The sequence below is a fragment of the Kordiimonas sediminis genome (assembly GCF_014656395.1).
In the GTDB taxonomy this organism is placed as follows: domain Bacteria; phylum Pseudomonadota; class Alphaproteobacteria; order Sphingomonadales; family Kordiimonadaceae; genus Kordiimonas_A; species Kordiimonas_A sediminis.
The window spans coordinates 1,383,601-1,478,674 of sequence record NZ_BNCI01000002.1 but is presented as its reverse complement, the minus strand read 5'-3'; the positions used below and the strand labels follow the sequence as shown (position 1 = coordinate 1,478,674).

Below are 95,074 nucleotides of genomic sequence, written 5' to 3'. Positions count from 1 at the left end.
CCATCGTAGTATCCCCCAAGTCTCTGATTGCTACAGGCTTTTAGCTCTAGCAGTCTGGAGGTTTGATGCAAAGGAGTGTTGTTTATATTTGCTTCTTTTCGGTTTAGGGTGACGCAATGGGGAGTGGATAAAGCCGTAGGCACACAATAAAACGGGGGTTACATGCGATTATACAGATTTTTAGATGCAGATTATGGTTTAAAGTCTATCGAGGAACGAAGGCTTAAAATATCAAACATGTTAGACTTGAACGACCCCTTTGATTTGCTGGCCTTCGATATGAGCGACAAATATACTCGAACGAAGTTTAAAGAAACAATCGAGCAGGTTGCGCAAGAAAACGGTCTTATTTGCTTTAGTGAAGGATGGGATAATCCAGTAATTTGGAGTCATTACGCAGATAAGCATAAAGGAATTTGTTTGGGGTTTGATGTGCCCGATCACACATTGATGAAAGTAAATTACCAGGACCATAGAGTGGTTTTTCCATATGATCAAATTCTTAACTTAACGAACTTTGATGATTACCCAGAAGATCAACAAAACTTGCTTGTGAGAGAGTTCCGGAAATGTCTTTGCACTAAATATTCACATTGGTCTTATGAGAGAGAGTGGCGAGCATTTGTGAATTTAGATCAGCGTCTTCAAGGTGAAAAGCACTATTTTACGGATTTTGAAGATAATATGGTGCTAAAGGAAGTAATTGTCGGTTGTAAAAGCAAGGTGACAAGGAACCAGCTAGATGATGTTTTAGGTGACCTTAAATCAGGTGTAAAAACATTTAAAGTTCGGCCAGCATTCAAGCAATTCAAAATAGTTAAAAACCAAAACGGAAAGTGTTGGAAATAGATAGGCAGTCTTGTTCGTCTTGAGCAGTTAGTTTTTCATTTTTCGATTACCTATGGCCAGAAGACTTTATCTGATGCTTCTTTTCTGAAAATCAAAGATCTTACCACCTTGATCTCAATCCATTTAAGGCGAGGAAGACACCTGATTGGTGCAAATAGTTCTGTCTAGTACTATCTAATTATCTATGGTAGTATTATTGCTCTTAATGAGATATTGAGCTATTATGGGAGAGAAGCATGGCTGTAAAGCATACACCTACAAGAGAAGTGCATAAGGGTACAAAGGGAGGAATGACTGGTTGTGGTTTTGATACCAGAAAAAACCCTGACCATTGGGTAAATTCGCATGAGCGTATTACCTGTGATAAAAATGGATGCAAAAACTAATCGTTAACCCATCGCTTCCCCAATCAGCCCCGATACTCTATCCGCTGCTTGATGCGCAGGGTCATCTGCAAGGTGGGCATAGCGTTCAGTCGTTGCTGTGTTGCTGTGGCCAAGAAGTTTCCCTGTCATTTGTAGGCTTTCTTTGCTGTTTACAGCCACAGATGCATAGGTATGGCGCAAATCGTGAATGCGTACTTTGTCCAAGCCTGCCTTTTTCCGTATGCGCCGCCACGGCTTTTGAAAGTCCGTCAAATACTGGCCTTCTTTGGCGCCGCATATCACGTAAGGGTTGCCCTCTAGGCGCTCTATGCCCGCTAACACTTCTAAGGCGGGCTGGCCTACATAGACCTTTTTAGCGCCTGTTTTGCTGTCAGGCAGGAAGAAGGCATTGCCGCGTATATAGTCCCACTTCAGGGTCTGGATTTCACCAAGACGGCATCCTGTCAGGATAAGAAGCTTAATAGCTGCAATCATATAGGGGCTTTCGGTTCCCGTCTCTTCACATGACTTCAGCGCCTTCCCTAGTGCTTTCAGTTCTTCCGGTGATAGATACCGATCCCGCTTCTTCTCAGGGTAGGGTTTGACTTTCAATACCGGATTGCTGTTGTCGGGTCTAAGTTCCAGATCTTCGGCATAGTTAAACATTTTGGAAAGAACGCCGCGTGTGCGGTTAGCCTGGTAAGGAATACCCCCATGTTTTTCATGCAGTTTAAGGATATCAGCCTTTGTTATATCTTTCAGCTTGCGTTTGCCAAGCTCGGGCTTGATGAATTTATCAACACAGCGCTGATATTCTTTCAGCGTGCTGTCTTTGACCTTTTTCCTGGCATAGTCGTCCATAAAGGTGTCGCAAAATTCTTCAACCGTAGGCGCAAGGGCTTCTGCTCTTTTATCAAGGGCAGGGTTGCCACCTTTCAGTACGTCTACCAGCTTTTCCCGTGCCATGTTGCGGGCCTGATCGACGGTTAGGGTTCCAAATGGGCCAAGGGTATACTTCCTTGTTCTGCCGTCTTTGTCCCGATACTGAATCATGAATGTCTTTTTGCCAGTGGGGTACACAACACACCCAAACTTAGATACTTCATCATCCCAGGCGACATACTTCTTGTCTTTGATCTCCAGGGCGTCAATCACACGTTTTGTAAGCTTCATAAAACCTCGCAAGGGAACAATAGGGGAGCATAAGGGGGCGAATAGCAGCGACCTTGTGCGTAATGAGAGGTAAAGAGGTATTAATATAAAGTCAATTAAAACAGTAGTATAAGTATATTTATGGGAAGATAGCGTAACTAGACGTAAGGATATAAAACTACCTCATAACCTGAAGGTCGTAGGTTCAAATCCTACTCCCGCAACCAATAAGTAAAAAGCGTCCCTAACGGGGCGCTTTTTACTTATATGCGCTGTGTTAGAAGCTTTGAACCGTACAAGGTTCGGCCAACGGCAACGTGAGGAGCGCGAAGCGCCCGCAACGGTAAATCCTACTCCCGCAACCAATTTAAAGGGTCGGACCCCATACGGGGCCCGGCCCTTTAACTTTGTTACTGGAAGATAGGATTTTACACCTCGTAAAACAGGCCAAAGCCTTGTTTTACCAAAGGTTCTTTGCGAAGCTGACGAGACACGGAGTGGCGAGACTAATCCTACTCCCGCAACCAATAAGTAAAAAGCGTCCCTAACGGGGCGCTTTTTACTTATATGCGCTGTGTTAGAAGCTTTGAACCGTACAAGGTTCGGTCAACGGCAACGTGAGGAGCGCGAAGAGCCCGCAACGGTAAATCCTACTCCCGCAACCAACTTGATTTGCTTTGCCAAATCCTCAGACCCTTCCAGCGCATGCTGGAAGGGTTTTGTCGTTTGAGAGGCTAAGGAAGTTTTATGGCCTGCAGCACTTAGGGCAATAATAGATTGTGTCTTTACCACCACTGGGCGCGCTACAATCATGCCTCCTTGAGGGAGACGGTTTGACGGTGTCGCTGCGCTCTGCGCGTCTACACTGCGCTGCACTTCGTGATCTGGGAACTGACAGTTCAGAATGAAGCGGGCGAAACCGAGACGTTTGAGACAATCGATGAGCATCCTTGGTGGGTCGATGGTCAGGGTTGGAAACGTACCGACGAACTAGCTTTTGGAATGCGGGTTGAAGACGACGAGCAGCGCGTGCTGGTGGTCACTTCAGTTCGTAATACAGAACGGAAAGATGGCACTTACAATCTAACCGTTGCAGATTTCCATACCTACTTTGTTGGCGAGTTCAACGTCCTGGTTCACAACTGTGGTAAGAAGTCTACGAATGGCGGAAAAAACGGGCAAAAAAGGAACGATGATCGTGTCGCCGCAGCCCAAGCGAGATTAGATGATGCTACGAAAAGACGAGATCAGCTTAAAGCCAAACCAAATAAAACCAAGGAGGATAAGAAAGCCCTGAAAAAGGCTGAAGCCGAAGTGAAGCATGAGACTAATAAAGTTAACGAAATCAGTGAAAATCATAGCATGAAGGATAAGAAGTAGCGTGAAGGAAAACGTGGGAAAATGCTTTACAATAATTGCGGAAAAATCCCCTGAGTCTGCGTCTAGTATGGCATGCTTGAGTGTTTCCCAAATACGGTCTACTTCGTTATCGGCAGCAGTTAATGATTGGGTTCAGAAAGGAGATTGGACAAGTTTAGGTTTGGATGTATCAGATCGGCGACACTTTTATGGGGACGAAATGTTTGCTACAGCAATAGTCGCCTTGGAGGGTTTAAAAAATGCTTGGTGTTATTCAACAACAATTAATGATGAGTTGATCGTTGTAAGTATTTTTCTAAATCCTTCACCTGTGAAATCAGTAAATGAGGAGTATCAGCCGAATACATTGTTTACATCATATATAGATGTGGAGGGGGGTACTTTTATTTCTCAGTGTGAGGCAGTGTCGCTTGGATCGGCAATTTCAACCTTTTTGCATAACGGAGATGTTTGGTGGAATGAGCTTAGTGATGATCAGGTCGAACTTCTTAAGAAAAATATTGACATAGGTTCAATTAGCATTGTTCCTCAGGGTGGCGTAGGAGGTGTCTTTTCCGTAAAGTTCGAACACAATAAGCCGAATATCAGAATGTTCTGTGTTGCTACATCCTCAGAGACGATGATGTCAGAGTAAAAGGAATTCCGAGGACACATTACTTGATCACTCACTTACCGCAAGGCTCCTGGTATGGATCGGGAGCCTTTTTAGTGTCCGGTGTGAGGCCATTATCTGAGCCTCATTTTGCCATTAATCTTCATGACACACCTGAGCGCAGTGTTCTGCCTGCCCATCGCTTATTACGGTGCTATTTGGGGCGAGTTCGCTCGGGTTATGACGTGCTGTTTAGCATAGGGTAAGCAGCTCGCAGGTCAATCGTATCCAGTTCGACAGTGAGCTTTCTGTGGGCCCGCTGGGTATAGTGGAACCATAGGGTCCATGTGGGCGCAGTGTCGCTTTTGTGGGGGCTGCACTTTGGCATGACGTTGATCAGTAATTGTGGCTTTACTACTAGAGGGCGCGCTACTATCATGCCTCCCTTGGACGGTTCTTACAAACCGACCCGATCGGCTATGAGGACAATAAAACCCGCAACAATGTGAAGGAGGCGCGAGAGTAAAACGAACCGCCAAACCTCTATGGCTATACACGAAATGATCCCGTCAATAATACCGATCCTACGGGTAAAATCCTTCTCAATGCTATTGGGACAATAGTAAATGCGGGTATTGAAGTTGCTATAATCGCTACCGAAGGCGATGTCGGAGTGGGTGAGGCTATTGCCCGGGTTGGAATAGCTGCTGGTAGCGGGCCCCTGGGTGTTGGTGTCGGCGCACGTGTTGGAAACCTTGCGCTGAAAGGCGCACGTGCGTTGAGTTCGGCGCGTACAGTAAGTGTCGCCCAGAAAGTTGGTCAAGGTGCCACGGCAGGTGCGACAGCGTCGGCGGTTGCTGAAACTGGCTTGCAAACCAATCAGGCGATTACCGGAAATGGTTTTGACGTTGGCGAGGTTGTTGAAGCCGCAACTATCGGCGCGGTCACTGGCGGTGTTGGCGGGGCTGCTGAAGGAGCCATCGTGAAAGTGGTGCAGGCAACTATTCCAGAGGCTTCGGGGGTTGTTGTTACGGGTGTCCGTGGTCAAGCTCAGACGACCATTGCTCAGACTCAAGCAGTTGTTGCTGCTAATGCGGGAGCGATCTAGGATGCACAACAGAAAGCAGCTTGTTCTTTGGAGGAGAAATGTTAGGGGGAGCGATCAAAGCGTATTCGCGCCTTATTTATGCAATTGCGGTGCTGGTTATCGCGAGTTTGATCGGAGTTGCCTTGCTTCATTATCTTCTGAGGTTCAGTGTTCTCTGGGCATCTGTACCAATTCTGTCGATGGCAACTTATTCAGGCTATCTGATATATCGGTATAGACGCTTTCTCATTGATGAGGCAAAGCTTACAAAATAATAGAATTGGCCCCCGGTTTTTGCCAGGGGCCATTTTATTGCCGCCCTTGTTGGGTGCTCATGTGCGTAATGTATACGCGTAATTTTGGAACACACCCGGTGCACGGATGTACATGATTTTCATTCATTAGATTCAGGATGTTAGGGGTGTAAGCGCCCTGTGAGCAGGGGTGTCTACATTATTGGTCGTATGCATAAGATTCAGTTACTTATAGAGTATACACAGAGCTGAGACATGCTTCGCCTTCGCGATAAGCTTTTGCTCAGGCGTTATGGCAAGCCTCTATGTTCGTGGCCAGGAGTTTACGTGACTGAGTATTGAAGTGCGACCTGGTTGGTCGTATTTTACCAAAGAAAATAGTCCTCTATCAAAGGTATGGTCAGAACGATGAATATGATGGAAAAGCTTGAGCAAATAAGTTCGCAGCTATCTGGTGTCTGTCTGTCCCACCAAGATGAACGGTTATTACAATCACTTTTGCCTAATACTCTTTTACCCGCATGGTTGATAGCGGCGCTGAAGAGGCACAATGTAATTGGCGTAGAGTTTTCATTAGACGAAGACGCTGATGCCTCCGGTATGGGAGGAGAGATGCAGTGGATGACGGCGGAAGAAATATGTGAGGAAGCGCTTAAATGTTATCCGGGGCGCTCTGTGGTAGGTCTAGGTTATTTACCTCTGCTGAAATGTCTCGAAGGTTCAGGTGACCCCTATTTCTTGAAAGTATCAGATGATGAACAAGGAAGCGCAATTGTTCGTGTGCCGCATGATTCTGAGAATAAGGACGGTACCTATCGGGAAGCAGATATAGAGTTAGTTGCCGTCTCTCTGATTGAGTTTTTTGATTACTCTGAAGTCCTTGAATAATGGTTGATATTCCCGCTCATACTTCGCGAGGCTCCCAAGGTTGATTGGGAGCCTTGTTTTTTGCCCTCGCGTGGTGGGGTGATCTGAGCCCCGTCTTGCCATCAATCTTCCTACCCACCGAACCGCAGCGCTGCTGCTTTACTAACAAGTTGCTCATGGCCCCTTAGTGGCAATAGCTGAGCCAATCATAATGCTCGCCTGCTGTAAGGCCGTGTCCTGCAGGTGAGCATATCGCGCTGTTGTCTGAACCTGCGAATGCCCCAGGAGTTTTCCGATCATCGGTAGGCTTAGCCCCTGACTAACGGCCAGGGATGCAAAGCTGTGCCAGCTAGCTTCTTCAACTCTTATTCTGTTCCCAGATAACCAAGAGCTGCCTTCAGCGGCGAAAGCTGTTGTTCGAACGGCTTCCATTTATCCATGCCCTTGGTGTTAATTTTCTGGCGTACCTGTTCAGAGCTGGCGGTTTTGACCGCACGCTTGGTCTGGTGGAAGTCCACACAGGCCTGTTCAAACGGCAGGCCGCAGAAATCAAGGATACGGCGTACCTGGGTCTCCAGATCCATGATTACATCTTCGTGCTGGACACGTAGTATTTCGCCGGGCAGTATCTTGTCCCAGTGGTCCATCAGGTCGACATAGCCGCGATAGTAGCGGCCGATACTTTCCAGGCAGTAGGTGAATTCCTGCCCTTCGGCAAACAATTGTTTATACCCGCTAAAGCAGCAGTCCATTGGGTTACGCCGCGCATCAATGATCCTGGCATTCGGCAGGATCAGTTTGATCAGGCCAATATGGCGAAAGTTATTTGGCATTTTATCGGTGAAGAAAGGCGCGCCGTGGCGGTGCTGCTGTGTTTCTGCCAGATAGGTTTCACCGAACGCTTTTAGATCGTCAGATGAAAGAGATTTTAGTCTGGCTGGATAGCCGTCCGGGTGATCCAGTGGCAGTCTGCTGCGCAGGGAATGCGCAAGCGTGAGGATATTCGGTAATTCCATCGTGCCGTCAACCTGACTGTGGCTTGCAAGAATTTGTTCCAGCAGGGTGGAGCCTGCGCGGGGCAGACCAACTATGAAAATCGGGTCTGGTGCAGGACAGCCATTGTTCTTATGTGCAGCAAACAAGGCTTGGTCGCAGGAGGTTTTCTGCGCATCAAATTCTGCCTGCATCTGGTCGGGATCATAGCGGCTTTGTGCCCGTTTCAGCGAATTACCCCGATCATAATGCTTGAAGGCTGCGTCAAAACCTTTCGCATCTTCATAGGCTTTGCCAAGCGCGAAATGCAGTTGAATACGACTGGCAGCAGGCATCATGCCTGATGCGAGCGCTGTTTCCATCGCAGATATTTCGTCGGCTGTAAAACGGTACGTCTTCAGGTTCGCCAATCCGTACCAGGCATCACCGTGTGCGGGGCCGTATGTGATTGCACGGTGATATGCTTCCACCGCGTCTTCCTGTCGGCCCAGGGTTTTTAGCGCATGCCCGCGTGAAGTATGTGTGGCAACATCATTGGGCAGTATTTTCAGGATATGATCAAACAGAGCAAGAGCCTGTTCATAATCGCCGGTTTGCATGGTCTGAATAGCAAGATGAGACAGGAAAACCGGGTTGTCGGGGTGTTTTTCAGACAAATACTTTGCCTGATTGACAGCTTCGGAGAACTTTTGGCGTTTGCGAAGTATCTGGATATAGTCTAACCGGACTTGTGTATTACCGGGGTCAAAGTCGAGAGCAGAGGCAAGCAGAAAGTCAGCTTCATCCAGTATACCGTAGCGATTGGCAATTTCTGCGAGTAATCGCATTCCTTCGGTATCTTCAGGGTGCTTGCGAAGGTAAGCGCGGCAATATTTCTCAGCCTTATTGATTTTCCCTTCATACAGGTAATTAGTGGTGGCCAATAATTCCTTGGGCAGGGTGGTGATGCGGTCCATCTGCAATTTTGCCTGGGCTGCTTCTTCCGTGTTTTGAATGCCTTTCAGAAGGGTGATCAACTCTTTCCAGCTGGGGACGAGTGCCGGGTTGGTGAATGTTGCTTGCCTGTATGCGTTAATTGCGTCACTTTTCCGGCCCTGATCACGATATAAATGCCCTAATTCCTGATATGCACGGGCGAAATCCGGCGCAAGGGTAAGCAGATGTTTAAGAGTTTGCTCTGATGCGTTGAAGTCTTTTTGGAAGCGTTTTAAAACGGCGAGGATATAAAGTGCGTCCGGAGTGTCAGGGGCAGCCTTTAAGACATGCTTGATATATTCTTCAGATCTAACCAAGTCACCGGCCATCAGTGCTTTCTGGGCTGATACGATGCCTTCCTGCAAGGTGTCTTTATCTGGGGATGACGCCATCATATTGTCCTTGTTCACTAAAAAGGCGCCACTAACAGCAGCGCCTTTTGCTAAGCTTACTTGAAAGTCGTTAGAAGTCCACGCCGAACCGGACACCGATCGTCCTTGGACGATTGATTGCAATCCGTTCCCTATCGAAGACTAGGTTATTATTCAGCTGAGCGCGTTCGTCGGTCAAATTCTCTCCAAAAATCTCAAAGCTATATTTGGAGTTTGTAACACCAACGGCAAGCCCCATCATGACGTAGCTGTCCTGTTTGGCGCGGTTGATCAGGACAATATCACTGTAACTGGATGCAGAGTATGCCAGAGAAGGCTGAACGTGTGCGATCCAGTCTGATTTCCAGTCCCATTCATACCGTGCGCGGAGGTTACCCTGGAAGCTTGGGGCGTATGATAGATCTTCGCCCGGGCCGGCAATGGCAACAGACGCGCCGACAAGCTCTTTGATCTCTGTGTCGAGAATGGAAAACGCACCAGATACGGTCAACCCTGGTACAGACGCTGGTGCCCAGGTGATATCGCCCTCTATACCTTTGATTTCTGCGTTCGCAGCATTATCCGAGAAGAAGAGGTTGGTGACTGTCGGGTCAAAAATCGTGGTTTGCAGATCTTTTACGTCGATAAGGAATGCTGAGCCGTTGAACCGGACACTGTTATCAAACAGATCAAGTTTCCAGCCGAATTCATAATTTGTGACTTCATCCGTGCGTACAACAGCCGGTACAGCCCCGCCACCAGCACCAGCTGGACGGTTAGGCAATCCTGGGCGGAAACCTTCTGAATAGGTGAAATAAACAAGAGTATCGTCATTAGGTTGATAGGAGACATTTCCCTTGAAAACCCAGCCTTTTGCTTCAGCCCCTTTAGGGACCTCGACGCCGTTGATTACCTGTGTACCGTCAAACTGTTCATCAAGGTTAGTTCCGAAGAAATCGGCATCATATCCGTAGAAAAGGTTGAAGAAGGAAGAGTTGGCACTCCCTTTCAGGCGCACATCAACATCGTGCCACCGTGCACCAAACGTTAAAGATAATGCCTCTGTCACATCGTATGTCAATTCGCCGAACAAGCCCTTTTGTTTGTCCGTCCGGGTAATGTCATTGAAGAAAATAACACCCGGCGGTCTGACAGAAGGGTCACTGACTGAGGAACCAGGCAAGGCACCATTCTGTGGGAAGCCGATCTGATCAGGCGTATATCCGATCACGTTTGTGGAACCGGGATATGTAAAGTCATTACGTTCCACCAAAGTCTGATCGCTATAGAACCCGCCGAAAGTTGCCCGCAAGGGGTGCTCTTCGGGGGTGGTGAACCGGAGCTCATGCGTCCATACCTCGGTTTCTGTTTCGCTGGCGACATATAGGTTTGGCGCCTGACATGTGCCGGATGGCGCAGCGTCGCCCGGGTATGTCACAGCCGCATCACAGATATAATAAGGCAGATACTGACCCACAAACATATAATCTGTATAGTCAACAATCTGGTCGGTATCGCGGTTCAGATATGCACCGGCATATACCATTTCGAGGGCACCAATTTTCCCTGTCAAAGTCAGAGCTGTATTATCAAACTCATCCTCTGTTTCGTCGGGGGAAAACCGCTGTACGGACAGGTCATCACTGTCATCAAGCTCAGGATCAATGAAGAAGACGCCGTCTGTGTCGATGCGTTGGCGCATATGCATGACATCCACCGTCCAGTCTTCATTAACGTCATAAAGGGCGCTGACGCGGAAGCCTGTATAAGACGCATCATTGAAATCTTTCTCAACAAGAGCTTCGTTGCGTGCCTCAAGGAAGTTTACACCAGACAGATCAGAGCCAGCCTGAAAGCCCGGAGACGTCATGGTCCCATTAGGGCGCATTACGCTGCCCGCGAAGCGCGCACTTTCAGAAGCAGATCTGGTGCCTGCTACATTGTCGATATAGCCGCCTTGGTTATCAACAAACATTACCCCGCGAACGGCAAATTTATCTTCAATGATCGGATAGTTGATCATTGCTTCGATTTTTTCGCTCATTTCACCACCTTCAGTGAAAGAGATGCCGCCACTAACCCGGCCTGAAAATTCGTTCAGGTTCGGCTTGTTGGTTATCAGGCGAATTGTTCCCGCCTGCGAACTGGCACCGAATAAAGTCCCCTGAGACCCAGGCAGAACTTCAATCCGGTTAAGGTCAGCTGCATAAACATCAAGGTTTCGGCCAACCTGGGTCACGGGCTGTTCATCCAGATACAGGGCAACATTAGGTGCAAGGCCAGCAACGCCTGCAGTAGTCAGGTTTGGTGTCGTCGACGCCATGCCGCGAATGTAGATTGTTCCTTGTCCCGGGCCTGCGCCACCGGATGATACACCGGGTAGTTGCATCAAATAGTCTGTGAAGACATCCACATTCATTTGGTCGATTGTTGTTTCAGACATGGCTGTTACTGCAACAGGTACATCCTGCATGCTTGCTGAACGCTTTGTTGCCGTAACGACAATTTCTTCAAGCCCACCCTCTGCCGGGGCAGCCATGCTAGGTGCGGTAATGGCTGTGATTGCAAATGTCGTGGTTGCAACAGACGATAAAAGATTAAAGCGCGTTTCCGATAGCTTTCTTTTCAGTGGCATCTTTTTTCCCTGATTTTTTCTTTTGAGTACATTTAAAATTTCTATTCTGCACTCTATTCATAGATGAGGGATGCTTTGAATTCAAACTATTCCTTCTCCAGGTGACTTGGATGGGCTCTGGAAAGGTTCAGATAGTGCATATGTCGGTTATAATGATTTAGCACTTCGTGAATAACCTGCTCGTGGCTGTAGCCGTATATGTCATAGTTCTGCCCACCATCGCTCAGGAACACCTCGGCTCGGTAGTATTGCTCGTCAGCTCCACTATCGTTACCCGTCGCAGTCGCCATGGCGAAAACCGGTGCTTTGTGAGGAACCGGCTTAATGGCGAGCCGGAAGGACGGCTCACCCTGATGGGTGATTATTAGATCGGCACTGTCGTCTGCGAGGAAGGCTTCGGCAGAAGTGTCCTGCGCCTCTATTTCCCGCATTACATCATGCAAGGCTGGACGTGCAATTCTGGTGATAAAGTCTTCGACTTTCGCTTTTGATGGGTGGGCGAGAATTGAGTGCAGCCGGAGTTTCCACGGCATATTCACGCCCCCGCCAACAATGTCAGCCGCGGCCTCTGCGCCCTGTGCTTTACGGTATTCCATCGACAGTCCGCGCAGCAAGCCGCCAATTGAAAAAAGAATGACCACAGTGAAGGGCAGGGCGGTTGCAACTGTTGCTGCTTGCAGCGCGCCAAGTCCGCCCGCGGCGAGTAAGGTTGCGCCAACAAGCCCCTCGGCTATGGCCCAGAATATCCGCTGCCATTTAGGGGCATGAATATTCCCGCCTGCAGTAATGATGTCGATAACGAGGGATCCACTATCAGAGGACGTGACAAAAAAGGTAATCACGAGCGTCATCGCAAAAAAGGATGTAATAAAGGATAGGGGTAACTGATCAAGGAAGACAAATAGCGCTACTGGCATATTGTCTTTAACCAGTGCAGGAAGTTCAGTGTAACCGCCCGCTATCATATCAAGCGCAGTGTTGCCAAAGCTGGTCATCCAGAAGAAGACAAGCAGGGTCGGCACAATCAGAACGCCCAGAATAAATTCGCGAATAGTACGCCCCCGAGAGATGCGGGCAATGAACATACCCACAAATGGCGACCAGCTAATCCACCATCCCCAGTAAAATATGGTCCAATTGTTGATCCATGTATCGTCCTCTGCATAGGCGCCAACCATTAAGCCGCGATCAATGATGACACTTGCATAGTTGCCCAAATTTTCTGCGAAGCTGGAAAAAATAACCAGTGTTGGGCCTAGTACGACAACGAACGCCAGCAGGCATACGGCCAGAATTAAGTTTAGTTCCGAAAGGCGTCTGATGCCTTTGTCCAGGCCTGAAACAACAGAGGCAGTAGCCATGGCTGTAATCGCTGCGATCAGCCCCATTTTCACCAGGTCTGATACCGGAACTCCGAAGAGAAAGTTCATGCCTGAGTTAATCTGACTGACACCAAAGCCAAGCGAGGTAGCCACACCAAAGAGTGTACCCAGCACGGCGAAAATATCCACTATATGGCCAATCGGGCCATAGATGCGGTCGCCAATAATGGGGTAAAGGGCAGATCTGATAGTCAGTGGCAGATTATGGCGGAAACCAAAATAGGCAAGGCAAAGTCCAATGATTGCATAGACTGCCCAGCCGTGCAGGCCCCAATGCAGGAAAGTTACATCCATTGCCTGTTGTGCCAGCTCGTAATGTGTATCTTGCGGTAGGGGCGGTTTGGAATAATGGGTTACAGGTTCACCAACTGAAAAGAATAACAGACCAATGCCCATGCCTGCTGAAAACAGCATGGCTACCCAGCTCAGGAAGCTGAATTGTGGTTTTTCGTGGTCAGCGCCCAGTCGAATATTACCAAACTGCGAAAGCGCAATGGTAAGGCAAACCACCATGAAGATAACTACACTCAGGGAATAAAACCAGCCGAACCGGGTAGTCACCCAGACGTTAAGCGCTGAGAAGAAACTATCTGAGGTTTCAGGGTTAAAAATTACGCCCGTGACGATCAGCATGACCAAAATAGCAGAAGGGAAAAAGACCGGCGGTAAGACACCCCACCGCAACTTGTCTTCCAGTGGGTTTTTTACTTGATTCACAAAACTCTCCCTCTGGGTGCTGAAAACTGGAGATGATTTCAGGTCAAATTTATTTCAGTTCTTAATATTCGTATTGAAATGAATATGCAGGTTTTCAGTGTGAATGCAATTGTCTTCACTGAAGCGTTATTCTGAGGCATCAGGCGCAGGGGCTGCGTCAAAGGTTTGAGATTTTTATTCGACACTCATTTTTCTATAAGTCCCGAACTGACTAAAAAGTATGGCAGCATATTCATTGTGTGCATTTATCCCACTGCATTACCTGGGTAAAACAAGAGTAATGCATGCTCCCGCAACCAACTTGATTTGCTTAGCAAATCCATCAGACCCTTCCAGTCTACACAGGAAGGGTTTTGTTGTTTGAGAGGCTAAGGAAGTTTTATTACCTGCAGCACTTAGAGCGATATTAGATTGTGTCTTTACTACCACTGGGCGCGCTACTATCATGCCTCTCTTGGAGGGTCCAAACAAGCCGACCCGATCGGCTATGAGGACAATAAAACCCGCATGAAGTGAAGGAGGCGCGAGAGTAAAACGAACCGCCAAACCTCTAAGGCTATACGGGCATGAGTGGTCAGCAAGCTGTTAATTTCCGTAATTTCCTGAAAGGAAGATTCAGTGGTTTGGGAAGACCCCATCCACGAAACTATTCCTATCAACAGATGTTAAACAAATACAATGGTTCAGAAGCGGCTGTTATTAATGCTGCGTCGAGAACTAATTCGAAGATAAACGCTGCAGGTGGTATTGCTGCGTCTGGGGCGGCGATTACTTCTTCTGGAAATGGTTGTTAATTCTTGGGAGCCATGGAAACTCATGATGAAAAATAGACAACGACCTTCTTTCAGTGGAGTGTTTTCAAGTGTCTTTGCAAGCGCCTTGCATGGAGCAATACTTACAATATTGATTTGGAGCACTGCTTCAAAATGGAACATGCTAGGATTTTGGATTTTCCCTAGTCCATTAGTTTTATATATACTGATCACGACACTGTATTTGACGCTGTTTTTACCACTCTTGCGGTGGTTAGTACAAGCATTCAATCCCGGTATTTTGATCTACTTATTATCAGGTATTCTTACTGGATCATTCATATCTACCGTGTTTCTCCTTGCAAAATATGTAGATATTCTTGGTGATGTTTCAGTTTGGGTCGAAATTGCATCAATTTATATGTACGCCTTATTAGCCTCATTTATTGCTTGGTTGATGCTGCGATTGACATAGCTTTGATAACTGAGGCTTGTTGATATCGCACGTTGCTCTGACTTTCAGCTATGACGCTTTGTCCCGCCGTACCTCGCTGGCGTTTCATGGGGCCTCGACCCCGCAGGTGAGGGCGACGTTCCATGTGGACAGTGCGCTCCAAAGTATGTTTTGATGATGAGCCGATTAAGCCGAATGAAGAAAAAAAGAAATGAAGAGAAACATGGTGATCCAGACTATGTAGAACCTGCTTCTGAGGATTACGCCAAATGGAAAGCCAAGCAAGTCGAGAAAGCTAAAGGTAAAGACGGGCGTCGAAAAGTACATTATGACAAGAAAGCGGGAGAGGGTGATCGCACCAAACAGCAGGTGCAGGATGCCAAGCAGAATGTTCTCACAATTACGGCAGTACGGAATACTAGCAGAACAGACGGTACCTATAACTTAACTGTAGCGGACTTCCATACTTACTTTGTCGGTGAACTGAATGTTCTTGTTCATAACTGTAAGAAGTTAAAGGCTAAGGAACGTCGTGCTCAAGAGAAGCAGCGGTCACAGGACGCTAAAGGTGGAGATATGCAAGCGAGAGGAACACGAGGAAATAACCGGCCAGAATAAGCCTTATAATGAAATTAAGGATATTGCAGAGGACAAAAATAAATGAGTTCGATAAAGGCTATATGCAATGTTCCCTTTCCTTTAGGCTTAGAAGTGATTGAGGCAAAAAGGGGAGTGGGGAGCTTTCTTTTAATAGATTTTGTAGTTTCCCGTTCTGAAAGGGGGGCTACAGCCCTCAGAGCAGCTTTTTTGCTTTGGGTTTATCTCAGTGATTGGGAGATTTATCAGGACGATAAGAGAGTTTTGGATTGTGATGAAACCGATGACCGTCTTTATGAAGATGTTTTAAATGGTTTGGTTGGTTCAAAGTTAATCGATATAGATGTGGATGTAGCAGATCAATCTTCACAATTTATGTTTGATAACAATATCTCAATTAGGCTCGAATCTGATTTGGATGCTTATGAAAATGACGATGACCTGTTTATGTTTTTTGATAGATCAAAGGACATGGTACATAGTTACTCTCCACAAAAAGGGGTGTATTCTGAATTGAGTAGGTCTTTGCCAGAGGATTAAGTTAATTATTGAAAACCACTGATCGGTCATATGGCTCTCTGCTTACCGCAGGGAGCCTTTTTTATCTCGCTCACTACGGCGCGCTGTCTGGTGCGTTCGCTCGGGTTATGGCGTGCCATTTAGCTCAGGGTAAGCGGCTCGCAGGTCAATCGTATCCAGTTCTGCGGTGAGCTTTTGGTGCGCCCACTGGGTATAGAGGAACCACAGGGTCTATGTGGGTGCGGTGTCACTCTTGCGGCTGCCCGTATTTTGGTGCGCACGGATGTGGCGACGGCTGTCTGCAACATACCACTTTCCCCTTTCCCCTTTCTTTACTAACAAGTTACTCACGGCCCCTCTGTGGCAATCGCTGATCCGGTCATACTGCTAGCCTGCTGTACTGCCATAATCAGGATGCACGCATTCGCGACCAGCAAAAAAAGTAAAGTTTCTTCAAGCATTTGTGAGAAATTGCTCGCGATATTTTACCTCTATGTGATTAGCAGTTTACCAAAGATTTCCATAGGTTTGGCGTGTTTTAAACAACCAAAAAATTTCCAAAGGAAACTCTTATAATGATCAGAAATATTTTCCAAAAAGCGGCAGTAACTCTCGCTATCTCCTCCTCTGTTGTGGCCCTTTCTCAGACGTCTGCGGCGGACGATGGCTTTTATGTGTCAGGCAGTATCACTGCAACCGAACTGGGACATTCCATTAACCGTAATACGGGTTCGGCAGACTCGCCAAGCATCAGCAGCAATGTAGACAAAACCGATGTTGGCCTGCGTCTTGGTGTTGGGTACAAAACGCACGTTACAAACGATGTTTTTGTTGCGCTTGAGGGTTTTTATTCCTTTGAAAACGCGACTACCGAAAGCCTGAACGGGATGCTTCGGAGCACTGTGGAGCTGGATGCCACCTATGGTGCCGACCTGCGTCTGGGCTATGACATTACTGAAAAATTCGCGCTTTATGCGCTTGCGGGTATCACGGCACTCGATTTTGATAATGACACAGGCTACACGTTCGCCCCACCAATGCAGGAACTATCTGAAACTGAAACTGCTTTCACTTACGGTTTTGGTGCGGAACTTCAGATGACGGACAAAATCTCCCTTATTGGGGAGTACCGCATTACAAGCGATGTCAAGTTCACGCCAAATCCAGATGTTGTTGGTGGTTTTGTCAATAAAAACTACCTGGACCACAATGCCCTGCGTCTTGGTATCAACTACTCCTTCTAATAGTTTTCAGTGCAGCGGTTATACATTTCCAGCCGATGCATACCATTATTACAGTGGCCGGCCATCCCCGATAATTTGTGGGATGGTCTGGTTGCCTGTGCTGTCCGAATGTACCCCATACTCAGGGCGTACCAGTCTAATTAAAGCCCCATATCCTTTAAGGTGCGTTCAATCAGTTCACGGGACTTGGTCTGTGCAAAAGGGAATGCCTGAAAGAAAGTGACGGCATTCAGGTCAGGATCGCTTTGCCTGGCTTTTGAAATCCACCGCTGTGCATCGTCTGAGCGGCCGACAAGGTGGGCGGTTAGAGCGGCAATGAGTTCAATATGCCTATGCGCCCCTGGCATGCGCGCCGCCTTTTCTGCGAAATGAGCCGCCTGCTCATACTCATTCAATTGCAGTTGCACCAGAGACCTGCTGGACACCATAGCATAGGCAAGTGGGTCAAGGGGGCTAAGTGACAGGGCCACAGCAAGGTCGGTATCTGCTTCCACGGGTTTGCCCGCCATAACGTTTACAAGCCCACGATTATAGCGCCCTTGTGCAAAACTGGGGCTGAGAGCGGTTGCACTGTCGAACCACTGCACCGCGTCCTGCAGTTCCCCATCTAGCCAGCAGCTGCGCCCCACACTGAAATGGGCAAATGGATCCAGTCTGTCACTGTCCAGTGCCTGATGGGCCAGGGTACGTGCTGCATCCAGTTCCGCCTGTGTATCTGGTGCAAGACGAAGGAAGGCTTTTTGAAAATGGGTGAAAGACAGCCCGGCGAGCGACCGGGTGAAATAGGGATCAAGTTTCAAGGAGTGTTGGAAAAGCTCCGCAGCGACCGCATTGTCTTCCCGCGTGAAACGGTACATATGATCAAAACCCAGATGAAAGCTGGCCCAGGCATCCAGTTCAGTAGCGGGTTTGCTTCTGGCAAGTTTGACCTCGTGCTGAGGAATGCGCTGTTCAAGGCTGGAGACAATGCTGGCTTCTATATCTGGCCGCATTTGCTGCAGCTCTGACAGGGCACCGGTATATTTATCTGACCAGACTGTTTCACTGGTATTTGTGTCAACCAGGCTGACTCCGATATGGACAGTCTGAGAGGACACTTCAATTGTACCCATCAGGCAGTATCTGACTTTCAGGGCAGTGCCGATTGTTTGGGGGTCGGTATCAGCGCCGCGAAAACGGAAACTTGATCCACGGGCAATCACGAACAGCCAGTGCAGCCGGGATAAATCCATAATAATATCGGCGGGCAGGGCGTCTGCAATAACCTGGTGGGGGTGTGGCTCGCCGGTGTAGACGAATGGTAAGACTGCGATGGATGGTCTGCCGCCTTCATCCCAGTTCTGGATAGGGGCTGGCATGAAGGACTGATCGGGTATCGGCATTGATACTGCGGTGGGGGAGGTAAGCGTTTGCGGTGGAGATGTGAGTTTTTCCGTAACCTCACCGATGAAGCGAAACCCTCTGCCGTGAATGGTTTTGATCAGCAATTGGTCCTTGCCATTATCGCCAATGGCTTTGCGTGCGGCCTTCAGTCTGCTTGCGACGGCCGTTTCTGAAACAATGCGGCCATCCCAGACTTCGTCAATCACCTCATCCTTGGTGACCATTTTATCGCGGTTTTCCAGCAGCAAAATAAGAAGGGACAGAACCTGAGGTTCTATATGGGCGCGTTCGCCGTCCTGTCGCAGTTCAAACCGGGTCAGGTCTACTTCAAAGCGGTCAAAACAGTATGTTTTACGGCGCACTTCGTTCAAACGTGCCCCCTATCCCCATAAAATACATAAAAAATCACACTTCTTCATGCCAATGTCAAGCATGGGGGCATTGTGGCTGATATCTTTTGATCATCGGAACTGGCAAATATTATTCATAAAGGAGATCTACAATGCCACTCGTTACAATAGACGTTATCAAAGGTGTTTTTTCGGATGAGCAGAAACACGAATTGATCAGCAATGTTACAGAAGCCATGATTGCCGTTGAAGGGGAAGCCATGCGGCCTGTAACATGGGTTCGGGTCATGGAAGTGGAGCAAGGTGACTGGGCCATCGGCGGGCAGCGACTAGGGGCGGCCGATGTGCATGCCATGGCAGGCGAAAAAGCCGCCTGAAGACCTAAGCAAAGAAGGCATTTGCGGAATAAGGCAGGTGCCTTTTGCACATGTTGAAAAGACAGAAACCGCCTGTGATGGCGGTTTCTTCGTCTATTGCTATTCAGCAAATGTCGTATCTATCTAATAGACTAGACACTTATAACGTAGCTAATAGCTGAATATTAGACTGCACGACAGCATTGATGACTATTCCCTGACTGAAGATATATTAAATCTGTCTTAGGCAGGTTTATTGCTGGCGGGCTGCAAGGCACGCAGGGTCGGAATTGAAATAATCAGCGACAGGAGCGCGCAAAGGGTTATAGCGGCAACCATGGGTACCGCGCCGCCGATACCCTGGAGTGCACGAAATGCCACGAGCCAATCAAGCGTCGGAGCCCATGCGCATCCGATAGAGGCGACACTAAAAATACCAACGCCAAAATATATGGGAATTTTCCGACCAACCTGATCAGCCCAAGGGCCATAGAAAAGTTGAGCAATTCCAAATAAGATAAAATAAACAGTCAGCGTTAATTGTACTGCGGCGGCGTCTACCCGCAGGTCTTCTGCAATCGCGGGCATTGCCGGAAGGTACATATCAATCGCAAATGGGCCTACGGCAGATAAAAGTCCAAGCACCAATGCTGCGCGAAACATCGTCATAATTGTATTCTTTCAAGTAAATATGGAGGTGTTCTATAATTGTTCTGCTGTCTGGTCAATATCGATTGGAAAAGACAGGAATTATCGGATGAATGTTGGCATTTTTGGGGAGCAGAAGCAGAAGATCTAATAATCCCAGAACCATTTTAAATACAGGCTGTTATCCTGCCGCGGGCCCATTTCGGTTTGCAGTAGCAGCCGTTTGGTAAGATTTATTTTTAGCCGGGTGGCAGTTTCACTGCTGGCTGGTGTTGTTTCGACTTCCAGATACACATTGTCGTGCAGATATTTACCGCCTGTAATCAGCGCATGACCATCCCCGGTTTGACTGTCTGAGATAGAGAAAGTGTCAAGCCCAATCAGCCGCCGCACTTTACCCAGCCCGTCAAAGCCGCCCCCACGCAAGCCGTTCAGTGCGGATGCCAGTTCTGCCAATTGCAGTGCTGATAATTCAGATACAGATCGCCCGAGTAACACTCTCGCAACGATTTCATCCTCTGGCAGGGAGGGTGATGAACTAAGCGTATACCGGGGTGCGGAGGCCTGTCCGGCGATGGACAGGTTCGCCATAATATTTCGGTCCTGATATTTGGCTGACAAGAGCAGGGACGGGTCGAACCCTTTTTGGCCAGCGAATGTGACACGCCCCTCGGTCAGGTCAAAGCTCTTGCTGCCAAAGGCGAATTGTCCTTGCTCCAACGATAATTGTCCCAAGAGCCGTGGATCGTTCGTCGTGCCGCCCAGGGACAAGGCGCCGCGCCATTCACTTTGCAACCCGCGACCATTAAGATACAGACGCCGCGGAATGGTAATGGCCAGATCAAGGGTGGTTTGTCGCTTTTTGTCAAAGGCGTTAAAAATATCAGTATCAGATGCACTTTTCGAAATTGGTAAGTTGATTTCCTCCACTTCCAGATCAACGACAGAGACAGGCAACTGTTTTGGCATCTGGAAGGTCGCGCGGTTGACTGTGATGCTGCCGTCAAGCGCGTTACCGGCGGCATTCCTGCTGTAGGTGATATCCGCATCAGCGAAACCGTCAATTGTTTCCAGCCGTGCTAGATGAAAATCTTGCAGCGTCAGACGCAGATGCCCTGGTAGGGCAATGCCCTTGTGCAGGCTGAATTCACCCTGGCCCGTCATTAGACCGCCTTCGCCGTCGGTGGCTTTAAGCTCGCGCAGGGCGATGGCATTTTCCGATCCGGTCAGTGTCAGGGCTTCAATCGCAACCACCAGATTAAGCGGGGTGTATTCATAGTGACCCTCTTCAAGGGAAAGTGAAGCGTCATACTTAAGTGCATTAAGCGGGCCGGACACCGTAAGCGCCCCTTGAAGTTGCCCAAAGACAGTATGGCCAGGCACGGCGACAAAGGACCACAAAGGCGCGATGGCGCCGTCCCATTTGAAATCAGTCCTCAGCGGTATGTCAGGACTGATCTTATATGCAGTCAGAGAGGGCGATAAAGAAAGTGGAATGTGCGCGTCCAGCGACCCGGCAGGCGTGTCGTCTGTCAGGATGTTCCCGGATATGGTAAGCCCGTCTGCATTTAGGTTTGCCTGAAGTTCCCCACTGACGCTGGGGCGTACAAACAGTGGATTAGTGACCGGAAATTCTATACCGCGTAGGCCCAGATTTAATGACCCGGTCAGCGTGTCCGTTTCGGTGTTCGCCAGCACAAGGGTTGCATCAAGCGTCCCTTTTTCAATGTGGGCCAGCCCCAAAAGATACGCGGTGGACATTGGAAGGTCTTTTACTTCCATGTGTGCTGTCCTTAGTTTTTCATTTGCCCATGACAGGTCTGCGGACACAGTGCCAGTTGAAAATGTGAAGTTTGGTGCGCTGATTTCTATGCCGCTTTGTAGCGCGATTGTGATCGGGTCTCGGATTTCAAATGGCTCCCCAGCAAAGCTGCCAAACCCTTTAAGGATGCCGCCCTGATCATCCGGTGCGAATTGTACTTCAACGGCAAAGTCATGTGCCCAAATACCTTTAGCTGATGCTTTGAAGGGGGCTGACTGGGCAGTATTCCCCTGAATGGTGACGTGGGAGAGGGATTTAGCGCCATAGGTCAGTGCATTCAGAGTTACATCGGTTGTCAGGTCCTGACCGTTCCAATGTGCCGTGCCGTTCAGGCTGTCCAGCTTGATTGGAAAACCCCCAGCCCGTGTCAATGTAATGTCATTGCCTATTACCTCTGCTTTCAAGGAAATCGACTTATCAGGTGTCTGATCTACTGATGCGGATAAAGACCCACTGCCTTTCACTTGCACGAAGTCATTCTCTAGGGGGGTGAGCGCAAGATCCAGTGTGCTTTGTATGCCGTCCGTATCTGTCCAGCTTGCACGCCCTGTGCCGGTCGCTATGGGGGTTGTAATCTTGACTGCGGGAACACCTATACGGCCATTAGCAAATCGGACAGGGCTTTCAAGCATAAAGTCGCCCCAGCGGGACGCCCCCCCAAGTGCGATTTCGCCGGCAGCGCGTGTGTCACCAGTGCCGGGCCTTAAACGAAGGGCGACAGCGGTGTTGGTTAGATCAATACCGTAGCCAGAGACAGAAATCGGCTGTGACTGGAAATACACCTCCGGGGCCCCGAAGGTGCCAGAAAGATCAGCGTCCAGAATAAGGGCACTACTTAGCTGCGCACCCTGCAGGCTCTGGAGGGCATCCGCGGCGAGCGATAGTTGGGCGGCACCTTTTATCTGGCTGTCAACGAGGAGGTTGCCTTTATCCAGGGATGTTTCGCCATGAAGGGTCAGGGTGGCTTTCTGTGCTTTTAGGATGCTGCTATTGATAACGAGACTGCAGCAGGCATTGAACCTGCCGGAAATATCAACTACAGGACTATGCCCGATGATCGCGGCAAGGCCTGCTTGATCAATTTGCAAGCCTTCCGCCTGTCCCTTGACAGTGAAGTCATATCCATCCGAGGGTGCATTTTTAGCGGCGTGAACCTGTATTGGGAGGGAGGTCGCTGATACTACAGGCTGACTATCACCGGCATAGCGTGAAAGAATACCTGCTACGTCAAGTGTGCCCTGTGCTGACTGTACTGTCGTGTCGCTGCCTGTCAGAGCAAGATTGCTGGCAGTCAGGATATCAGCATCCAGTTGGTCCACATATATGTGCCAATCGGATTTCTGAAGTGTGAAGCGTGTTTGCGCTTTGATGCGGTCAAAATTCTCAGCGCCTGCCTGAACGGAGCCTATAATGATGGCTGCACTGCCGTTCAGGGTGCTGTCACCGATGCTGGTCGTGCCCTCCGCGGTAAAGCCCGCTATAGAAAGGTCGGGTAGGGTGATTTCCTCAACCGCCAGGCTGTACTGCGCGCTCGACAAGATGTCATTTGGGTCAGGGTTAAGCGTGGTAAGAAGCTTCAGGGTGACCGGGCGTACAACACTTGTTTGAAGGAGGCCGGTGATCAGGCCGTCGGGACGTGCTGTGACATTGGTATCGACAACAAAGGCACCATTTTCGTCTGCAACAGTGACGGTGAGCGTGTCGCCCTGTTCTTGCGTAGCGACGGCAAGTGTGCCACCGACTTTGTCATTCCCAAGATACAGATTGTCGCCAACAATGGCGACCGATTGGTCCAGAATGGTTGCGTCAACATCAAGCCGGTCCAGTTGAACGGCAATATCGGATAGAAAGTGACCGGACTGGTCTGTGGTATTTGGCTCCACTGCGTCTAAATGGGGCAAGCGGGTCATAGTAAATTCGGACACGGTGATGGATGTAAGTGCGACCCTGCCAGATACCAATTTTATGGGACGCCAGGACACGTCCAGCCGTTTTGCGTCCAGCCATTGCCCCTCTTTGTCGCGGACTGTAAGGTTTTTAAGGGCGACTGTGTCAAATACGCTGCCAGAAATGCTCTCCACTGTGACGTCCAGACCGCGCTGGTCAGACTGAACGGAAATCTGATGCGCCAGCCATGCATGCCCTGCATTGCTATCAATCCATACAAACGCTGCAATCAGCAATGCGACCATGCTGATGATCATGCCGGCTGCAAATTTCAGCACACGGACAGTTATTTTGCTTTTGATATGTTCCGGGTTACTCAAAAGCTTTGTCCAATGCTGATATATAGTGCGATTTTATTTTCACCGTCGCGGCGGTTCAGCGGGGTAGCTATATCCAGGCGAATTGGGGCAAAGTCGGTAAAATAGCGAACACCGACACCAACGCCCCATCTGATATTGCTGAATTTAGGATATTGTTCCGCATAGACATTACCGGCGTCAACAAAACCGACCAGCCCAAAGCGCTCGCTTACCCGGGTTCGGGCTTCAAGGGCAACTTCTGCGACTGACCGACCACCAAGTGGAGTGCCACTGTCACTAATGTCCCCCAGGCGTTGGTAGGAAAAGCCGCGAACAGATCCTCCACCACCGGCAAAAAACCTCTCGCTGATGGGTAGTCTGTCCAGATTTGGGCCAACAATATTTCCCAGACGCGCCCGTGCAGCTACCGTCAGCCAGCTATCATCGGCCGGTTTCCAGTAGTGTGTTGCTTTCAGTTCATTGATCAGGAAAAAATATCTGTCATCAATGACAGACATGGTTGGTTGAACACGCAGGGTCAGGCGCGTTCCCATAGATGGATCAAAAAGATTGTCACTGCTGTCGTAGGCAAAACCGAGAGGCAGCCCCGCGAGGAAGAAAGTGTCTTCGAGCGTTTCCTGTTGGTTAACGGTGGTTTTGGTCGCGGCACCCAAGGAAGCTTTGATCCGTTTGTTGAATTTACGTTCCAGACCAATATAGGTTTCTGCAAACCGTGCTTCGTAAGCGGGCCTGACTTCCCGGCCTATCTTACCGTCCAGCAATAGCGTTTGATCGTACTTGCGAAAGTGCGGCAGAGTCCAATTACCTTCCAGCGACTGTTCGCTTTCTCCCACTTTTGCATAGGCGGACAGTATCTGTCCCCGTCCATTCAGGTTTTTGTTTTGCCAGCCAAATTCTGTTTCAAAACCTTCGCCGGTTGAATATCCTGCGCCAACCTCGATGCGGCGATGTGGTACTTCTTCGACGGTTACAATAATACTCGACGGTTGTCCTGCGCTTGGCTCGGGTCCTAAATCAACGGTCGTCAGGCTGAAAAGCCCCGTATCCTGCAAGCGGCGCTGGAAAGTGATCAGATGTGACCTGAACAGAATGTCGCCCTTTTGCCACGGCACCAGCCTTTGAAGGTATTGTTCCTGCGTTCTGACCAGTCCCTGGAAATTTACTTGTCCTGCCAGGACGATTGGACCGGTCCTGAGCTTAAAGTTAACCGAGGCAGAGCGTGATGCATGATCAATAATAACATCCCGTTCCAGTGCGTCGGCGTAAGGGTATCCATTTTCATGTAATAGTGTAATCAGTGCCTGTTCCGCGCCGATAATCTTTAAGGCTTGAACGGGGCTATTTCCCGAAAGGGTTGCAGATAGCAGTTGCTGCAATTTGGATTGCAGTGACGGCGCGATACTGCCGTCTGTAATCAAGTTGATGTCACCAATGGTGAATACGGGTCCTGCAGAAATAAGCAAGGTTACATCCACGCGTCTTGTCCCGCGCTGGATGCGGCTATCCATTAAGGCACTATAGTAACCTTCACTGCGCAGCACGCGTTCCAGGCGTTCCTTATCCTGGTCAATCAGGCTACTAAGGCGTGAGAGAGAGCGAAAACAATTTCCGTTCCGCTCCTGCAGGGAGGAGGTAGATTGTAGCAGCGATACTGTGTTTTCTGGCAAGTCACGTATGTCCAGGCTGTAGCCAAGACGCCAACCACTGGTACAGTCATTGGCCAGCACCGTGCCCGCAGCGCTCTCTATAAACGCTGTTACAATGAAGAATGTTAAATAGGCTATACGCTGCATCGGTCAAAGTCTTATGGTCGTCTAGTCTGCTTCCCGTTTTCTTCGGAAGTGGGGTTATCATACTGGATAGTACCCGGTACGTCAGCACCACCTGAAATGATAAAGGACATTGCCTCATCAATTTTCCAGTTTGTTGGAACCAGATTTTCGACGGGCACAATTTCCAGATAGCCTGATGTCGGGTTAGGTGTTGTGGGCACGTAGACCGCAGCAAGCTCTCTGCCCGTGTTGGTGTCTTTGAATGTTTTCGTCACCAGTCCAACGGTTTTCATGCTTTTGGACGGAAATTCAATCAGCACAACCCGTTCGAAGTCATCGCTATTGGACTGCATCGCCTCTGTCAGGCGTTTCAGGGTTTTGTAGATTGTATTTACGATTGGAACTCGTTTCACAATAGCGTCCAGAAGTCCCAGAAGCTTTTGCCCCAGCCACCGTGAGGCCAGTAAACCAACTGTATATAGCCCCAGCAGAAGGATGCAAAGGGAAACGGTGGTTCTGAAGGCCGGTGCATTGGCAATACGGTATAGGCTCTCGTCTGGCTCGATACCCGCTGTTAGCCAGTTAAGCACAGGCGCTGCCATATCGTTGATGAAATCAAGGATCGCGGCAGTTAGTAGTAGCGTTAGCCATATTGGGATCAGGGTAAAAAGACCCAGAAAGATATAGCGCCTTATGTGCGCGAAGCTGGTAGAGGGCGTGGTCTCTGACATCGTAGGCTCCCTGGGTAAATGAACTGGCAATACGCTAATCGCAGCTGCAGCATATCAAAAGCCATAAATAAAAGGTCGTATTAAGGCAATATGACCGCAGTCTCTTTTTTGAGAAGAAAAGAAAAGAGTGTGTAGTATGTAAGGTGCTTTTCATTATGGTTGCATAATATCAATGTGAACAGTAGCATTAAACCACAGTTTCTATTGGGGGGTTATATGTCTGTTGTTCGTTGTTTAGCCAGTTTTGGCACGCTCATTATTCTGATATTTACTCCTTTGTTTCTAAAGGCGAAATTGATGCTTTTCACGCAATAAAAGTACTATTGTCGTACTTTTTCTGGCGGGTATTTATTGGCCATATTTCCATTATAGGTAGGGGGTGGGAAGCACGAAAATGAAACTAGTAAGCATACTTCTTGCGGGCGTTATACTGTCATTTCAAACAGTTGCGATGCCAGCGTCCTATACTAATGAAAACTATGACTTTGATGCTGTTGTTGCCGGTATCGATATGAGTGAGCGCTTGCGGGCGGGGGACAATCCTGCGGAAGAAGACTGGGGCGTATTTTTCAGCCATGAAGCATATCAGCTTGTATTCTCTATTTCCGGTCTCTCGCAGGCGCAGTTGAAGCAGCGATATCTCCATGCTTTTCACCCGGAGTACATCCCTCTGGTTGATGGACTTGCGGCCTCTGAAAAGCATGAAGTGCTGCACCTAAGAGCGTCCGCCGCTGACTTGTCATGGCTTGCGGGATACCAGCAGGCATTACCGGGAAATAAAGTCGTGGAGGCAAGTATAAATCTGGCCCAGCAGTATTTGCCGGAAAGTCAAAATGGCTTGCCGCCGATTACCTTTGTTTATGGGTTGTTTGGCCAGAATGCTTTCGCATCCGGGCAAGGGGTCGTCCTTGATGCTTACCTTGCGTTTTTGTTTGATGCGGTGGCGCCAAACAGGCTGGCCGCGCATGAGCTGCATCACTATTTGTACGACAAGGGTCTGCAAGGCCGACCTTTAGACCAGCAAAATCCATTTGAGCGCGTTTTGTATCACATTCAGAAAGAAGGCGTGGCAAACCTGATTGATAAAGAGTTTCTGCTTCTGGATTCGTCTCCATTCAGTGAAGATTTGAAAGACTGGTTTAAGGCATCAATGCAAGATGCGGATGCTAATCTGAAGCTACTAGACCAGATGATTGGTGAGGCCGTCAGAACAGGCAGAGAGATTGAGTTTGCGGAGCTGCAAAAAGCACTGCCGCTTTGGGGGCATTCACTTGGTTGGTACATGACTCGCACGATTGACAGCGCGGGTATGCGGCCAGCTCTGATAGAAGCGACGATGAACCCGTTCACGCTTTTTAGCGCCTATAACCGTGCCGTAGAAATGCTTGGCACTGATCAGGCAACCTTCTCAGATGCCACGCTCGCCCTGTATGCCAGACTAGCACAGGAAAAACAGGTACAGTAATTGTACTGCCCAGTGATGCGTCGTGTTATTGGGGTGTTAGAACTACGACCGCGAAAAGACTGTCGGAATCGGTCAGAAAGTCACTGATTTGCCAGCCGGTATTCTCTGCTATCTGTGAGAAGCTCTCATAACTGTATTTGCGGCAGTTTTCGGTATGTATGCTTTCTCCGCGTGAAAAGTTGACACGGTATCCGCCTATGTTGGCGGTTTGTTCGACTGTGCTGACAAGGTGCATTTCTATTCTGCTTCTTTCCTTATTCCACCGGGCTTTGTGCTGGAAAGAGGATAGATCGAAATCGGCGCCTGTCTCTTTGTTCAGGCGTCTTAGAATATTCAGGTTAAACTGCGCCGTTACACCCTGCGCATCATCATATGCAGGCAACAGGATATCGGTACTTTTGATAAGATCAATGCCAATGAAGAATGATTGAATATTCCGCCATGAACGCACTCTCTGCAACAGACTTGCTGCTGCTGTATTGGACAGGTTGCCGATGGTTGAGCCCGGGAAGAAGGCCGTTTTAGGCGTATCTTCAATAATAGAAGGCAGGGGAAACGGTACAGTGAAATCTGCGACAATCGGGTGGATATCAACGCCGGGATAGTCACTGTGAAGCGACTGAGCTGTTTGTCTAAGAAAGTCTGCGGCAATATCTACGGGTAGATACTGCGTTACATTTTTAAGGGCATCGAGAAGGATGCGGGTCTTAACGCTCGCACCGCTTCCCAGCTCAATAAGGGCCGATTGTGGGGCTATATGGCGAGACAGTGCGCAGGTATGATTTTCCAGGATCGAACGTTCTGTGCGTGATTGATAATATTCGTCCAGCTCCGTTATTGCTTCGAAAAGCTCGCTTCCTTCCGTATCATAAAACCATTTGCTGTTCAGTGTTTTAACGGAGGCGGATAGGTCGTGGGCCGCAGAAATCAGTAACTCCGTATTGATGGTTACAAGTTCGTTCATTTTAGAGGTCCTTTGCCAGTCTTAAACCGGTCATTTGCCAGCGCTGATGGGGATGGAAAAAATTACGGTATGTGGGGCGCATTTGTGCACGAGGTGTCAGGCATGATCCGCCGCGAAGAACGAATTGATTGACCATAAATTTCCCGTTGTATTCCCCAATTGTCCCTTCAACGGGTTGATATCCGGGATAGGGGGTATAGGGGCTTTGGGTCCATTCCCAGACGTCCCCCCAGATGGCGGGGCCACGTGACGGAATATACAATTCTGAATCCGCAAAATTTCCGTCGATTGGATGGTTTCTAAAGGCGGTTTCGTGCTCTGCTTCGGTTGGAAGACGCGCGCCGGCCCAACGTGCATAGGCATCGGCTTCATAATAACTGATATGGCTGACGGGTGCGTTTGGATCGACTGGCCTTACCCCCGTGAGGGTGAAGCTGTTCCAGGACGCCCCGTCTTTCCACCAATATAAGGGCGCTGTCCATCCTTCTTTCTGTTTGTAAGCCCAACCGTCTGACAGCCACAAAGTTTCTTTCTCATAACCACCATCTTCTATGAACGCGATCCATTCTGCGTTGGTGACAGGACGTACGCCCAGGGCGAAGGGGGGTAAATATTCTTTGTGGCGTGGAGCTTCGCAATCAAAGTGAAAATCAGAGGCGTCATGTCCGGTCTCGGTTAATCCGCCACTGAATTCAGTAAAGTGTATGGGGGACGATTTTTTTGTACTAGCCTTTGGCAGCTTCTTTTCGTGGTAGCTCGGTAGTAATGGGCTATAGGAAAGGCCGTGTAATATGTCGGTAAGCATCAGTTCCTGATGCTGCATTTCGTGATGGCACCCCAATTCAACCAGCTTCAGAATATCGGCTCTGTTGCTACTGTTGCTATGAAGAAGTTTCAGGACATGAAAGGTTACGTGGCGTCGGTAGCCAAGGATCGCGGCACTGTCAGGCCTTGATAATAATCCTCTTTTGGACCGTATATGCCTAAATCCAGCCTGCACATAATATGAATTGAACAATAATCTGTATTGGTCGTTTAGTGAGCGATAGTCAGTACAGTAAGGGCGCAGAATAAACTCTTCGAAAAACCAACTTGTGTGACCCAAATGCCATTTTGTTGGGCTGGCGTCCTCCATTGACTGGATCATCATGTCCTCAGGAGACAAGGGTGCGGCAAGTGCTTCGCTGCGGGCGCGCGTCTGAACAAATAAATCCTGAATATAGGTCGCACTGGCTTGGGCTGACGGGCTTTCTGCTGTGCCCTGTAAAGGGATAGTCACATCATACATACGTTTACTCCCTTACGGGTGAAGTGATTGGAAACTTGAAGAGTACTGATCTGTACATATACTAATGAGAATTTTCAGTCAAATGTAATTTAGTGATCTATTTTTTCTTTTATTCAAATATATGTGAGATTTTCGTGAGGTTCTTTTTGTGTGTTGACATGGTGTACAGATCGGTACATATAGCATTTCACAAGTACCGATCAGTTAACTCTTGGTTGCTAGGTTTGTGTCGCAGCCAAAATCACTCAAGAAGGAAGAAACTATGAAAAAACAATTTTCACGCACTTTTGCCCGCACAGTAACGCTGGCGCTGTCGTCTGCGGCGGCACTCGCTGTATCCATTGGCACGTCCTCTGCGTTTGCGGATGACAGTGGCCTGCCAGATATGGGGTTTGACATCGTGCCAGGAAGAACAGCACTGGTTGTGACCGATCCGCAAAATGACTTTCTAAGTCCTGATGGTGTTACCTGGGGTGTGGTTGGTAAAAACGTGCAGGAAAACGGCACCGTTCAAAACATTGATGATCTGTTTTCAACAGCAAAAATGACGGACATGCCTGTATTTGTTTCACCGCATTATTACTACCCGCATGATCATGCATGGAAGTTTGAAGGCGCGCTTGAACACCTGATGCACAAGATCGGCATGTTTGACCGTAAGAGTCCTCTGTCAACTGAAGGATTTGAAGGCTCTGGTGCAGACTGGCTGCCGCAGTATAAAAAATACATCAACGACGATAAAACAGTCGTTACAAGTCCGCACAAGGTCTTTGGCCCTGAATCAAATGATCTGGTTCTGCAATTGCGCAAACAGGGTATTGATAAAGTAATCCTGTCTGGCATGTCTGCAAATCTATGCACGGAATCACACATGCGGGCTCTTGTTGAAGAAGGGTTTGAAGTGATGGTCGTCACTGATGCAACTGCCGCTGCGCAGGTTCCTGGATATGACGGCTATGAAGCTGCGAAAATCAATTTCCGTATGATCGCAAGCCATGTTGCTGAAACTGATGCGACAGTAGCAGCAATGAAAAAAGCTGCCCGTAAATAATCGAACCAAATTTGCACCATTGCCTCCCCCTAGATGGTGCAAATCCTCCGGTCGCCTGAAGTCCAGCCCCAGGTGACCGGAGTCTTCTAATGTTGTAATGAAATGGAGTACCACACTATGTCACGACCCCCTTTGCCCCCTTTTAGTTATGAAACAGCAGTTCAGAAAGTTCGAGCTGCGGAAGATGCATGGAATTCGCAGGACCCGGCCAAGGTCGCGATGGCATACAGTCTGGACAGCCGCTGGAGAAACAGGTCGGATTTTCTGCAAGGTCGCGAGGAAATTGAATCGTTCCTCACAAGGAAATGGGACCGCGAAAATGAATACAGGCTGATTAAAGAAATCTGGGCCTTTTCAGACAATAGAATTGCTGTTCGTTTTGCTTACGAGTGGCAGGACAGCGATGGTCAATGGTTCAGATCCTACGGAAATGAGAACTGGGAATTTGATACAGATGGCCTGATGCGGTGGCGTCTTGCCAGCATTAATGACCTGCCTATTCAGGAAGAGGATAGAAAATTCCGCTGGTCAGGCTCTCGCCGCCCTGATGATCACCCCGGTTTGACGGATCTAGGTCTTTAAGCTGTCAGGCAAAAGCTTCTCAGCGCGCTGACTATCACACTTAGCCAATTATTGCCCTGCGGGAAGATGCGATATTTCTAATGCCCGCAAGGCATATCCACGGAGATTAAAATGACTAAAAAATATGATGTAATTATCATTGGCGGTGGTAATGCCGGTTTCGGCGTTTCTGCAGTGGCCTCGGAAGCAGGCAAAACGATAGCCTTTATTGAACGGGAAGACTTTGGAGGTACATGTCCAAACCGCGGGTGCACGCCTAAAAAAGTGTTGGTCGCTGCAGCGCATACACTGCACGAAATTGATTTGGCGCACCATCATGCGATTGAAGTAAGTAAGCCTGTTCTGGATTGGAAAAAACTGATCCAGCGTGAAAAGGCCATGATTGATTTTATCCCAGATGCGATGGCAGGCGTCGCTGAAAAGCGTGGTGATGTTTACCGTGGCAGTGGCCGGTTTGTTGGGCGTAATCAAGTCGAAGTAAACGATGAAGTCCTTGAAGGCGAGCATATTGTCATCGCCACAGGATCGCGCCCAAGACCGCTTCCTATTCCAGGGGCTGACTTGATGTTGACGTCGGACGATTTACTTTCTGACGAGACGTTGCCGAAGGATATGGTTTTTGTAGGTGGTGGTGTTATTGCCATGGAATTCAGCCACATTTTCGCAAGAGCAGGGGTTAAAGTCACTATCCTTGAGGTCATGCCGCGTCTATTACCCCAGTTGGATGAAGGTGCGGTCGACGCACTGCTTGAAGAGAGCAAACGGCTTGGTATTACCGTGTACACGGGTGTTCAGATTAGCGAAATCACTGAAACCAAGGGCCGCCGCCAAGTGGTTTTCACTGTCGACGGGTATGAGAAGATGGTCGACTGCGACAGTGTCGTCAACGGAGCAGGGCGTATCGCAAATGTGGAAGGTCTTGATCTGGATGCGGCTGGTGTAGAATTTGACGGCGTTGCAATCAGTGTTGACAAAAGTATGCGTTCGACAACAAACCCTGCCATTTGGGTGTGTGGTGATGCGCTTGTCGGTACGCCCCAATTATCGCCAGTTGCTACCTATGAAGGCCGTCTGGTTGGTGAAAATATTGTGGCGGGTATTAGCCAGGAAGCCGATTACCGTGTTTTGCCATCTGCGGTTTATACCGTGCCTGCCTTGGCAAGTGTCGGGCTGACAGAAGCAGCAGCAACTGAAAAGGGCCTGAATGTTAGTGTGACCATCAATGATATGACGGGATGGTTCTCTGGCAAGTCCTATGCTGAAACAGTTGCCTACGCAAAAGTAATCAGGGACGTCAATACGGATCAGATACTAGGCGCGCATCTTGTAGGGCATCGGGCCGAGGAGCTTATTCATATGTTTGCCTTCGCCATGCGTTATGAAGTGCCAGCAAGCAGCTTGAAGAACGATTTCTATGCGTTTCCGACCTTTGCCTCGGACGTGAAAAACTTATTCTAGCTCCATTGTTGCGTATGAGCCCTTTCTTAAAGGTCGTCGTCATATTCTAAGCTGTCATATTCTAAAATGAATAAAGGGAAATGGCAGCTATTCATTCTTAAAACTGGTCACCATCAAAGATTGGCGGTACTAGTTATGCATTGGGTGTCACTGTGCTCTATAAGGGTGCGGTGACAAGCCAATTTGAAAGGAGCCATTATGTTTAGTCATGTTATGTTAGGGGCGAATGATATCGCCGAATCTAAAAAATTCTACGATGCCACATTGGGTGTGCTTGGCTATAAGCCAGGTGTTATCGATGAAAAAGGGCGTTGTTTTTATTATGAAAAGTCAGGAATTTTCTGCCTTAGTGTGCCGATTGATGGCGAGCCAGCATCCTGCGGGAACGGCAGTACAATCGGGTTCGGCGCAGAAACAACCGACCTGATTGATGCATGGCATAAAGCAGGCCTCGAGAATGGGGGAACTGCGATTGAAGATCCGCCAGGTGTGCGTTCTTCCCCAGTTAAAAGCCTGTATCTTGCCTACTTGCGCGACCCTGCAGGCAATAAGGTTTGTGCATTACATGTGATGCCGGACGACGCTTAAAAAATTAGGGCAACTATTCAATGCCGGCACTTCGGTGCCTGACAGAGTAGTTGCCTGTCTCTTGATGCAGGTGCGTGCCGCAGAGTGTCCTGATGTCTTGCTACTCCAATACGCTACTTCAATTTACTTAAGTATGAAGCTCCCAATAAAATTTTGTCTTCCCCTGATTCAGAGAGTGTCTTGATTGCGTAATTGATGCTTTGAAGTAGGCGATCGTTTTTATCGCTTTTCCAGCATACCAAACGTTCATCAATAGATGTGAGCGGTTCTTGGGCATTATAGTAAAGCCGGGATGCAATCAGTGGCGCTTCAAGCATGACATCCGGGAAGTAAACGGCCGCGTATTGTACCCGTTTTGCGCGCAGTAGGCGCAGGCTTTGAATTTCGCTCGAAACTTTTAGGAAAGTCAGGTTGGGCATTGTTGTTAGGGCGCCATAATCCAGCCCCGTGCGAATAGAAATTGTTGTTTCCTGCATGTCTTGCAGAGACAGGTTTCTTGACGATGGTTTAAAATTTGCCAGATAGGACCGTGCATAATTAAATGCATCTGTTTGTATCGTGTCGGATGAGATCGTTATCAGGTTCGACGGAAAAATACAGTCGCTTTTTCTAGAGGTGTAGTCCTTTGTAACCCGCATGCTGGGCAGAACTTTGATGGTTAGTTGAAATCCTTCCAGGGCTGCAATTCGCTGAAGGTAGGTATCATAGTACCCGCCGCCATCTTCGTTAAACAAGCCAGGAAAAGACAAGGTGACCAGGCTGAGTTGCTCATTCTTGTCTGTTTCTTTAATAGTCTGTGCATGACTGACCGTTAGGGATGTCACGGCCATTAATATGAAACAAACGATCTTTACAAAATTGCGCATAGCTTTTGAGTATGGCCCCGTTGGTGGTCAGTGTTCCCCAAACGATAAGATATCTCGAAATATTGGTACGGGTATTTTTAGGTAAAAGCGTAAAATAATGATTAATCAGATCAGGGTATAAGCAAAAGTGAAACTAAGTAGACCAGCTGCAAAGATAGTGCTGTGAGAGAATTTTTGCTTATTTTGACTTTTTACATCAGTGTCCTAATTTTATTATAGGTATGTTTTAAATGCATTTTCTCTGATTATCGCTTATGCTGTTTTCAAACATACTAACTTGTTTCGGTTAAACCCTTTTTGCACATTGGGGGATGTATGGCAGCGCGTTTGCCCATATCAAAGTTTACGTTATCAATTTTTTTTGCAGCTATCCTGGCGATTGCTGCAAGTGTTTGGGCACTGCAAACGCGCCTGGAGACAATGGCAAAGAATGATGTTTCCAAAACGCTGAATAGCGTTTTGTCAAACACAGAAGCAAGTTTGCAGGCATGGGAAAGACAGCAGGTAGCGGCCATTCAATTCTGGCCAGAAGACCCGCGTTTTCTGAATGCAGTCGAAAAACTTCTAACGCAGCAACCTTTACAGGATACCTTGCTGGCTGATCCCGGTCAGGAAGAATTAAGAGCACTGTTGCGCGGATTTCTGACGGACGGTGGGTATCAAGGGTATTTTGTTATCGCGCCCGACGGCACCAGTTTAGCATCCTTTCGCGATTTTAATGTCGGCACTCCCAATCTTGTGTTTCAGCAAGACAAGTCCGCTTTCGAGCGGGTTATGAACGGCACAGCGCTTGTAACGCACCCGCTTATCAGCGATTTAAAACTAAGTTATGATGGGCGCCGGGAGTGGAAAGAGCCCACGCTGTTCGCCATGACACCAGTTTACCGAAATAATGGTGATATTATCGCAGTTTTCACCGTCAGGCTAAACCCTGCCGGCAGCTATGCTGCGTTATTTCAAGGCGGACGGATTGGGCTGACGGGAGAAACATATGCGGTTGATTCTTCGGGGCGTATGGTCAGTGAAAGCCGTTTCAAGGATGATTTGGTGCGTGCAGGCTTGTTGGACCGGAATATCTCATCCAGTCTGAATATACTTGTCCAGCAACCCGCTGTGAAGGATGGCGATAATGTGCTCTCTCAGCCTGCGCTGACGCTGATGGCCAGTAATGTTCTGAATGGTAATGATGGCCAAAACCTTGAAGGGTACCGCAACTATAAAGGCACAGATGTTGTTGGGGTTTGGAAATGGAATGACAGGTACGGGGTTGGCTTAGCAACGGAGATGAATAAACAAGAAGCCTTTGCTTCCCTGCAGACGTCTTCCTTTTTCATGAATGTTTTTGCCGCGATCAGCATAATTGTTCTGATTGTCACGTTGATCATCAGCATACGGATGCGGGAGCGTATGTCCCGGGATGCGATGGAGTTGGTCCATCGGCGCGAACTGATGCAGCAAATTCTGGATAGTGCCGGGGAGGGGGTTTACGGTGTAGACGCGCAAGGGCTGACGACCTTTATCAATCCCATGGCTTGTAAGCTTCTCGGGTATGAACCGGAAGATATGATAGGAAAGCCCCTGCACTTGCTTATCCATCACAGCTATCCAGACGGCAATTATTACGCCAAGGATGACTGCTATATTCATCGGTCCTTTAAAGAAGGAAGAAGTTTCACTATACGAGAAGAAGTATTTTGGCATAAAGATGGGTATTCAATCCCTGTCTGGTACACATGCACACCGCTGACACAAGGTGATAAGATTATTGGCTCAGTAATCACCTTTCAGGACATTTCTGAGGAAAGGGAAGTCAGGCGCAGGTTGGAAATCGCCAAAGAAGAGGCAATTGCTTCTAACAAGGCCAAATCCACGTTCCTGGCATCCATGAGCCATGAACTTCGTACCCCGCTGAATGCTATTCTTGGATTTTCGCAAATTCTGCGAAATGAGCCAAAGGAAATGACAGCGGATCAAAGATCTTTTGTGTCAGAAATTTATAAAAGCGGCAGCCATCTTCTCGATTTGATTAATGAAGTGCTGGAACTGAGTAAGATTGATGCCGGTGAACTGTCGCTGTCGATTGAGAATGTGCGTCCCGCAGCTGTTATAGAAGACTGCATTTCCATGGTGTCTTCTCTTGCATCACGAAACGGTATTCAGATCAGGTATCAGGAAAGTGATGATGACCTTCCTATCATCGTCACAGACTATCTGCGGTTTAAGCAGATTCTGATTAACATATTGTCTAATGCTATCAAATATAATCGGGATGATGGCTCGGTGACCATTACCACGAAAATATTAGAAGAAGGATATCTGCGTATTTACGTCAAGGATACCGGGCGCGGTATTCCTCAGAGCCGTATGCACGACCTTTGGGAACCGTTTAACCGTATCGGGGCAGAGGCTAGTAATATTGAAGGTACAGGCATTGGCCTTAGTCTGTGTAAAAGACTAATTGACCTTATCGGTGGTAGAATTGGCGTGGAGAGTGAAATCGGTGTTGGCAGTACTTTCTGGTTTGATCAACCAACACTTCTGGAAAAACCGCATGTTAAACCATCGCAATTGACGAAATGGCAGTTGGATGCAGAAGATCATGCGATCTATGATTTCTCTGCCTTCAAGGGTATGAAAGTCCTGTATGTCGAGGACAATCCGTCAAACCGCGCTTTAATCCAAAGTGTGCTGCACAGGGAAACGGGGGTTGATCTGTTGATGGCGGTAACGGGAGCAGAGGGCATGAAAGTGGCGATTGATCAAAAGCCGGATATGATCCTTTTGGATATTAACCTGCCAGATTTTGATGGATTGGCATTTAAGAAACGACAAATTAGCGATAAAGAGATTTCGCAGATACCTGTTGTTGCGCTTACGGCTAATGTTAGCGCGACAACGCGTGAGAAAACGGAAAAACTGGGTTTTTATGAATTCCTGTCCAAGCCTTTGCATATTGCACAGTTATATAGCTGCATGAAGCGTATCCATATTGATATGAAAACCAAACGACTCTAGGTAACGCATATAGCTTTGTACCTTATTCCCCTGATGCTTGCCTCTTGGGTACGGGTCGCAGGGACACTGATTTGGCGATTTTCGTTTCATGCAGTCGTTAGTATGGTGCACTCTTTTCGCTCATTCTCATGGGGCTAAAAAGGCTTGTTAAGCTATGATACGGCTCTCTCTGACAGGATTCACGCTTGACATGCATTTAATATGTCTATAATTCTAGACATATGGATATTAATACAGCAACACGCTCATTCGGTGCATTATCGCAGGAAACCAGACTGCATGTTTTTCGCATGTTAATTCGTGCGGGACAGAACGGTATGCCTGCGGGGGAAATTGCGAACGCCTTGGGGACGCCACACAACACTATGTCCAGCCATTTGTCGATTCTGGCGTCAGCGGGGCTTGTGACTTCAAGGCGGGAAGGGCGTTCAATCATATACAGTGCGGATTATGGTGGCACACGGGCACTTCTGGGGTTTCTTGTTGAAGATTGCTGCCAGGGAACGCCGGAGGTGTGCGGCCCCCTGCTAGACAATGTACTGGCATCAGATTGCTGCGAAGCAGAATAACAGGAGACGTATGATGAAAAGACTACATGTGAATATTTCTGTTGAGAACCTGGAGGCGTCTATCGCCTTTTATAAAACACTGTTTGCGACAGTGCCAACCGTCGTGAAAGAGGATTATGCGAAATGGATGCTGGATGACCCGCGTGTAAATTTTGCTATTACCTCACGCGGCGCGAAGGCAGGGCTGGATCATCTTGGTATTCAGGTTGAAACGGATGATGAATTGACTGAGGTTTACAGCCGATTAAAGGCAGCAGACAGGCCGATGATTGAAGAGGGGGAGACCACTTGCTGTTACGCCCAGTCTCGTAAAAACTGGATCGTTGACCCTGATGGTTTGTCCTGGGAAACATTTTTGACGGTCGGTGAAAGCCCGGTTTACGGTAGTGATGATCGTTTGACAGTAGAGGGCGAATCTTCGGCTTGCTGCGTTACGCCGGACCCGCAAGGCGGGCAAGGTAAAAGTGCCTGCTGTTAAGGCCCCCACTGATTTTAGCCTGATAATATTTCACTGGATGAGTATGTGTTATGAACCAAAGTGTACCGGATAGTGTTGAAACAAAGTCGGACCAGAAGCCTGCCATGAATGTTTTTGAACGGTATCTGACCATATGGGTTGGTCTATGTATCATCGTCGGTATTGGACTGGGGCACTTATTTCCGGCAATATTTCAGGCACTTGGGTCCGTAGAGGTCGCGCAGGTTAATCTGCCTGTTGCCCTTTTGATCTGGCTGATGATCATTCCAATGCTGGTCAAGATTGATTTTGCGTCTCTTGACAAGGTTCGGCATCACTGGCGCGGTATTGGTATTACCTTGTTTATTAATTGGGCTGTGAAGCCTTTTTCCATGGCATTTCTGGGGTGGCTTTTCATCGGCTATTTGTTTGAACCGTATCTGCCTGCAGATCAAATCACCTCTTATATCGCAGGATTGATCCTGCTGGCGGCAGCACCCTGCACCGCTATGGTGTTTGTCTGGAGTAATCTATCAGACGGTGAACCGCATTTTACCCTTAGTCAGGTTGCACTTAACGATGTGATTATGGTGTTTGCGTTTGCACCGCTTGTCGGGCTTCTGTTGGGATTGTCGGCCATAACGGTTCCGTGGGAAACACTTCTGTTGTCAGTTGGACTTTATATCGTTGTGCCAGTTATTATTGCACAGATGGTCCGTCGGTATGTTCTTGCCAAAGCAGGGGAAGATGGCATATCCGCCCTACTGCAGAAGATACAGCCGGCATCGTTGGTCGCACTGTTGACAACACTGGTGCTCTTGTTCGGATTTCAGGGGGAACAGATTATTGCACAGCCAACAATCATCGCCTTTCTCGCAGTCCCGATCCTGATACAGGTCTATTTTAATTCTGGTCTTGCATATTTGCTGAACCGTGCCGCCGGGGAGGCGCACTGCGTTGCAGCACCCTCTGCACTGATTGGGGCCAGTAATTTTTTCGAACTCGCAGTCGCTGCGGCCATCAGCCTGTTTGGATTCTCTTCTGGGGCAGCACTTGCAACAGTAGTAGGTGTTTTGATAGAAGTACCGGTGATGCTGAGTGTTGTGAAAATCGTAAATTCAACAAAAAACTGGTACGAAAAACGGTAATGTAGCGTGTATGATCTTCGGTATAAGTGTTTTTTTATGCTTATACAACTTCTGAAATATTTTGGGTCGTCTTTAAGGTTTAGTATATACAAATATATCCATCAATTTACCAGGTGGTAATAAATAATCTTTACAAGAAGCCTCAGTTTTTGGGGCTTATTTGTAAGGATTAATTCATTGCCACATTCATCATACCGTATCATTGGACTGGCGTTGGCCGGGGCTATAACTCTAACATCAGGTTCTTTTGCACAGTCTGACGACTCGCTTAAACAGGAAGTGACCACTCTCAAAGGGCGGGTTGCGGAACTGGAAGCACTTGTTAATCGTCTTTTGACCGCAGGTAGCGAAGTTAAAGTCGTAGAAAAACGTGAAGGCTCGCCAAAGGCGGTTGAATTCGCGTCTTCTGATCCTGCGCCGACACTTGTCAGTGCAGATAAAAGCGGTCAGTTCAATATTCGTGGACGTTTGTTCATGGATTGGAGCATGGGCGATGACAAACAAGGTACTTTTGATTACAGCGGTACAAAAATGCGTGCGGCCTGGTTTGGCGTTGACGGCAATGTAACCAAGGATATCAAATATAAATTCGAAGCAGACTTTGGTAGCAATGCTACAAGTGTTAAAGATGCGTATCTGCAATTTAACAGAGGCGACTGGTCTTATACTGTTGGTCAAAGCAAAATACCTAACTCGCTGGAATGGAATACAGCAATCAGCCAAACAACAGTAATGGAACGCGCTTCCTTTAAGGATGCGTTTGGGTTTGGTCGCGGCATGGGTGTCAAAGCTGCTACGAATGGTGATAACTGGAGCTTTACGGCCGGCGCATTTCAGGGAACCAATAAATTCAGTTCCAACACGGATGAATCTCTGACACTTGCTGCCCGTGCAACATGGGGCCAAAAGCTTGATGCTGGTACGTATCTTCTTGGTATTTCTGGTCGTTTCCGGGATATGAATGACAGCGGCTCTCTCTCCTACAAGGCGAAAGCAACGTCTAACCAGTCTGGTACAATGGCCTCCTTCGCGGGACAGGAAAAAGACACCACGGTTGGAGCCGAGTTTGCCTATAGCGGAAATGGTTTCTTCGGTACGGCTGAATATGCCTGGCTGAAGGCAGATGACGCGGTTGCCGTTTCGCGCAGCGCAACGTTTGAGGGTGGCTACGTCGAGCTTGGTTACATCCTGACAGGCGAAGACCGTCCACTTGATTTGAAGAAAGGCATTTGGGGTCGTCCAAAAGTGTCTTCCCCAGTTGATAAAGGCGGGATGGGACTTTGGATGCTGTCTGGTCGGATGGAGCATCTGGACCTGACTGACAATGGTGCCTTCGGTGGTGAACAGGACAGCTATATCCTTAGCTTGAGCTGGTACATGAACCGTTATCTGCGCACGATTCTTCAGTATGGCCATACTTCGCTTGATGATGCGGGTGGCTTTACAAACAAAGCAGATATTGTTGGCGTTCGCTTCAATATCGACTGGTAAGAGTACGTAATGAAATGTCGTGGTGAGGGCGGCTTACCCCTTCAGTCCTTACCACGTTTTGATACTCCAAAAGGTGTAGTATGAATATTATGAATAAGGCCAGTAAAGGCATCTTCTCTCTTGCGCTTGGCGCTTGTTTGACGGTGCCGGCTTTCGGTCAGTCGACAGATCTAGTTGACGAGACTCTTATCAACACTATTCGTGGATATCTGCAGCATCCCGTCGTGCAGATTTCCGTGAAGGCGCAGAACCGTAAATATGGCCAGCTTGGCCAGTCAGAAATTAATGCACTGGACAATCAGTGGATCACAGAGCGTGGTCAGTCTGACCAGCCTTTGATTGCGGCAGCACTGAATAGCCCTGCATCGACCTACCTGACGCAAATTCAGGCAGAATCCCTTGGCTTGTTTACGGAAATTTTTATTACCGATCAGAACGGTCTGAATGTTGGTCAAAGTGCCATTACCTCTGATTTTTGGCAGGGTGATGAAGCAAAATTTCAAAAGTCTTTCGGTGCTGGGCCGGATGCTGTGTTCGTGGACGAGGCAGAAAAACACGATGACACCAATACAGTACGGGTACAGGTCAATCTGACGATCGTCGAAGAAACCAATACACCCATTGGCCATGCGACATTTGAAGTGAATCTGACCGAACTCCTTCGGCGGAAGGGGAGATAACCCATGATGAAATTTTTGAAAAATGCTCCTTTGTTCGTCAAGTTGGGCTTGTCGCTTGGGTTGATTGTCGCTGTTTTGATTATCATGAATGTCATGTCTGCGTTTGAGACAAGCCGTGTTAGTGATGCCAACAAAGAAGTGACAGAGGTCAATGAAATCAAAGACGCTCTGCATGAAGCCAGTGAAGGCCTGACAAGACAGCATAATGCAGTGCTCTATTTGCTCGTAACGGCAGACCGTACAGCCTTGCAGGAATACCAGGAAGGCGGCGACCAATACGACAGGGCGATCAAGACCCTGAAGTCTAAGTTGGAACCCGGTGAAGCCGTTTATCAGGACCTTGTATCGCTGGAAAGCAATATGCAAGCCTGGCGCTCTCAGTACGCTGATGTGCAGCTTCGTCTGGCAAGAAACTATGTGACACTGAACCAGAGTAAAGCGATGGAAGTGTCCGGTGAACCAAGTGATCTGTTTGCTGAAATAAATAAAGATGTGAAGAAGATCAATGATGCCATTGATCTACGTTTCTCAACGGCTGCAAGTGATGTTGATAATGCGCTGACCAGTATGACAGTCATGATGACAGTTGCCCTGATTGCCGGTATCGCGATCTCGGTAATTGCCGGGCTGGTGATGGTTAGATTTGTTGTTCGTCCTATTCGGAAAATGACAGATGCAATGACCAGTATTGCCGATGGTGACCTGACGCGGACTGTACCATCCACGGATGCCGGGGACGAAGTCGGCGACATGGCACGTGCGGTCGAGGTGTTCAAGGAAAATGGAATTGAACGTCAACGTCTTGCTGAAAGAGCGAAAGAGCAGGAAGAGCAGGAGCGTGCACGTCTTGAGGCGGAGCGTCAACGCGAAGCAGAAGAGCGCCGTATCGAAGCGGAACGTCAGGCCGAAGCCATGAAGCGCCGTGAAGAAAAAGAAAAGCTTATTGTAGAGTTGATTACCAACTTTGACGAAAGTTCTAAAGCGGACTTTGCAAAGGTTGCAGACATTGTTGATATGCTTAGCGATGCATCCCAGCAACTGACATCTGCGTCTGCTCTTACGACCCAGGAAGCAGGCAATGTTGTGCGCGCTGCGGACGAGTCAAACGGAAACGTGCAGTCTGTTGCCAGTGCCAGCGAGGAAATGGACAATAGTGTGCAGGAAATTGCACAGCAGATTGACCGGTCTTCCAAGCGGACAAACGAAGCATCTGAAATGGTATCTCGTACCCGTGCTGATATGTCTGCCCTAGAAGATGCAACAACCCAGATTGGCAATATCATGAATTTGATTAGTGATATCGCGGAACAGACGAACCTCTTGGCATTGAACGCCACGATTGAGGCAGCACGTGCTGGTGATGCGGGTCGCGGGTTTGCCGTCGTTGCGGGTGAGGTTAAAAGCCTTGCAAATCAGACTGCGAAGGCAACTGGTGAAATTCGGTCACAGATTGAAGCGGTTCAAAATCAGACAAGCTCTGTATCCAAGGCAATGTCTGAAATTGAAACTGTAACGATTGAGGTTACTGAAATGGCTGCAGCGATTGCATCTGCAGTAGAAGAGCAGCGTGCGGCAACACAGGAAATCTCCCGGAGTATCTCACATGCAGCAGCTAACACACAGGAAGTAAGCGCAAGTATCAGTTCTGTGGCAGAGGCAGCCCGTTCGAACGGAGAAGTCGCAGAGAATGTCTCACATTCTTCGCAGGATCTGAAGGTGTCTTCTGATCAAATCCGATCAACGACGCAGGACTTTATCGAGACGATCAAGTCTGCAGCCTTGCAGGAATAAAGAGTAAGATGGCCCGCACAGGGTTACTTCTGCAAACATGATAGATAAAAGGGCCGTCCCTTCAGGGGGCGGCCCATTTCTTTGGTCAAATGATTGTCTAAGCGGTCTGGGATTTTTTAGCTGGTGCCGACAATACCGCCGTCGCTCGCAATAACCTGCCCGACAATATAGGAACCAGCCCTTGACGACAGGAAGATTGCAAGCCCTGCAATATCTTCCGGGGCACCAACGCGGCCGCTGGGGCTGCTTTTGCCTATAGCGTCCCAGTCTACACCCTCTGTTTCCCCGCCGAACCCGACACCTGTGGACAGCATCCATGTAGGATAGGGGCCTGGGGCAATAGCGTTACAGTTGATTTTCTCTTTCGTCAGGCGGGCAGCCAGGAAACGTGTCAGATGGTGCACGGCTGCTTTTGATGCGCCGTAAGAAAAGACTTCAAACATAGAAGACTTCAGGCCGTCAATGGAGCCGATGTTGATCACGCGTGCCGGATCGTCTGCTGTGCCAGAAGCGCGAAGAAGGGGAAGGAGTTTTTGCGTCAGGAAAAAGATACCTTTGACGTTGGTATCCATAACTTTATCCCAGCCGACTTCCGGGAATTCATCAATTGGCGCGCCCCAGGATGCCCCTGCGTTATTAACCAGAATATCAAGTTTTTCTTCCCGGCTGAGCAGTTCGTCAGCGACTTTCTGTATGCCGGGCAGGGTGGAAAGGTCGGATGGTAGTGCAATACACTCTCCGCCGTATGCTTCTGATAACCGCTTTGCTGTGGCTTCGCATGCATCGGCTTTGCGGGAACTGATGTAAACTTTGGCACCTTTCGCCAGAAAGCCCGCTGCAATCATTTCGCCGATCCCGCGTGAACCGCCGGTTACAAGCGCAGTTTTGCCTTTTATGGAAAATAAATTGTCAAATGTAGGTGCCATGATACGTCCTTCGTTTGGTAGCTTATGTCAGTTTCGTATTTTGTTGATGTGGCGTGCGCCGACAGCCGGTGGTGTCTCTGGCGGGCCAGCAAAGCACTGGGCGATTTGCATCCATTCGGTAGCTATGTCGCCTACTGTTGATAAGGCTGTGTCCTCAATGTTGCGGGTCTGTGTCACAACCTGACAGAAATCGGTCGCAGGTCCGGAAATTTTATCCGACTGTGATGGGTCTCCCCATTCCCATAGTGTGCCTGACGGTGCGGTCAGGCAGACGTATGGGCGCTCAGAAGGGATTTGCTTGCCGTTGACCTTGTACGTCCAGCCAAATGTGTTGATACCCAGATGGGCAATGTTTCGAATATAGTCCTGGTCTTCGCGCTCAACGCCAAGAACATCATACACAGCCTGACCGTGGGCCCATGTTTCCATCAGTCTGGCGGTGATGGAAGACAGGGCGCTCATATCTGGGCCTGCCCACTTTAACCGTTTCTTTGGGTCAAGGGCCGCAAACAGATCTGCTAGTTGCATGAAACTGTCATGCCATGCTTCAAGGAGTGCAGTGCCTGATAGACCGCCGAGTGTTTTATCTTCAAAGGCACGCATGGACATGCCGCCCTGCAGTAACTCACCCATTACCTGCATAAAGGCTGCTTCATCTTCACTGGACAGGTACGCAGCATGGTTCCAAAAATGCAGATGCTGCAGGATGTCATTGATTGTCCAGCCTTTAAAAAGGGTAGGCGTGGAAAGGATTGTTTCTGGCTGGCCTTTCAAAAGGGTATATAGCCTCATGCTTTCTGCGCGGAAATCTTCTGCCTGTGATATCATAAAATATACTCCGGTTCGTCAGGATACTAATACAGGTTTCACCGCATACTCGGGGGTCAAAATCTGCATGACCATATCAAGTGCGGCGACAACTGCAACAAAATAATGTAAGACATTAATCTGGCGTGGTGATTTGCAGGATCAGCTCACCAGCTGCGATTTGTTTACCGGCAACGCCGGTGACAGCTTCGACGGTTCCGTCACTGCTCGCCTTGATCTCATGCTGCATTTTCATAGCCTCGACCACCGCCAGTGTGTCACCTGCTTTGACATGCTGTCCGCTTTCAACGCAGACCTCCAGTAATAGACCGTGCATAGCACTGCAGACCATTCCGTCACCACCTGCCGTGTCTTTGTTTTTGATAACCTGGGTCAGATCAGTCAACATGAACGAAGCGCCATGCATGCTTATGGCAATCTGTCCCGCTGGCAGTATTTGATACAGAAGTATGACATGTCTTTCGGCAATCTTGATCTTTGCCCACGGGGCAGACGTATCTTCAACAGTAAGACATATCTCAGTACCGTTTACATCTGCCTTGTAGGTGTTATCACCTGAAGGTGTCAGGGTAACATCCACTGGGCCTTCCTCGTTTTCATACTGGAAAGGAGTGGCTATCGGCGCAGCATTGGTCCAGTTCAAAAGATCGTCGGGCATTGCTGTGGCTGATGCTTGCGCTTTCTTTCGTGCTGCCTGAAATTGTAGAACGGCTGCTGCGGCATAATGTTCTGACAGCGGTGTGGGTTTGCTAATGGAATTGCCGTATTCCTGCGCGATAAATGCCGTGGTAGCACGACCACTGACGAAAGCCTCTTTCCCAAGGGCATCAATAAGAAAATCCCGGTTGTTTGGGACACCAAAAAGTGCAGTTTCGTTCAGTGCCTTTATAAGGCGCTGGCGCGCAATTTCACGTGTTTCTCCATGGGCCATAACCTTGGCAACCATCGGGTCGTAAAAGGGTGATACATCGTACCCGGTCGCAATCCCTGCGTCGACACGCACGCCAGGGCCAGAGGCTGGGTGCCATAAGCTGATGGTGCCGGTAGCTGGCAGAAAGTCATTTGCGGCCTCTTCTGCATAAAGCCGTACTTCGATCGCATGACCGTGCATTGGGATGTCGGATTGCTCAATATCCAGGGGTAAACCACTGGCGATACGTAGTTGCATGGCAACAAGATCTAAGCCAGTGATCAGTTCCGTAACCGGGTGTTCCACTTGCAGTCGGGTATTCATTTCAAGGAAATAGAAATTGCCGTCATCGTCCAGCAGAAACTCGACAGTACCCGCGCCAACATAATTCACGCTTTTGGCGGCGGCTACGGCTGCGCTGCCCATTTTTTGCCGCAGGTCATCGGTCATAACGGGGCAGGGCGCTTCTTCAATAATTTTCTGGTGGCGGCGCTGTACCGAACAATCGCGTTCAAAAAGATGTATGATGTTCCCCTGGGTGTCGCCGAAAACCTGTATTTCAACATGCCGGGGGTTGATGATGGCTTTTTCAAGGATCAGAGTACCACTGCCAAAGGCATTTTCAGCCTCTGACCTGGCCTGAGACAGGGCGCCCGGCAGGTCATCGGCATTCTCTACGAGACGCATACCTCGGCCACCGCCGCCAGCAGCAGCCTTCACCATGAGTGGGTAACCAATCTTTTTAGCAGCAGCGAGTAAGGTTGTGTCGCTTTGGTCTTCCTCTTCATACCCGGGGACGCAGGGAACACCAGACTTGATCATATGGCGTTTTGCCCGTGCTTTGTCCCCCATCAGGTCAATACTGTCGGCTGAGGGGCCAACGAATATCAAGCCAGCATCTTCGCATGCTTTTGCAAAGTCTGCATTCTCGGACAGGAAACCGTAGCCGGGGTGTACGGCTTCCGCGCCTGTCGCCTTCGCCGCCGCAATGATTTTATCAGGACATAGATAGCTTTCCCCGACTGGTGCGTCGCCGATTTGCACAGCATCATCTGCCAGTTTTACATGGGGTGCATTTGTGTCTGCTGAGGAATATACTGCAACTGTGCGAAAGCCGTTATCTTTTGCAGATTTGATTATACGCACCGCGATTTCGCCCCGGTTCGCAACCAATAGGCTGGAAAATGCTCTCGGTGTTTTGGTCATGCTTTTTCTCCGCCTGTTGCCCAGTTTGGGTTTCGTTTCTCAATAAAGGCCGATAAGCCTTCCTGTGCCTCGTCCGACAGCATGCAGTCTGCGAATTTTTCGGCTGCAAAACTGATCATTGATGTTGCCTTCAGGTGGGGTGCTGCAAGAACAATTTTCTTTGTAACTGCGGTGGCGCCGGGTGCGCAGGCCAGAACCTGTTGACGAATTGTCGTTTCATAGGCGTCAAGCCCGGCGGCGTTATCGGCGACATGATCTGCCAGCCCTAGGGTCAGGGCGTCTGATCCGCGGAACTGTGCACCTGTTAACATCAAACGTCTGGCCGTAGGCTGGCCGAACCGCTGCACAATATAGGGGGCGATTTGTGCTGGGGTGATGCCAAGCTTGGTTTCGGTTAAGGCAAAACGGGCGTCATGGGTAACGGCAATGACATCAGCACAGCACACAAGGCCCAGCCCGCCTGCCATCGCTGCACCTTCAACAAGAACGATAACTACCTGCGGCAATGTGTTTAAGCTTTTAAAAAGCTCTCCCCCCTGTTGGCTGAGGGCGACGGCGGCCATGCGGCGCTCGGTTGCGCTGGCATCTTGGTTGGCGGTGGATTTCATCCCTTTCAGATCGCCCCCTGCGCAGAATAGGCCGTTTCGTCCGCGCAGTGTGATACCGCGAATGCTTCGATCATTACGGACCGCATCAAAAACAGTAACTAGCTCTGCAGACATTTCTGCGGACAGGGCATTCCTGTTTTCTGGTGAATTCAGCCAAATTGTGAGCCAGCCACCGGCAAGGTCCAGATCGAGCTTTTTAGTTTTGGGTAGGTTTGTCACTTTGTATCCCTCCTTACATCCGGGCAATGCCGAAGCTGTTTTCACGCACGTCGCGTGACCAGCCTTCGCGGACTGTTGCAAGAAGAAGCCCAAGGGTGCGCCGCGTGTCGCGGGGGTCAATCATACCGTCATCCAGCATATGACCTGATGTGTAGAAGGCCCCCGCCTGACTGTCGAAGACATGCTTCAGATATGCTTCCTGATTTTTCAGAGCTTCTTCATCAACGGGAACACCGCGCGCTGCAGCCTGTCCCTTGGCAACAATTGACATAACAGTAGCCGCCTGATCGCCGCCCATCACACCGGTCATGGCATTGGGCCAGCTATAGACGAAGTCAGGGTCGTAGCCCCGGCCACACATGCCGTAATTACCGGCACCAAAACTTGCGCCAATCATGAAAGTAATGCGTGGTACACTGATGTTCGTCACGGCCTGTATCATCTTGGAGCCGTGTTTGATCATACCCGCTTGTTCATACTGTTTGCCGACCAGATATCCTGTGGTGTTTTGCAGAAACACAACCGGGGTGCCTGCCTGATCCATCAGTTGAAGGAACTGTGCCGTTTTGGTGGCACCGTCCGGGTCAATAGGGCCATTATTGGCAACAATGGCACACTTCTGGCCATATACAGATGCCTGCACGCAAACGGTGGATACGCCGTATCCGGGCTTGAAGTCAGTAAAGTCCGAACCGTCAACAATGCGCGCGATTACTTCCCGTGCTTCGTAGGGTTTACGGTAGTCAATTGGAACGACACCCGCAATTTCATCCGGGTCATAGAGCGGTTCTTCGTACGACTGTGAAGGAAGGGACGGTGCGCTTTCATTCCAGCCTAAACGGTCCACGACTTCCCGTGCGACAATCATGGCTTCTGCGTCATCATCAACAAGATATTCCGCAAGGCCGCTGATGGTCGCATGCATTTCAGCACCGCCCAATTCTTCATCCGTTGCGATTTCACCTGTCGCTGCCTTCAGGAGAGGCGGGCCAGCCAGAAAAGCTTTTCCGCGCCCTTTGACCGCGATCACATAGTCTGACAGGCCCGGCATATAAGCACCGCCTGCGGTGGATGATCCGTGCAGAACGCTAATAACCGGAATACCGGCTTTGCTGAGGCGAGCCAGATTGGCGAACAAGCTGCCACCAATCAAAAATCCTTCGACAGTATAATTCAGAAGATCACCGCCTGCGCTTTCCACCAGATGAATGAAAGGCATTTTTTGTTTAAGAGCGATTTCTTCAGCACGGCGCAAGCGGTAGCCACCAGCCTCCGTCATGGCACCTGCTTGAATGCCACTATCATCAACAACAATGACGCAGCGCACGCCGCTGATGAAACCAATACCGGAAAAGATTGTTGATCCAGCAATGGATTTTTCTTCTTTCTTGGTGTCGACCATGTACCCGGCAATATTGCCGATCTGCAGAAAAGGCATGCCCGGGTCCAGAAGGCGTGCAAGCCGGGCCCGCGGCGTTAACTGCCCCCGTTTGTCGAAGGTTGGTTTTCTGCTTTCTGACTTTTCAGGCGCACGCTTGTTAAGCTCGTTCAGCTTATCAATCAGCGCCAGCATATCCTGACGGTTTTCCTGAAAGCTGGGAGAGTCCGTGCGGATGGTTGACGAAAATACAGCCATTAGAGTGTCTCCAGAAGATCATGTGGAACAGGGATAGGGGTCGCCAGCAGGATTTGTGCATAGCCTTTGCCTTGGGGGTCGTTACGCAGGCTGGCAACGCCGCCGCCACCAAGAACATTATCCATTAGAAAGTTCATGGAGTTGCTGCCGGGCAACAGGAACTTCTCAACACTTTCAGGCGCTGAGTTTTCAAGGAAATGAGCAAAAACACTTGCAACCTTTTCTTTGGTCAGTGCTTGCCAGATATAGGGCAGATACTCAGGTCTACGCGCAATTATGCCGACATTCGCCTTGTTGCCTTTGTCGCCGGAACGTCCCCATGCAAGCTTAATCAGGGGAACTGTGACCATATTTTCGGTTTCCGCTGTGCTTGGGGGGGCAGGGCGACAGAGTTGATTTGGCGAAAAGCTGCTGCCTGGGACGTCTGCATGTGGTTTGGTGCCGGCGGCAGCTTTGATCTCTATGTGGACTGTATTTTTGGGGATCAGGAAGGAATAGAGTTTCATGACGGGCATTGGCTTGGGCCTGCTGCCGACAAAACCACAAAGACCGGGGGGTGTCGCCAGTCCCAGTCCGGACAGTTCTTTAATCAGGACGGATATACCCATGGGGTCAGGGTGCTTGGCAGCAACCTTCAGCACTACTTCTTTTGCTGCGGAGTTTGCAGGCGTGCTACCAAACTGACTATCTGCGCCAAGTATCTCTACGCTGGTTTCGGTATAATCTGCAGCATTCAGTCGGCGCAGCAAGGCGCGTGCGCGCTTAAAGGTGGCGGTTGCAAATGCTTCTGCTTTTTTAGCAGCATCAATGCCGTAAAAGGTCATCATTGTGCCGCCGCGGTACCCGTCAAGGGCTGTTAGGCAGACTTTATAGGTATCCGTTGGTGCGGTCCCCTTGGCGCCCTTTACTTCTACTTGGTCTGCCGCGAGTTGGCACACAGATACGCCAGAGAAATCACAAATCACATCCGGCAGGATATAAGCTTGTGGGTCACCAATTTCGTATAGCATCTGCTCTGAAACCGTGCCGACGGTGACGGTCCCGCCGGTATCTGCAGGTTTTGTAGTAATAAAGGAGCCGTCTGGAGCAATTTCAGCGATAGGGTAGCCAATGGTGTCCATGCTATCTGCCACGTCTTCCCAGTCAGTATAGTTGCCGCCAGTTGCCTGCGGCCCGCATTCAAGGATGTGTCCGGCAAGGCTGCCCCCTGCGAGTGCATCATAATCTTCGGCGGACCAGCCAAATTCATGGATGCAGGCACCAAGGGTAACGGCGCTATCCACGCAGCGTCCCGTGATAACAATATCGGCACCGCCTGCGAGTGCTTTGGCAATTGGGAAGGCACCAAGATATGCATTCATGCTGGCGATGGTTTCAGGTGCTGGCAGATCATCGTTTGTGAACATTTCAGTATAGCCCAGTGCCAGAATGTCAGACGCTTGCGGTGTTAAATCATCGCCGGTGACAACCGCTACTTTAAGATCAAGGTCGAGAGCAGTGCATAACGTACGTATAGCCGCGGCACAGGCTTCCGGATTCATGCCGCCAGCATTGGAAATTATTTTGACATTTTGACGAGCGATTTCCCGTAGATTGTGTTTCAGCACCAGATCAACAAAATCCTTGGCATAGCCTTCGTCAGGATTTTTGGCCTTAGCGCGGGCGATTATCGACATGGTGATTTCTGCCAGATAATCATAAACGATATAGTCCAGCGTGCCATCCTTCAGAAGTTGGGGGGTGGAAAGAGAAGAGTCTCCCCAGTAGCCGCTGGCACCACCAATGCGTATGCGTTTGGTGTCTGATTTCTGTCCCATAATATATGTTCCCTTCCCGTCAAAACTGCGCGGTTTCCGGATATGCGCAGCATAAAGCTCTCGACATCAGCTTGAATTTTGTCATAATGAGTAAAACTCATAATAAGTGAGTAATATTTTAAATCAAGGGGAAAGCATATGAGAAATCCGTTTGAAACCGAGGAGCGCAAAGCCTTCCGGGAGACAGTGCGCAGATTTGTGGAAACGGAGATCACGCCGTATGCAGACGACTGGGACGAAGCAGGGGAAGTGCCCTGGGAATTACATGCCAAATTAGGGGCGCTGGGTGCATTTGGTTTTGGTGTTGATGAAAAATATGGTGGTCTTGGTTTTGATGACTGCTTCATGCGGGCGGCTTTCAGCGAGGAATTCTATAAGTGCGGCGCTACCGGCATCCCTGCGGCTACCGGTGGTCGTAGCATTTCCATTGGCCCAATTGAAAAATTTGCCCCGGATGAGATCAAGGATAGAGTGCTCGAAGATATTGTGACCGGGCGCAAGGGATCCAGTTTGGGGATCACAGAACCTGGCGGCGGGTCAGACGTTGCCAATATGAAAACGGTTGCCCGTAAAGATGGGGACGACTGGGTCATTAACGGTTCCAAGACTTTCATTACTGGTGGGATGAAATCAGAGTATTTTGTTGTCGGCGCACGCACAGGAGGCGAGGGGCTTACTGGTATTTCCCTCTTCTTTGTTGAAGCTGATATGCCGGGTTTTTCCCGTACCCTGATTGACAGAAAAATGGGGTGGTGGGCATCAGACACAGCGACCCTGTATTTCGATGATGTACGCGTGCCTGCGCGCAACATGCTCGGTCAGGAAAATTTCGGTTTCATCGCTATTATGAATAACTTTAATTATGAACGCCTTGGCATGGTTGCGGGCAGTGTCGGTATGATGAAGGCGTGTCTGGAGGACTCTATCGCATGGGCGCAGGAACGGCATACTTTTGGAAAACCTTTGATCAAGCATCAGGTAATCAGGCACAAGATTGCGGATATGTCGGCAAAGATTGATGCTACGGAAGCCTATTTAAATCAGATATGCTGGTTGGCGAATGAGGGGGAAATGCCTGTCGCAGAAGTGTCCAAGGCAAAGTTCTTTGCGACAAAAGCACTTGAGTTCTGCGCCAGCGAGGCTATGCAGATCCTCGGCGGCGCTGGGTATCTGCGCGGCAATAGAGTCGAACGGATATACAGAGAAGTAAAGGTTATGGCCATCGGCGGCGGATCAGAAGAGATTATGCGCGATCTGGCTGTCCGGCAAATGGGATTATAAAGGGCATGAATGCAACGCGACCGCAAACCAGACGTGAACGACTGGATGCAAAGGAAACTGCTGTGATCAGTGCAGCCCGAGCCCTGTTTCTGGAAAAGGGGGAGGCAGGCACACGGGTTGCAGAGATTGCCAAGCGAGCCTGTGTTGCAGAGGGAACCCTGTATTTATATTTTAAAAACAAGCGTGCAATCCTGCAGGCGGTGGTAGCGGATCACTGGGAACAACTAACCGTTGGTGCGCGGGAGGCTGTCGAAGGGCAAACTGAAACATTTGACAAACTTGAAGCGCTGACAACCTTCCATCTTAGGGCAGTTATTGCGGATTGGTCTTTGCTGATGCTGGGGACCCGACTTTGGGCAACAGGCGCAGAAGCGGAAGAGCAAATGGAGCGCGATTACCGGCGTAACTACGTTGCTATCTTTGATGACCTATTTCGGCGTGGCCAGGACAGGGGCGATGTCGCAGCAGATGCCAGTCTGTGGCAAGTCCGCGATTTATTCTACGGGACACTGGAATATACTGCGCGAACCATGATGCTGCATCCCGAACGCACAGACTATGACGGTGTGACGGAATTTGTTGTGGCGCAGGTAAAATCGGCCTGTCTGTCCGGGGGGCAAATGCCGCTCTATAAAGAAGAAAGCGGTTCCAGAGACTTAAGGTCTATAACCGGGCGATTGGAAGCAGCGCTAAAAGACTTGAAGAGCCTGGATGTTTAACGCTGCCCAGACATAGGTTTATTCAGCGGCACTCTCTGCCATGGTTTCGCGGATACGCAATTGCTCTCTTATTTCTGCATGTCTTTTCCGGGTTAAAGGATACCGGCTGAATACCAGTGCGGCAGTTAGAGCAAATATAGCAAGGCCAGGGCCGTAAACAAGTGCAAGCCGTTCAGTCATAACCGGGGTCATCTGATCGATGGATGAAACATCCTTGATGTTTGCATATTCGATCGCCAGACCAGCCAGGAAGGTTCCCAGACCAAAGGTGATTTTCTGGACAAGCATCTGCGCCGAATTAAAGATGCCTTCAAGGCGTCTGCCCGTCTTTAAGTATCCTTCATCAATAACATCCGGCAACATCCCCTGGGTCAGATGTATCCTGCCAATGAATATGGTTTGGTGGAAAACAACGTAGCAGCAAACGAGAAAAAGCAGCGCCCCAGATCCTGATGCGGGTGTCAGACCATAATAATGGGAAAGGGGTAAAATCGGAAGAATACATGCTTCCAGAAGGATCAAGGTCAAGGTAGCACGTCGTTTGCCAAAACGGTGAGACGACCGGGATGCTAGTGCAGCAGAGGGCAGAAGTGCCAGGAAAACAACCAGCATGAAAATGCCCATCTGTTGATCGTTAAAGCCGTAAAAATACTTATTAATATGAATAAGCATGGTATTGGCAACGCCTGCCTGTGTGACAATGATGAAAACAGTTAGCATTAAAATCCGGCCGGATGGGATTTTCAGAACGACCAGAATATCCTTGAACGCATAATACCAGGGCCGGCTTTGTTGATCGGGGGATGTGATGGGCAAATCCTGAATTTTCTTCCGCGTGCCGATAATCGCGATAATCATACCAACCATGGCAATCAACGCAGAGAAATAGCCGACAAATATATAGCCCGCTGCCTCGTTCCCAGCTGTCTTGGCCATAGGGATCAGGAGGAACCAGGCAAATACCTGAATAAGCAAACCACCCGTATAGCCAAGGACATTGCGGTATGTCGCGATGGTCGTCCGTTCGTGGTAATCGGTGCTAAGTTCTGCACCAAGTGCCATATGCGGCACGGTGAACAGTGTTAGAAATGTTCTGACGATTATAGCAAGCGACAGGAACCAGATAAAAAGCCCCGTGGCATCCAGAAATGCGGGGGGATTAAAAATAGCTGCCAGGGAGGCTGCAAAAGGTATGGTTGCCGCTATCATAAAGGGATGCCGACGTCCCCAGCGTCCCGATTTAAAGTTATCAGATATTTGACCAACCAGCGGATCAGATATGCCGTCTGCGATCAGGGCCAGAAGAGCGGCAAGCCCAGCCATAGACGGCGGCAAATCAGTATATTGAGCATAAAAAAAGAATAGAAAATAATGAAAGCAGACATCTTTGGCTGCCCAGGCAAACTGGCCCATGCCGTATGTCAGCTTCACCGCCTTATCAACGGATTGCATCCAGACTTACTCCCCCTATATGCTATTGCACTCTTCCCATGTGCTATAGCATTTCGATGGTATGCAAGTCGGTCAGGTCTGACCATTACCTCATAGGTGTAGTCAGGCCAGCAGGGTTAGCTAACGGCAGATAGGAATTTCTCCAGGGTAATATTACGCCCACATAAAATGATCGCGACTTTCTTGCCTTGAAATTGGGTGGCGGTTTTTAAAAAGGCAGCAACTGCGACGCCTGCTGCACCTTCTATCATCCAGCGTTCTTTATCTGCTATCAGGCGCATAGCATGTCGGATTTCATCTTCTGTGACCGTCAGGCGTTTATCAAGGACGGTTTGGCAAATAGGGAAAGTCAGTGCGCCTTCTTCCACACCGCCGGCGGTGCCATCTGATAATGTTTCCTGTTCCGTGGGTTCATAAATCTCACCTTTTTCAAGGCAAAGATTCATGGACTGCGCGACTTCTGGCCATGCACCGATAATTTCAGTGTTGCTCCCTATGCCCTTCAGGTAGAGGCCAGTGCCGCCAATCAGGCCACCCCCACCAACCGAGGCAAAGACTGCACTGACATCAGGGCAGTCATCATGAATTTCCACGCCGACTGTCCCCTGACCCATGATGACATCTTCGTCATTATAGGGGGAAATATAGGGTTTCTGAGTTTCCCTGGCGACGTCACGAGCCGTTTTCTCGGCCAGTAGGCAGTCTCCCGGAACCTTGATAACCGTGGCGCCCATGGCTTTTATGCCGTCTAATTTTGTGCCTGAAGCATTTTCCGGAACATAAATCGTAGCCTGAATGCCCAGTTTAGATGCTCCAAGAGCCGTTGCCATACCGTGGTTGCCGCTGGAGGCTGTGACAACACCGCGGGCTTTATCCTCGTTAGACAGCATCAGAAGTTTATTGGTTGCACCGCGTACCTTAAAGGAACCGGTTGGCTGGAGATGGTCACATTTTAAATAGACCTCAGCCCCAGTCAGGTTTGAGAGATAGGAACTATATTCAAGCGGTGATTTACGGACCGTGCCAGAGGTCTTAATTCTGTCATAAGCTGATTTTATGTCGGTATGCGTTATCATTTGTATTCGGACCCCTGTGAAACATTATTGTGGCAATTAAGCATAATTGATGCTTAATACAAAGCAGGGAGCAAATATTGTTTTAATTTTTAAAGATGTCACTTTTTAATGTGACAATATCCGGACTTATTTATTTGGTTTAAGGTGGGGAAATGAGCAGCAATTTAAAAGAGGCCTGGTTAAGGCTGCGTGCGCTGAGTAAGGGAGTAGATAGTCTAGTACTGAAAGACATGTTCGCTAAAGAACCAAACCGTTTTGAAAAATATTCTTTGTCACATGACGGTTTGTTATTTGATTTTTCCAAGAACAGAATTGATGAAACGTCAATTGATTCTTTGCTTGGACTTGCCAAAGCCTCTGATCTTGATGAAGCCCGCCGGGCCATGTTTCGCGGGGATACCATTAATTTCACAGAAGGAAGGGCAGCACGCCATGTTGCCCTAAGATCGGACGAACCGTCCGATGTTTCTGAGGATGTTTTACGAAACCGGCAGCAAATGCTGGATTTTGCAGAAGAAGTAAGGGCTGGGAATGTATGCGGCTCAACCGGTAAAGCATATACCGACGTGGTGAATATCGGTATTGGTGGCTCTGACCTGGGGCCAGAGATGGTCACCATCGCGCTTTCTCCCCATCATTCAGGGCCACGCTGTCACTTTGTTTCCAATATTGATGGCTCTCATATTGCGGATACATTGTTGGGTCTTGATCCTGAAACAACATTGTTTCTTGTGGTCAGCAAGTCATTTACGACACTGGAGACAATGACAAACGCACGCGCAGCAATGAAGTGGCTGACTGCGTCGCTTGGTGACAGCGCTGTTCGGGATCATTTTGTTGCGATTTCCACAAACCTGCCCAAGGTGCAGGAATTCGGTATTGATGAAACAAGAATATTTGGCTTTCAGGAGTGGGTCGGGGGTAGATACTCCGTTTGGTCCAGTGTTGGTTTGTCGGTTGCGATCGCTCTTGGAGCAGATAATTTCAAAGCTTTTCTGGCTGGCGCGCATAGCATGGACAAGCATTTTCTGGAAGCTGACTTCCGGGATAATATTCCGGTTATGCTTGCGCTTATGGGGGTCTGGAACCGGGATGTGCTTGGCTTCCTGTCCACCGCGATTTTTCCGTATGACCAACGTATGCGACGGTTCGCTGCCTACATGCAGCAGCTTGATATGGAAAGTAACGGTAAAAGAATAACGCGGGATGGTTCTGTCGTTGAAATGGATACTGGTCCCTTGATCTGGGGGCAGCCGGGTTCAAATGGTCAGCATGCCTTTTTCCAGTGGCTGCATCAGGGAACCAACTGTGTACCGGCTGATTTTTTGATAGCGGCAAAGCCCACTAACGCAGATGAAGGGCAGCATGCTTCTTTGCTGGCGAACTGTTTGGCGCAGACAGAAGCGCTTGCAGTCGGTCGTACGTATGATGAAACAGTCAGCAAGCTAAAGGCAGAAGGCCGTGATGAAGCGACAATTCAAAGGCTGGCACCGCATCAAGTCTTTCCTGGCAACAAGCCGTCAAATACCATTCTGTTTCCCCAGCTAACACCGTATTATCTGGGAATGCTTATCGCTCTGTATGAGCATAAGGTCTATGTTCAGGGAGTATTATGGCAGATCAATAGTTTTGATCAGTATGGGGTCGAGCTGGGTAAAGAGCTTGCTCTGGCGACAGAAGCACAGATGCATAATGGTCAGCCCGGCGCTGAGTCGCCTTATACAGCCGGAATTATGGCTGCGGTAAAAGCCTTGCGAAAATAGGATATAAACTCGTTATAAGGGATTTGGCCGAAATTTTTCCTGGTTTCAGTCGATATATTTCTAATATGGAGAAAGTTAAGGTAATATCTCTCCCGGAGTTGTAGTAACTCGCTGATATAGCAGTTATATTTTTTGCCTCACAAACGGTTGAAATCACGAATTGTTTACGTATTCTTAGGGAATACAAGACATAACCCCTGAAAAGAGTGCACCAAAAGAGTGCACTATGTTTTGAGTAATTCGTTTCTTTCCATCTTGCTCTTGCTTGTGGGTAAACGAGTTTCTTTTTTTGGAAAGTTTTATATGGCTAGAAACACAGTAATACCAACAGGTATCGCCAACGAATTCGGCGCTTCAGAAATTATCGTTACGAAAACCGATTTGCAGGGCAAGATCACATATGCCAATGATGTGTTTTGTCGGTTGTCGGAACTTTCGACACAAGATGTTTTAGGCCAGCCGCATAATCTTATCCGGCATCCGGATATGCCGCGCAGTATATTCAAGCTATTGTGGGAAAGAATTCAGGCAGGTAAGGAGATTTTTGCCTTTGTCCTTAACATGGCCATGTCAGGTAATCATTATTGGGTATTAGCCCATGTCACTCCTACAATCGTGGACGGTCAAATTGTTGGATATCATTCGAACCGACGTCGTCCAACAGAGGGTGAAATCTCTGCGATACAAAATGTTTACACGCAGTTGTTGGCTGAAGAGAAACGCCATTCAAGCCCAAGAGACGGTATGGATGCTGCGACCAAGCTGCTTGAGGAGATGTTGGCTGACGCAGGTCAGTCGTATGATGAGTTTTTCTGGGCGATAAGGAACAGTAGCCGTGTTTAATAAAAGTAAAGAGTTAGTAGCGGAAAACAATCGCCTGCGTGCAGAACTGGAAGCCGTTCATAAAAAAGCCGCAGAAACTGAACAAGTATTTGCCACCGTTTCTGAGGTGATGAAGCGTGCAGCTGTCGGCGATCTTGAGGCACGTGTTTTGGACTGGGACGCTCACGGTGAAGAACATGCCGAGATGCTCGGCGATGTTAATCGGCTTCTTGATATGTGTGATGCCTCAATTCGCGAGAGCTCGGCGGCTCTGAGTGCAGCGGTGGGAGGTGACTATAATCGTCGTTTCCTCAGGCAGGGTATGCTGGGAGCTTTTCGGCAAGGTGCCGAAGTTATTAATACAGCCAGCAAGACGATGAAGAAACGTCAGGATGAGGCGACGACCCGCCGCGAAGAAATCGCAGGGCGTTTTGAACAGTCAATCCTTAAGATCATTGCTGAGGTGCGTGGATCCGCTGATAGATTGCAGGAAACATCAAACCAGTTACGGGCAGATGCGACAACGACACAGGAGATGGCAGCGGCGGTTGCTGCAGCCTCTGAACAGGCGACCGTTAATGTTCAGACAGTTGCGTCCGCAGCAGAAGAATTACAGGCTTCCTTTGAAGAAATCTCCCGGCAGGTTCAAAATGCTTCAGAGCGGACAGATAGCGCGTCCAGCGAAGCATCATCTGCGGGTGAAGTGTTGGGACGTTTGCAGACAGCATCAGAATCCATCGGGCAGGTTGTGACACTCATCAAGGACATTGCGGAGCAAACGAATTTGCTGGCGCTGAATGCGACTATTGAAGCGGCCAGGGCTGGTGAAGCAGGACGCGGCTTTGCTGTTGTAGCAAATGAGGTAAAGTCACTAGCCAACCAGACATCGGTTGCAACCAGCGAGATTGATGAACAGGTTGGGGATATTCAGAATTCCACGACTTCTTCGGTCGAGGCTGTTCGGGAAATTGCCGAAGTGGTGCATGATCTATATTCAATTTCGGAGACAATTTCTGCTTCGACCACTGAGCAGACGCATGCCACTCTTGAAATAAGCCGCAATATTCAGGAAGCGTCCCAAGGTACAATGGAAGTTTCCCAGCGTATTTCCGAGGTGAGTAATAAGGCAGATGCCATCCTGAATTCATCAGAAGTTATCGAAGCAGCGGTTAGGGAACTCGAGAGAGAATTAACTGAATTGCGGACACAGTCAGATGAATTTCTGGATGAGGTTCGAGGCTAACTTTATAGCTGGACCGTTACAGTATATTTTATAAACACCCCGCTTTGGCGGGTATTCGTGGCACCTTGAATTCAAGGTGCCATTAATTTTTCTGTTCCTTGGGACTTGCCCCGATTGCTAATGCTGGCTAGGGTTTGCCCGCTTCTTATGTTGATGCGGGAGGAAAGGAACGGAAAATGGCTATGAATTATAAAAAAGGTCTGGTTCCGTTTGCGTGGGATGACCCCTTCAATCTGGATCAGCAGCTTCATGAAGACGAAAGATTAATCCGTGACACCGTCCATGCCTATGCGCAGGACCGGTTGATGCCGCGTATTCTTGAAGCCAACCGTCACGAGACCTTTGATCCTTCCATATTCAGAGAAATGGGCGAAATGGGCCTGCTTGGCTCGACCTTGCCAGAAGAGTATGGCTGTGCCGGTATGAATTATGTTTCCTACGGTTTGATATCGCGGGAGATTGACCGGGTTGATGCTGGCTACCGGTCCATGATGTCTGTCCAGAGCTCTCTGGTTATGTTCCCGATCTATGCATACGGTTCCGAAGCGCAGCGTCGTAAATATCTGCCTAGAATGGCGACCGGTGAATGGATTGGGTGTTTTGGCCTGACGGAGCCTGATCATGGGTCCGATGTCGGCGGCATGATTACACGGGCGAAAAAGGTTGATGGCGGATATAGCCTGACTGGTGCGAAAATGTGGATCACCAATAGTCCTGTGGCCGATGTGATGCTTGTATGGGCAAAATCGGACGCGCACGGAGGTGCTATTCGCGGCTTTGTTCTAGAACGCGGCATGGATGGACTTACAACACCAAAAATAGAGGGTAAGTTCAGCCTGCGGGCGTCGATCACAGGCGAAATTGTTATGGATAATGTTTTCGTCCCTGACGAGAATCTGCTGCCCAACGGCGAAGGACCAGGTGCGCCCTTTGGGTGTCTGAACCGTGCACGGTACGGTATTGCCTGGGGCGTGATGGGTGCCGCTGAATACTGCATGCATGCTGCACGGCAATATACGCTAGACCGAAAGCAGTTCGGGCGCCCCCTCGCAGCAACCCAGCTGGTGCAGGTAAAGCTCGCGAATATGCAAACGGATATCGCCCTTGGCCTACAAGCTGCCCTGAGGGTAGGAAGGTTAATTGACGCAGATAATTTTGCCCCGGAGATGGTGTCGATTATTAAAAGAAATAATTGCGGCAAGGCGCTTGAGATAGCGCGAATAGCGCGGGACATGCACGGCGGCAACGGGGTATCAGACGAATATCACGTGATCCGGCACATTATGAATTTAGAGGCAGTGAATACATATGAAGGCACCCATGACGTGCATGCGTTGATCTTGGGGCGGGCCATCACGGGCATTCAGGCCTTTTCTGTTTAATAAAGTAGCGATGAAAGAGTAAGGAAGAAAAAATGTCACCAATTACAAGAGAAGATATTGGCGAAATTGCAGTATTGTCCTGTGATTATCCGCCGGTTAATGCTTTGTCTCATGCTGTTCGCAAGGGCTATATTGATCATCTGGATGCTATCCGGTCCGATGATGCAATCAAGGCAGTTGTTGTTCGCTGTGAAGGCCGGACCTTTCATGCAGGTGCTGACATTACAGAATTTGGCAAACCGCCACAGGAACCACATTTGCCAGATGTGGTGATGGCGCTGGAGACATTCCCGAAACCGCTTGTAGCAGCTATTCATGGTACTGCGCTCGGCGGAGGATTGGAAATCGCTCTTGGATGTCATTACCGGATTGCAGACCCGTCAGCAAAAGTTGGGCTGCCTGAAGTTCATTTGGGTATTCTGCCGGGTGCCGGTGGTACTCAGCGCCTGCCGCGTCTGGCCGGCGTGGAAAATGCACTGGACGCTATCCTTTCTGGCCGCCATGTGAAAATGAAAGAAGCAGCCGCGTGGGGAGTGGTTGACCGTCTTGCTGGTGATGATCTGAAGGCTGATGCCGTTGCCTATGCGAAAGAGGTGGTGGCATCTGGTCCGCGCCCCACAGGGGACATTGAGCTGGACGGAGCCAAATATGATGAGGCTTTCTTTGCGAATTTCCGCAAATCAATCGCCCGTAAAACTCGCGGGTTCTTTGCGCCCGAACAGTGTATCCGCTGCGTAGAAGCTGCAGTTTCGCTGCCACTGGTCGAAGGCTTGAAGAAAGAACGCCAGTATTTCACTGAATGTATGCAGAACCCTGAAGCTGCTGCAATGCGACATCTGTTCTTTGCGGAGCGGCAGGTCGCGCGTGTACCGGGCATTACAAAAGAAACCAAACGCCGTGATATCAAAAAAGTTGGCATTATCGGGGCTGGCACTATGGGCGGTGGTATCGCCATGAATTTTGCCAATGTTGGTATTCCGGTTACTGTTTTGGAACTTAATCAGGAAGCACTGGATCGTGGTCTGGGTGTTTGCCGTAAGAACTGGGAGCGCTCAAGCCGCCTAACGGCTGATGATGTGGCTGAAAGGGTTAAGTATCTGTCAGGTACAACCAATTATGAGGATCTGGCTGATTGTGATCTGGTGATCGAGGCAGTTTTCGAGAAGATGGAGATCAAGGAGCAGGTCTTCAAGAAGTTGGATGAAGTTCTGAAGCCGGGTGCTATCATGGCCTCCAATACGTCTTATCTGGATGTGGATGCAATCGCGGCCTATACGTCCCGCCCGTCCGATGTGCTGGGTCTGCATTTCTTCTCGCCAGCGAATGTTATGAAGCTGCTTGAAATTGTGCGTGGTAAGGAAACTGCGGATGATGTTTTGGCTACATGTCTTGATATGGCGAAGAAGATTGGCAAAGTCGGCGTTGTTGCGGGCGTATGCCACGGCTTCATCGGGAACCGGATGCTGTCTGGTTATGGTCGTGAAGCAAATCTGAATGTCATGAAAGGGGCTATGCCGCAGGATGTGGACAAGGCTATTTTTGACTTTGGTATGCCTATGGGGCCACTCACGATGGCGGATATGGCGGGGCTGGATATCGGCTACTTTAACCGTCAGAGCATGGACCGGAATAGTTTCGATACACGTGCGACTGACTGGCTTGACCGCCTGGTCGAAGGCGACCGTAAAGGGTTGAAGGTTGGCAAAGGTATTTATGATTATGCCGAGGGCAGTCGTGCACCTGTGCCGTCCCCTGAGGTTGAGGCCATTATCCTTGAAGAGTCAGCCAAGCTGGGACTTGAGCGTACATCAATTTCTGCTGAGGAAATTGTAGAGCGCAGTATCTATGCCCTGATTAATGAAGGGGCGCATATTCTGGATGAAGGCATCGCACTACGTGCCAGCGATATTGATGTCGTTTATGTTTACGGATATGGCTTCCCGCGCTACCGCGGTGGTCCTATGCATTATGCGGATGCTGTTGGACTGGACAAAGTATATGCCCGCCTGCAGGAGTTTGCCTCAATTGATCCTGACAACTGGAAAATTTCACCACTGTTGAAACGTCTGGCAGAAGAAGGCAGCAGTTTTGCCGCGTTTGATCAGTCTAGATAACAAGGAAAGAGTTTATGAGTAACATTTTAAACGAACATTTCAGTCTGACTGGTAAAGTGGTTTTGATAACTGGCGCTTCTTCCGGCATTGGGGAGCAACTTGCACGGGCTGCTGCGCGGGCAGGGGCTGATGTTGCACTGGCTGCCCGCCGTTTGGACAAGATCGAAAAAACGGCTGCCGATATTGCTGCTGAAACGGGCCAAAAAGTCATTGCCGTGAAACTTGATGTAACTGACGGCGACAGTGTGACAGCATGCTTTGATACGGTGGAGGCTGCACTGGGTACGGTGACAGTTGTTGGTAACAACGCAGGTATGGCTATCCCAAAATGGGCGCTGGAAGATACCGAAGAAGACTGGGACCGCACGATGAACACCAATCTGAAAGGGGTATGGCGTGTTGCCCAAACAGCGGCCAAGCGTATGGCTGACGCCGGTGTTGGTGGTTCTATCATTAATACGGCTTCTATCCTTGGGCTGGGTGTATCCCCGCAGCAAACCACCTATGCAACCAGTAAGGCTGGTGTCGTTCATTTAACTAAGGCAATGGCGCTGGAACTTGGGCGTTTTGGTGTGCGCGTGAATGCGATATGTCCCGGATATTTCGTGACAGAGATCAATGAAGAATTTCTTTCGAGCGACAATGGTCAAAAAATGCTGCGGTCTACGCCGGCACGCCGTGCAGGGAAACTGTCTGAACTGGAGGCACCTTTCCTGATGCTGGCTGCAGACGGCGCAAGCTTTATCAGTGGTGTCGCACTACCAGTTGATGCATGTCACAGCATTAAGCTGGTGGGTGGTTAATCCAAGGTAACTGATACCCGGGCGTTACCGCTGAGGTAGCGCCCGGGTATGACCGTCTAGGTCAATTTCTCCTGAAAAAATGACAGCGTTCTTTGCCATGCGAGTTCTGCCGCGTCTGGGTCATAGCGGGGGGTCGTGTCGTTATGAAACCCGTGATTGGCGCCTTCGTACATATACATAACATAGTCTTTATCATTTGCTTTCAGTGCTGCTTCATACGCGGGCCAGCCGTCATTGATACGCTTGTCCAGTGCGCCAAGGTGTATCATTAGCGGCGCTTGTATCGCTGGTACATCCTCTGCCTGGGCATGGCGGCCATAAAAGGGTACGGAGGCAGCTAGCTCGGGGTAAGCAACGGCCAATGCATTACAAACGCCTCCGCCGTAACAAAATCCGACAGCACCAACCTTGCCCGTGCAATCATCCCGTGCGACCAGATGTTCGTAGGCGGCAAAAAAATCTTCCATCAATTTGGTGCTATCCATGGACCGCTGCATGGTTCTGCCTTCATCGTCTGTGCCGGGGTAGCCGCCAAGAGGTGATAAGCCATCAGGAGCAAGTGCCATAAAGCCAGCTTTTGCACAGCGGCGCGCCACGTCCTGAATATAAGGATTCAGACCGCGATTTTCGTGAATAACCAGAATGGCTGGTAACTTGGTGCTGGCTGCCGCGTCTGCAGGTCTGCATAAATATCCTTTGATATCGCCGTGGCCGTCTGGTGAATTGTAGCTTATCCAGTCAGTAGAAATGTCGGGGTCATCCTCCGGGACCTGTTCTGCCAGTGCATAATTTGGTGCGAGTTCCCCAAGAAGGGCCGCTGCAGTCATCCCGCCGACAGCAAATTTTCCTGCCTGTCGTAAAAAGTCCCGTTTGCTGATAATGCCGTGGACGTAGCCGTCAAATATTTCCAGCAGGTCGGGGTGAAAGTCTTTTGCTGATTTTCGTTTCATGAAATGCCTCCCTTATCCATGGATCATTCTGGGAAGGAGGGCTGGCTGGGTCAAGTCACAAATTAGGCAAGAAAAATCCCCGGAGAGAGTACTCCGGGGATAATGGTTTAATCTGGTATGATTTCAGTAATCTTAGAACTTCGCGCTAAGAGCAAGGCCCCATGTGCGTGGTTCGTTAACAAAAGCAGTATTGTTGTTGAAGTCGATACCGCCTTTAAGGTTGCTTTCGTTGGTGATGTTACGACCAAAGACTGCAACTTCATACTGACCGTCGTTGAACGTCAGACCCATGCGAACGCCACCTTCGAAATCACCGTTGGTGTAATATTCACGTGTTTCATACAGGAACAGGTTCTTTTTGCCTTCGAGGAACCAATCGGTTGTGAAGAAGAAGTCACTGCTGTCAGAAACAGGGTATGTGTATGTTGCTGTAAAGTTTACGAGCCATAGCGGCGCCTGTGGCAGTGCATTGCCGTCAACCAGGGCAAAGCCGTCAGCATTCAGACTGTTCACAACTGTACACATGCCGCTACCGCATGTGCCAACAGCAAGTGTATCGTCCTTCAGCTTGGTTTTATTGTAGCTGATGCCAGCTGTGAACGACAGGTTCTCACTTGCAAGCCACTCAAGGTCAGTCTCGAAGCCGTAACCAACTGTTTTGTCAGCATTGACCAGTTGGATAAGGTTGTTGGTACCACCAACAGCGGTAAGTTGCTGATCTTTCATCTGCCAATAGTAGACAGAACCGTTCAGACGTACACGGTTGTCGTTCAGAGTGGATTTGAAACCAACTTCACCAGACGTGATAACTTCTTCCTTAGCGACAGATGGTGCAGCAAAGAATGCAATGTCACGGCCCTGAATAGATGGTGCACGGAAGCCCTGTGCCAAACGCGTGTACACAGACAGGTTATCATCAACGATATGATTTACTGCAATGTCCCAGCTCAGGCGGTCTGCGGATGCTTCTTCTGTGAAAATAACACCGACCGCGTTTACAGCATCCAGGTCTTTTTGGTCATCTGTGTAGCGCACGCCAACAGTTACTGTTGTTGCGTCAGAGGTATCATAAGATACTTGTCCAAACAAAGACCATGCCTCGTTTTCATGGGTCACTGTAGATGGTGACGTGAAGAAAGGATTAGTCGAAACAGTCAGGTCATCTTTGAAATAGTAGAAACCAGCCTGCCACTGCAGCGCTTCATCCGTGTTGCTTGCAAGACGGAATTCCTGAGTGAACTGATCCAGGTCGTCAACACTGTCTTGTGTCTGGCTGTTGAACGGGATCACACCTGGGCCCATTTCCGGCAGGTAAACAGCACCGTAACCGCCATCAATATCGCCAAGACTGCGACCATCTGCCTGTTCAAACGCAGTGATAGATGTCAGGGAAACGGTATCCATGTCATAAGTCAGCTTCAGATTGGCACCAAAGTTGTCATATTCCTGTGGGTTGTTGTCGCCTTCATCAAAATAAACAGTGTCACGATCATAATTGTCGTTCAGTTCGTTGCTGCCTGTGGTCAATACGTTGGCACGGAAAATAGTTGCCGTTCCGTCAAGTGTACGAGCATGTACGTTCAGAAGGGCTTCAAAGTTTTCATTCGGGCTGAAGCGCGCAATAACACGACCAGCAACATCTTCAAAACCGCCCATGGCATCATCCTGACCAGTGTAGCCATTGTCGATCCAGTCGTCGCGACCAGCATACAGGCCGGATACACGGACAGAGAAAGTGTCGCTTACAGGCAGGGTAGCAGCAGTGCGAATGCTGCGGGTGCCGCGGCTGCCGTAGGATGCTTTCAAGTATCCTTCAACTTCATCGCCAGGCTTAACGCTGTCAAACTTAACGATACCTGCTGGTGTGTTACGACCGAACAGTGTTCCCTGTGGGCCACGAAGAACTTCGATACGCTCAACGTCAAACAGCGGGAATGATTTGAGGACAACGCGCTCCATCACAACTTCATCCATAATGATGGATACAGGCTGAGAGGCAGCAAGATCAAAATCTGTGTTACCGAGTCCGCGAATGTAGAAACGTGGTGCTACACGGCCGTTAGAGGATTCTGCGTTCAAACCCGGGATGCGAGCAGCAAGCAGGCGAATATCGCCGCCACCAGCAGCAAAGTTATCATACTTCTCACCGCGCATGGTTGTTACAGAGATTGGAACGTCCTGCAGGCTCTGTTCACGTTTTTGTGCAGTTACAACGATTTCTTCCAGAGTTACAGAGTCAGCTTGTGCAAAAGCACCAGTTGATAGGGCAGCAAAGGAAGTACCAGCAGCAAGCATCATCGCGCTTTTCCGCAAAGTGGTAGTCATGGCGTTTCTCCGACATTGAAAATACAAATAATCCGTGAGCATTCTGTGCTCCTCAAGAATTGGCGTGAGTCATAGCAGGAAATTAGAATTTTCGAAGTGAATCTCGTCCTTCTTGTCAAGAAAGTGCAACATTGACGGTGCTGACTGTTGTAATCTGGCAACGACTATGCCCATTTAGAGGGAAAAATAGCGCAAAACCCTATAAAAATGCGCGCTGGCTATACGGTGATTGTTAAACGGGATTGGGTATGAAGTTCGAAGGCAAACTTACAAAAGGTATCTTAATTAAACGGTATAAGAGATTTTTGGCGGACATCCAATTAGCTGATGGATCTATCATTACGGCGCACTGTGCGAATTCTGGCTCCATGATGGGATTAAAGGAGCCGGGTAGTACGGTATGGCTATCCCCCAATACCAATCCCAAAGCCAAACTGGATTGGCGCTGGGAAATGGTTGAGGCGGATGGTGTCAAGGTGGGTATTAACACCAGTAGGCCGAACCATATTGTGGAAGAAGCTATTCTTGCCGGAAAAATTCCAGAGCTGACCGACTTTGAAACACTGCGGCGAGAAGTCAAATACGGCCAGAACAGCAGAATTGATTTGTTGCTTGAGGGTGCACAGTCTATTTATGTGGAAGTGAAGAATGTTACGCTTAAGGTTGGGGAAGAAGCCCGGTTTCCTGATGCTGTAACCGCACGCGGCACAAAACATTTGCTGGAACTCATAGATATGGTAGCCGCGGGCCACAGAGCCGTAATGGTCTATCTGGTGCAGCGCCCAGACTGTGAAATTTTCACCGTGGCTCGCGATATTGATCCAGCGTATGCCGAGGCATTGAAGGCTGCAAATGAGGCAGGTGTGGAGTTACTGTGTTATAAGTGCAAACTTGACGAGACAGAAATATCCGTGGATACAGCGGTAAAGATTAATTTGTAACAGAACTAAGAAAAGAACCTAGGACAGCATGACCTATATTGACGCATCTGAAGCACCCAAAACCCGCACTGGCGCCATTAAATTGCATGGTAAAGAAGCCTTCGAAGGCATGCGCAAGGCCGGCAGACTGGCAGCAGAAACGCTCGACTATATTACACCGCATGTACGTGCGGGTATCACAACCGAGGAACTGGACCGGTTGTGTCATGACTTCATAACGGATCACGGGGCGATTGCGGCACCCCTTAACTATAAAGGGTTTCCCAAGTCGATTTGTACGTCGATCAATCATGTCGTCTGCCACGGTATTCCCGGGCCTAAAAAGCTGAAAGAAGGGGATAGCCTGAACATTGATGTGACGGTTATCCTAGACGGCTGGTACGGCGACACGTCACGTATGTTTTTCGTTGGCAAGCCAAAGATATTGGCGCAGCGTCTTTGCGACAACACTTTTGAATGTCTCTGGAAGGGGATCGAGGCTGTGAAGCCTGGGGCGCATTTGGGGGATATTGGTGCAGCAATTCAGGAACATGCAGAAGCTAACAGGTTTTCCGTAGTTCGTGACTTTTGCGGCCACGGTATTGGCCAGATGTTCCACGATGAACCTTCCGTCATGCATTTTGGTAAAGCAGGCACAGGGCCAGAGCTGAAGCCGGGAATGTTTTTCACTATCGAACCTATGATTAACGCAGGCAAAGCGGGAACTAAGGTTCTGGCAGACGACTGGACGGCGGTTACGCGTGATAAGTCGCTTTCCATGCAGTTTGAACATACTATGGGCGTTACCGAGGACGGGGTAGAGGTTTTCACCAAGTCACCAAAAGGCTGGGACTGCCCACCATATTCTCTTTAACTTATAGCTTATTGTTTGTCATTTGGGGGGAACGGCGATCGATAATAAAAAGAATGCGGTATCACACGGAGCGGGGCACCGGCAGCGGCTCCGTAACCGATTTTTAAAAGGTGGTCTGGATAGCGTTGCAGACTATGAAGTTCTGGAAATGCTGTTGTTTACAGCCATTCCAAGGCGTGATGTAAAGCCACTGGCGAAACAGTTGATTCAGGCATTTGGTAGTCTTGGCGGTGTCTTAACTGCTGATGTCACGGCTCTTAGAAAAATGGACGGCTTAGGCGACGCAGCAATTGGTGCGATCAAGACAGTGCAGGCTGCTGCTGTCCTGCTTGCAAAGTCAGAAATGATGGACAGACCCGTTGTGTCCAACTGGAAGGCTCTCCTGGATTATGTTCGAACGCGCCTTGTCCATGAAAAGCGGGAACAGTTTAGGGTTTTGTTTCTGGACCGCAAAAATACCATATTGGCTGATGAAAAGCTGGGCGAGGGTACGGTGGACCACACGCCGGTATATCCGCGAGAGATTGTACGGAGAGCACTGGAACTTCATGCCAGTGCATTGATTTTGGTGCATAATCACCCTTCAGGCGACCCGTCACCGTCTAAGGCTGACATTGCCATGACACGTGAAGTTGCAGAGGCGTGTAAAAAACTGGACATAATGGTTCATGACCATGTAATAGTCGGCAGGTATGGTCATACAAGTTTCAAATCCAAGGGTCTTCTTTAATGCTTTTGCAGTGGCGTAGAATTTTCGAAGCTATGCGAATCCCTAGACGTTTGCCAGTTTCGGCGAAGGCAATTCTGGTTACACGGGATGGCAAAGTACTGGTGATGCGCAAAACATCAGGTCTTTGGGATTTGCCGGGCGGCAAAGTTGATGACGGTGAGAAAATCCGTAAGGCTCTGAAGCGCGAAGTGTTGGAAGAAACTGGCCTGAAAGCGAAGAAGTTTCGGTATGTTGCCAGTTGGGTCAAAGCACACCCGCATGTTGGCGACCGCTATGTGATCGTCTATGAGGCTGATTTGAAGCATAATGCCAAGCACTATGAAGTTATGCTATCTGAAGAACATGATAGCTATGAGTTTATGAAACCTCGGGCAGCCCTGAAAAAGAAACTGGCATACGGCTATAAAACTGCCATATCGATGTGCGACCGTCGTATGGGGAATGTATAAGACGATTTGAGGGCGATGTCTCGGCTTATTGTCACTAAGTTTCCAGTTGTGCTCAATTCCAAAAAGTCATACCTTTACAGTATGTTAAGGTGCCCTCTTTGAATATTAAGTACTGGTGTGTATGCGCTCCTTTTTGAAAGTATAAAACGGGGGGAATCCTGTTCTTGACATCCCTTGCCCTCAACACTATGTTGCGCGTGCCTTTGGCAGTGATTCTGTGTCTATGATTGAGATACGCTGCTTTTGGGTTGCGAACTAGGGATGACGGAGTAAGGCTATGACTGATCAAGAGCCAAATCTGAAATCTCTGGACGATCGGCTTAAAAAGGCCCGCAGCCAGGTAACCGAGGATGTGCAGGAAGATGCACCATCACCGGTTGGAATAGCCTGGAGGTTAGGGATAGAGCTGGTTGCCGGTGTTCTTGTCGGTTTGTTAATCGGCAATACACTGGATGACTGGTTAGGAACTAAGCCGTTGTTTCTGATTCTGATGTTGTTTCTCGGTTTCGGGGCAGGGATCAGAAATGTTGTTCGTGAATCCAAACGCATGCAAGTCTTGCTGGAAGCAGAATACAAATCCAAAGATAAATGAGTTTTTAAAAGGCAAGCCTAGTACGCTCTAATCCGAACCAAGTGGGGTGAGGTACGAAGCAAGCCATAGCCGAGAAAGAGACGATAGTCGTGGCACATAGTCCTCTTGAGCAGTTCGAAATTAAACCTCTCGCGGAATTTCATATCGCAGGGGTTGATGCATCCTTCACCAATAGCTCGCTGATGATGGTTATTGTTGTAACTTTGGTTACGCTTTTCCTGACTGGTGGTATGCGCAAAAGCGCCCTGGTTCCTGGCCGGTGGCAGACAATGGTTGAAATGGCGTACGAATTTGTCGCCAATATGGTCAAAGAAAATGTCGGTAAAGAAGGGAAGCAATATTTTCCTTTCATCTTCACTTTGTTCATGTTCATCCTTGGCTGTAACCTTCTTGGCATGGTTCCATACAGCTTTACCGTAACAAGCCATATCGTTGTGACCTTTGCCCTGGCGGCAACTGTCTTTGTCGGTGTGACGCTTATTGGTTTCTTCAAGCATGGTCTTGGATATCTGAAACTTTTCGCACCATCTGGCGCGCCTGGCTGGCTGCTGCCTTTGATCGTGGTGATCGAAATCATCAGTTATCTGATCCGTCCAATCAGCCTGAGCGTTCGTTTGTTTGCAAACATGCTCGCTGGTCACTTGATGATGAAAATTTTCGCAGGCTTTGTAATCAGCCTCGGGAGCATCGGTGTTGCAGGATATTTTGGCGCAGTATTGCCATTTGCCTTTAACATCTTCATGACTGGTCTGGAAATCCTCGTAGCTTTCCTACAGGCCTATGTATTCGCCATTCTTTCCTGTATCTACCTGAACGATGCGATGCATCCTTCGCACTAAGATACGGTTTGAACTTAACTACGTAATAACTTGACTATTTAGAAACAAAAGGAATTCAAAATGGAACTCGAAGCTGCAAAAGCAATTGGTGCTGGTATCGCAACTATCGCTCTGGCTGGTGTTGGTATTGGTCTGGGTAACATCTTCGGTAGCTACCTGAACGGTGCACTGCGTAACCCATCTGCTGCACCAAAAGTATTCGGTAACCTGCTTCTGGGCTTTGCCCTGACAGAGGCGGTTGCTCTGTTCGCTCTCGTTATCGCATTCCTGATCCTGTTCGTACTTTAAGTTTCGAACGTCTGGAGCCTGCGCATGCGGGCTCCTTATTCAGAATGTAACGGGTACTGATGGGGCCAGGTTTTCTGACCCTGGGTGCCAGATAAGAGAGACAGGACATGGCTACTACAGCTACTACAGAAGTTGCGAATAAAGAGGCTGGCGGTTTGCCGCAGCTTGACTTCACAACATTTGAAGAACAGATCGTATGGCTGTTTCTATCCTTCATCGTTCTCCTTGTTATTGTATCCAAGGTCGCACTTCCACGTGTAACCAAGGTTCTTGAGGAGCGCGAAGAGCGCATTGCAGGTGATCTTGATAAGGCTGAGACACAGCGTCGTGACGCTGATGAAACTAAAGCTGCTTATGAAGCATCTCTTGCTACTGCCCGTGCCGAGGCGCAGGCTGTAATGGCGGAAGCCAAGGCGCAAATCCAGAAGGACATGGCCAAAGCCCAGTCTGAACTCGATGCAAAGCTGAATGCAGAAGCTGCAAACGCAGAAGCTGCGATCAGAGCTGCAAAAGACAAGGCTCTTGAAGGGCTTGGTGATATGGCAAAAGACATCACACGTGATTTGGCTGAAAAGCTGGCAGGTGTTGATGCGTCGGACGCAGATATCAACAAAGCTGTTGAGAACGCCTTAAACTCTGCGAAGGGAGCATAACATGGCGGCAGGTGAAGCATTTTACCTTGATCCAACATTTTGGGTTGCTGGCTCCTTTGTGGTTTTCATTGGTGGTGTAGTGTACGCGAAAGCGCACAAGACTATTGGTGCCATGCTGGATGAGCGTTCTAACGCTATCCGCAAGCAGATCGAAGAAGCACGTTCTCTTCGCGAAGAAACAGAACAGCTTTTAATCGATTTCCAGCGTAAACAGCGTGATGCGGAAAAAGAAGCCGCTGACATGGTTGCGCAGGCGAATGAAGACGCAAAAATTCTTGCAGATCAGGCGAAGGCTGATATTGACGCAATGATCAAACGTCGTACACGTATGGCGTCTGAGAAAATTGCGCAGGCTGAAGCACATGCAGTCAAAGAAGTGCAGGCAGCGGCTGTTGCTGTTGCTGTTGAAGCAGCTTCTACTGTGCTTGGCGACGCTCTCAAGGGCAAAGCTGGTACAGCACTGATTGACAAGTCGATCAAAGAAACAGGCGCTAAACTACACTAGTAGGTGTTGGCGTTTCAGAGTTTGGATTGCTCTGCTATATAGTTGGAAACGCCGGGACTGTTCCCGGCGTTTTTTCTTTCTGGATGTTCGATTGACATTCCGAAAGAGCTCTCTATTTTTTACCGGCGATAAGCAGGAATACAGTGTTATGACGCGTGATAGACAAGACAGTTTAATGCGGTGGGCATCCCGGGCATCAGTTATGGTGGCCGTTATCCTGATCTCTATAAAGGGTGTGGCTTGGTGGCTCTCTGGCTCTGTTGCTATGTGGGGGTCACTTGCTGACAGCACGCTCGATTTGGCTGCGTCTCTAGTTACGCTTTATGCCATTAAGTTAGCGTTGCTGCCACCTGATGAGGACCACCGATTTGGTCACGGTAAGGCCGAGGCTCTGGCCGGTTTGTTCCAGGCATCTATTATGTCTGGCTCAGCAGCGTACCTGGCACTGGAAAGTATTGGCCGTATCTGGTCACCAGAACCGGTTAGTGCCACTAATTTGGTGATGGTTGTCTCTGCGGTGTCCATCGGGTTAACACTGCTTTTGATCTTGTTCCAAAGTTATGTGATCCGACACACCAAGTCACTGGCAGTATCTGGGGACCACCTTCACTATAAGGGTGATTTATTGCTGAATGCCGGTGTAATCCTCGCGGCTTTTCTGGCCGGTGCCGGCTATATGCTTGCCGACGGTATCATCGGACTGATGATTGCAGCATATATTCTGTACGGTGCTTACGATATTGTTGTTCCTGCCATTCATATGCTGATGGACCGGGAGTTTTCTGATGAGGAACGGGAGCAGATTTTCAATATCGTCATGGAAGGGAATGGCGTTCTGGGGGTGCATGATCTGAAAACACGCACATCTGGCCGTGATAAATTTATCCAGATGCATTTGGAAGTAGACGGTACTATTACCGTGCATGCGGGTCACCTGATTGCGGACGAAGCGGAGGCCGCGCTGAGCGAAGTGTTTCCGGACGCAGAGATACTGATCCATATCGATCCGCCTGCACCGGCTGAAGTATCAGAAGATCTGACCATTCGCGAAATCGCCCATATTGAAGACTAGTCTTTCTTGGTCTGTTTTTCACAGTGTGATGCCTAGTCTGTCTTAATTGATAGTAATTACTATGGTATTTAAATTGCACTCACTAAGATCACGTTATAGTTTTCTAGTCAAAGAGAAGAGTATGAGCGCTGATTATGTTAAATTCTGTAGATCGTGATGAAGAGTATTTATTATTAGATAAGGCATTTGATCACTTATTTCCTATTTTGCGCTCGATTACAGGTCCGGGTCTTGAGCGTTCCTTGGACTTTTTTGAAAAATTCATGCCTCTACAGAGGGAGCTAGTGCCCTCTGGGGCCAAGGTTTTTGATTGGGAAGTTCCGTTGGAATGGCACTGCAAAAGGGCAATGCTCACGGCTCCATGCGGCACTGTCATTTGTGATACTGACGTTAACAACCTTCATGTTCTGAATTATTCTGAGGGCATCAAGGGTAGATTTTCGCTTGAGCAGTTGCAGCCGCATTTGCACAGTCTTCCGTCGCTACCGACTGCAGTTCCCTATGTTACCAGTTATTATCAGCGTACATGGGGTTTTTGCCTGAAGCATGAAGATCGTGAGAAGCTTGCACCCGGGACCTATGAAGTCAGTATTGATGCTTCGTTCAAAGAGGGAGGTGTTCCGTTCGCGCATACCTTGCTTGAGGGCCAGGCCTCTAAGGAAATATTGCTTTCCAGTTATCTGTGTCATCCGTCACTTGCAAATAATGAGTTATCAGGCCCATTAGTGCTGTTGGCACTTTACAACCGTATTAAGAAGTGGCCCCGTCGTCGGTATAGTTACAGGTTTTTGCTTAATCCTGAGACGATTGGAGCACTGTGCTTTCTATCAAGGTATGGAGCGCAGTTGAAAGATAATTTGCATGCTGGGTTGGTGCTGACATGTCTTGGCGGACCAACGGATAAATTGCGGTATAAGGCAAGTCGTAATGGCGATAATATCTTTGATAAAATGTTGTCGAAAAAACAATATAAGCAGTTAAGGCTGCCTGAGCAGGTTATCGCAACACCGTTTTGTCCGCTAGGAGGGTCTGACGAAAGACAGTATGGTGCTCCGGGCATTCAGTTGCCCGTTGGGCAAATTGCACGTACGGTTTATGGCGAATATGATGGGTATCATAACTCACTGGATACAAAGGAATTTATGTCAATTGATCAGCTTGTGAAAAGCGTTGATACGATTGAAAGTCTGTTGCTTTATGGCGAGGTCGCCGACTGCCCTGTTAATTTATTACCCTTTGGGGAGCCGCAATTAGGTAAGCGGGGACTGTACCCTAATATGAACAACGCCTCATCCCGGGAAAAATCAGACGATACAAGAGTTGACGGGCGTACTGAACTGAACAGGCGTTTAAAACTTTTAAATATGGCTGATGGAAAAACCGATCTTTTTGAAATTGCAGAGGCAGCTGACTGCCAAATTGATGATTTGATAGCAGAGGTTGAGAGGTTAGAGGAAGCTGGCATGATTGCTTATCACTGTGAGTTACCCAAGTTATGAAAATAGCCTTTATAACGGGGTCCCATCCCAGGCATGCCATGATGGCCAGAGCCTTGGCCGAGACGGGGGCGCTTGCTGGCCTTATTGTGGAGCAACGGGAAGAACACATGCCCCTTCCGCCACAGGGGTTGAGCAGTGATCTTGAAAAACTTTTCATTCATCATTTTCAGAAGCGCAAGGATGCAGAGACACGCTTTTTCTCTTCCAGTGACTTACCGCGAGTGAAAACCCTGCATGTCACGAAAGAGGACTTGAACGGTGAGGCTGTCGGAAGCTTTCTTCAATCTATCAACCCCGATATTCTGCTAAGCTACGGCGTACATATGCTATCGGAGGAGACCCTTTCAGTCGTGCATGGCGAAAAATGGAACATCCACGGCGGTCTTTCACCTTGGTATAGAGGGGCAATAACTCATTTTTGGCCAAGTTATTTTTTGGCACCACAAATGACAGGAATGACTGTGCATGATTTGACTATGGAGTTGGATCAAGGCGATGTCGTGCATCAAAATGCAGCGCCGTTAGTAAAAGGTGACGGCATTCATGATTTAGCTTGTCGGGCAGTTCAGGGACTTGCAACAGAGCTACCAAAGCTTCTGCAAGTATATTCAGAGAAAAAGATACTTCAAAAAAAACACCACCGTACATCAGGACGGCTTTGGCGTTCTAAAGACTGGCATCCTTCGCACCTTCGCTTGATATATGATTTTTATAATGATCGAATTGTAGATGCATATCTTGCTGGTGAGTTGGAGCAAACAGATCCTGACTTGTGGCGACAATTCTAATAATGTCAATTGGGTAGCAGAACTGCATGTGTGCAGTCGCAAATAGGCTTTCAACATTTGAAAGCAGCATAGGAGGGGGCTAATGGGACTAACAGGAAAAAGAGGGATCGTATTATCAGCGTTGATGCTGACGGTGGTTGCATGTTCAGAGGCCACACCAACAACACCAACAGAGGGAGTGACAAGTGATGACACGTCCTCTGATTCAATCGTAGGCTATCAGCCTCGGGGGATTTTGTCGAAATCCCTACCGGAAATTGCCAGTGCCGTTCAAGCAGGAGAAGTCACTTCAGCAGAATTGGTTCAGCTCTATATGGACCGAATTGAAGCTGTGGACAGGTCTGGGCCTACCCTGCAGTCAGTGTTGACCTTAAATCCTGACGCAGTAGCACAGGCCAAAGCCCTGGATGCGAAAATGGCCGCAGGCGAGATTGTAGGTCCGCTCCACGGTGTTCCGGTCTTGCTGAAAGACAATATTGAAGCGAAAGATCCTATGCCGACCACGGCCGGGGCATTGGCCCTGAAAGACAATATGACTGGCCGTGACAGCCCGCTTGTTAAGGGACTGCGTGATGCAGGGGCAATCATACTGGGCAAGACGAATTTAAGTCAGTGGGCAAATTTCAGGTCCGTTGATTCCATGTCCGGTTGGTCCGCGCTTGGCGGTCAAGTGCGAAACCCGCACATGCTGGACAGAAACCCCTGTGGATCAAGTTCTGGCTCAGGTGCAGCTGCTGCTGCCTCCCTGGCAGCGGGAACGGTCGGCACGGAAACGAACGGTTCTATCATTTGTCCTTCAAATGCAAGCGGCATTGTCGGCTTCAAACCAACGGTTGGGGTAATACCGCAAGACCATATCATACCCATATCCGCGACGCAGGACACCGCAGGTCCGATGACCAAAACCGTGATGGGCGCAGCCATGATGATGAATGCCATGGCAACAACCACACCGGACGTGGATTATACGACCCGATTGTCCCCAGAGGCACTGAAAGGGGTGCGGGTTGGAGTTCTCCGGTTTGCGGAAGGGGCCTATCATCCGGTTATTGCCAGATTTAATGAGGCACTGGCGGATATCGAAGCCGCTGGTGGCATATTGGTTGAAATCACAGACCGGCCTTCTGTACCAGACGGGTTTGGTGCCAAGGCATATGACCTGCTGAAATATGAATTTAAGGATGGTTTAAATAAATATCTGGCATCCACCGATCCGGCGCAGGTACGGGTACGAACGCTTGCGGATTTGATTGCTTTTAATCTGGAACATGCGGATGTGGAGCTTGCTTTATTTGATCAAAGTATATTGTTGTCATCTGAGGAGATGGCGGATGTTGACAGTGCTGACTATAAAGCCGCAGTAGATTTAGTTCGGGAAACCACACAGGACAACGGCCTTGATCTGTTACTGGCTACCTATGATGTGGATGTATTGGTTGCACCGTCCGGTGTTGTGGTGCCGCGTGTTGATCCGGCGAACGGTGATGTATGGCCCGCTTGGCCAGGGTATGGGTCTCATGCTGCACGGGCAGGCTATCCACACGCCACTGTTCCGATGGGGGAGGTTACTGGACTTTCTGTTGGTCTGTCTTTTATCGGGGGATATATGACGGATGCTGCGATTTTGTCCTATGCCTATGCCTATGAGCAGCGGTCACAGAAGAGGCTGGAGCCGCGTTATTTAAAGGATGCGGAAGACCTGCCCAGAGTTGCCAAAGCAATGAAGCCGTACAAGCCAGAGTAAAACTATAACCATGGCGTAAAATGTCGTATTAATGACATTTACGCCATGGCGTTGCAGGGCTATCATCCAGCATTATGCGATGAAAGGCCCCGAATGACCCATTTACTTCCTAAAGCTGACGGCAGAGACGTTTCTGTTGCCTTTGTCCTTTTTGATAATTTTGAAGCACTCGATTTAACTGGCCCACGTTCAGTGCTGGCCATGGGGAATGATGTTGCGGGGTGCGCTTTCAAACTGACTACCCTTTCTGTAACCGATCAGATGGTGACGACTGAATGTGGTTTAACCCTGAAAGCAGACAGACTCGTGGCGGAAGGTGATCAATTTGACATCGTCTTTTTCCCCGGCGGGGCTGGGTGCAGGCAGCTGGATTTATCAGCAGCAGACCGCAGGAGGCTGGTTGATTTATGTAACAACGCCACCTTGGTCGCAACTGTGTGCACAGGGGCCTATATTTTGGCTGAACTCGGCCTTCTCGACAATAAGGCGTCTGGCATACATTGGGATTTTGAGGAAGACTTTAGAAAGCGGTATCCAAAAGTGGCTGTGGACGGCGTGTCCCTGTATTTGCACGATGGTAAATACTGGTCATCAGGCGGTGTCACGGCTGGTATTGATATGACGCTGGTCTTGTTATCGCGTCTTTATGGTGACATGGCTGCGGGGCAGGTTGCCCGACATTTAAATCTATATGTGCGCCGGCCCGGCAATCAGGCGCAGTTTTCCGCACCATTATCGCTGCAGACTGCGCAGAACAAAGAAATTGAAAAGATATTAAACTGGGTGCTGGATCATCCGGCAGACGCAGCAAGTGTTACTGAACTGGCAGAAATAGCAGGCCTGTCGGAACGGACATTGATACGGCGATGTAAGAAGCTGACCGGGTTGTCACCGGCCCGATATGTCGAACGTATTCGCCTTGATCTTGCGCGCCAGTCATTATTGTCCCCGGATATTAGCCTGAAGACTGTTGCGGCACAGTCCGGATTTTCTTCAGTAGACAGTTTCTCCCGGGCTTTTGAAAGGGTCTTTGAAATGCGCCCAGCTGCATACCGTGCGTTATTATCGAAAGTACTTGAGACATGAGACTATATGTTCAACTGCTAGTTTGCTGTTTTAGTCATTTGCTGCTTGGTTTCAGTGTGACGGCTACTGATATGGTCTGGCATAGTCAGGATACTTACATTCAGTCAAACACTGTCAAATTAGCAGCAACCACACCATCCATGTTTTGCCTTTCGGTGATCACAATTTCACGAATGTTGCGACCGGCGGACGGTATGACCTTGTACCGATACTCAAGGCATGGCTGAATACCATCCATCCATCATTTACGGAGTGATGGTAAATTCCAGCAGCATGCCTTTTTTATCGGCATCTGGTACCTCTGCGATGGCGCCGTATGTGCCTGGTTCCAGCGTTAGTGTGAAGTAGGCGCTAGAACCCGCAGGCATCACGTCATTAATGCCACCAACAAAATGTAGGGGGGCTGGCGTTTCTAACCCCTCCTTTTGCTGCCAGTCCATATAGGAAACAGCAGTTGACTTATCTTCGGGGCTGTCGATCTTAAAGAAATGGATATCCTGTCCGCTGGCTGATGGGTACCGGATTTGGGTTTGAAAGTTTACTTTGATGCTGTTAACGCCTGCTTGCAGGCTCCCTGCTGACAGATGGAATCCCTTGGCGTCAATGGTGAAAATTGCATTTGCTTCGGGTTCTGCCATGCCGCCTTCTTCTGCCAATACGGTTAGGGGCAGCAGCATCGCCAGTTCACCTTTCTCATAGCTGGCAGAATGGAAAACGCCGTTGGATTTTATGTAACATTCGATGATATAATTTCCAGGTTCCAGATACATGGTGGCCTCTGTGGTTAAGCCGCCTGCGGTAAATCCGGGCCCGCCGTGGTATGTCAGGTCTTGGAACCATGCTGGGATCGTTGCGAAAATTTCAGCGGCACCAGTGTTTTCACCCTGCATCATGGCGTCATACCCAGCCTGAAAAACACTCCCCAGGTCATCCGAGTAATCCATAGCTGTGATACCGTCTGGCAATTTTGCCACCAGTGCGAAATGTAGCATATTGTCACTGTTTTTCAGGCGCATAGTGGTCCAGCCGGATTTAATGGTTGCAGGGCCCTCAAACCGCATGTTTTTGGCGGTAATTTCCAGAATATTTTCCGACTTTACTGGTTCGTCGCTTTCAGGTGGTGCCGCGGATTGGCCGCAGGCCGTAAGAAAAGTCCCGATCAGAAGAAATGAAATGACCTTTGATAGAACAGACATAAGCCGCCCCCCTTGACGCTGATTTCATGAGGGAAGGTATCATAAATCACAGAATTAGTCGACAGAACTGCGCTTTTGGTCGGTCAGGACGCTACGTGATGCAGGCATTTCAATCAGACAAAAACCTTTAGGGGCTAGAATCTGTATTAGGCATTTTGACCAGAATTATTTCCTGATTGCGCGTTACGATATTCGCTCGGTGTCATACCTGTCAGTGCTTTGAAAGCTCTGGTGAATGGCCCAATGGAGGCGAAGCCACTGTCGAAACTGATGGTTAAAATGGATTTTCTTTTGTTGTTTGGGTCCGCAAGTAATTTTTGCGAGTAGCTGATCCGTAGCTGATTGATAAATTGGTTGAAATTATTGGCACCTAAGTCGTTTCGAATGGCGTGGCTGATCGCATGTTCTGAACATCCCAGTTTCTGGGCAATGTCGCAGACCTTTAGGTTTTCCTGAAGAAACAGAGATTCTCCGATTAGCAGATCGTGGATTTGCCGAGCAAGGGGAGATAAAGATTGTACCTCTACAAAGGGGCCTTCTGATTGTTCCAATGTGTTTGGTGGCATGGTAGGTGGCATGTTTGCTGCCGGATAAAAGCGACTGAAAAATCTGTTCGCGGAATATTTCCAGACAAGAAGTATCTGGGTATTGATCATGACAAAAACGATAATAGCGGCAATGCAAAACTCGAGTGTTTGTGGGGAGCTTGCGGTTAGTCCTTCTGCGATCTTGCTACCTATCAGAGCGCTGCTGAAAACCAAGAGGAAAAAGATCCTCTGCCCTTTTCCTTCCGCTGTATCTTTCTTGAAATTGCGAACACCTTCCCAGAAGGTTAGAGCGAGGATGCAAGACGAAAGCAGTAGTGTAAATTCCCCCAGCATATAGCTGACAAAATTATCCGGTGACGGCGAGATGAATTCAATTCCCTGCAGGAAGTGATACCCCTGATTAAGTGCAACCATCAGGGCAATGGCGAGGGCAACCGCGATATGCTGTATCTCCAGAGCATTCCGACGCCGGAATAAAACCCGACTGAGGAGCCAGAAAGCATTGCATGTAGCACTGGCGCCAATGCCGATCAGGTAATGGAACGGCGTGATAATAGTTGCTGAAAGTTGTTTCACCATGAGAAAGGCAATGGACGCACAGAATATTGCAAACAGAAGATGTGCCTTGCTGGAACGGATGAATTTCATTTGAGCAAGAATCAAGAGAATACTGAGAGCCAGTAGCAGGGCTTGTAATGTAAACAGACTTATCATTTTTACCTATTCACTTCTTATACAGTGGACCAGATCCCAGACCTGTCATTTTCCGTTATGACCTTTTTTTACATAAAAAATAAAAAGGTCTGGCCGAATTTCAAATTCGGCAAGAAATATCTTTCAATAAAACATATCTATGCGTGATCTGTATGGATCAGCGTTAGTGCCATTGTCGCCGAAGTGCGGCACTGCCGTCGGTACAAACACTGACCATGAACCACAGATACTAACACTATACCCAATAAATAAAAAAAGACCAAAAAGCGATAAAGAGGAATATCATGACATCTCGAACTAAAGTAGCAGCGGGCTTCGTTAGTCCCGTATTTGCCAGAAAAGCGATAGAAAATTCAGCGAAATTCTGGTTCATGACCGTGCTTGGCGGGCAATTGATTTTCTCCTACTATATCATTGCGTTCTATTATAAGGCAGTGGCACTGTGGGATATTGAGAGATTCAACAAGGTCATGCCTGCTGGCTATATTGAAGGTGATGTAGGGGGCAATATATCTGTTGTTGCCCATGTTATATTTGCCGCCATTATTACCGTAGGTGGGCTCCTGCAATTAATACCGATGATCCGTAGTAAACTGCCTGCGCTGCACCGCTGGAATGGCAGGCTGTATATACTTACTGCAATGATTATGAGTCTAAGCGGTGCCTACATGATACTGACTCGGTATGACAAAGTAGCAGGTGACTTTTTTGGGCAGGTGACCTTGATGCTTAACGGCGTGATCATTGTCACATGCGCGGTTATGGCGTTTAAATACGCGCGTGTGAAAAAGTTCGCGAAACACCGCGAATGGGCCTTACGGCTTTTTGTTGCGGTCAGTGGTGTTTGGATGTTCAGAGTAGGCTTAATGGCATGGCTCATGATACATGGCCGGCCCGTGGGTTTTGATCCAGCTACTTTCTCAGGACCATTTTTGACGGTACTATTCACAGCGGTTTATGTATTGCCCCTATTTTTCCTGGAGATATATCTGCGTGCTCAGGCTCGGGGAACAGCGGCTCAGAAGCTTTTTACTGCCACGGGCATATTCGCCCTTAGTTTGCTAATGGCTGCCGGTATTTTCAGTGCTACAATGGGCATGTGGCTACCGCGTATTTAGCTTGTCAGGTTTGCTTCCTCCCGACCGGGAGGAAGCGTGACCAGATTAATGACCCCAGGCAAAAGCTGCCATGCGTATTTTTATACTTTGGCTTGGTCCCCAAGCGGCAATGAGGTGATTTGTGCCCCTGTTGCATTTTCGATCGCGCCCACAATCGCCGGGATCGCAGCAGGTAAAGCAATTTCACCAAGGCCCCAGGGTTCGCCGCCACTTTCAATGAACTCGATCTGAATATGCTTCGGCGCTTCGTCAATACGCAGCAGGCGATTTTGGTCAAAGTTTACGCTTTGCGTGGCGCCTTCCTCTATATCCACCCCCTGATGGAGAATGGTGGACAGGGCATCATGAATACCGCTTTCAATTTGCGCCAGTGCGCCCGTTCGGTTGATAACTTGCCCACAGTCGATGGCGCCGAAGACACGTTCCACAGTTGGCCAGCCATCTTTCATGGATACATCGACGACAAATGCAGCATATCCGCCGAAGGTCATGTGGCTTGCAATCGCACGCCCCCATCCTGCTGGTAGGTCCGTTTGCCCCCAGCCTGCCATTTCAGCGGCTTTTTTCAGAACATCTTTCGTTTTCTTGGTGCTTGTGAAGCGTTCATCAGCGTTGGTAAAGGGCATCCAGTCTTGAATTGTTAGCTCTTGGTCCTCTCCTAGTGTCCGCAGACGGAAGTCCAGCGGGTCTTCATCATTTGCCGCGGCTAACTGGTTCAGCATGCCTTCCACGACCATACCAGCAATACAGTGCCCCGGACCGCGCCATGCGCCAACAGGTATCCGGCTGTCAGACGATATAGCCTGGACCTTTACGTTTTCAATCAGCGGGACTGGCAAGCCGCGCAGGCGTACCCCCCACTGGCAAACGAAAGTCCCACCCCAAGCGCTCAGGTTTCCACTTTGATCCAGCGCGGCTTGCATTCTGACGACGGCGTGCGGGTTCAGGAAGTCATTTTGTGCATCATCTTCGCGGGTCCAGAACACTTTGATTGGGGTGCCTACCTCACGGGATAGGTGCACGGCTTCCATCACATTGTCCCATGACCATTTTCGCCCAAGGCCACAACCGATCCGTCCGTGCTCAACTGTTACTTTGTCCATCGGAAGGCCGGTAAAGGCAGCAACTTCGGAAACCGCCGTGCTTGGAGACTGATGCGACAGGCGTAGAAGACACCGGTCCTCTGTCCAGTGGGCCGCGGCATTCATTGGCTCCATGTTAAAGTGACCAAAGTAGGGGAAAGTATAGGTTGTCTCCACGATGGCTTTGGCGTCACTGATAGCAGTGTCAAAGTCACCTTTTTCAAACGAGGCAGCTGGCTCACTTTCGGTGAATTGCCGGTCTGCATTTGAAATCAGCCACGCAGAATTCATATGCGTGTTGGGGCCTTTGTTCCACTGAACAATAAGTTTTTCGCGGCCTTTCAGTGCAGCCCAAAGGCTTTTGGCAATAACAGCAACCCCCGGCCGGTTTGGTTTGTCTGTAGTCTCATAGGTGTTCAGTGCAGCAATTTTGCGCACATCCGTTACACCCGTTACTTTGCGTGTCTCAGTGTCATCGAAACTGGCGACATCTCCACCCACATGCGGACATCTGGCAAGAACCGCAAATTGTTGTCCTTCGATATCCATATCAATGCCGTAGACTTCTGCACCGGTAACAATTTCGCGGGCGTTCTTCTGCCCTTTACCAGTGCCAATCAGGGAAAAGTCTTTAGGGTTCTTAAGCGGAATAGCAGTACCGCGCATGCTGATCTTGCGAATAGTGTCGCCGCGGGAGAGGTCCTCAAGATACAGATCATCATTCGGGAGCTTGAGGGCCGCGTCAACAAAGTCTGCATACGGGTAGCTCTTGCCGTCCAGCAGGATGTTGCCAGCATGCGTTTTAATTTGGTTTTTAGCGACGCCGTGTTCCGCCGCTGCTGCGCGCACGATAAGGTGGCGTGCGTAGGCCCCGCATTCCCGCATGATTTGCCAGCTGCGGCGCATGGAGCCACTGCCGCCGGTTCCTGTGGTGGCATATAATTCATACATCTGCCCCTCAGCATTTTTGACCGGGGTATAGGTCATGCGGTGGACGGTGACGGTATTCCAGTCCGCATCCAGTTCTTCTGCAACCAACATCGGAACTGACGTTTCAACCCCTGTACCCATATCTGCGATCGGGGCACCGATAATGACGCTATTGTCCGCATTAATTTTCACGAAGGGACCCAGCATACCCCCGAACAGGGCCTCTGCACTGGTTTCAGCAGCGTTATTGGCCAATAAGGACGGCGCAATGACAACCAGGGCACCGCCCATGCCAAATATTTTGAGCGCATCACGCCTTGTTGTTTGCATTGTCGCCTCCTTCTGAAAGCGCGGTACCGTTCATCACAGCTGCGGCTTTGTGAATAGCCTTGCGCATACGGAAATAACTGCCACATCGACACAGGTTATCGTGATGTTGGTCTATATCTTCATCCGTGGGCGAGGGGATGCGTTTAAGGAGCGCGCTAAGTGCCATCAACTGCCCGGCCTGGCAATAGCCGCACTGAGGAACGTCTTCGTCGATCCAGGCTTGCTGAAGCGGGTGTAAGCTACCGTCGGTATTTGCAAGTCCTTCAATGGTGGTGATGGAAGCACCGTCAGGGACGTCGCTCATCTGGATAGAGCAAGACCGGGTAGCCGTTCCGTCTATGTGAACGGTGCATGCACCGCATTGCCCGATGCCGCAGCCGTATTTTGTACCTTTAAGCGCCAGATCTTCTCGGAGGAACCACAAAAGAGGCATTTCCTCGTCACCGCTGAACTGGCTGGTATTGCCGTTAACTATCATAGTTTTCATGTATATCCCCCCGGGGTTACGCTTGACTGACCTCCCTTGTGTTTGTGCGATCAAGCCACTGAGCATCCCTACTTTTGGTACAGTAGATACTGTACATCCCTTGAAACGCTACCAAACGCCGGATTTCGGAACAATTGGCATTTCGTTTATAGGCGCACGCGTGGTGGCCTTAAGAATAAGGCCCCTTACCGGAAGTGGTTCCATTCTCAGAACAGATTGCAAAACTGAGTTAATACCAATCCACTTTGTAAGGTGTTTCGATCCTTGCAGAGTGATGTCTGTGACTAATAGAAACAAAAATAATCAAACAAGTCACAAAGACATCGGCAACAGTAGAGCTGAAAGAAGAATGAAGCTTTACGGAGCCAGATGTCACCCATAGCTAAAGGCTGTGGGGTGGAAGCAAGCAATCATCCTGCCAGTAATTTGCAATTACACAATCCAACGATAAAGAGACGGAGCCAGTTAAGTTTTGGTTGCATTATTCTGCCGTTAAGATACAAATTCAGTGGTCTTCGTTCAGGGGGAATTGATGAAGTATGATGATGCCAGTTTGCATTACGGCGGTGAAGGGTTTCCTTCCAGTTCACCGATTGAATATGGCGGTGTTCATATTGGTCTTTTCCTGAAATGGTGTTTCCGGCGCGGCTGGATTGGTGATCGTTATCTTGACGACCCCAAGGCCATGGAAGACGTGCGTGCCGTGGTGCTAGGCCAAATGACGGGTACAGATTTTCTCTTCAAATACTGCGATGGCAGGCTGACCAATGAAGACTTGAGTGAGGCTGGAAACAAATTTGCCGCTGAACATTACAACAGGATTTTGGAGAAAGTTGACGAAGCATTTCATGGCGAGTTTTATCGTTCGCCAGAGGGTGCGCTTGATTTTGAAGTATTCGCGGGGTTGTTCAATCGAGTGCATCGTGGTTCCAAAATGTCGGATACTGCCAAAATAACCCTGGTTGTTTCGCTCTTTTCTTTTGGGATACTTGGTGCGCTAGCGGGCTGGTTTCTTAGTGAAGGAGCGGGCTTGACCGCCAGAATTCTATCGACAATTGGCGGTGAGCTTGTCGGTAATATGACAATGGTGATGGCACTCACGATCTTTGGCTCGCTTAAGACCCGGTTTACGCGACATATCTCCTCTGAAGCTGATATGGAGAAGGTGTGGGACAAGCTGTACCCGAACTCCTATCTGAAACAGGTGCACTCCACCTCTTTTGGCAACAAGACATCAATTGAAAAGAGCCATGTTGCGGCATGCTTCCACTGCGAAGCTGTTTTTCCTGCCAGTGAGGTAGAGCGGTGGGTTGAAGAAAATGAGCCCCATCAGCCGACAGCCCTTTGCCCTCAGTGCAATATTGATGCGGTGATAGCGGATGCAGATGTAAGCCAGATATCGAAAGAGCTTTTGCACCGCATGAGGCTTCGCTGGTTTGGTTTGAACGGTTAAAGCTTTGGTTTGGTGTTTCTATGCCTTTAAGAAGGCTAGTCAGCGCAGCCCAAATGATGACTAAGAATAAGAAGAAGCGTCAAAAGGCAAGACGGTCTGCCAAAGCGGCAAACCCAATCAAGGCTTCTTTCGATTGGGGAGGTCTGATCATTCTCTTTGTTATTGGCGGCCTGTTTACATGGTCGTTCATGCATCGTGGTGCATCGCCTATTATGGGATTATCGCTTGGACTGTTCATTACCCTTGCCGCCCTGCCGTATTTTAACCCTGAGAAATGGAAAAAAAGGCCGTTCACTTGCGCTCTGTTTGGTGCAGTATTCGGCGGAAGTGTTGCTATATCCAGAGGCGCAGGAGTTGAGATGATAATTGTCGCGGTTTTGATCGGGGCTGTCGTTGGGTTTTTCGCCACCAGTTGGATTCCTTATATCAATCCATAATTATGGTAAGTTTATCCAGTGACCACGTGATATCAGGTTGAAAGTGGAAGCATTATTCACATAGTGTGCACATTAATTATCATCAGCTTTAAGGTATTTATTGGTATGTCACTTACAATATTCGGAATTAAGAACTGCGATACGGTGAAAAAGGCATTGAAGTGGTTGGATGCTGAGGGAACTGCCTATAATTATCATGATTTTCGCAAGGATGGTCTTGATCTGGCGCTTGTAGAACGCATGCTTGCAGGTGTTGGGGCGGATACGCTTGTCAATAAACGCGGCACAACATGGCGCAAGCTGACGGATGAGCAAAAAGCCGCTGTAGAGACGGATCAGGTTGCCAGTCTACTTGTCGCCAACGATGCACTTATCAAGCGTCCGGTTTGGGAGAAAGACGGCGTATTCCGCACAGGATTTGCAGCCAAGGATATGGATGCGTTGCAAACCTGGTTAAAGTCCTAACAGTATTTCATTTATTTCATTTGGGGATATTGGGTATTTTGTGAATATCGTCCCTGCCTTGCTACCCCGTGGATAGAAGCGTAGACTGCAAGAATAGTGGACGCATAAAACCCTTGGGAGGCGCGTGAAATGACAGACATCAAGGACCCCCGATTACCGAAGAAGGACCAGCCGGGTTTGTTTCCTTTGCTGTGGATAACGATGAAGGGCCCTTTGGGGCGCTGGCTTTGGCTGGTGATGATGTTTACCCTGTCTTTCACGGCGATATTTTTTGTTGCGGCAATTGAGTTTTGGCAAACGAGTGACCCTCTGACAGCGATTAAGTCAGGGTTTGTCGCGCTTTTTTGTGCCTTGATGGTTGCCATGATGAAGTTATGGATGTGGTTGGAGATGGAGAAAACGTCTCTGTTTCTATTGCTGAAAGCATCCGACACGGAAGATGAGGCGTAGAAAGCCTACACGGCACGGCAAAGGCATTGGGAGAGGATAGTATGACCAGCATATTTGATTTTAGCTGCAAAACCCTGCAAGGGAAAGACAAGGCGCTTTCTGACTATAAGGGGCATGTGGTTTTGATTGTGAATACCGCATCAAAATGTGGATTTACACCGCAGTTTGCAGGACTGGAAAATCTGTATAAAGACCTGCAGGAAAAAGGGCTGGTTATCCTTGGTTTTCCCTGTAACCAGTTTGGTAGTCAGGACCCCGGCTCCAACGAAGAGATTGGAGAGTTTTGTCAGCTGAATTACGGCGTAAGCTTTCCGATGATGGCCAAGGTTGATGTAAACGGGGATGATGCAGACCCGATATTCAAGCATTTGAAGGCTGAAAAACCCGGCATTCTGGGGTCCAAACGCATCAAATGGAACTTTACAAAATTCCTGTGTGACCGTGAAGGCAATGTGGTGAAAAGGTTCGCACCATCCGACAGGCCAGAGCAAATCAGGCAAGCGATCATGGACCTTTTGTAAGGGATGATCCTCTAAATAAGATTCTACAGGGCATATAATGTGAGGCAGCTCTGTAGCTGCCTCTTTTTAGTGGTAAGTGTGGCTTATTCAAACCTAAGGGCGTCTGCCGGGTGGGCGCGGGCCGTTGAATAGGTTCTGCCTGCGACCGTTAGTATGCCAAACAGGGAAACCAGCACGGTTGCCAGCAAAAACGGTAACAAAGACATATCAATTCGGTATGTAAACTGGGATAGCCAGTCATTCATAAAGTACCAGGCAACCGGCCATGCAACCAGATTTGCAACGAGAATAGGTTTCAGCATGGCCCATATGAACAGTGATATGATGTTCATGTTGGTGGCACCGAGCACCTTGCGAATGCCTACTTCCTTGGTACGCCGTGTCGCCATGAAGGCAGCAAGACCATACAAGCCAATGCTGGCGACCAGTACGGTCAGGATGGAAAAGGCAGTCAACAAAGACCCCTGTCTGCGGTCCGCATCATATTGAGCGCCCTGAATATCCTCGATAAACTGGAGGTTCATCGGAGCGTCCGGGAAGAGCCGTTGCCAGATATCAGACGCTGCTGTTTGTACGGTCTGTATTTGGCCAGGTTCGACCTTAAAGCTGACGGTGCCAACGAATGTGGGCAGATAATAAAAGATCATTGGCTGGGTCGGCAGGCGTGCATCGCCGAAATGGACGTCAGGGATCACACCGACAATTGTCATCTCATTATTTAGATTATCTGGCTGTGATATACGCAGCACTTTGCCTATTGCTTCTGATGGAGAATTGTACCCAACACGCCCAACGGCACTTTCATTCAGGATAACAGTGCCTGTGAAGCTGCCAGTTTCACCGCGGCCCACGGGCAGATAATCTGTGCCGTATTCTTCACTGAACGTCCGCCCGGCAATCGGGCGAATACTGTAGGTTTCAAAATAATCATACCCGGCAGCAATAAAGGGCATGCTTGTAGAGTCTGTGCTATCAATCGCATCGGAAAAGACTGCAAACGAGGCAAAGGCTGCATTGGTTGGAATACCGCCAGAGACGGTAGCAGACCGTACGCCGGGCAAGCGCTCTAACTCAGTCTTTAAGGAAACTGCATCAGCATGCGGATCTTCGGTAAGAGGAAGGTTGAGCACGCCAATGTCTTCGGTGTCATAACCCAAATCAAGCCCCGTCACATAGCTTGTCTGAGAGTAGAGAACCGTAGTAGCGATAATCAGGCCGATACTGATGGCGAACTGAAAGGTAACAAGCCCGGACCGCAGCAAGCCGCTGCCGTCACTGCCGGACTTATTGGAATGGAGCACTTCACCCGGACGGGCCCGGCTGACAAAAAAGGCAGGGTATGCGCCGGATGTGATGGCTACAACCGATACAAATAGCAGGAAGATTATCAGCCCAATTGGGGAAAACAGGGGAGCGGTGCTAAGCGACAGGTTCAGAAGGTCATTATAAAAAGGCAGCAGCAATTCAACCAGCATCACTGCAATCAGGGATGAAAAACCAACAATCAGCCCGGCTTCCATCATAAATTGTGTGATCAGTTGACGACGTTTTGCCCCAAGTGTTTTTCTAAGTGCAACCTCTTTCGAGCGTTTCAGCGACCGCGCAGTTGATAAATTGATAAAGTTGATCCCTGCAATCAGTAACAGCAGAACCGCAATGCTTGTGAAGGCATAAACAGTGAACATGCTGCCATGTGGCTTCATGTCATTGGGAACGCGGTTGTCCAGATGGATATCCTGCACGTTAATCAGACTTAGCTGAAAATAATCCCGCGGTTTTGTATTTGCATAGCTGGGCACCTTTGGAACCACGTCGTTCCGATCAGAAAACGCAGGGAAACCAGCTTCAAGTGCTGCTACACTGGCAGGGCTTTTCAGCTTTACATAAGTAAACGTGCTGGGGAAAAACCAGTTGGTAGTCAGCCCCGGTGTCGCATTTTCGATCATTTCCTCGTCAAGGGGAACGAACATGTCACCGATCAGGTGGCTTTCGTCTGGTATGTCAGCAAAAACAGCAGACACCTGATAGTCGCGCTGGCTGCTCCAGCCCAAAATTGTCAGGACTTCGCCGATCGGATTGCGGTCACCAAAATATTTCAGGGCCATGCTTTCGCTGATAGCAATGGACAGGCTGTCTTTGGTGGCGGTCTGGGCATTTCCCCGTGAAAAGGTCAGCGGAAAAATCTGATAAAAGTCCTGGTCAATGTAGCCAATGGTTTCGGCGAACAGTTGTTCTTCTTTTTTTACTGTTTGTTGTTGGGGGATTAACCGGGCACTGGCATCAATATGATCCCGGAAGTCGTTGGTGATGCCAGGGGCGACACGGGCAGGTACAGCTGCTCCTGGCAGTGGCCCTCTGCCTGACAGGACATAGGTGCTTTCGACACGGAAGACCCTCTCAGCATCGGGTACCCATTTATCGTATCTGAGTTCCGAGAATACGAAAAGAAAGATCAATATGCAGGCAGCAAAGCCAACAGCCAGACCAAAAATATTGATAAAGGAAAACATCTTGTTGCGGATAATTGTCCGCCAGGCAGTTAAAATATAATTTGCCAGCATTGTCCCACTCCCCTTGGGTTAAAAGCCAGTCCCCCGACCAGCGTCATATTTTTGCAGATCATAGCGATAAATACCCTGCCAATGGAATAGTTCTTTGGTTTACGCAGGAACACCCTGGACAATTGGCTACTAGCCGGCTTGAGAATGACCAACTGTACGCTGGTCTATTTCTCCGTATAGGGTTCCCCATTTGTCATCCATTCAGGTGCAGGCATGCCGCGTAAGTGATGATCAAAAAACTGTTTCATCTTAATGGTATAATCCACCTTGTTTGGATAGTGTTTCAGGTGGTGCGGTTCCCCTTCATACTGTAGCATGATCACGGGTTTTCCCAGTCTCCGCATGGCAATGTACATTTCGATCCCCTGCTGCCACGGAACGGCATCGTCGACATCACCAAATTGCATGAGAAGCGGCGTGTTGATTCTGTCGGCAAAGAAGATCGGGGAGTTTTCTATATATAGCTGCGGTTTTTCATACAGACTTGCGCCAATCCGGCTTTGGGTTTTCTCATACTGGAATGGTCGCGCCAGACCAGATCCCAGTCTGATACCAGCATACGCGCTCGTCATATTGGCAACCGGCGCTCCCGCAACCGCCGCTTTGAAAATGTCGGTTTGGGTGATAGCGAAGGCGGTTTGATAACCAGACCAGCTATGGCCGTGAAGGCCGATGGCATCCGGGTCTGCGATACCCATATCAATCAGCTTTTCTACACCGGGAACCAAGGCTGCCGTCGCAGAGGCACCTGGCGTGCCAATATCGAACTTGATGTCAGGTAGAAATACCGCGTATCCATTACTGGTATAGTAAGGGAAATTGGGCCTGTGATTGACCCTCATTTGGTTAAATTCATACAGACGCTGGCTGAAGTAACGGTAATAATATACGAGGACAGGGTATCGTTTCCCGGCTTCGAAATTGGCGGGCTTGATCAATACTCCTTGAAGGGGTTTGCCTTTTGTTGATCGCCATTCCACCAGTTCAGTTGATCCCCACAGGAAGTCTTTAATCTGCGGGTTAATGTCTGTCAGTTTTGTGCCTTCTGGCATAAGGGTGTCTTCGGTGGAACGAGACAGCCACATGTCAGGAAATTCATTCAAATCTTCGCGGGTATATAGATAAACAGCCGCATTTTTTGCCTTGGCAACAAAGCTGTATTTTTTTGGGCCTTCCATCAGTTTGGTCATGGCTTGTGTGCTCTGGTCCAACTGGTAGAAGCCGTGATATTTTAACTGGTCGTGGTACGCATGAATAAGAAGATCACCGTTTGGAATGCGGTCTTTCCTGTCAGGGTCCGTGTTCATAATTCTATAGGCCGTGGTGTTGGCACGCCCGGTGCCTCCGGTGATATTTACCGCATTTCCTTTTGGGGAGATTTTCCAGATGTCATATCGGTCATAGAGCAGAACCCCGACGTCTTTTTTTAGCCATCCAGCAATACCGTAGCCGGGTGGGGCAGACGGATAATCATGCAGTTCATTGGAAAATGATATACCGGCTTCATGCGTTATACCAGCAGTCAGATTTTGTGTCTGTCCAGATCGGGCGTCAAATAACCAGTAATCGCCCTTATGGTAGTAGGCAACATATCTGCCACTGTCAGACAGGCTTACGGGACTGTTGCTGGAAACCTTTGAAGCAAAAAGCTGCTGTTTCCCTGTCTTCAGGTCAACGTGATATAAGTCCCGGAAGAAGCCTTCCCATGTCATTTCTTTCTGGTAAGGCAGGTTGCTGGCTGCTAGCACGGCCTTGGTATTGTCTGTGGTGATGATATCGGGGACAGTCTCGTCCGCAAGGTGAACCACTGCACCAGACCGTCTGTGATATACACTCAGAAAGGTTTTTTGCTGGTCTTTGTTGTAGGATTGCTTTTCGTGCGGTTTGATGCGCGGATCATCTCCATGCCAGACCTGTAATTTTCGGTCTTGTTGTAGTCTGTCGGTGTTGCGCAGATCATCATAGCTGCTGATTTTGGGCATGTCCCTAGACACAGTTTCTTGAAGCTTTTTCTTGCCAAAAAACAGACGGTCGTCATCTTCTGACCACGTCAGGTCATTATCGTGACTAAGATACCAGTTTTCATTTTCCCAAGGGACTTTTTGTGCCTTTTCAGAACCCGTGTTGTGCACAAAAAGCTCGTGCTGGCGGCTTTCCTGAGCTGTTTCATAGCTACCTTTCAAAAAGGCTAGCCTGCGTCCGTTTTTGTCCCAGCTAAAGTGGGGATATGAGGCTAGTACAGTTTTGTCCAGTATGACAGTGTCACCGGATTGCAGATTATGACTTACCAGACTGTTTTCCTGTTTTGCGCCCAGAATTAGACTAATTGCAAGGCCGTAGCCTTCTTCTGAGAAAGCGAATTGTTGCACACCATCAATGGTCGTAACCTCCATGGTTTCAAGATTGATGATTTGCAGCCGCGTGCCAATGTCCTTCGTTTTCAGGAAATGCTTAGGTGAGCCACTTTTTCCGGCTTCTAGCTCTGTCTCTGTCTCTGCCTCTGTCTCTGTCTTCTTGAGGGGGGGTGATGCTTCAAACGCAGGCGTTTCTGCTTCTTCCTTTAGAGTATCTCCCTCTTCGGCATCTTTATTTTTTTCTGCAGGCTCAAAGAGGAGGGCCGCGAAACGGCTGTCGCCGCTAAAGCCACTTGATTTAACGCGGTCGAATGACTGGGTGTCGCCTGTTTCTGTGTTTATAAGAACGGCACCGGCTTTAAGCTTGGCGCGGTCTTTCTTC

Annotated in this window: 80 protein-coding genes (1 of these 80 cut by a window edge); 52 read left to right on the top strand and 28 right to left on the bottom strand. The window is 49.0% G+C overall.

The features are described from left to right. Window positions 1–162: 162 nt before the first annotated feature. Together IE181_RS14395 and IE181_RS14390 are read left to right on the top strand one after the other, a co-directional pair. Entirely contained in the window at window positions 163–849 is a 687-nt protein-coding gene (locus IE181_RS14395; protein ID WP_191254111.1) for a DUF2971 domain-containing protein, read from the top strand. Between the two features lie 236 nt (window positions 850–1,085). Next, complete coding sequence (locus tag IE181_RS14390) at window positions 1,086–1,235, top strand: hypothetical protein (RefSeq protein ID WP_191254109.1); 150 nt, start codon at window positions 1,086–1,088, stop codon at window positions 1,233–1,235. Window positions 1,236–1,238: 3 nt separating this feature from the next. On the opposite strand, the gene IE181_RS14385 is transcribed toward IE181_RS14390, so the two are convergent. Further along, window positions 1,239–2,387 carry a tyrosine-type recombinase/integrase gene (locus IE181_RS14385; RefSeq protein WP_191254107.1) on the bottom strand — a complete coding sequence of 383 codons (1,149 nt, stop codon included), beginning with the start codon at window positions 2,385–2,387 and terminating at the stop codon, window positions 1,239–1,241. An 858-nt stretch (window positions 2,388–3,245) separates the two neighbouring features. Between IE181_RS14385 and IE181_RS14380 the strand changes: the two genes are divergently transcribed. The 4 genes from IE181_RS14380 to IE181_RS14365 all read left to right on the top strand — a co-directional run bounded on the left by IE181_RS14380 (window position 3,246) and on the right by IE181_RS14365 (window position 6,567). Beyond that, the gene (locus IE181_RS14380) at window positions 3,246–3,746 is read left to right on the top strand and encodes a polymorphic toxin-type HINT domain-containing protein (RefSeq protein WP_191254105.1); all 501 of its coding nucleotides are present in this window, start codon (window positions 3,246–3,248) and stop codon (window positions 3,744–3,746) included. A 1-nt stretch (window position 3,747) separates the two neighbouring features. Beyond that, entirely contained in the window at window positions 3,748–4,380 is a 633-nt protein-coding gene (locus IE181_RS14375; RefSeq protein ID WP_191254103.1) for a hypothetical protein, read from the top strand. Between the two features lie 631 nt (window positions 4,381–5,011). Continuing rightward, the gene (locus tag IE181_RS14370; protein ID WP_191254101.1) at window positions 5,012–5,446 is read left to right on the top strand and encodes a hypothetical protein; all 435 of its coding nucleotides are present in this window, start codon (window positions 5,012–5,014) and stop codon (window positions 5,444–5,446) included. 641 nt (window positions 5,447–6,087) lie between these two features. Then, window positions 6,088–6,567, top strand: coding sequence for a hypothetical protein (locus tag IE181_RS14365; protein ID WP_191254099.1), 480 nt, complete (start codon window positions 6,088–6,090; stop codon window positions 6,565–6,567). 344 nt (window positions 6,568–6,911) lie between these two features. Here IE181_RS14365 and IE181_RS14360 read toward each other — a convergent pair whose 3' ends face one another. From IE181_RS14360 to IE181_RS14350, 3 genes are all read right to left on the bottom strand, one after another. Next, on the bottom strand, window positions 6,912–8,906 hold the full coding sequence (locus IE181_RS14360; protein WP_191254097.1) for a tetratricopeptide repeat-containing sulfotransferase family protein: 1,995 nt from the start codon (window positions 8,904–8,906) through the stop codon (window positions 6,912–6,914). 70 nt (window positions 8,907–8,976) lie between these two features. Continuing rightward, window positions 8,977–11,520 (bottom strand): TonB-dependent receptor, encoded by a 2,544-nt coding sequence (locus IE181_RS14355; protein ID WP_229819471.1) that lies wholly within the window; start codon window positions 11,518–11,520, stop codon window positions 8,977–8,979. 86 nt (window positions 11,521–11,606) lie between these two features. After that, window positions 11,607–13,619 (bottom strand): BCCT family transporter, encoded by a 2,013-nt coding sequence (locus tag IE181_RS14350; protein ID WP_229819469.1) that lies wholly within the window; start codon window positions 13,617–13,619, stop codon window positions 11,607–11,609. Window positions 13,620–14,185: 566 nt separating this feature from the next. On the opposite strand from IE181_RS14350, the gene IE181_RS14345 reads away from it, so the two are divergent. The 5 genes from IE181_RS14345 to IE181_RS14325 all read left to right on the top strand — a co-directional run bounded on the left by IE181_RS14345 (window position 14,186) and on the right by IE181_RS14325 (window position 17,185). Beyond that, entirely contained in the window at window positions 14,186–14,413 is a 228-nt protein-coding gene (locus IE181_RS14345; protein WP_191254095.1) for a hypothetical protein, read from the top strand. Window positions 14,414–14,438: 25 nt separating this feature from the next. Then, window positions 14,439–14,846 (top strand): hypothetical protein, encoded by a 408-nt coding sequence (locus IE181_RS14340; protein WP_191254093.1) that lies wholly within the window; start codon window positions 14,439–14,441, stop codon window positions 14,844–14,846. 153 nt (window positions 14,847–14,999) lie between these two features. Then, window positions 15,000–15,443: a hypothetical protein gene (locus tag IE181_RS14335; RefSeq protein WP_191254091.1), complete on the top strand. Its 444-nt coding sequence runs from the start codon at window positions 15,000–15,002 to the stop codon at window positions 15,441–15,443. A 42-nt stretch (window positions 15,444–15,485) separates the two neighbouring features. Next, window positions 15,486–15,962: a hypothetical protein gene (locus tag IE181_RS14330; RefSeq protein ID WP_191254089.1), complete on the top strand. Its 477-nt coding sequence runs from the start codon at window positions 15,486–15,488 to the stop codon at window positions 15,960–15,962. 554 nt (window positions 15,963–16,516) lie between these two features. Next, a complete protein-coding gene (locus IE181_RS14325) occupies window positions 16,517–17,185 on the top strand; it encodes an outer membrane protein (RefSeq protein WP_191254087.1) in 669 nt (222 codons plus the stop codon). A gap of 140 nt (window positions 17,186–17,325) precedes the next feature. Here IE181_RS14325 and IE181_RS14320 read toward each other — a convergent pair whose 3' ends face one another. Further along, window positions 17,326–18,930, bottom strand: coding sequence for a winged helix-turn-helix domain-containing tetratricopeptide repeat protein (locus IE181_RS14320; protein ID WP_229819535.1), 1,605 nt, complete (start codon window positions 18,928–18,930; stop codon window positions 17,326–17,328). 140 nt (window positions 18,931–19,070) lie between these two features. Here IE181_RS14320 and IE181_RS14315 point away from each other — a divergent pair, with 140 nt between their 5' ends. Beyond that, window positions 19,071–19,295 carry a tautomerase family protein gene (locus IE181_RS14315; RefSeq protein ID WP_191254083.1) on the top strand — a complete coding sequence of 75 codons (225 nt, stop codon included), beginning with the start codon at window positions 19,071–19,073 and terminating at the stop codon, window positions 19,293–19,295. Window positions 19,296–19,517: 222 nt separating this feature from the next. On the opposite strand, the gene IE181_RS14310 is transcribed toward IE181_RS14315, so the two are convergent. The 4 genes from IE181_RS14310 to IE181_RS14295 all read right to left on the bottom strand — a co-directional run bounded on the left by IE181_RS14310 (window position 19,518) and on the right by IE181_RS14295 (window position 26,514). After that, on the bottom strand, window positions 19,518–19,943 hold the full coding sequence (locus tag IE181_RS14310) for an MFS transporter (protein ID WP_191254081.1): 426 nt from the start codon (window positions 19,941–19,943) through the stop codon (window positions 19,518–19,520). Between the two features lie 126 nt (window positions 19,944–20,069). After that, window positions 20,070–24,011: a translocation/assembly module TamB domain-containing protein gene (locus tag IE181_RS14305; RefSeq protein ID WP_191254079.1), complete on the bottom strand. Its 3,942-nt coding sequence runs from the start codon at window positions 24,009–24,011 to the stop codon at window positions 20,070–20,072. After that, window positions 24,008–25,804, bottom strand: a complete 1,797-nt coding sequence (locus IE181_RS14300) for an autotransporter assembly complex protein TamA (RefSeq protein ID WP_191254075.1) — start codon at window positions 25,802–25,804, stop codon at window positions 24,008–24,010. The genes IE181_RS14305 and IE181_RS14300 overlap by 4 nt, the downstream gene beginning before the upstream one ends. A gap of 11 nt (window positions 25,805–25,815) precedes the next feature. Further along, on the bottom strand, window positions 25,816–26,514 hold the full coding sequence (locus tag IE181_RS14295; RefSeq protein ID WP_191254074.1) for a DUF502 domain-containing protein: 699 nt from the start codon (window positions 26,512–26,514) through the stop codon (window positions 25,816–25,818). Window positions 26,515–26,908: 394 nt separating this feature from the next. Between IE181_RS14295 and IE181_RS14290 the strand changes: the two genes are divergently transcribed. Next, entirely contained in the window at window positions 26,909–27,979 is a 1,071-nt protein-coding gene (locus IE181_RS14290) for a DUF5700 domain-containing putative Zn-dependent protease (protein ID WP_191254073.1), read from the top strand. Between the two features lie 25 nt (window positions 27,980–28,004). On the opposite strand, the gene egtD is transcribed toward IE181_RS14290, so the two are convergent. Together egtD and egtB are read right to left on the bottom strand one after the other, a co-directional pair. Continuing rightward, complete coding sequence (gene egtD / locus IE181_RS14285) at window positions 28,005–28,943, bottom strand: L-histidine N(alpha)-methyltransferase (protein ID WP_191254071.1); 939 nt, start codon at window positions 28,941–28,943, stop codon at window positions 28,005–28,007. A 1-nt stretch (window position 28,944) separates the two neighbouring features. After that, entirely contained in the window at window positions 28,945–30,231 is a 1,287-nt protein-coding gene (gene egtB, locus IE181_RS14280; RefSeq protein ID WP_191254069.1) for an ergothioneine biosynthesis protein EgtB, read from the bottom strand. Between the two features lie 262 nt (window positions 30,232–30,493). Here egtB and IE181_RS14275 point away from each other — a divergent pair, with 262 nt between their 5' ends. The 4 genes from IE181_RS14275 (at window position 30,494) to IE181_RS14260 (ending at window position 33,910) form a co-directional block, all read left to right on the top strand. After that, the gene (locus IE181_RS14275; protein ID WP_191254067.1) at window positions 30,494–31,282 is read left to right on the top strand and encodes a cysteine hydrolase family protein; all 789 of its coding nucleotides are present in this window, start codon (window positions 30,494–30,496) and stop codon (window positions 31,280–31,282) included. A 117-nt stretch (window positions 31,283–31,399) separates the two neighbouring features. Then, complete coding sequence (locus IE181_RS14270; RefSeq protein WP_191254065.1) at window positions 31,400–31,864, top strand: nuclear transport factor 2 family protein; 465 nt, start codon at window positions 31,400–31,402, stop codon at window positions 31,862–31,864. A gap of 111 nt (window positions 31,865–31,975) precedes the next feature. Further along, window positions 31,976–33,322, top strand: a complete 1,347-nt coding sequence (locus IE181_RS14265) for a dihydrolipoyl dehydrogenase family protein (RefSeq protein WP_191254063.1) — start codon at window positions 31,976–31,978, stop codon at window positions 33,320–33,322. Window positions 33,323–33,520: 198 nt separating this feature from the next. After that, the gene (locus IE181_RS14260; protein ID WP_191254061.1) at window positions 33,521–33,910 is read left to right on the top strand and encodes a VOC family protein; all 390 of its coding nucleotides are present in this window, start codon (window positions 33,521–33,523) and stop codon (window positions 33,908–33,910) included. 113 nt (window positions 33,911–34,023) lie between these two features. On the opposite strand, the gene IE181_RS14255 is transcribed toward IE181_RS14260, so the two are convergent. After that, a complete protein-coding gene (locus IE181_RS14255; protein ID WP_191254059.1) occupies window positions 34,024–34,776 on the bottom strand; it encodes a transporter substrate-binding domain-containing protein in 753 nt (250 codons plus the stop codon). A gap of 315 nt (window positions 34,777–35,091) precedes the next feature. Between IE181_RS14255 and IE181_RS14250 the strand changes: the two genes are divergently transcribed. The 7 genes from IE181_RS14250 to IE181_RS14220 all read left to right on the top strand — a co-directional run bounded on the left by IE181_RS14250 (window position 35,092) and on the right by IE181_RS14220 (window position 43,927). After that, the gene (locus IE181_RS14250; RefSeq protein WP_191254057.1) at window positions 35,092–37,791 is read left to right on the top strand and encodes an ATP-binding protein; all 2,700 of its coding nucleotides are present in this window, start codon (window positions 35,092–35,094) and stop codon (window positions 37,789–37,791) included. Window positions 37,792–38,012: 221 nt separating this feature from the next. Then, complete coding sequence (locus IE181_RS14245) at window positions 38,013–38,360, top strand: ArsR/SmtB family transcription factor (protein ID WP_191254055.1); 348 nt, start codon at window positions 38,013–38,015, stop codon at window positions 38,358–38,360. Window positions 38,361–38,373: 13 nt separating this feature from the next. After that, the gene (locus tag IE181_RS14240; protein ID WP_191254052.1) at window positions 38,374–38,838 is read left to right on the top strand and encodes an ArsI/CadI family heavy metal resistance metalloenzyme; all 465 of its coding nucleotides are present in this window, start codon (window positions 38,374–38,376) and stop codon (window positions 38,836–38,838) included. Between the two features lie 104 nt (window positions 38,839–38,942). Next, window positions 38,943–39,965 (top strand): ACR3 family arsenite efflux transporter, encoded by a 1,023-nt coding sequence (gene arsB, locus IE181_RS14235; protein WP_191254299.1) that lies wholly within the window; start codon window positions 38,943–38,945, stop codon window positions 39,963–39,965. Window positions 39,966–40,142: 177 nt separating this feature from the next. Then, a complete protein-coding gene (locus tag IE181_RS14230) occupies window positions 40,143–41,456 on the top strand; it encodes an OprO/OprP family phosphate-selective porin (protein ID WP_191254050.1) in 1,314 nt (437 codons plus the stop codon). An 80-nt stretch (window positions 41,457–41,536) separates the two neighbouring features. Next, the gene (locus IE181_RS14225) at window positions 41,537–42,136 is read left to right on the top strand and encodes a hypothetical protein (protein WP_191254048.1); all 600 of its coding nucleotides are present in this window, start codon (window positions 41,537–41,539) and stop codon (window positions 42,134–42,136) included. 3 nt (window positions 42,137–42,139) lie between these two features. Continuing rightward, window positions 42,140–43,927, top strand: coding sequence for a methyl-accepting chemotaxis protein (locus IE181_RS14220; protein ID WP_191254045.1), 1,788 nt, complete (start codon window positions 42,140–42,142; stop codon window positions 43,925–43,927). A gap of 116 nt (window positions 43,928–44,043) precedes the next feature. Here IE181_RS14220 and IE181_RS14215 read toward each other — a convergent pair whose 3' ends face one another. From IE181_RS14215 to IE181_RS14190, 6 genes are all read right to left on the bottom strand, one after another. Then, entirely contained in the window at window positions 44,044–44,853 is an 810-nt protein-coding gene (locus IE181_RS14215) for an SDR family oxidoreductase (protein ID WP_191254043.1), read from the bottom strand. Between the two features lie 27 nt (window positions 44,854–44,880). Beyond that, complete coding sequence (locus IE181_RS14210) at window positions 44,881–45,681, bottom strand: TIGR03084 family metal-binding protein (RefSeq protein WP_229819463.1); 801 nt, start codon at window positions 45,679–45,681, stop codon at window positions 44,881–44,883. A 115-nt stretch (window positions 45,682–45,796) separates the two neighbouring features. Beyond that, on the bottom strand, window positions 45,797–47,797 hold the full coding sequence (locus tag IE181_RS14205; RefSeq protein WP_191254041.1) for an acetyl-CoA carboxylase biotin carboxylase subunit: 2,001 nt from the start codon (window positions 47,795–47,797) through the stop codon (window positions 45,797–45,799). Further along, window positions 47,794–48,624: an enoyl-CoA hydratase/isomerase family protein gene (locus IE181_RS14200; RefSeq protein WP_191254039.1), complete on the bottom strand. Its 831-nt coding sequence runs from the start codon at window positions 48,622–48,624 to the stop codon at window positions 47,794–47,796. Before IE181_RS14200 ends, IE181_RS14205 begins: the two co-directional genes overlap by 4 nt. A gap of 13 nt (window positions 48,625–48,637) precedes the next feature. Beyond that, window positions 48,638–50,260 (bottom strand): acyl-CoA carboxylase subunit beta, encoded by a 1,623-nt coding sequence (locus tag IE181_RS14195; RefSeq protein ID WP_191254037.1) that lies wholly within the window; start codon window positions 50,258–50,260, stop codon window positions 48,638–48,640. Beyond that, window positions 50,260–52,077 carry an acyclic terpene utilization AtuA family protein gene (locus IE181_RS14190; protein ID WP_191254035.1) on the bottom strand — a complete coding sequence of 606 codons (1,818 nt, stop codon included), beginning with the start codon at window positions 52,075–52,077 and terminating at the stop codon, window positions 50,260–50,262. Before IE181_RS14190 ends, IE181_RS14195 begins: the two co-directional genes overlap by 1 nt. 138 nt (window positions 52,078–52,215) lie before the next feature. Here IE181_RS14190 and IE181_RS14185 point away from each other — a divergent pair, with 138 nt between their 5' ends. Both IE181_RS14185 and IE181_RS14180 read left to right on the top strand, forming a co-directional pair. Beyond that, window positions 52,216–53,358 (top strand): acyl-CoA dehydrogenase family protein, encoded by a 1,143-nt coding sequence (locus IE181_RS14185; protein WP_191254033.1) that lies wholly within the window; start codon window positions 52,216–52,218, stop codon window positions 53,356–53,358. Between the two features lie 5 nt (window positions 53,359–53,363). Next, entirely contained in the window at window positions 53,364–54,077 is a 714-nt protein-coding gene (locus IE181_RS14180; RefSeq protein ID WP_191254031.1) for a TetR/AcrR family transcriptional regulator, read from the top strand. An 18-nt stretch (window positions 54,078–54,095) separates the two neighbouring features. Here IE181_RS14180 and IE181_RS14175 read toward each other — a convergent pair whose 3' ends face one another. Continuing rightward, complete coding sequence (locus IE181_RS14175; protein WP_191254029.1) at window positions 54,096–55,529, bottom strand: MFS transporter; 1,434 nt, start codon at window positions 55,527–55,529, stop codon at window positions 54,096–54,098. 116 nt (window positions 55,530–55,645) lie between these two features. Further along, window positions 55,646–56,605: a threonine/serine dehydratase gene (locus IE181_RS14170; RefSeq protein ID WP_191254027.1), complete on the bottom strand. Its 960-nt coding sequence runs from the start codon at window positions 56,603–56,605 to the stop codon at window positions 55,646–55,648. A gap of 152 nt (window positions 56,606–56,757) precedes the next feature. Between IE181_RS14170 and pgi the strand changes: the two genes are divergently transcribed. The 6 genes from pgi (at window position 56,758) to IE181_RS14140 (ending at window position 64,732) form a co-directional block, all read left to right on the top strand. Continuing rightward, window positions 56,758–58,368: a glucose-6-phosphate isomerase gene (pgi, locus tag IE181_RS14165; protein ID WP_191254026.1), complete on the top strand. Its 1,611-nt coding sequence runs from the start codon at window positions 56,758–56,760 to the stop codon at window positions 58,366–58,368. Between the two features lie 303 nt (window positions 58,369–58,671). After that, entirely contained in the window at window positions 58,672–59,211 is a 540-nt protein-coding gene (locus IE181_RS14160) for a PAS domain-containing protein (protein ID WP_191254025.1), read from the top strand. Further along, window positions 59,204–60,433, top strand: coding sequence for a methyl-accepting chemotaxis protein (locus tag IE181_RS14155; RefSeq protein WP_191254024.1), 1,230 nt, complete (start codon window positions 59,204–59,206; stop codon window positions 60,431–60,433). The genes IE181_RS14160 and IE181_RS14155 overlap by 8 nt, the downstream gene beginning before the upstream one ends. A 182-nt stretch (window positions 60,434–60,615) precedes the next feature. Further along, window positions 60,616–61,815 (top strand): acyl-CoA dehydrogenase, encoded by a 1,200-nt coding sequence (locus IE181_RS14150; protein WP_191254296.1) that lies wholly within the window; start codon window positions 60,616–60,618, stop codon window positions 61,813–61,815. A 32-nt stretch (window positions 61,816–61,847) separates the two neighbouring features. Then, complete coding sequence (locus IE181_RS14145) at window positions 61,848–63,929, top strand: 3-hydroxyacyl-CoA dehydrogenase NAD-binding domain-containing protein (protein WP_191254023.1); 2,082 nt, start codon at window positions 61,848–61,850, stop codon at window positions 63,927–63,929. A 14-nt stretch (window positions 63,930–63,943) separates the two neighbouring features. After that, complete coding sequence (locus IE181_RS14140; protein WP_191254022.1) at window positions 63,944–64,732, top strand: SDR family NAD(P)-dependent oxidoreductase; 789 nt, start codon at window positions 63,944–63,946, stop codon at window positions 64,730–64,732. Between the two features lie 56 nt (window positions 64,733–64,788). Here IE181_RS14140 and yghX read toward each other — a convergent pair whose 3' ends face one another. Next, entirely contained in the window at window positions 64,789–65,682 is an 894-nt protein-coding gene (gene yghX / locus IE181_RS14135; RefSeq protein ID WP_191254020.1) for a YghX family hydrolase, read from the bottom strand. 132 nt (window positions 65,683–65,814) lie between these two features. Continuing rightward, window positions 65,815–68,007: a TonB-dependent receptor gene (locus IE181_RS14130; RefSeq protein ID WP_191254018.1), complete on the bottom strand. Its 2,193-nt coding sequence runs from the start codon at window positions 68,005–68,007 to the stop codon at window positions 65,815–65,817. 248 nt (window positions 68,008–68,255) lie between these two features. On the opposite strand from IE181_RS14130, the gene sfsA reads away from it, so the two are divergent. The 14 genes from sfsA to IE181_RS14060 all read left to right on the top strand — a co-directional run bounded on the left by sfsA (window position 68,256) and on the right by IE181_RS14060 (window position 80,046). Next, a complete protein-coding gene (sfsA, locus tag IE181_RS14125; RefSeq protein ID WP_191254016.1) occupies window positions 68,256–68,948 on the top strand; it encodes a DNA/RNA nuclease SfsA in 693 nt (230 codons plus the stop codon). 28 nt (window positions 68,949–68,976) lie between these two features. Beyond that, complete coding sequence (gene map, locus IE181_RS14120; RefSeq protein ID WP_191254014.1) at window positions 68,977–69,801, top strand: type I methionyl aminopeptidase; 825 nt, start codon at window positions 68,977–68,979, stop codon at window positions 69,799–69,801. A 22-nt stretch (window positions 69,802–69,823) separates the two neighbouring features. Continuing rightward, window positions 69,824–70,531, top strand: coding sequence for a RadC family protein (gene radC / locus IE181_RS14115; RefSeq protein ID WP_229819459.1), 708 nt, complete (start codon window positions 69,824–69,826; stop codon window positions 70,529–70,531). Between the two features lie 32 nt (window positions 70,532–70,563). Beyond that, window positions 70,564–70,980, top strand: a complete 417-nt coding sequence (locus tag IE181_RS14110) for an NUDIX domain-containing protein (RefSeq protein WP_191254012.1) — start codon at window positions 70,564–70,566, stop codon at window positions 70,978–70,980. 277 nt (window positions 70,981–71,257) lie between these two features. Beyond that, entirely contained in the window at window positions 71,258–71,572 is a 315-nt protein-coding gene (locus IE181_RS14105) for an AtpZ/AtpI family protein (RefSeq protein ID WP_191254010.1), read from the top strand. Between the two features lie 89 nt (window positions 71,573–71,661). Further along, window positions 71,662–72,411: a F0F1 ATP synthase subunit A gene (locus IE181_RS14100; RefSeq protein ID WP_191254008.1), complete on the top strand. Its 750-nt coding sequence runs from the start codon at window positions 71,662–71,664 to the stop codon at window positions 72,409–72,411. Between the two features lie 60 nt (window positions 72,412–72,471). Beyond that, entirely contained in the window at window positions 72,472–72,699 is a 228-nt protein-coding gene (locus IE181_RS14095) for a F0F1 ATP synthase subunit C (protein ID WP_191254006.1), read from the top strand. 107 nt (window positions 72,700–72,806) lie between these two features. Beyond that, a complete protein-coding gene (locus tag IE181_RS14090; protein WP_191254004.1) occupies window positions 72,807–73,352 on the top strand; it encodes a F0F1 ATP synthase subunit B family protein in 546 nt (181 codons plus the stop codon). A 1-nt stretch (window position 73,353) separates the two neighbouring features. Further along, window positions 73,354–73,857 (top strand): F0F1 ATP synthase subunit B family protein, encoded by a 504-nt coding sequence (locus IE181_RS14085; protein WP_191254002.1) that lies wholly within the window; start codon window positions 73,354–73,356, stop codon window positions 73,855–73,857. Between the two features lie 148 nt (window positions 73,858–74,005). Continuing rightward, a complete protein-coding gene (locus IE181_RS14080; protein WP_191253999.1) occupies window positions 74,006–74,929 on the top strand; it encodes a cation diffusion facilitator family transporter in 924 nt (307 codons plus the stop codon). A 134-nt stretch (window positions 74,930–75,063) separates the two neighbouring features. After that, window positions 75,064–76,428, top strand: a complete 1,365-nt coding sequence (locus IE181_RS14075) for a DUF4910 domain-containing protein (RefSeq protein ID WP_191253998.1) — start codon at window positions 75,064–75,066, stop codon at window positions 76,426–76,428. 41 nt (window positions 76,429–76,469) lie between these two features. Next, a complete protein-coding gene (locus IE181_RS14070) occupies window positions 76,470–77,216 on the top strand; it encodes a formyltransferase family protein (RefSeq protein WP_191253997.1) in 747 nt (248 codons plus the stop codon). An 82-nt stretch (window positions 77,217–77,298) separates the two neighbouring features. Further along, window positions 77,299–78,960 (top strand): amidase, encoded by a 1,662-nt coding sequence (locus IE181_RS14065; protein ID WP_229819458.1) that lies wholly within the window; start codon window positions 77,299–77,301, stop codon window positions 78,958–78,960. Between the two features lie 93 nt (window positions 78,961–79,053). Beyond that, a complete protein-coding gene (locus tag IE181_RS14060) occupies window positions 79,054–80,046 on the top strand; it encodes a GlxA family transcriptional regulator (protein ID WP_191253996.1) in 993 nt (330 codons plus the stop codon). A 245-nt stretch (window positions 80,047–80,291) separates the two neighbouring features. Here the strand turns inward: IE181_RS14060 and IE181_RS14055 are convergent, their stop codons facing one another. Next, window positions 80,292–81,242 (bottom strand): hypothetical protein, encoded by a 951-nt coding sequence (locus tag IE181_RS14055; RefSeq protein WP_191253995.1) that lies wholly within the window; start codon window positions 81,240–81,242, stop codon window positions 80,292–80,294. 146 nt (window positions 81,243–81,388) lie between these two features. After that, window positions 81,389–82,504 carry a helix-turn-helix domain-containing protein gene (locus IE181_RS14050; RefSeq protein WP_191253994.1) on the bottom strand — a complete coding sequence of 372 codons (1,116 nt, stop codon included), beginning with the start codon at window positions 82,502–82,504 and terminating at the stop codon, window positions 81,389–81,391. A gap of 284 nt (window positions 82,505–82,788) precedes the next feature. On the opposite strand from IE181_RS14050, the gene IE181_RS14045 reads away from it, so the two are divergent. Next, the gene (locus tag IE181_RS14045; protein WP_191253993.1) at window positions 82,789–83,622 is read left to right on the top strand and encodes a DUF2306 domain-containing protein; all 834 of its coding nucleotides are present in this window, start codon (window positions 82,789–82,791) and stop codon (window positions 83,620–83,622) included. 80 nt (window positions 83,623–83,702) lie between these two features. On the opposite strand, the gene IE181_RS14040 is transcribed toward IE181_RS14045, so the two are convergent. Together IE181_RS14040 and IE181_RS14035 are read right to left on the bottom strand one after the other, a co-directional pair. Then, entirely contained in the window at window positions 83,703–85,964 is a 2,262-nt protein-coding gene (locus IE181_RS14040) for a xanthine dehydrogenase family protein molybdopterin-binding subunit (protein WP_191253992.1), read from the bottom strand. Beyond that, window positions 85,945–86,451: a (2Fe-2S)-binding protein gene (locus IE181_RS14035; protein ID WP_191253991.1), complete on the bottom strand. Its 507-nt coding sequence runs from the start codon at window positions 86,449–86,451 to the stop codon at window positions 85,945–85,947. The genes IE181_RS14040 and IE181_RS14035 overlap by 20 nt, the downstream gene beginning before the upstream one ends. Window positions 86,452–86,983: 532 nt before the next feature. On the opposite strand from IE181_RS14035, the gene IE181_RS14030 reads away from it, so the two are divergent. From IE181_RS14030 to IE181_RS14010, 5 genes are all read left to right on the top strand, one after another. Further along, a complete protein-coding gene (locus tag IE181_RS14030) occupies window positions 86,984–87,904 on the top strand; it encodes a DUF7832 domain-containing protein (RefSeq protein WP_191253989.1) in 921 nt (306 codons plus the stop codon). A 53-nt stretch (window positions 87,905–87,957) separates the two neighbouring features. Continuing rightward, window positions 87,958–88,341, top strand: a complete 384-nt coding sequence (locus IE181_RS14025; RefSeq protein WP_191253988.1) for a hypothetical protein — start codon at window positions 87,958–87,960, stop codon at window positions 88,339–88,341. Between the two features lie 105 nt (window positions 88,342–88,446). Further along, window positions 88,447–88,806, top strand: coding sequence for an arsenate reductase (locus tag IE181_RS14020; protein ID WP_191253987.1), 360 nt, complete (start codon window positions 88,447–88,449; stop codon window positions 88,804–88,806). A gap of 129 nt (window positions 88,807–88,935) precedes the next feature. After that, the gene (locus IE181_RS14015) at window positions 88,936–89,256 is read left to right on the top strand and encodes a DUF6768 family protein (RefSeq protein ID WP_191253986.1); all 321 of its coding nucleotides are present in this window, start codon (window positions 88,936–88,938) and stop codon (window positions 89,254–89,256) included. Between the two features lie 41 nt (window positions 89,257–89,297). Continuing rightward, complete coding sequence (locus IE181_RS14010; RefSeq protein WP_191253985.1) at window positions 89,298–89,777, top strand: glutathione peroxidase; 480 nt, start codon at window positions 89,298–89,300, stop codon at window positions 89,775–89,777. A gap of 83 nt (window positions 89,778–89,860) precedes the next feature. On the opposite strand, the gene IE181_RS14005 is transcribed toward IE181_RS14010, so the two are convergent. Further along, on the bottom strand, window positions 89,861–92,338 hold the full coding sequence (locus IE181_RS14005) for an ABC transporter permease (RefSeq protein ID WP_191253984.1): 2,478 nt from the start codon (window positions 92,336–92,338) through the stop codon (window positions 89,861–89,863). Between the two features lie 164 nt (window positions 92,339–92,502). Continuing rightward, window positions 92,503–95,074 carry the 3' portion of an alpha/beta hydrolase family protein gene (locus IE181_RS14000; RefSeq protein WP_191253983.1) on the bottom strand. It continues 320 nt past the right edge of the window, so only the last 2,572 of its 2,892 coding nucleotides appear in the window; the start codon falls outside the window, past its right edge; it ends in the stop codon at window positions 92,503–92,505.

Coding starts and splice junctions, on each gene's coding strand:
- IE181_RS14395 (WP_191254111.1), top strand. CDS start 163: ATGCGATTATACAGATTTTTAGATGCAGATTATGGTTTAAAGTCTATC.
- IE181_RS14390 (WP_191254109.1), top strand. CDS start 1,086: ATGGCTGTAAAGCATACACCTACAAGAGAAGTGCATAAGGGTACAAAG.
- IE181_RS14385 (WP_191254107.1), bottom strand. CDS start 2,387: ATGAAGCTTACAAAACGTGTGATTGACGCCCTGGAGATCAAAGACAAG.
- IE181_RS14365 (WP_191254099.1), top strand. CDS start 6,088: ATGAATATGATGGAAAAGCTTGAGCAAATAAGTTCGCAGCTATCTGGT.
- IE181_RS14360 (WP_191254097.1), bottom strand. CDS start 8,906: ATGGCGTCATCCCCAGATAAAGACACCTTGCAGGAAGGCATCGTATCA.
- IE181_RS14355 (WP_229819471.1), bottom strand. CDS start 11,520: ATGCCACTGAAAAGAAAGCTATCGGAAACGCGCTTTAATCTTTTATCG.
- IE181_RS14345 (WP_191254095.1), top strand. CDS start 14,186: ATGAGTGGTCAGCAAGCTGTTAATTTCCGTAATTTCCTGAAAGGAAGA.
- IE181_RS14340 (WP_191254093.1), top strand. CDS start 14,439: ATGAAAAATAGACAACGACCTTCTTTCAGTGGAGTGTTTTCAAGTGTC.
- IE181_RS14335 (WP_191254091.1), top strand. CDS start 15,000: ATGATGAGCCGATTAAGCCGAATGAAGAAAAAAAGAAATGAAGAGAAA.
- IE181_RS14330 (WP_191254089.1), top strand. CDS start 15,486: ATGAGTTCGATAAAGGCTATATGCAATGTTCCCTTTCCTTTAGGCTTA.
- IE181_RS14325 (WP_191254087.1), top strand. CDS start 16,517: ATGATCAGAAATATTTTCCAAAAAGCGGCAGTAACTCTCGCTATCTCC.
- IE181_RS14315 (WP_191254083.1), top strand. CDS start 19,071: ATGCCACTCGTTACAATAGACGTTATCAAAGGTGTTTTTTCGGATGAG.
- IE181_RS14310 (WP_191254081.1), bottom strand. CDS start 19,943: ATGACGATGTTTCGCGCAGCATTGGTGCTTGGACTTTTATCTGCCGTA.
- IE181_RS14300 (WP_191254075.1), bottom strand. CDS start 25,804: ATGCAGCGTATAGCCTATTTAACATTCTTCATTGTAACAGCGTTTATA.
- IE181_RS14295 (WP_191254074.1), bottom strand. CDS start 26,514: ATGTCAGAGACCACGCCCTCTACCAGCTTCGCGCACATAAGGCGCTAT.
- IE181_RS14290 (WP_191254073.1), top strand. CDS start 26,909: ATGAAACTAGTAAGCATACTTCTTGCGGGCGTTATACTGTCATTTCAA.
- egtD (WP_191254071.1), bottom strand. CDS start 28,943: ATGAACGAACTTGTAACCATCAATACGGAGTTACTGATTTCTGCGGCC.
- egtB (WP_191254069.1), bottom strand. CDS start 30,231: ATGTATGATGTGACTATCCCTTTACAGGGCACAGCAGAAAGCCCGTCA.
- IE181_RS14275 (WP_191254067.1), top strand. CDS start 30,494: ATGAAAAAACAATTTTCACGCACTTTTGCCCGCACAGTAACGCTGGCG.
- IE181_RS14270 (WP_191254065.1), top strand. CDS start 31,400: ATGTCACGACCCCCTTTGCCCCCTTTTAGTTATGAAACAGCAGTTCAG.
- IE181_RS14265 (WP_191254063.1), top strand. CDS start 31,976: ATGACTAAAAAATATGATGTAATTATCATTGGCGGTGGTAATGCCGGT.
- IE181_RS14260 (WP_191254061.1), top strand. CDS start 33,521: ATGTTTAGTCATGTTATGTTAGGGGCGAATGATATCGCCGAATCTAAA.
- IE181_RS14255 (WP_191254059.1), bottom strand. CDS start 34,776: ATGCGCAATTTTGTAAAGATCGTTTGTTTCATATTAATGGCCGTGACA.
- IE181_RS14250 (WP_191254057.1), top strand. CDS start 35,092: ATGGCAGCGCGTTTGCCCATATCAAAGTTTACGTTATCAATTTTTTTT.
- IE181_RS14245 (WP_191254055.1), top strand. CDS start 38,013: ATGGATATTAATACAGCAACACGCTCATTCGGTGCATTATCGCAGGAA.
- IE181_RS14240 (WP_191254052.1), top strand. CDS start 38,374: ATGAAAAGACTACATGTGAATATTTCTGTTGAGAACCTGGAGGCGTCT.
- arsB (WP_191254299.1), top strand. CDS start 38,943: ATGAATGTTTTTGAACGGTATCTGACCATATGGGTTGGTCTATGTATC.
- IE181_RS14225 (WP_191254048.1), top strand. CDS start 41,537: ATGAATATTATGAATAAGGCCAGTAAAGGCATCTTCTCTCTTGCGCTT.
- IE181_RS14220 (WP_191254045.1), top strand. CDS start 42,140: ATGATGAAATTTTTGAAAAATGCTCCTTTGTTCGTCAAGTTGGGCTTG.
- IE181_RS14215 (WP_191254043.1), bottom strand. CDS start 44,853: ATGGCACCTACATTTGACAATTTATTTTCCATAAAAGGCAAAACTGCG.
- IE181_RS14210 (WP_229819463.1), bottom strand. CDS start 45,681: ATGATATCACAGGCAGAAGATTTCCGCGCAGAAAGCATGAGGCTATAT.
- IE181_RS14205 (WP_191254041.1), bottom strand. CDS start 47,797: ATGACCAAAACACCGAGAGCATTTTCCAGCCTATTGGTTGCGAACCGG.
- IE181_RS14195 (WP_191254037.1), bottom strand. CDS start 50,260: ATGGCTGTATTTTCGTCAACCATCCGCACGGACTCTCCCAGCTTTCAG.
- IE181_RS14190 (WP_191254035.1), bottom strand. CDS start 52,077: ATGGGACAGAAATCAGACACCAAACGCATACGCATTGGTGGTGCCAGC.
- IE181_RS14185 (WP_191254033.1), top strand. CDS start 52,216: ATGAGAAATCCGTTTGAAACCGAGGAGCGCAAAGCCTTCCGGGAGACA.
- IE181_RS14180 (WP_191254031.1), top strand. CDS start 53,364: ATGAATGCAACGCGACCGCAAACCAGACGTGAACGACTGGATGCAAAG.
- IE181_RS14175 (WP_191254029.1), bottom strand. CDS start 55,529: ATGCAATCCGTTGATAAGGCGGTGAAGCTGACATACGGCATGGGCCAG.
- IE181_RS14170 (WP_191254027.1), bottom strand. CDS start 56,605: ATGATAACGCATACCGACATAAAATCAGCTTATGACAGAATTAAGACC.
- pgi (WP_191254026.1), top strand. CDS start 56,758: ATGAGCAGCAATTTAAAAGAGGCCTGGTTAAGGCTGCGTGCGCTGAGT.
- IE181_RS14160 (WP_191254025.1), top strand. CDS start 58,672: ATGGCTAGAAACACAGTAATACCAACAGGTATCGCCAACGAATTCGGC.
- IE181_RS14150 (WP_191254296.1), top strand. CDS start 60,616: ATGAATTATAAAAAAGGTCTGGTTCCGTTTGCGTGGGATGACCCCTTC.
- IE181_RS14145 (WP_191254023.1), top strand. CDS start 61,848: ATGTCACCAATTACAAGAGAAGATATTGGCGAAATTGCAGTATTGTCC.
- IE181_RS14140 (WP_191254022.1), top strand. CDS start 63,944: ATGAGTAACATTTTAAACGAACATTTCAGTCTGACTGGTAAAGTGGTT.
- yghX (WP_191254020.1), bottom strand. CDS start 65,682: ATGAAACGAAAATCAGCAAAAGACTTTCACCCCGACCTGCTGGAAATA.
- IE181_RS14130 (WP_191254018.1), bottom strand. CDS start 68,007: ATGACTACCACTTTGCGGAAAAGCGCGATGATGCTTGCTGCTGGTACT.
- sfsA (WP_191254016.1), top strand. CDS start 68,256: ATGAAGTTCGAAGGCAAACTTACAAAAGGTATCTTAATTAAACGGTAT.
- map (WP_191254014.1), top strand. CDS start 68,977: ATGACCTATATTGACGCATCTGAAGCACCCAAAACCCGCACTGGCGCC.
- IE181_RS14110 (WP_191254012.1), top strand. CDS start 70,564: ATGCGAATCCCTAGACGTTTGCCAGTTTCGGCGAAGGCAATTCTGGTT.
- IE181_RS14105 (WP_191254010.1), top strand. CDS start 71,258: ATGACTGATCAAGAGCCAAATCTGAAATCTCTGGACGATCGGCTTAAA.
- IE181_RS14095 (WP_191254006.1), top strand. CDS start 72,472: ATGGAACTCGAAGCTGCAAAAGCAATTGGTGCTGGTATCGCAACTATC.
- IE181_RS14090 (WP_191254004.1), top strand. CDS start 72,807: ATGGCTACTACAGCTACTACAGAAGTTGCGAATAAAGAGGCTGGCGGT.
- IE181_RS14085 (WP_191254002.1), top strand. CDS start 73,354: ATGGCGGCAGGTGAAGCATTTTACCTTGATCCAACATTTTGGGTTGCT.
- IE181_RS14080 (WP_191253999.1), top strand. CDS start 74,006: ATGACGCGTGATAGACAAGACAGTTTAATGCGGTGGGCATCCCGGGCA.
- IE181_RS14075 (WP_191253998.1), top strand. CDS start 75,064: ATGTTAAATTCTGTAGATCGTGATGAAGAGTATTTATTATTAGATAAG.
- IE181_RS14070 (WP_191253997.1), top strand. CDS start 76,470: ATGGCCAGAGCCTTGGCCGAGACGGGGGCGCTTGCTGGCCTTATTGTG.
- IE181_RS14065 (WP_229819458.1), top strand. CDS start 77,299: ATGGGACTAACAGGAAAAAGAGGGATCGTATTATCAGCGTTGATGCTG.
- IE181_RS14060 (WP_191253996.1), top strand. CDS start 79,054: ATGACCCATTTACTTCCTAAAGCTGACGGCAGAGACGTTTCTGTTGCC.
- IE181_RS14055 (WP_191253995.1), bottom strand. CDS start 81,242: ATGTCTGTTCTATCAAAGGTCATTTCATTTCTTCTGATCGGGACTTTT.
- IE181_RS14050 (WP_191253994.1), bottom strand. CDS start 82,504: ATGATAAGTCTGTTTACATTACAAGCCCTGCTACTGGCTCTCAGTATT.
- IE181_RS14045 (WP_191253993.1), top strand. CDS start 82,789: ATGACATCTCGAACTAAAGTAGCAGCGGGCTTCGTTAGTCCCGTATTT.
- IE181_RS14040 (WP_191253992.1), bottom strand. CDS start 85,964: ATGCAAACAACAAGGCGTGATGCGCTCAAAATATTTGGCATGGGCGGT.
- IE181_RS14035 (WP_191253991.1), bottom strand. CDS start 86,451: ATGAAAACTATGATAGTTAACGGCAATACCAGCCAGTTCAGCGGTGAC.
- IE181_RS14030 (WP_191253989.1), top strand. CDS start 86,984: ATGAAGTATGATGATGCCAGTTTGCATTACGGCGGTGAAGGGTTTCCT.
- IE181_RS14025 (WP_191253988.1), top strand. CDS start 87,958: ATGATGACTAAGAATAAGAAGAAGCGTCAAAAGGCAAGACGGTCTGCC.
- IE181_RS14020 (WP_191253987.1), top strand. CDS start 88,447: ATGTCACTTACAATATTCGGAATTAAGAACTGCGATACGGTGAAAAAG.
- IE181_RS14015 (WP_191253986.1), top strand. CDS start 88,936: ATGACAGACATCAAGGACCCCCGATTACCGAAGAAGGACCAGCCGGGT.
- IE181_RS14010 (WP_191253985.1), top strand. CDS start 89,298: ATGACCAGCATATTTGATTTTAGCTGCAAAACCCTGCAAGGGAAAGAC.
- IE181_RS14005 (WP_191253984.1), bottom strand. CDS start 92,338: ATGCTGGCAAATTATATTTTAACTGCCTGGCGGACAATTATCCGCAAC.